Genomic DNA, 115,343 nt, shown 5'->3' on the forward strand with positions numbered 1-115,343 from the left:
TACAAAATCCATTTCTTCGTAATCTGATTTCTCTGCTTTTCGAATCATTCACCTAACTTCCCTTAAGGTACATAACGTTTATATTAAACGGCAAAGTAACATTGGCTATAATCGCGAAGCGATGGCCAACTGTTACGTGTCCGATTTGAATTATCTTGTTATTTGATGGTAGCGATAAACACTAACGATAACAAGCACTTTTAAGATTTGGCAGCCCGACCGTAGAAGCAAAAAACACCCAGCAACACGACTAACCAAACCGTGATTTTTGAGCCAAACACGAAAGCTAGAACAAAGTTAATGACTTTACCGCAAAAGTGTCTTAAAAAAGCGTAAAGTCTATTAGCGTTAAACACTAAAACGGTTAGGCGAAAACTGAGGCGTAACCCACCAAGCTAACCTTGAAAACACTGTTCTTACAATAAAATAATAACTCGATTTCGTGTTGCCAAATAACGCCACATTAAGCGGCTAATGACAGTTTGGCTAAAATGAGTGAGGCACGAACGGAAAGCCAACTGTTATTAGTCCGTTTGAATGCCTTGTTAGTTGCTGATTGTTAAAAGCACTAACTTTACAATAAGTTACCATGTTCACGAGATAAGCGGAAGATACAATAAATACAAAACCGCAACTTAGCCACCGACCGTGAATTTTGAGCCGTTTACACCTTTTGCTCATTGTTTTTACCTTGCAAAACTAAGGCGAAAACTGTGTAGCCAAGAATATAAAACGTCTTTGTAAAACTGAAAATTTAAACAACAAAGGAAGAAAACAAACACCAACCTTTAATGTGAAATACCGCACGTTTAATAAATAAACTTACTCGAACAAGTTGCGGCAACTAACGCCACGCTAAGCGGCAAAAAATTGTTGGCTAAAATAGTGAACGTAGTGAACAAAAGCCAACTGTTTTTTGTCCGTTCTTGAGCGCCTTGTTATATTTCATTGAACTCAGGTTTTAATAAGCCAAAGCATTTTAAATCGTGATATTCATTTTTCCAATAACCGCTTGAGCGACGGATACCTTCTTCTTTAAAGCCTAGCTTTAAAAGAACTGACTCAGATGCGCCGTTACCAAGCATAGTATCACCTTGAATTCTATGAAGCTCACCAAAAGGTAGTTCATTTAGAAATGCAGTATTAATAATTTTATTTAAGGCTTCAGTGGCATAACCATACCCCCAGTGCTCTGACGATAATTCATAGCCTATACCTGCACTTTTCATTTTTTGGTTCCACGAATTGAAACCGCAAGTTCCAATTAGCTTACCAGTATCTTTTAAGCGAATTGCCCATCGAATACCTACAGTATCTAGGAAACGAGAATTAAAAAATTCAATTAATTTTAGAGCTTGCTCTTCCGAATCATAAACATCTATATCATAAAACTTGACGACATCTTTATCTGAAAAAACATTGAGTAGCGCCTTACTATCATCTTTAGATAATTTAGTAAGCTTTAACCGGGGTGTTTCTAAGTCTGGGAAATCCACCGAAATCCTCCATGAAATATAACGCCACAATAATGGGCAAATAATGCTTGGCTAAAATAGCGACGCAGGAGCAAAAGCCAAGCTGTTATTTGTCCTGTTGATTGCCTTGTTAGCAGTATTTACGATGCTGCGTCGTTGTTGACCCGACCACCTATAATACTTGCTGAAACTGCACACCATACCGCAGAAATAGTTCCCATTAATGCAGGTGTAGATTCTATTGCAGACGACATGTGAATACCAAATAATGTTGCTAATAGTCCAACTGACAAGCCAGCAATAGCAAAAGATTGATTCCGTAATTGAATTTTCATGTAACACTCCATGTTTTGATAAATGATTATACTGCTAACGCTTTGCTAAGCGGCTAAGTACATTTTGCTAAAATGCGCGAAGCGCGAGCAAACTGTACGTGTCCGTTTGAGCAACTTGTTATATGCAGCGATGGTAGAGCCAAACACTACACGAACTTATAATTGCCCGTAATATAAAAACCTGACTGTGAGCTTTTACGCTACACACTAAAGCCAGAACAAAATTAATAGCATTGCCACCTTTGAAAAAGGTAAAAGAGGCAATGCTTATTAAGGCTGATGCAATCTAGTTTTAGCGTAAAACTACGTACTAGAAAGCACTTTTTCTAATACTAATTGTTTAAAGCATATAACGCCGCGTTAAGCGGCTTACAATAGTTGGCTAAAATAGTGAGGCACGAACGACAGCCAACTGTTGGAAGTCCGTTTGAACGCCTTGTTAGCTGTTTTGGCCTGAAGCTTAGCTGTAATTACAAACACTTAACCAAAAACGAAACTTAATATAACGCTAGTTACTTAACAAGTATAGCGATTGTGTACAATGCTGAGCAGCTCACACAAAAACTAGCGTTTAGAAAATTTAATGCGACAAGTATCACTGTTTCCAAAACCGCAGCTAGGATAATGAGCTATTACAATTTACGATTACTTGCACAATTAATTCAGCAATAAAGATAACAGTTTAACTAAAGAATTCTTTAAACAGCTAACAGTTTATTATGAGGCAAATTGCCTTCTTTCCACAAAAAGAAGTTTGCCTTATATAAATATTTAAAAATCAAATGATAAGGTAATGTACACATATAATCAATGAGTTAAATTTATCGAGCAACTGGTCGATGTGTGAAAGGAGGCAAATTGCACGCTTTCTTTGTAGAAAGAAGGAAAATCACTAAACTGTATTTATATACAGGCATTGTTTTTGTTATTTTTCTTCAAACTTGCCTAAACAATCATCGCTCTATATAAAAGCCACAAATAATGCAGCTCTTCATAGTGCATTACAAATAAATTCATCCCTTAAAACTATCTGGTTATTAATAAATAACGAGAATCTTTATTAATCATATTTATTAGTAATGCTTAGCCATCTCTTCATTAATTAACTGCAACAGTTGTTCGTAGCCGAAGGTTTGCATTTTTCGTCCATTAACAAAAAACTCTGGTGTCGCTCTTACTTTAAAAGTTTTACCGTCGGCTAAATCAGCATTTAGTGCTTGTGTCACCTTTTTACCAAAAGCATCTTGCGCTAATCTCTTTTGATCTAAGGGCAAACTCGACAAAATATCTTTCGCTATTTGAGGTTGTGCAACATGGTGTTGGGTCCATTGCTGTTGCTTTGCAAATAACAGCTCTAGTGCGGGCCAAAATTGGTTTTGTAAATGTGCTGCCTCAAGTAACCTAACAACTTTATCAGAGCCTTTATGAAGTGGTGCATAACGCACAACTAGCCTTAATTTTTCAGGGTACTTTTTCATTATTTTATCCACAAAAGGAAAAAATACCGCACAGGTTTCACAAGCGGGATCCAAAAACTCAACAATGGTGACTTTAGCATTTTCATTACCTTTCATTGGCGCGCCAACACGCACTAGTTTTTCTAACGCGTCTTCTGATAATGCAGTTTTTGTTGAACTTAGTTGGCTTTGATAATAAGTTGCCGCAATAAAAAAGGCGGCAAGTAAAAATACAGTAACGCTAACAAATAATATTTTTTTATTCATGATGATCTCGGTTTCTCGCTAAAAAGAGTAATACGCCAATAACACTAAAAGTTAGTAGTGACATCATTGGCATATTTAAAAAGCCAAATAAGTTTAAGTGTGTTTCAGAACAAGGAATATCTTTTACACAGGGCTGAGCGCTTTTAGGAATAACGCCAGCCACTAATAGTACATGAAATAATGCCACAACCCAGCCAAATGCGGTCAGTATCCCTGCATATCGTGTCATTTTCAAATCAAGTGGAAATAGTGCTAATGGCATAATTAGCACCAGTGGATATATTGCAATACGCTGATACCAGCATAAAGAACAAACAGGCAATTTAATTATTTCACTAAAAAACAAACTACTTAAGGTTGCAATAGTGGCTATTAGCCAACCACCAAACAGCATAAGCCATGGAGTCGACATTTGCTGTGATATTAGCTGTGATGCCTTTTCTATTGAGTGTTTTGAGGGCGTTTCGCTAGACATTGAGTATAATTAATCCCTTGTTAAAGCAAAATGATGATATGAATAGCGCTATTATACAATGAGCAGTCACCCGGTGCATCAGCGCTATATCAATTAAGTATTACAAAGTGTTAGCTAACTATGCTTTTCAGTGACCTTAGCAAAATAACCTAATGAACCGTCTGTTACTATGCTGTTCTTAGCTGGCTGATGTTCTGCTTCAATAAACTCAAGTTCGTGGGTAATACAACTTAGTTGATCTCTAACATCATGACTGACAAAGATTAAATGCGTTTTACTGTTCGCCGCAATGTAGTCCATTAAGGCGAGTACTTTATCGCGATTATGATTATCTAACCCTTGGCATGGCTCATCTAATATTAAAATCATAGGGAGTTTTACCACCGCACGAGCTATTAGCACAAGACGCTGCTCACCATAAGAAAGTTGATTAAAGTATGTATTTTCATGTTGCTCTAATCCTAATAGCACTAGCCATTCGCGGGCAATATTAACTTGATATCGACTTGGGCTATCATACAAACCAATGCTGTCAAAAAAACCAGAAAGCACAACTTGAATTAACGTGGTGGACACGCGGTAATCGCGATGTAATTGTGCACTCACTACACCATAGTGGCGTTTAATATCCCAAATGGACTCACCACTACCGCGTTTAATACCAAATAAGTGTAAATCTTTGCCGTATGCTTTTGGGCTATCGCCAGAAATCATCGCTAATAATGTTGATTTACCACAACCATTCGGACCAATAATTCGCCAGTGTTGACCTTGTTCAAAACACCAATTTAAGTGATTAAATACCGGCTTTTGTTCGAAACTAACCGATACATTGTTCAAGGCAACTAATGGGGTGTCTTTATCTAGGCTGTCATACTGTAAGCAGTCAGGTAAATGATGTGGCAAGCTATAGTGATTTTCATTAACCTGTTGCCATTTTTCTGTATTAATTACCTGTTCTCGCTTACCTGACAACACGATTTCACCCTGCTGCATATACACTAAATTGTTTATTTGGCTAGGCAAACTCTGATGATAAAAATCAAATAAAATAATGCTTATGCCCTGCTCAACTAAAGTATTTAGTACATGGCTTAAGTGTGCTTGAGAGCCAATATCTAACCCTGCATAAGGTTCATCTAGCAGCATAAGGTTCGGTTTTAGCATTAACGCCCGCGCCATTAGCACTTTACGTGTTTCACCAGTAGATAAAATCTTAAAAGGTTTCTCTAATAACTTTTCAATGGCTAATAAAGAAGTAACGTCAGCTAAGTCGTCACTCTGGTATGGCTTATCATCAATAATCACGTCAAGTGCTGAGCGACCATGATCAATGCCCTCTTCCATAAAATCACTGCGATCATTTAAGCGATCTACGGCTAAGGTTTCAGCCTCAAGCTCAAAGCTTAACGTAGTAAAGGTTTCTGTTAAGTGAACTTCTCCTTGATAGTCAGTAATATCGCCAGCAAGAATTTGAGCCAACACAGACTTTCCACTGGCATTATCACCCAATACCAACAACGACTCTCCTTGCTCTAAAGAAAGTTTATCGATAGTTAGCTGGGATTGATTGGCTAATTCAAAGGTTAATTGTTTAATAGATAACATAAAGGCAACAGCGTAAAGTTTTGATAATTAATTATATAAACTTCATTAAATTAAAGGCTACAACTAAATTGCTATTAGTTATATTTAACACTCGCTATATTTTGCACTTACCTTGGCTCAATATATCGAGCGCTTTAGCCAATTTCTCGTTGCTGATAAAACCACGTTTTTTTGCGATTAGCTCCCCAGACGCGTCAAAAATCAAAGTAGTAGGTGAAGCTTGATAGCCGCCTATTTGTCTTAAAAAACGTCTAGTTGCTTGAAAAGCTGGTATTTGAGAGCATAGTAACGCTATAGCAAAAAAACTAGCGTTATTATTTTTAGCAAGTTAATAAACGTATTAAACATGGGGCATATTTTCTAACAAGTGTTACTCTTTCAAGTGTTCTTTTAAGTGGTTATTTTAAGTACAGCTTTGTCAGAATTACAGTTTTACTTCGATGCTAGCATACATTTCTCTACCATGTAAAGCACCGTATATGTAAGCTACATCGTAACCACCACTGGCATCATAAAACGATAGTGTATCACCACTATCAATTTTCGTTTGCTCAAAAATTGTAGCAATCGCATCAACGGCATAAAAGCCTGAAATTAAAGTATGAGTAGGTAGGCCGTCAACTAAAATGTGGTATGTTCCTCTTTCATGCCGTTAAGCATTATGCATTTTACACCACACATTGAACATTCATTCGAGACATTAACGTCTGGTTAGTTATTTATTGCGGCAGTTAAGCTTAATGCATTTTTATTTTCAATGGTTAAGGCATCAAGTACCTCTGTTTTTTGAATCACGTCTTTTAAGCGACCTGCTTGATCTAGCTTTTGTCTAAGACTACGCACTTCAATGACTTCAACATCGTTATTTACAACACCAGCTTCTTCAGCAAATGACAACAAAGGTGATGATAGCGATAGGCTACCAGCAATATACAACAAAGATAATGACTTCATAACAAACCTAAAAAATGAAAATGAATAGCACAAAGAACATTAATGCCATTACCAATCATTCTCAATTAGATTTATTTGATCGATATCAAATTAAATGACTTTGCAGTATTTTTTTGATTAATTATTCTAATAGGTTATCGGGGGAAAGTTATTATTGAGTCAAAGTTGAATAAATCGACAATAAATACTAATTGATAATAAAAAATAATCGATATCGTCAATATTTATCGATAAAGTAAATACGGTTGACGTTGTTTTTTAAAACGAATTAAGTCTTTTTGCCAAGAATCACGTATTTTCTGCTCAGATAAGCCCGCTTGAATTTGCTTTCTTAATTGATCAGTTCCTGCCAGCTTATCCATAAAGGCGCTTCGAGTAAAAAATGTTTCATTATGCTCTTTAAACAACTGATACCAAGCAATTAAATAAGATAAATCTAATCCTGTAGTGGTGACATTACGTAAATCTTGACCGATTAAGTTTTTACCTTCTAATTTAGGCGAACTCGCAGCGCCTTTAATAGAACGAGGTTTGAAAGAAAAGCCCCCTAGGGAGAATTTATTAAAACCAATAACCTGAAAAGGAAAGTCGGTACCACGGCCAATACTAACCGGTGTTGCTTCAAAAAAGCCTAATGAAGCATAATGTGCTATTGACACATCATTAGGTAAGTTCGGGCTAGGTTTAACGGGCAAAGAGTAAGCTTTATTTCTCTGATAATGTTTTAGGGGAATAACCGTTAACGCCGTCTTTTTCTCTATCCAGCCCTCACCATTAATCATTAACGCTATTTCACCAACTGTCATGCCATGTAATAACGGAATTTGATGCATGCCAACAAATGATTGAAAAGCTATTTCTAACATAGGTCCATCTACATAAGCCCCATTAGGGTTAGGCCTATCTAAAACAATAAAAGGTACATTGTTTTCGCCTGCGGCTTCCATCATATAATGCATTGAGCTGATATAAGTATAAAAACGCACGCCCACATCTTGAATATCAAAGAGTAATATATCGACTTGCTTTAACAGCTCAGCTGAAGGTTTTTTATGCTTACCGTAAATTGAAAACACTTTGACGCCAGTCGCTTTATCTACGCCAGAGCTAACCTTTTCACCAGCATCATGGTCACCTCTAAAGCCATGTTCAGGGGCAAATATCATCGCAACATTGACTTTTTTTGCCAATAAATAATCAACTAAATGCTGACTTTTTACCCGAGAAGTTTGATTAACAACTAATCCAACCCGCTTACCTTCAATAAGTGGTAAATAATGCTCAGCTTGCTCAGCACCAACTTGTATTTCACTGCTGTTTACGTGTAACACACTGCAACATGAGGTTACCACCACAACACGAAAAATTAACCAACATAAAGGTTTTTTAATAATGGCAGATAGATTAAAAACTTGCTGGAGAAACATCATTATTTACTCGTATTATGATCATCAACCGCGGCACGTAAAAAACCATCATTATGACTAATAAGTTCTTTTGCAGCCGCCACATCAACTCCCGTTAAAATCATTAATATGGCTAACTTGGCGCTATAACCCGATTGCGCTAACGCATCACGCGCAACTTGATGTTTACAACCTGTGGCTTGCATAACAATGCGGCTTGCTCTTGCGTACAGCTTTTCATTACTCGCATTAACATCAATCATTAAATTTTTATAACTCTTACCACGACGTATCATGCTGGCAGTAGTTAACATGTTAAGAATGAGTTTTTGCGCGGTTCCAGACTTCATCCTTGTTGAACCAGTTAAAGCTTCAGGGCCAACTTCAGCGCAAATACCAACCTTAGCATTAGCTAAAATAGGTGCCCCAGGATTACAGGTAACAGACACTGAAACAGCGCCAAGCTCATTAGCATAATCGATGGCTGAAATAACGTAAGGAGTTCTACCACTTGCAGCAATACCAACCAAAACATCGTTTTTATTTAAAGCAACATGTTTTAAGTCTTTTATAGCTAACAACTTATTATCTTCTGCCCCTTCTACCGCTTTATATATTGCACTTTCACCGCCAGCAATAATGCCAACCACCATCTTATCACTGACTGAAAACGTAGGAGGACATTCTACCGCGTCAAGAATACCTAAACGGCCGCTGGTGCCTGCTCCAATATAAATAAGTCGACCACCGTTTTTAAAGGCTTCAACGATATAGTCAACAGCAACAGAAATTTCAGGAATTGCTTTTTCTACGGCAGATGCGACTAAATGATCTTGCTGGTTAATTTGTTTTAAAATATCGATGGTAGGCAATAAATCTATTTCTAAAGTAGCAGGGTTTTGTCCTTCTGAGATCATCGAAGCTAAATCATTAATCAACGCTTGCTCTTTCGCCATAGATTCTTGAGGTGTTACTGACATAGTTAAATTTCCTGTAGCGCTAATAATTGAAAGAACAATTCAACAGTTTACTCGTCAAAATAGAGTTTCTTAAATGTTTTTAGGTTCCAGCCAATCATGACTTCATTGCCTATTTTAAGGGCGGGAACCGAACGAGCGCCTATCGCATCAAGTTCTTTTCTGCCTCGTTGCATTTTCGCATTAGTTAACCTGTATTTAATACCATTATTATCTAGGTATTTCTGCGCTTCTCGACAATGTGGGCATTTATCTGAAATATATAAAACAACGCGTTTCATTATTAACCTTTATGAAGTTTTTATAGACTAGCTATTTTACTGAGCTCTCTATTTTTCTGTACTATCTATTTTTCTATACTACCTATTTTACTGAAGTATCGGGCCTATACAAAGAAAAAATCATGCAAGTTATAATGATTCGGGCTCAATGACGACATTGCGAGAGCTATCTTTAGTCTTAGCTCTTTAGCACTTTTCTTTAGTTCGCTGTCGAAAGTCTGTTGGTGTTTCACTAAACCATACTTTAAAAGCACGACAAAAATTTGCAACATCACTATAACCAAGTAACTCTGCTATCTAATTCGTTGTTCTATCACTTTTAAGTAAAGTAAGCGCATATTTTTGCCTACGTGCTGATAAAATTTGTTTTTACGATATATCAGCTTGTTTTAATTGCCTAATAAGTGTGCGTTCCGTCATATTTAGCTGTTCGCATATTACGATTAATGTTGGCGGTATATTGGTTTCTTTTCGGCCGGCCATAACATCTGCGTAATGCTGTTCAATAATAGCTTCCACTCGCTGTTTAATGCTGATGTTTTGCTGCTGACTTTTAGCTAACATTTTACAGTCATTACTATGGGTTTGATGTGCAGCGTCATCGGCAAGCGGATTAAGTGCATTCCAAATTTTGTGCGAGAGTTTGACTGAATTATGTGCACAATCAAATATTATTTGAGACTTGTAGCGATGCTGCAATAAATCGCCTTGTGCTGCAATTTGCTTTGTCGATAGCTGAATATCATGCCAATCAAACGTGCCATAAAGCTGCTCAATCATCACTTCAATCGGCCTAGCAGGGGCATTAAAAAATACTTGTTCAAATAATGGATCTCCACTTATATATACCACATTAACTTCAACGCAATTTGACTGATAGCTAACGGAGTATTTATAGACATTACAACGAAGCAAAAACCATTGAATAAACGTTTCAATGGCTTGTCCAACCGTACCTGCACTTAAGGCCGCAGCACTTAAGGCCGCAGCACCCACCGCACCATGACTAGATACGCCTAGTTTTTCACCCAACTCAACTGACCAATTCCGATCATTTATGGTTAAATCCACTTGATGAACAATTCGATGCACGTCACTTAGCTTTATATACAAAGGCACACAGTTTATATCTTGGGGCAGTGACGTTCCTTCAATCACTTCTTCATAGTTGACAATACCAAGATTAAACGCAATTAATGCCTAAATCCATATGGTTACTGATACTTTACAACAATTGGGTGTCGCGCCAGAAAGTATCCACTGTGAACAGTTTATTCCTGAGCAAATAAAGCCCTAAGGTGAAAGCTATCAAGTGACAATAAATTTGATTTCAAATCAAACAAAAACAATTTCTGTCGCTGAAAATCAAAACGTATTGAGCATAGCGCAACAACAAGGCATAAACATGTCTTATGCATGCAGTACTGGTTATTGCGGCAGCTGTAAATGCAAGATGGTTTCAGGTAAAGCCGCTGAGTTACCCATAAGTGCTAGCGGAATTTCTCATGATGAGATTGAGCAGGGTTACACCTTAGCTTGCCAGTGTAAGCCTTTAGGTGATTTAACATTGTTAGAAGTTGATTAACCTCAGCTCGGGATAATAAATAGCTCCCTAGCAGCTATTTTTCCTTACTTCTGTGTTAAATTCATAAACAATAGAATAACTATTCTTAATGAATTTGGCTTGAAGTAAGAAAAACTATCAAGCTAGTGAGTTGCTAAAACCACAAGTCTAAAAATTTTAAAACGATTAACTTATCTATTAACCCGAGCTGAGGTTGATTATTAAGGCAAAAAAAGGGCTATTTAAACTTAAATAGCCCTTTGATTTTATCAACGTGCGCGGTTAAATAAAGTGCGAGACAAAAACCCTTTAATTACCACAAACAGTGTTCAGCCTTGCTGTGCAAAGCCAATATTTCTTATTTTGTAATACACAACTTGGTTTTTAATGGCCACTCTTGCTGTGTATCAGTACGTTTAAGTAAACAGTTTTCTCCTTGCTTTCTTAACTCAAAAACTAAGGCTTGTTGCATTTCTTTTGCATACACTTTAACACCTGAAGGTGACGATACAGGCGCAGAAGCTAGTAACAATTTACTCGACTCTTGAAATACATCTTGAGCAATAGGAACATTCATCCCGCCCAACGCTTTACTCACCGTTTCAACAATTTCAGCTCTCGCCACACTACTATTTTCAGGCAGTAAAGCTGCTACTGATTCATTCGCTTTACTAGAACAGGCAGCAAGTAAACTCACAGTTAAGCTTATTAACAAGATAGATTTAGTTGTCATTATTGCTCACCTACTTTGGTATTAACATCTCTAAACTTGTCAAAGTAAGCATCATTAAGAATTGCATCTTGTAGAGGTGTGCGAATGTTAAGCCTTGGCTGTGACTGACTAGAGCTCTCTAGAGTAAGTGGTGTATTAGTTGCCGAGTTTATATTCTCAGGAGATGAAGACGCAAACTGCTTTACTGTGGGTATAACTTCAGGGCAAGCATTATTCGCTAAATAATACAAAGCACTTGATAATAATAGCTCTTGTTCATCACCCAACGCATTTAAATAATCTTCTTCAATAGGACAACCTTGTACTTGGTCTTGTCTACCTGCCTCAGGCAATGAAGCCGGAATTAAACCATCAGCATAATCACCAAAACCTAAATGGTTTTCACCTTTAAATTGCACAGTAAAGTAGGTTGAACCACAGTTATCTTCACTGACAAAACCATAAGGCTTACCACAGGTAGTTTCACCAATTTGAATGACTTCTACACCTACCCCAATTAAGGCATTCATGAAAGATTCACTGGCAGAACAAGAAGAGCCTGTTGTTAAAACATAGACCCGAGGTAAATCAAGCGTCGGTAATGGTTGGTTCTCTTGAATAATAGAATCACCACCAATTAAACGACGTAAATCAATGGTTGTGTCGAGAAAAGGAATGGTCTGATTTGCTGTTTTATCATTATAAACAATAGTTTCATACAGTTTATTCTTAGTGCTAGCATTACCTGCAACCATATAAGCAAGCTGCGATGATATAGCTAAAAATCCGCCACCGTTGTATCGTAAATCAACAACTAAATCAGTAATTTGTTCTGCTGAAAATTCAGTAAACTGTTCAAATAAGTCTTTTTCTACTGTCGCATTATTAAAAGAGTTTAATAATAAATAGCCTACTTTACCTTGTGGAGTGTTAATAGTTTTCGCAAGCTGTAAAGGTTTGCCAGAAATAGCAGCCGTTTGTAATGACACTTCATATTCTTCATTGTTGATATCAATAAATTTAAAGGTATGTGTTTCACCTTCATTACGACTAAACATTGCTGCATTTAAAGTATTAATATCACTTTGACTGGTAGTGTTTACAAAATCGATACCATCAACTTCTAATAGTTTAGAGCCGCGCGAAACGCCTAAAGTAAAAGCCTGAGTGTCAGGTGTTACATTTTTAACTTGCCAGCTTCGTGGTGCAGTATTGTTTTGATAGTCAAAACTAATACCGTAACCGTATGTGACACCAAGTTGAGTTTGCTCTTCTACTTCACTGGTTGGCTGCATCCAATGAAACTGATCTTTTGGTGTACCTGAAGCGGTTACCGCCATTGTTTTCAGTTGGTCAAAATATTCAACTAAGCCATAGTTTGCAGGGTCTTTATCAATAACCTCTTTATACCAAAGATATGTTTCATGGTTAAAAGCACGTTGCCAATGTTTTTCTAGTAATTCACTTCCTGCTTTATCAGGGTAGGCAATATTGGTTATTGGGCTACTGCCACTTCGAGGAGACTCACACTGAGCAACAAAGTTACTAGAAGACAGAAACTCATCTTGAACCCATGTGGGGCCCATATTTCCATTTACTGGTGAAGTGAATGTATTGCCAGTCGATTCGCCTGAGCCACCACAGCCTGAAAGTAGTGTGAGACCTAACGCGACACTGAGCGAAAGCATTGATTGTTTGTTATTTCTGAGAAAAGACATTATTTATGTTCCATTATTAATAAAATCCATGAGTTGCTTGATTATTTATAAACCGTCAACACAATTAAAGACTCGCCATATTAACTTTTTGTTAATCAATATACAATTAAGTACAACGAGCTAAAAAAGAGCATCAAGAAAAATATTCCTTTATAAGTACTCTGACAATATATTGTGAATCATTTGTGAAAAAATTAATACGCACTCATATTATTCAGGCTTTCTCGCCAATAACGTCGCAAACTGAAGTTGAGCGCCATTATGCATAGTGCCAACATCTTCATTGTACTTAACCACGTCCCACTCTTTATAGACTTCAGGTAACTGACCTTCTTTCAAGGTAAATGGAAAAGGTACTGGGCAAGGATGCGTGTTGGTATGCATCGCACAAACAATAAGATTATAGCCCCCCGGTAGCGTGTTTTTTTGCATATCAGCAAGCACAGCATCAACTCGAGAAGCATCAATAAACATTAACGTTACCGTACAAGAGATAAAGCCATAATCATTATTAAGACATGCTTGGTTTATATCATAAACTTGTGCCTTAATATTTGTAATCCCCTGCTCTGCACTGATGTTTTGTAACATCTCAATGGCATTCGGGTTGGCATCTATAGCGGTAACATTGAAGCCGAGTTGGCTAAGATAAAGTGCATTTCGGCCATTCGAGCAGCCCATATCTAAGGTGTCGCATGGTGCTATAACCTTACATGCATCAACAACTTCACTGTGTGCGGGGTTTAAGCCATAACGGCTATTAATATCTATGGTCATGTGAACAACATAATTGAAAAAATAAGAAGGTTATTCTACGCTTGAGCAAGCACTCATTAATACCAATAGATAATGTTTATTGCGTAAGTTTGACCCTAATCAAAAAGTAGTTTGCATATGAAGTGCTCTTTAACAATGCTATTGCTTGTAGCGATAACTTAGCTGTTAAAAAAGTAGGTGTTAAAAACGTAAGTACAAAACAACAACGTAGGTACCAAAACGTTTTTAGTACCTACGTTATATATTTATATAGGTGAAATTCCTATGAATTATCTTTACTTACTATCTGATTTATAAAAGATAAATGGTTTTTCCTTATAAATAACGTTAAGCCGTAAAGTTATTAGTAGATTTCACACCATCATCAGACATACTTTCAAGTGCCGCTTGTAATGCATCATCACGATACATAAATGTCTTCTCATCAGGTACTAAATTAAATACGTCAAATTTATTCAGTTGTTGACGAGTTTGTTCATTTGGACACAGCAGTAAAACCTCACAGTTTGCATCTTGCGCGTCTTTAATTGCATTTTCAATTGCAATACCTACCGTCACATCAATAAAAGGCACATCGGTTAAATCGACTATCATCACGCTGTAATCTGAAGCCCTTGAATGTTGGCGTGAAATGGCCTTAGATACACTAAAGATCATTGGACCCGATAGATATAAGAAAAGGACTTTGCCATTGGTTTTATCTAATAGATCTCGCTCTTTTGGTGTTAATGGCACGTCATCGTCATCTGCATCACTAATCGTTCTCACTTGACGTTCTTGCTCTCGGCTTAGCCTTTCAATGATCATAATATTAGAGATAAAAACACCAAGACCAACCGCAATGATTAAATCAACGAAAACCGTTAATAGCATAACACCGTACATAATAACCATGCCTTGCAGGCTGATTTTATGTGCTCGTTGAATAAAGCTCCAATCTAAAATATTAAAACCGACATAAACTGCAATTCCAGCTAATACAGCCATAGGAATTGGCTCTGTTAAGCCCCCTGCGACAAGCACAACGAGCGCCAGAATAATAGCGCGAGTAATACCTGATAAAGGTGAGCGAGCCCCAACTTGAATATTAGTTACTGTTCCCATGGTTGCACCTGCACCAGGCAATGCTCCAAAAAAACCAGCAATCATATTTGCCAGCCCTTGCCCTCGTAACTCTTTATCTGAATTGTGTTCTTTACGCGTTAACGAATCACCGATGACCGCTGTTAATAACGTATCAATACAACCTAACGTGCCAAGTACTAAGGCATCAATAACCATAGTAGTGAACATTTCGCTATTGAAGTGTGGTATAACAAATGACGGCAACCCCATAGGTATTTCGCCGATCCGTCGAATTGAATCTTGATCAAATAAAAGAATAGAAAATAATGTTACTGCAACTAATGCGATTAATTGAGCGGGTACAATTTTTTTATACTTACTAGGGCATAAAAATAAAATAGCTAACGTTAAGATACCTAAAAACAACTCACCAAACTGCACATTCATGATTGTACTTGGCAATTCAGCTAACGTACCTATTACGCCACCGCTAGGGGCTTGGTGTCCCAAAAGAGGAGACAATTGAAGAATGATAAGAATAACACCAATACCAGACATAAAGCCTGAAATAACACTATATGGCATTAATGTTATGTATTTTCCAAGTTTTAAAGTCCCCAATAATACTTGAAACGCACCTGCCATCATCACCACAGTGAACGACATTGCTAGGCCTGTTTCGGGGTATTTTGCCATCATGCTTGTTAAGACCGCAGTCATAATAACTGTCATCGGCCCTGTAGGCTCTGAAATCAAGCTTGTTGAACCACCAAATAAGGCAGCAAATAAACCAACTAAAATTGCCCCCCAAAGTCCTGCTTCAGCACCCGCTCCAGACGCTACACCAAACGCTAATGCTAATGGTAACGAAATGACGGCTGTTGTGACACCACCAAACAAATCACCTTTTAAATTAATATTTTCAAAACGATTATCAAACACTTACAAGACCTTAAAAGTTAATAAACACCAAAGAGATATCAGACTTAACATAATTTTACCTTTAAATGACACGATAAAAAATAAGTTTAATACCTGAAAAAGTTTAACCTGCGCATTCAAAAGTAATACTAAAACTTGTCCTATATACTAACACTTACTATAAAACTAACCTTTAGCTAGCTTGCTAGTTTATCGTTTATTGATAGTCTGAGCCAACCTGCACTCATTTTATTTTCAACTACCGAAAACGATTAAAACCGTTAGAACATTATACAAATTAATAAAAAGCCTAATCCCGAGACAAAAAAATAGACAAACCGAAGTTTGTCTATTTTATTAATACTCAACTACCTATGATCTAGTCTTTATACGTATCTACACTTGGACATGAACAAATTAAGTTTCTGTCACCGTATACATCATCAATACGGTTAACTGTTGGCCAGAATTTGTTTTCTGCAACGGCTGCTACTGGGTAAACCGCTTCTTTAATTGAATAAGCACGATCCCACTGTGATGTTACGTCAGCCATAGTATGTGGTGCATTGTGAAGCGGGTTGTCTTCGCTTGTCCACTCACCAGTTTCAACTTTTCGTACTTCATCACGAATACAAACCATGGCTTCAATGAAGCGGTCTAATTCAGCTTTGCTTTCTGATTCAGTTGGCTCAATCATGAACGTACCCGCAACAGGGAACGACATTGTTGGTGCATGGAAACCATAGTCCATTAAACGCTTAGCCATATCTACTTCAGTGATGCCAGATTCCGCTTTAATTGGGCGTAAATCAATAATACACTCATGGGCAACACGACCATTAGGGCCAGTGTAAAGAATTGGGTAATGTGCACTTAACTTTTTCGCTAAGTAGTTAGCGTTAGTGATGGCATATTTGGTTGAATCAGTTACACCTTGCTTACCAAGCATTGCACAGTAAAGGTAAGAGATACATAAAATACCCGCACTACCAAATGGTGCAGCAGACACTGCGCCGTTACCTTTAGTGCTTTCACTTACATTGATTAACGCATGATCGGGTAAGAATGGAGCTAAGTGAGACTTAACGCCAATAGGACCCATACCTGGACCACCACCACCATGCGGAATAGCAAAGGTTTTGTGTAAGTTTAAGTGAGAAACGTCAGCACCAATGTGACCCGGTGATGTTAAACCAACCTGTGCATTCATGTTCGCACCATCAAGGTATACTTGGCCGCCATTGTCATGAATGATGTTACAGATTTCAGCAATGGTTTTCTCGTAAACACCGTGCGTAGACGGGTATGTGATCATAATACAAGATAAGCTATCACGTAACTCTTCAGCTTTCGCTGTTAAGTCAGCCATGTCAACGTTACCTTCTTTGTCACAATCAACGACAACAACTTTCATACCAACCATCATCGCTGATGCTGGGTTTGTACCGTGTGCAGAGGCGGGAATTAAACAAATGTTACGATGACCTTCACCACGGCTTTCGTGGTACTTGTGAATGGCAATTAAACCAGCGTATTCACCTTGTGCACCAGAGTTTGGTTGCATTGAAATATTATCGTAACCTGTAAGCTCTACTAACCAGTCACCTAATTCGTCAATCATTTCTTTGTAACCAACAGCTTGGTCAATTGGTGCGAATGGGTGCATGTTAGCAAATTCAGGCCATGATACCGGGATCATTTGCGCGGTTGCATTTAGCTTCATGGTACAAGAGCCTAAAGAAATCATTGAGTGATTCAATGCTAAATCTTTGTTCTCTAATTTTTTGATGTAACGTAGCATCTCAGTTTCACTGTGATACGAGTTAAATACTGGGTGCGTTAAGATTTCAGACTCACGCACTAGTGATGCTGGAATTGACGAGTGACCACAATCAGTAATTTGCTTATCAAGTGCTGCAACATCTAAACCATGACCTTCACCTAATAATACGTCAAATAACGTCACTAGGTTTTCACGCGTTGTTGTTTCATCTAATGAAACAGACACTTGGCCTTCAACATCGGTACGAAGGTTTAAGTTAGCCGCTAATGCACGAGTAACAATTTCATCTTTGTTATCAACGTTGAATGTTAATGTATCAAAGTAATTAGCGTGAACTGCTGTTAAACCTTTGCTTGCTGTACCTAAACATAAAATATCAGTTAAACGGTGAATACGGTTAGCAATGGTTTTTAAACCTTGAGGACCATGATAAACCGCATAGAACGCTGCCATGTTGGCTAACAATACTTGTGCAGTACAAATATTTGAATTAGCTTTCTCACGACGGATATGTTGTTCACGAGTTTGCATTGCCATACGAAGCGCTGGGTTGTCACGTGTATCTTTTGATACACCAATAATACGACCTGGCAGAGAACGCTTGTATTTATCGCTGGTTGTGAAGAATGCCGCATGAGGGCCACCATAGCCCATTGGTACACCAAAACGTTGGCTAGAACCAATTACTGCGTCAGCGCCTAACTCACCTGGCGCTTTAAGTAGCACTAAACTCATAATGTCAGCTGCTACGGCAACAATGGCTTTTTTCTCATGAATTTTAGCGATTAAATCGCTGATGTCTTTTACTTCACCCGACGCGCTTGGGTACTGTAATAAAGCACCAAAGATATCGTGTTCAGCCGCTTCTTCTAATGGTGCAACAATTACGTCAAAACCAAACATTTCGGCACGTTGTTTTACAACGTCAATTGTTTGAGGGTAAACACCGTCTGAAACGAAGAATAAGTTAGATTTTTTATTTTTAGCTACACGCTTTGCTAATGCCATTGCTTCTGCAGCAGCAGTACCTTCATCAAGCAATGAAGCTGATGCTAGGTCTAAACCTGTTAGGTCTAAACACATTTGTTGGTAGTTTAATAATGACTCTAAACGACCTTGAGCGATTTCTGGCTGATATGGTGTATACGCAGTATACCAACCTGGATTTTCTAACACATTACGTAAAATTACGTTAGGTGTTAAAGTTCCGTAGTAACCAAGACCAATATAGGTGTCATTTACCTTATTCTTGCTTGCTACCGCTTTTAAGTCTGTTAGCGCTTGTATCTCACTTTTGCTTTCACCAATGTTTGGTAATTGTGATAAGCGAATGTCGCTAGGTACAATCTCATCAATCAATGCATCAACCGACTCAGCGCCAATGTCATTTAACATTGCTTGAGTTTGTGCTGCATCAGGGCCTATGTGGCGGCGAATGAAATCTTGTCTTTGCTCTAAAGCATCTAATGATAAAGTAGTCATAAAACAGTTTACCTAAAAATAAAAAAAGAAAGCCCCGAACTTCAGTTCAGGGCTTTTAACATTTTGTTAATTAACGATTAATCTTCGTCGATTGAATTAGCATAACCTTCAGCATCTAGTAATGCATCAAGTTCGGCAGCGTCATCAAGTTTAATTTTGAATAACCAACCGTCACCGAATGCATCAGAGTTTACTAGCTCTGGTGAATCTTCTAATTCTTCATTGACTTCTACGATTTCACCGGTTACTGGTGCGTAGATGTCTGATGCTGCTTTTACCGATTCAGCAACACAAATGTCATCACCTGTGCTAACTGTTTCGCCAACTTCTGGAAGCTCAACGAAAACCATGTCACCTAAAAGGCCTTGAGCATGCTCTGTAATACCAACAGTAACGGTACCGTCACCTTCGTTGCGAACCCACTCGTGTGATGTAACATACTTTAATTCAGAAGGAATGTTGCTCATTTTTATGTTCCTATTTTTTTATATTTTCAAATTCATTTAAAGGTCAAAAACTAACCATAGTATATACTTGCTTTTCGTCAAAGGTATACGACAAAAAAGCAATATAAATCAAATTTTCGTCAAAAAGTTAAAATACTTTTTTACCGTTTCGAACGAAGCTAGGCTTAGTTACTTGTACCTTAACTAATTTTTTACGCATTTCTACTTCTACCGTGTCACCTACTTTTACGCTACGTGGTACACGTGCTAAGGCAACACTGTGTTCTAACGTTGGTGAGAACGTACCTGAAGTTATTTCGCCGTCACCAAACTCAGTAACAACGCGTTGGTGTGAACGTAATACACCTTTTTCTTCTAAGACTAAACCAACCAGTTTAGGTTGATCAGCAGCAGCACGTTGAGCAGCAAGTACTTCACGACCAATAAAGTGTCGTTCTTCTGGTTCCCAGCTAATTGTCCAAGCCATGTTAGCGGCTAATGGAGAAACACTTTCGTCCATATCTAAACCGTAAAGGTTCATGCCCGCTTCTAAACGCAAAGTATCACGAGCACCTAAACCACAAGGTTTAACACCCACTTTTAAAAGCTTTTCCCAAAATTCTTCTGCTGCGCTATCTGGTACAATAATTTCGTAACCATCTTCACCAGTGTAACCTGTTGTTGCAATAAATAAGTCACCAACTTGTACACCGTAAAAAGGCTTCATACCTTCAACGGCAACAATTTCAGCAGGTGTTAATAAGTTAGCAACTTTAGCTTTTGCTTCAGGACCTTGAACAGCAATCATACCGAACTCTGGACGTTCAGTAATCGTTATATCAAAACCTTCAGATTGTTTCGCCATCCAAGCTAAATCTTTTTCACGCGTTGCAGAGTTAACCACTAAACGGTAATTGGTTTCAGAGAAGTAATAGATAATTAAATCATCAATTACGCCACCTTCTTCATTACACATACCGGTGTAAAGTGCTTTACCTGGTGTAGCAAGCTTTGCAACATCATTAATCACTAAACGACGTAAAAATGTTTGCGCGTCACTACCTTGAACATCAACAATCGTCATATGTGAAACATCGAACATACCCGCATCGGTACGTACAGCATGATGCTCTTCAATTTGTGAACCATAGTTAATTGGCATTTCCCAGCCGTAAAAATCAACCATTTTGGCGCCAGATTCTAAGTGTTTTGCATGTAGTACAGTTTTGTTAGTCATGTTTTCACCTAATGTTTTAGTGTGCTGTTGTTATTCTTGGGTTAATGCACCTTGGCTAGGAAGCTTAGTCGCTAGCATTTAATTAACAACAATTCTATTTGACAAAGTTAAGCAATTATACCGTCAGCCGACTGTTCATTCAACAGAAAAAGCCATAATTAAAAAATATAAAACTGACTTATTTAAAATATCAGAATTATATTTTTTATATTTCGGTTTATCGAAATTATTACCTGTTATTGAGTTTTTTTAAATGACGAGAACAAATAAAGCGCAGCAAAATCAATTTCACTTCGCTTTACACTACTTTTTTCTTTAGCTATTTATTGATTTTAAAAGCAAAAACCTGACTAAAGAGTCAGGTTTTTGAGTTGTTTTCACTCGTTTAAAAATTACTTTATTAATTGAGGTGTTACTTCAATCTCACTTAGATTTTTTAGTGAGCTTAGGTAACCCTTCTTTTAAACCAAGTGCTTGGCTTATCAATTGCTTTTTAACGAACGGTAAATTATTGACTAAGTTCATCCCTAAGCCACGAACAAATTTTACTGCCGATTGTTGTGGGGTAAACGCTTGTTTTATACCCGCCATTGCTGCAATCATTTCAGTGGCTTCACTTTTACGCCAACGAGCAAATTTTAACAACGCTTGCTGATCAACCTTTTCAGTGAATATTTGTGCTAACGCAGCGGCATCTAGCAAGCCAAGGTTAACGCCTTGCCCTGCAAGAGGATGAATAGTATGCGCTGCATCACCAATTAAAATCACGCGATTTTTGACACTTTCTTGCACTAAACGCATCGTTAATGGGTAAGTTGCTCTGTCACTCATTAATTCAATCGCACCTAACTTTCCATCACTCGCCGCAGTTAATTCTTTTGCAAAATCGACACCATCTAGGGCAGTTAATCGTTTTGCTTCATCAGGAGAGGTTGAGTAAACAATTGAGCATAACTCGTGCCCTTGGTGTTTAGCATCTAAAGGTAAAAATGCCAACGGCCCTGTTGATAAAAAGACCTGCCACGCTGTATTTTTATGCCCTTGGGGGCATTTAACTGTCGCGACAATGGCGTGATGATCATAGTCTTTGAAGATCATTGCCATATCCATTTGCTTTCTTACCCATGAATTAGCGCCATCGGCACCAACAACATAGTTAGCCATTATAGGTTGGGCATTATTTTCAAAACTGGCGAAAACTTCACTTTCTCCTTGAGCGAGGTTGGCCAATTTACTGTCTGTGAAAAAGCTTATGCCTTCATCTTGCTCTGCTTTATGCCATAGCGCATTGCGAATAACTTTATTTTCGATGATCCAGCCTAGCTGCCTATCTTGATCATTCGTCCCTATGGCATCGATATCATCTATAGAAAAGTTTAACTTACCTAAACCCGATTTATCCCATACATGCATATATTGATAGGCTTGGTTTCTGCTTGCTGTAATATCACCCCAGACAGCTAGATTTTCGAATATATGCTTACTGGCAATATTAATAGCACTGACACGAATTTCAGGCTCATCAGTAATTGCTGAAACTGGCAGCGTATCTGCAATGGCAATATTGAGTTGGCTATTTTTACGTAGTGCAAGGGCTAAAGTTAATCCCACCATGCCTGCACCAACAATTAATACATCAAACTTTTGCATGTTTTTCTCTTTTGACTGAGTGCTAATAGCCCATCGTTTTGTTAACGAGTATCTTTTTCAACACAGGGACATTATCAAATAATTTTAATCCGGTATTTCTTCCAACCACTAGAGGAGGCAAGTCGCTCGCAAATAAGGTCACTAACGAATCTGTTAACTGGATCACTTGCTGTTGGTCTTTAGTGCGAGTAAGTTGATATTGCTGTAATAAGTCAAAGCTGCCAATATCTTCTTTTTCGTTTGTTACTGAGTTTGTTGTTTCAGATAAAGCATTAGCTATTAACTCACTCATATAAGCAACATCACGCAGGCCTAAATTAAAGCCTTGCCCAGCAATAGGGTGAATTGTATGAGACGCATTGCCAATAAGTGCCATACGATGAAATACTTGCTGCTTTGCTTGAAGTAACACTAATGGGTATACATCGCGCTTACCCACGTGGGTAACACCACCAAGCCAGAAACCAAAAGCTTGTTCAAGCGCCAAAGCAAATGCTTCATCTGACAATGCGATAATGTCTTGTGCTTGACTCGGCGTCATAGTCCATACTAATGAGCAGCGCCCTTGACCTAGTTGTTTTGTTTTTTGCTCACTGATTAACGGCAAAGGTAACATTGCAATAGGGCCATGTTCAGTAAACCGCTCAAAGGCTTTGTTAAGATGTGCTTTTTCTGTACAAACATTGGCGATAAGTGCCACTTGTTCATAATCACTCTGCTCTACGTCTATGCCTGCTTGCTTTCTGCATACAGAATTAGCACCATCGCAAGCAAGCAGAAGTTGTGCATGTAGAGATTTACCCGAATTTAACTGCACATTAACGCATTGGCTTTGCCATTCAATGGTTTGTATTGAATCAGGACTGAACCATGTAACATTCGACTTTTCAGATAACTTTTGCAGCAGTGCTTTTCCGATGAGCGCCATATCAATAACATAACCGAGTGCATCTACCGAAAACTCCTCTGCTGCTAAACGAGACTTGCCAAAGTGACCGCGATCTGAAATATCAATATCTTTAATAGCACACGCTTTATCTGCAAGTAATGACCATACCCCTACTTGCTGTAAATATTGAGCGCTACCATGTGATAACGCCAGCACCCTATCATCAAACAAAGGGGTGTGTTGATTAACATTGGCTGATTGGTGTTCATTCGCTTCAATGACAGCTATTGATAATAAGCTACCATCAGATTTTTTATGATCACTTAAACTCAGTGCCATTAAACAGCCAGATAAGCCACCACCAGAGATAATAACGTCGTATTTTGCTTTTGACTGTTCCATTAACAAGCGCTCTATCTGATCTACTATTAACTATTTGCCTTTGCCATTAATGCTTCAATGGCATCTATGGTATCAGGGGCATCTTGCGTTAGGTTTTCAAAGCCTTGTGCAGTAACGGCAATATTATCTTCAATTCGTACGCCAATACCACGCCACTTTTCATCAACATTAAGATCAGATAGTGGAATATAAATACCTGGCTCAATAGTCATGACCATACCTTGCTCAAAAGGTCGATGCTGTTCACGTTCAGCATTAGCGTGGTAATCGCCTACATCATGTACGTCTAAACCAAGCCAATGTCCTAAGCCATGAATAAAGTAGTCTTTAACCTTCTTTTCTTCAATAAGAGCAGTTAAATCACCAGACAACACGCCTAACTCAAGTAAACCTTTCGTTAAGAACTCAATCGTTAATACATTTAATTTAGCAAATGACATGCCTGGCTTAATGGCGTTAACCGCTAGGTTTTTCGCATCAAGCACCAATTGATAAATGGCTTTTTGTTCTGTGGTAAATTTGCCGTTAATTGGAAACGTTCGGGTAATATCAGCTGCGTACCCGTCTAATTCTCCACCAGCATCAATAAGTAATAATTCATTATTGTTTAATACATCACTATTATTGGTGTAATGTAAAATATTTGCATTATCGCCACCTGCTACAATTGTGCCGTAGGCCGCATAACGTGCGCCATTTCGGGCAAACTCATGTAATATTTCAGCTTCCACTTGATATTCAAATTTACCCACGCCTGCTTTTTGCATCGCTCTTTGGTGAGCGTTTCCTGAAATAATATTGGCTTGGCGCATCAAGGCTAATTCATTGCTTGATTTTATTAGTCGTAATTCATTCGTTATCACCGCACTATCAAATAAATTTGATGGTGCGTGACCACCTTGGCGAAGAGTTGATTTGACTTGGGCTATCCAACCAAAAACTTTACTCGTTAACACGTCGTTGGCGAAAGGGAATAATACTTGCGACTTACCATCGATGTAATCAGGCAAGTAAGAATCTATTTCATCACAGGTAAAAGCATGTTCTACTTTATAGTCAGCAACCGCTTTTTCTTGTCCGATTCTTCGACCGTGCCATACTTCTTGCAATGCATCTTTCGCTAAACAAAACAGAATACTTTCACAGTGATTGTTTTCATCTTTAACAAGTACTAGTAAAGCATCAGGCTCATTAAAGCCGGTTAAGTAATAAAAATTTTTGTCTTGGCAAAAACCATATTCTGTATCATTACTGCGAGTCACCTCAGTATTTGCTGAGATAATAGCCACAGAGTTACTTGGCATTTGCTTAAAGAATGCTAAGCGATGCGCTTGAAATTCTTCGATAGGTAATTTTGTTAACGTAGTTGATGACATGGTTTAACCTAAACTAATGATTTGAAATAAGATAAATTTAATGCAAGTTAATGCACATTAATGCAAGGTTTTACTGTCTGCATCTTTGCCTTGTGGTATATTTTTTACATCACGACTTGGTAAGGTAGCAAGTTCACTAAAGCACAATAATGCTGATATTCTTACGTACTCGCTTATTTCAAAGTAGGCTTGCTCTGTCGCTTCATCTTCTTCCATTTCATCTGAAAGGTTAGCAATTTCACTAAAGTCAGTAAGCACTTCTTTAACTTCAGCAGATAACACTGGGCTATTTTTTTGTTGCAAACCAAAACCAAGGTTAAAGCCTTGCACCCAAACACCCAATGCATTACCTCGTTCGGCTATAGAGTCATCATCATCAGGCAATAACAGATTAAAACCGTATGTATCGTCTAGTACATTACCCCAGATTTCAAGGTACAACTGAGTTATCGCGAGTTTAACAGGGCTTGGAAAATTATCGCCTTGATTAAATAAGTCATTAAGCGTGCCAATATAGCTTTTATCTTCTATAGCAAAGCCAGCACAGATTAATCCCGTTAATACGCCATGTAGTTCACTAGCGTGCGCTTCAACACTTTCACTGGTTAAAATGGCTTGTAAAGCCGAAAAATCTAGAGCCGATGGCTCATCTAAATGGTCAGTCATAATAAAGGAACTATAATAAAGGTAGATATTGCTCGCTATGTTATCACTGCTACAAACAATACCCAAGCGAGTAGCAAAGTAAATATACGATAGAGTAATACCAATCCGCATAAGAAAGTGATCTCTTAGCGAGAATTTAAAGGCTTTTAGGCAAGGCATTGATTGATGATAATGGTTGTTCCCTTATCAAAATCAATAACGCAGCATATACGCCTTTAAAAATCGCCCTTTGGGAACAAATGAGCACCATGATAATTGCTCAAAATTTTCTCAATGTAGAATGACTATATTTTCGTAAATTTTGATTATTCTAATGTCGCTATTGCTGTTCTAAGTGATCACTTCTTTATGTGGAATGGTATAAGGCTCGGCAACTATTTTTTACAATGTTATGACTGAAGTTGCTCCTGAAGTAATTTATTTGTCACATTTAACCTCATTCACTTGCATAGCGACAAAAGCCTAGTTATAGTGCAACATTGCAATGGAACCGCGCTATATTATTAATTAACCTTGGGATTTTTGACAAAATGAGTCAACGAACAGTTGAAATTAATGTACTAGATCGTAAGCTTAAAGTGGCTTGTCCTTCAGGACAGGAAACCGCGTTGCTGTCTGCTGCAGAAGAACTCAGTAAAAGGTTAACCCTCTCAAGTAATGCAAAAGCCATTGCCACACCTGAACAAACATTACTCATGACTGCTCTGAATTTAGCTAACGATTTATTGCAAGCCCAACAGCAATTGAAAGTTGAGCAACAAGAGAACCAAGAAAAAATTGCGCTTTTACAAGCCACGATAGAACAAGCCTTAGCGCCATCGAATAATAAACGCGCATAACGTTTATTAACTAAGCGTTCAGCTCTTACCTGTTAAAAAAAACTTATTTGACGAGTAATTATTCGCTATACTAAAAGTGTCTTCTGGGATGTTTGTATGTGAACTGTGTCCCTGAGCCGATAAGTTTTACCTTAGGGAATTGACTATTAACTATTGTGCAGGCCCGGCATGTATCGGGAAGCCTACGGTTAGCATGATATTTCCGCCCTGAACACACGGTGTTCAGGACTATTGTGAGCTGCGGCATCTTGGAAGACAACTACCTCTAACGTTACTCACTTCTCGACTCTAAACAATAATATTTCCGCGCTGCACCTAATAACACACGGTGTTCTGGACTATTGTGAGCTGCGGCAAAGCTCAAACATCATTGGAAGACAACTACCTCTAATGTTACTCACTTCTCGACTCTAAACAATAATATTTCCGCGCTGCACCTAATAACACACGGTGTTCTGGACTATTGTGAGCTGCGGCAAAGCTCAAACATCATTGGAAGACAACTACCTCTAATGTTACTCACTTCTCGACTCTAAACAATAATATTTCCGCGCTGCACCTAATAACACACGGTGTTCTGGACTATTGTGAGCTGCGGCAAAGCTCAACCATCATTAGATGACAACTACCTCTAATGTTACTCACTTCTCGACTCTAAACAATAATATTTCCGCACAGCACCTAATAACACACGGTGTTCAGGACTATTGTGAGCTGCGGCAAAGCTCAACCATCATTGGAAGACAACTACCTCAAACGTTATTCACTTCTCGACTCCAAACGATAATATTTCCGCGCTGCACCTAATAACACACGGTGTTCTGGACTATTGTGAGCTGCGGCATCTTGGAAGACAACTACCTCAAACGTTTTTCTAAAAGCTATTTCAAACTCAATGTTACCTTTATCAATCTAGTTACTTACCTAATTGACTTACCTAATTAACTTAACGAGTTACTCACTTACGTTGCTAACTACTGGGTTATCATCTTGCTCTGAAGTAACAAATTCTGGTCGAGGCATTTTACTTAACATGGCATACAAATAAATTACGACTAGCGAAAGCACAGCACTACAAATAAACAAAGTAGATCCACCGAAATAATCCAATATCAACCCACCACCTAGTGGTGCAAAAGCAAAACCAAATTCATAGAAGGATGATGCGCCAAAATAAGCGCCACGAAGATGCTTAGGGGCAATTCGGTCAATATGAACATTCATCGTAGGAAAAAGTATCGTTTCAGCCAAGCTCATGATAATCACTGCACCTATCCACCCCCAAAAAAGCGATACCGGATTTAACCCCATCCATAGCTGAGATATCGCTAATAATACTAAACCTATTTGAATTCTAGCGATAAGTGAAATATGTGCCATCATTCTGAGCATTGCGAATTGCGTAGTAATTATCACCATCGCATTAGTAAAGATTATTGTTGATATAAGCATCAATAATTCAGGCACTTCAGCGCGGGTTAAGTATTGAATGAGCGAACTATCCATTTGCCCATAAATAAACATACAAATAATATTTGCCAAAATAAGGCATTGAAAAAGTTTATCTTGTCGTAAAATTTTACTAATCTCTTTAAAGCTAACGTTTTCTTTTTTGCCTTCTTCTTTTTTACTCTTTGCTTTATTTGCTTCACTGTTCAGTTTTACTGTTGTACTTACTTCTTTCTCTTTAATTTGAATAGCCTTGCTTGTTTCAATGGCAGCTTCTTGTTTCTCATGCTGATAAAAGCCCCACGATAATAAGCACAACAAAAACACAAAGGCCATGGCAGTAATATAAAAGCTTGATTGCTCACCTGTTAATCCCATCCAAACGCCAACCATGGGGCCTACTGCACAGCCAACATTTACCACAAAATAAAGGGATTGCATGGCAAGCTCGCGCGTCTTACTGTCATCAATCATATCCCCTATTAATGCACTAATTAGCGGACGCCATAACGCTGTCGCAATTGAACACAAAGTAATAACAATAACATAACCTTCAATATGATCTATTTCAGCCAACAAAGAGAAAGATATAATATAAAGCAACCCACTGAAATACATTAATTTCTTGCGGCCAATACGATCAGACAACGCACTACCAACAAAACTAATAAAGACCGAAACGATGGCTGCTACCGAAAGAATTAACCCGACTTCAGTGGCAGTAAGAGAAAACTTTTCATACAAGATAACAGCTAAGAAGGGCCACACCATATAAAAGCTGCCGCGAGTAATAAACGAGCCAAAGAGTAAGATCCACATTAACAATGGAAATTGCTTCATTCGACTTATTGAAACGTCACTAGACATACTTACCCTTACTCATAAAAAACTTACCGCTATTCTCACGCTAAACTTATCATTGACACCAATTTAAGTAAAGATTTAATAAACAAAAAACTTTACCTATTTTTATTGTTTTTTTCTTAAAAAATACTCTATTTTTCGAGATCCCTTTAGAAAATAAGAAAGCTATTGATTTATCGCTACAGAAACTAATACAATTTCCCTGATACTCCCAGCTTTTGAGACCACTTTGACCAACCTTAAAAACGTTAACATCGGACCAAGTAATAATGCCCCAATAGGGATTTTTGACTCTGGGGTCGGTGGTTTATCCATTGCAAAATGTATCAGTGAACAACTTCCTCATGAAGGTTTGATCTATGTTGCCGATACCTTGCACGCCCCTTATGGAGAAAAGTCGATTGACTTCATTATTGAAAGAGTTAACACCATAGCTCATCGCTTGGTTAAACAGGGCGCTAAAGTGTTAGTGATTGCCTGTAACACTGCAACGGTAAATGCTATTTCGCAATTAAGAGAGCAGCTATCAATCCCTATCATTGGTGTAGAGCCAGCAATTAAACCCGCTGCATTACAAAGTAAATCGAAAAAGGTTGCTGTTTTAGTGACTCAAGCGACAAGTGAAAATAGTCAATTTAAATCGCTAATAACTAAGCATCAAAATGGCGCACAAGTTTTTATTCAACCTTGCCCAGGCTTAGTTGAAAAAATAGAGCAAGGCTTAAGTGACAGCCATTGCTGCGACCAACTACTACGACGTTATCTTTTACCCCTTATAGCACAAAAGGTTGATCGCATTGTGCTTGGCTGTACTCACTACCCTTTTCTCCAACAACAAATAAAGCGCATAATTGAAGAAGAAAAAGCTTCAATATTACTTGTTGAAACTGCATTACCTGTAACCCTTCAGCTTATTAGTCAATTAGAAAGACACAATTTATCTGCAGCAAAATCTAATATTGGAACCAGACAATTTTATAGCTCAAAAAATACTAATATTCAGCAGGAACTCTTTACTAAGTTATGGCAAAACCCTCTTACATTACAGAGCTTTTAAGCATAAATTTATTTATTGCATATTATTTCAATTAGTATTACTAAAGCATTTCTATTTTTTGGCGATAACATTAAAGTTATAAATTCAATCAGTTACAAAAAAAACAAAAAGACGTTTAGCCGTCTAGGCGTAAAAAAACTAGAAAACAATTATAGAAAGGTGTAATATCGCCTCAATTGAATTTTTTTCTATGCTTACTTTATTATTTTTTGTCACCATTAATTATTAAAAATTAATATCTACGCACAAAAACAAACAAATTGCAGAGGGTTTATGTCTAAACAATACTTTACTTCGGAATCAGTATCTGAAGGTCACCCAGATAAAATTGCCGATCAAATTTCTGATGCGGTATTAGACGCGATTATCACACAAGATAAACATGCCCGTGTTGCTTGTGAAACCATGGTAAAAACTGGGGTAGCGATTATCTCTGGTGAAGTTTCAACAACCGCTTGGGTTGACTTAGAAAAGTTAACTCGTAATGTCATTAGTGAAATTGGTTATACCTCTTCTGATGTTGGTTTTGACGGTGAAACATGTGGCATTATGAACTTAATCGGCCAACAGTCACCAGAAATCGCACAAGGTGTCGATCGCTCTAAACCTGAAGATCAAGGTGCTGGTGATCAAGGTCTAATGTTTGGTTATGCAACCAACGAAACTGAAACATTAATGCCTGCGCCATTATACTACTCTCACCGTTTAGTAGAGCGTCAAGCGGAAGCACGTAAATCAGGCGTATTACCTTGGTTGCGCCCTGATGCAAAATCGCAAGTAACGTTTATTTATGAAGATAACAAGCCTGTTGCTATTGATACGGTAGTATTATCAACGCAACACGACCCTGAAATTAAGCAAGAAGATTTACATGATGCCGTGATGGAAAACATCATTAAGCACACTCTACCTGCTGAGTTATTAACGAAAGACACCAAGTACTTTATTAACCCAACCGGTCGTTTTGTTATTGGTGGCCCAGTGGGTGACTGTGGTTTAACCGGTCGTAAGATTATTGTAGATACATACGGTGGTATGGCTCGACATGGCGGTGGTGCATTCTCAGGTAAAGATCCTTCAAAAGTTGATAGAAGTGCTGCGTACGCGGGTCGTTATGTTGCAAAAAACATTGTTGCTGCTGGTCTAGCAGATCGCTGTGAGATTCAAGTGTCTTATGCGATTGGTGTTGCCGAACCCACTTCAATTTCAATTGAAACATTTGGTACAGGTAAAGTATCGGAAGAAAAATTAGTTGAGCTGGTACGTGAACACTTTGATTTGCGCCCATACGGTATCACTAAAATGCTTGATTTACTGCACCCAATGTATCAACAAACCGCTGCATATGGTCACTTCGGCCGTGAACCCTATGAAATGACTGTAGGTGAAGATACCTTTACCGCCTTTAGCTGGGAAAAAACAGACAAAGCTGACGATTTACGTCAAGCTGCTGGGTTATAATCAGCAAAATTACTGTCATTAATGACTGTTAACAAAACCTCCTGCTGGAGGTTTTGTTGTTTTTGCAGAAAATAAAAAGCGCCAGCCATTGTTTTTTATATGCTCTGCCCCTATCTTTTAGCTATTCATTAGAAGAAAAATAAAAGCCAATAAGATTATGTCAAATCCGAGAATTTACCAAGCCACAGATTTTAATGTAAACGACACGGTGAAATTATCTGACGAGTCTTTTGGTCATGTCATCAGGGTTCTTCGGTTAACGCAAGGTGATGTCATTACCCTTTTCAACGGTAATGAAAATAAACAATACACTGCTGAATTGGCTGATGTTAATAAGAAGCAAGCTTCGGTAATGATTATCGCAGAAGAAACTATTGAGCGTGAATCTCCCTTAGATATTCACTTAGGGCAAGGTATTTCTCGAGGCGATCGTATGGACTTTACCTTGCAAAAGTCTGTTGAGCTCGGGGTTAAATCAATTACGCCGTTATTCACAGAGCGCTGCGGGGTAAAACTTAACGGTGAACGGCTGAGTAAAAAACAGCAGCAATGGCAAAAAATAGTCGTGAGTGCCTGTGAGCAAAGTGGCCGAGTATTTGTGCCTATTGTCAACACGCCTATTTCGCTTGCACAATGGCTTGAACAACAAACCCACGCACTCAAGCTGAACTTACACCCTAAAGCCAGTCATTCTATTATGACATTACCTGCTGATGAGTTAGCAAATGACAAGCAAGTAAGATTATTAATTGGTCCCGAAGGGGGTCTTAGCGAAGAAGAAATTCAATTAGCTAATGAGGCACACTTTACTGACGTTTTACTTGGACCAAGAGTATTAAGAACAGAAACAGCCGCGTTAACAGCCATTACCGCATTACAATGTCGTTTTGGCGATTTAACATAGTTTAAAAATTAACACCTGATAGCTAGTAAAAGTTAGCGCAGTCAACATTATATTAAAGGAAAACATATGAGCACGTCTCCCATTAAGCTTGGGGTTGTAATGGACCCAATTTCACAAGTTAACGTTGCTAAAGACTCTTCTATGGCAATGATGCTTGAAGCACAACAACGTGGCTACGAAATTTATTATATGGAGCTTAAAGATCTTTATTTAGATCAAGGCGTTTGTCGTGCAAATGTTCAAGCAGTTAAAGTATTTGATGATAGCGAGCATTGGTACGAGCTTGCTCCAGCGCAAGATATTGAGTTAAGTGATTTAGATGTCGTGCTAATGCGAAAAGATCCTCCGTTTGATACCGAGTTCATCTATGCAACTTATATGCTTGAAAGAGCAGAAGTGGCTGGCACATTAATTGTAAACAAACCTCAAAGTTTACGCGACTGTAATGAAAAACTCTTTACTGCATGGTTTAGCGATTTAACACCACGCACTTTAGTCACACGTAGTAGCGACAAAATTCGTGAATTTCACCAAAACCAAAAAGACGTCATAATTAAACCACTTGATGGTATGGGTGGTGCTTCTATCTTTAGAATTAAAGCCAATGACGCCAACGTAGGGGTTATTATTGAAACCTTAACCAATCACGGTCAGCAATATGCCATGGTACAAGAATATATGCCTGAAATTATTGACGGTGATAAGCGAATACTAATCGTTAATGGTGAGCCTATGCCATATTGTTTAGCGCGTATTCCTGCACAAGGCGAAACACGTGGTAATTTAGCCGCAGGCGGAAGCGGTGTTGCCAGACCATTAAGTCCAAGCGACAAATTAATTGCTCAAAAAATTGGCCCAGAGCTTAAAAAGCGTGGTTTATATTTTGTCGGCTTAGATGTTATTGGTGATAAAGTCACTGAAATTAACGTCACAAGCCCAACGTGCATTAGAGAAATAGAAGCAGCCTATCCTATTAATATCAGTGGCAAACTTATGGATGCTATTGAAGATAAATTGCGTAATTAACCTGTTGGAGGATTGATGGAAAGTTTAGAGAATCAATTTTTAATTGCCATGCCATCGTTAGATGACTCTTTTTTCAATAAAACAGTCACTTATATCTGTGAGCATGATGAAGAAGGCGCAATGGGCTTAATTATTAACTTGCCTGTTAGCCTAAATCTCTCTGAGTTATTAAAACAAATTGAACCTGAATCTGAAACAAACTCAACATCTCAATCACAAGTAAGTAAACCACATAGTAAAAAAGGGCCATCAACCAGTGAAACTAAAACTCGGCTTAAATTAGCAAGTAACGACGAGCAAAATATTCAGCTTCAGCAACGTGTTCTTTCTGGTGGGCCTGTTTCTCAACAACGAGGGTTTGTTCTACACAGCAAACAAAGTGGCTGGAGTAGCTCTTTATCATTAAATGATCAACTAATGGTCACCACATCAAAAGATATTTTGCTTGCTTTAGGCACAGAAGATGCCCCTGATAACTTTATCGTTACGCTGGGTTATGCAAGCTGGGGACCAGGGCAATTAGAACAAGAACTTAAAGATAACTCTTGGCTTACTACCCCAGTTGACGCTGACATTATTTTTAACACCCCCGTTGAACTAAGGTGGAAGAAAGCAACTGAAAAGTTAGGTATTGATTTAGCGCATTTATCCACTGATGTGGGTCATGCTTAACTTCATAGCCAAGCTATAAATCAGAGAAAGTCAAGCAGAAAAACACATAAATATTAAAGGCTTATAAAATTTCATGGCAAAACAAAAAACAACTCCCGTTGGCCAACGTACTCTTATAGGGTTTGATTTTGGTAAGAAATATATAGGCGTTGCTGTCGGTCAAGAAATAACTGGCAGCGCTACCCCTTTAGGATCAGTAAAAGCCAATGACGGTATTCCTCATTGGGAAAGTCTTACTAATTTTCTGAACGAATGGCAACCCGATTTAGTTGTGGTCGGTTTGCCACTAAATATGGATGGCAGCGAGCAACAACTAACCCGTGATGCTAAAAAATTTGGCAACAGAGTCTCTGGTCGTTACGGTATTAAAGTCGAATTTCAAGATGAGCGTTTAACCACCGCCGATGCTAAAGAGCAATTATTCTCACGCGGAGGTTATCGCAACTTAAAAAAAGATAACATTGATGCTGAATCAGCGCGATTAATTCTAGAAAGTTTTTTTGAACTACAATTTGGCGAGTAGCAAATAAGTTTAAATATAAACATAAGCTTAAATATAAACTTCCCCTAGAGTAAGAATTTCATATTATTCATGGTTATTGAAGACCGTTTAGTGGCAATTAAAGGCATTAATTCTTGATGTAATTAAGAGAAAATATGACCTTTTTAATAATCGGCACCACTTAATAATCTAATATTCAATAATATGTTGAACAAAAGCGTTCAAATCGGTAAATGCTCTTCTAATTATTTAAGCGCGATAACACATGCTCATGGTAGTAAGCAGCGACAACATTTAATGTGATACATTTTGAAAGACCAGAATACGTAATGTTCAATTCATCCAGTTCTTTGCCTCTATAAAGGTTAAATACTCTTTTTCTTGAAGCGTAATTATCAGGCTTAACAACGCTGAGCTAAGCATGAATTGAGGATGATTTAAAACATCAGCTTCATGACCATATCAGACCCTAAAATTAAAAGACTCTCACCATCTAACTTGTCGATTAAATAAACATCAACGGAATTTTTTTCAACATCTGTATTTGCATAAAATAACACTCATATTTTACGTGTATTAGTGAAGCTATTAAGTTCATTTAACCGTCGGTAATCCCCAATCTTTCTTTAGCTTTAAATACTCAGCTTTAGGTAGTGCCACATAAATAGGCTGTTTTGATTTATCTAACCATTGAAGAATAGACGTTATATGGGTCTCTTCCATGGCAGTACAACCCGCTGTAGGCTTATCAATACTTCGCCAAACGTGCATAAAGATACAACTGCCCTCTCCTGAAATATTTTCACTGTTGTGGTTAATAATAAGCCCTTTTTTATACACTTGATCATTATTCAAATGAACATCACGACGCATAGGCTCACTTGAACCTTTTATCGCATCTTCACCAAGTTGCTCACTTGAAATAATTTGGTTGTAATACGCAGAGCCATTTACATCAATACAGTAGTCATTTTTAGACATTGCTTGATACGTTAACCCTGTCACTAAATCAGGTAAGTAGCCAAACGCGTCGCCTAATGTAAAAATGCCCGCAGGTGCTTTGCCATCACCTTCTTTTTTATATTGCCCTACTTGTTTATCATGAAGCCCTAACCCCCATGCTAAACCTGTTCTGCCTAAGGTTACAGAAGTACTACCTTTAATTAGCTGCCATTTATTTTGCTTTTTCTCATATTGATAAAGTTTGCCTTGGGTAGCTTGCCAATCATTAGAAATCATCAACAAAAGCTGTTGGTGTTGATTGCCAATCACTGATTTGGCTTGCACTGAGGAGGATATGATTAGCATTAAGCTAATCAGTAGTAATAAGTTTTTTTTCATTGTTATGCTTACGCTCATTTAACTTTTAATCGCTTTAGTTTAAGTGTTTAAGTGCTTAAATATGTCTTCAATTTTTAAAATAGTGACAGACTACCTACAAATAAATTAAACCATCTATTGCCGTTATACCTAATCCGGCAGCATTAGATAAATAAATAGTCGACTTATCAAAGCATACACCGCCTGTAACGGGATCATATTTACCTAAACTTGGGCCGTCTAAATCAATTTTAGTGATACTACGGCTTTTTGCTAACGCCAAGTGCGCAGCAGCCGCTACTGCAATACTACCTTCTAACATACAGCCAATCATGCAAGGTATGTTCTTTGATTCACAATAGTCTGCAATTGCCACTGCTTGAGTAATACCCGCTGTTTTCATTAATTTAATGTTAATAATATCTGCTGCTTTTTGTTCAACTAAGTTTTTTATTTGGTTTAAATTAAATGCAGATTCATCAGCCATTATAGGTATTTCTGTTCGCTCAGTAATGTATTGTAAACCACTTATATCATCAGCTTTAACGGGCTGTTCTATCAGCTCAATAATCACATTATTATCAATGAAACATTGAGCAGCGTGCAAGGTTTGCTGTGCTGTCCATGCTTGATTTACATCTAATCTAATATCAACATTTTTACCAATTGCCTTATACAAGCGTATAACTGATTTAATATCGTCATTTAGGTTATTGCCAACTTTAACTTTTAATACATCAAAACCTTGAGATATTGCCTTGTTTGAGTCGGCTAACATGCTATCAAAATCATTCATGCTGATAGTGATATCTGTTTTCAACATCATTGGCTCGTCGCAACCACTAGTGAGAGGTTTAGATGAGTTAGTCATTAATAATGCTTGATACAAGGGTAAATGATGTAATTGGCCATATAAATCAAAAAGAGCGATTTCTAGTGCGGCTTTGGCGCTGTTATGACATGGAATAACTTGTTGCAATTTAGCGGCTATTTGCCATGTATTTTCAATGTTGCTCCCCATTAACAGCGGGATAAATACCTTATTAATAACCTCAATCATGCTTGAATGACTATCACCTGTAATTAAAGGTGTTTCAGGAGCAGAGCCATAGCCAACTTCGCCAGAATCCGTATGAATAACCACAACTAAGTCATCAATCTCAGTTACCGTGCGTAGTGAGGTTTTAAAAGGTGTCACTAACGGCACAGTAAGTTTAGCTAAACGAATATCAGTTATAATCATAACGACTTATTATCTTTTAGTGGTTTTATTCATTAGATCAGCTTTATTAACAGGTTGAGTAATACGTTTAATCACACTAAGCTGATTAACATAATCCTTCAGTGGCAGTAACGGTGTTACAGATACGCCATTAAGTACTCCCTGATACAACTCGCCATTTCTTTGGACAACACTATAATCTTTAACATCATGAATTATATAGGGCTGGCCATTATCCATACCTAAAAACATCACCACATGACCGGGTAAATAGAGTAAATCACCCACTTGTAAAGATTGTAAGCCCTCTTGTTTTTCACTATTTACCATGAGTGGCAGTGCTTTTTCTGAAGCTTGCTGCACCAGTGAAAAACGTATGTTTTGGCCATAGTCACTTTTAGCTTGTTGACCTGAGTTCCTAGGCATTAACAAACCAAAGCTTTTATAAATCTCACCAATAAAGCCAGTGCAATCTCTGCCATTAAAGTCATGCCCCCAACCATAGCGCTCACCTAAAAACTTAAACGATTGCTTAATGATATTTTCTTGAGTCATTGCTAACGTGCCTACAACAACATCCTTACTTTTAGGAATAGCTAACGCAGTAAATACTAACTTGCCAACTGAATTCTTGGCAGGAAACTGCACTATATAGTTGGCATAAGGGTTTTGCCCATTAACATTATCAGGCTTTGCAATATCGAAAGTAGCGTAATCTGAACGAGCGATTATAGGTAAGCGAACGCCCATATCTAACTGTAATAAACTCGATTCATTTTGTTGTGAATTCCTTGAAATATCAACAAAGACTTTACCACCTGTCACGGTTACAAAATGTTTTGCATTGATAAATTTTGATATTTGTTCTTTTTCACCAATGGCTAAATCTTTTGCTGGCATCCAAGCAAGGTAATTATAAGCCTGAACTAACGCCCACAGGCCATCTTTACTTTTATGTAATACAGCAACAGCTTCACCAGGAAAAATACCACTTTCTTGAAAAAGATCTAACGCTTGGTCTATTTCACCATCATCATTTAATTTAAACGCACGTTGCCAGGTTGGAAATGTCCTTAATACAGAGCGTTGAATCACTAAAGCATAAGAAACAGCGTTTACTTCGTTAATGCCCGCTAGGTTGACATTATCACGCAGTTTTAAGTAATCCCCCTCAGTTAGTCGCGTTTTATTAGTGAAATAGCGCGCACTATTAGGAATGGAAATAATTTGATTCACTTTATCACTAAGTGTCGACTTGGTTAGTTCTAGGGCTGTTGCTAATGGATCTTCAATATATGGGTTTGAATGAACTAGCGCCTGATTAAAGGCACTAATTTCATGCTTACTCATTAAGCGTTTATCTTTATCTGATAATTTATTTAACCAATAATCAACGGTGAGGTGTTTCTCTTCGATGGCTATAACATCAGTTTCAAAAGCGATCTTCTTCGACGGTTGACTTTGAGCTGAGAGTGAAAAGCTCGTTAACCCTCCGATAAAAACGATGCACATTAAATTGAGCAATATGCTTTTATTAAACTCAACACGTTTTGTCATAGATAAATTACTCTTATTTTTCACGGCCTACCCTTTAAGAATGGTTAAATATGCGTTAAAGCATAAGTCATACCCCTTGAATATAATGACGAGTTGGCATAAATTACTCAAGCATATTAGCATAGCTAACTCTTTATCATTTCAGTTTCATACTTGATGCTCACGACCATAAGGCTAAATAATTACTCATGACGGCAGCAAAGCACTTTCCCTATATAAATTCGCACATGTTTACTGAACAAGTAGCCATTAAAGAAATAGCCAAACAAGTCGGAACTCCTTTTTATTGTTATTCTCAAAATGCCATTGAAGAGAATTACTTAAGTTATCAGCAAGCCTTTGCTAAACAAGATGCATTAATTTGTTATGCCGTAAAAGCAAATGGTAACCAAGCGGTATTGACCACCTTAGCCAAATTAGGCTCTGGTGCTGATGTTGTCTCTGTGGGTGAAATAAAACGTGCATTGAGTGCTGGTATTCCTGCGCAAAAAATCGTTTATTCCGGAGTGGCGAAATCTGAAAGTGAAATAGAATTTGCCTTAGACCAAGGTATTTTCCAATTTAATGTTGAATCTGAGCCTGAACTTGAGTTAATTTCTCAAGTAGCTAGTCGCTTAAATACAACAGCAGCCATAGCTTTTCGTATTAACCCTGACGTATGCGCACAAACACACGAAAAAATATCAACAGGCAAAGCAGAAAATAAATTTGGCGTACCTATTTCTAAGGCACGTTTAGCTTACAAGCGAGCAGCTTCATTACCTGCCATTAAAGTGCAAGGGGTTGATGTACACATTGGCTCTCAACTAACTCAATTAGCTCCTTTTTCTGAAGCCTTTGATCGCGTAGCTGAACTAGTTACTCAGTTAAAAGCAGATGGTCATGATATTACTGTGGTTGATATTGGTGGTGGCCTTGGCATTGACTATCAAGGTGAGCAAGTACCCACTAAAGCAGAGTACGCACAAGTGGTAAGTGATGCATTAGCGCATTTAACTTGCCAAATTGTCATTGAGCCGGGTCGTTCATTATTAGGCGATGCAGGTATATTAGTATCGAGTGTTGTTTTTGTAAAACATGGTGAAGAGCGTGAGTTTTTAATGCTTGATGCTGGCATGAATGATTTACTTAGACCCAGTTTGTACGATGCTTATCATGACATTTTAGCCGTTAATAATAGCCAAACAGAGCAGCAAAAATACGACATTGTCGGCCCAGTGTGCGAAACAGGTGACACCTTTGCCAAATCAAGAGAGGTTAATCGTTCAAAAGCAGGCGATCTTATCGCGATTATGAGTTGCGGTGCCTATGGCGCAGTAATGGCGTCTAATTACAATGCTCGACTAACCGTACCAGAAGTGCTGGTGAGCAAGAATAATTTTGCCGTTATTCGTAAAAGACCTAGGTATGATGATTTAATTAAGCAAGACATTGTGCCTGATTGGTTAAGCTAATTTCATTGTTTATCTTAGCAAGCAATATAGATAAAAAGAAAACACTAGCAATCAAATAAGCGTGAGTAAGGGGTAGCTAGCCTCCCCCTTACTCTAAACATCTCTCGCTATTACATATCGAGTTATTACATATCGAATTATTCACACGCCTGACAAATATCCTCTAATTGACAGGTAATAACAAACACATTCTCGTAACCTACACGCTTAAGCTGCTCAGCAGCAAAACATGCTCTAGCACCTGTTGCGCAATGCAAGTAAATCGGTTTGTCCGCATCAGGGAACTTTTGCAGCACTTGCATTTCTAATAACCCACGTGGAATATTAATCGCATTGTTTGCTGATTTTTGCGCAAATTCTGCTGGCTCTCTCACATCAATGATTATGCCGTCATTTTGTTGGCAATCAGCCGCTGCTTTTTCAGCATTTACAATCGTAATTTCAGCTTTAATCGTGGCAACAATTTCAGGGATAGTTTTTAACATAATTATTTTCCTTACTTACAGAGTAAGCTCTGTATTTCAATCTTAAGACATTAACTGCAATTACGACTTTCTTGTAAGCCAAGCTTTCTCAAAATAGTCATCATTAAGCACCACTTAGTAAATGATGATTGAATTAAATTAACGGCAATGAAAACCGTGAACCATAACCAGTTCATTGAAATATTCACCGCTAAGTATAGCGACAACAAAATCATAATACCTGCGATCAATCTTAGTGCTTCATTTACTGTCATAGTAGTACTCCTCGTTTAGGCATGGCTTAGTTTTAGCTTATATATAGCTTAGTTTTGACTAATATTTATAGTGCCGTTTTAACCTATCAATAGCTCAGCTATTAGCCTGAAAATTAAACTTAGTTATAGGCAAAAAAACTTATCACCATTACATTAGCAATCTCTAATATTTTATATATTAGCCTTTACTAATTTAGAAAACAACTATAAACTTAATAAAAATTAAATAACCATTATGTTGAGCGTTAATCGATGAACACCGAACAACAAGAACTTAAACAGAATGCGATACAAGTCGCTGACATGCTTAAAAAACTATCAAACCCTTATCGGTTAATGATTTTATGTTGTATCAGCGAGCATGAGCTCACAGTAAGTGAATTAAATGAGCAAATTGATTTATCGCAATCTGCGTTATCCCAACATTTAGCTAAATTAAGAGAAAGTAATATCGTATCAACACGTCGTGAATCCCAAACTATTTACTACCGCGTCGCCAATGAACAAATCAAAGAACTGCTGGTTATTTTGCAAGAAAAGTTTTGCCATAAAGCTGATTAGTTAGCATCTTACATCATTAATTATTTTCAAAAATCTTAACCATAGTGAACATGATATGAATACAGCCACTAATACAACAAGTAGATTTTTAGCTTATGTACTACAAAGTAAGTTACCACTATTTGTGCTGATTTTATCGATTATTGCCGGCATGTTGGCACTAAAATTTACTCCCCGTGAAGAAGAGCCGCAAATTGTTGTCCCTATGATAGACGTTATGGTGCAAGCACCTGGGGTCAGTGCCAAACAAATAGAACGCTTAGTGACTACACCACTAGAAAAATTACTTGCTCAGGTTAATGGTGTCGAACACATTTATTCGGTCAGTAAAGAAAGCCAAGCGGTTGTGACCTTAAGGTTTCATGTTGGTGAAAGTAGAGAGCGTTCGTTATTAAACACTTATAATAAACTCCACTCAAACACCGATAAAATTCCTGCAATTGTTCAGCATTGGCAAGTTAAACCCATAGAAGTAGACGATGTACCTATTTTAATGTTGGGACTGTGGAGTTCTGATAGCAAAAAAGTCGATGACTTTACACTAAGGCGCCTAGCTGAAGAAGTCTCTATTCATCTACAGGCTATTGAAAATACCAGTGAAGTAAACATTACTGCCGGTAGAACAAGAGAAATTCAAATTAATGTTATACCCGAGCAATTGGCTGCTAGGCAGTTATCAATGCAAGAAATTGTTCAAGCTATTCAATCATCAAATCAATTATCCCATATTGGAAATATTGCCCTAGAAAATGAAAGTGTTGCCCTACAAAGTGGAGATGTTTATCGCGATACAGCAAGCTTAGCTTCAACGCCAATTAGTGTTATTGATGGTAGTGTGGTGATGCTAAAAGATGTCGCCACAATTACCGATGGCCCTAGTGAGCAAAATCATTACTCATGGATAGATTTTGCTGCAAATGTTCAACAACAAGCATCAAGTGATAACCCATTAGTCACCTTAAGTATCGCGAAACAAGCGGGCAGTAATGCCGTTTCTGTGGCTAAATCCGTGCATCAAGTCATGGCTGATTTGCAAGAGAAAATATTTCCCGAATCAGTACAGCTGGTCACATTGAGAGATTATGGCCAAACTGCCAACGAAAAGGTCAATAACTTAACAACAAGTCTTGCCTTTGCAGTATTTACTGTGGTGGTTTTTATAGGGGTTTTTCTAGGCTGGCGCTCAGCAGTTGTGGTTGGGCTTGCCGTGCCTATTTGCTATGGCATCACGCTCGCTTTAGATTTAGCCTTTGGTTACACCATAAACCGTGTCACCCTCTTCGCTCTTATCTTGTCTTTAGGCTTATTAGTTGATGATCCTATTACGGGCGTTGATAATATCGAGCGCTATTTAAAACGAAAAAAAGCCTCTCTCACCGATAACATTGTTGGCGCTATCAATGAAATTCGCGTGCCCTTATTTATGTCGACTATCACCATAGTGTTAGCTTTTTTACCCCTAGCCTTTATAACAGGCATGATGGGTCCTTACATGGCGCCGATGGCATTTAACGTACCTTTAAGTGTAATTAGCTCAACGCTTGTTGCCTTTTTAGTGACGCCTTGGCTGGCAGCCAAATTTATCAAAGCCCCCAAGCAAGATAATTCAGCCGTTAACACCTCAGTGGAACAAACAGGTTTTACGCGCTTTTATCGTAAAATATTAACGCCCCTACTTGACGATAAACGCAAAGGAAAAACTGCACTTTGGTTAGTGCTAGCCTTATTTATACTTGCCGCAATGTTACCCGTACTTAGGCTCGTTCCGCTTAAACTATTACCCTATGATAATAAAAATGAAGTACAAATTATTATCGATATGCCTGAATCTGCAAGCCTTGAGCAAACGGCTGCCATGGCTAAAAAAGTCTCACTTATAACTCAACAATTACCTGAAGTTGTCGCCATTGCAAGCTATGTAGGTCTGCCCTCTCCGATTGATTTTAACGGAATGGTTAGGCAATATTATCAGCGTCATGCCAACAATTTAGCCGATTTGCGATTAACCTTATTAGATAAAAGTGAGCGAGAGCATCAATCGCACGGAATTGTTTTGCGTTTACGTGCTTTACTGGCTCCACTAAACAAAACACTCGAATCAGGCAACATCAACATAAAAGTGGTTGAAGTACCACCTGGCCCACCGGTATTAAGTACTTTAGTTGCTGAAGTATATGGCAATGAGTTTACCGATTACGATGCATTACGACATGCTTCAAAAACCGTAGCCACAAGACTAAAAGCAGAGCCACATGTGGTAGAAGTTGATACCACCGTGGGTGATGCACAAACACTACAGCGCTTTGTCACCGATAAAACTAAGGCGGCCTTATCTGGTGTTTCAACACAAAATATTAATCAAGTACTCAATATTGCTAACCAAGGTGAAGTCGTTAGTTATTTGCACTTAGAGCAAGAAGCCACACCACTTGCAATTAAATTAAAGCTCGCCCTTGATGAGCGAGAAACATTATCCAGCTTATCTAGCATAACGGTAAAAGGCGAAGCAGGTATAGTGCAAAGCCAAACTCCACAAGGAATAGATATGGCACCACAGTCTATTGTGTCACTAGGTGAGTTAGGTCAATTTGAAAAATCTGTTAGTGATAACGTTATTTTTCGCAAAGACTTAAAACCGGTTGTGTACGTTACCGCCGATATATCAGGTAGAACACCTGCAGAAGTTATTGCAGATATCACCAGTGACTTGCAGCCAGCGCATATTCTTAATGAAAAAACCTCAACTCAAGTTAATGAAACCTCCCCGCATTGGTCATCGCGAACATTCTTAACCAGCGGTGCTAAACAGTATTGGCAATTACCTGAAGATATCAACTTATCGTTTAGTGGCGAGGGTGAGTGGCGCATTACCATTAGAGTATTTCGTGATATGGGGTTAGCCTTTGCCTTTGCTTTAACCGCTATATTTATCGTACTGCGTATTCAAACTGGCTCGGCGGCATTGTCTGGCATCATTATGTCAGCCATTCCTTTAACGGTTATTGGTATCATGCCAGGCTTTTTCTTATTGAATCAATTCGGCGAAAGAGAAATCGCTGGTGCACCTGAGCCCGTACTTTTCACCGCAACAGCCATGATTGGCATGATTGCACTTGCAGGCATCGTTGTACGTAACTCTCTTATTTTAATTGAGTTTATTAACCAAGCCCAACAACAAGGGCTGACCATTAAAGAGTCATTATTACAAGCAGGGGCTGTACGTATGCGCCCTGTGTTATTAACCGCAGGAACCACATTATTAGGGAACTTAATTATCACGTTAGATCCTGTGTTTAGTGGTCTTGCTATCGCCATTATCTTTGGCATTATTTCTTCTACCATATTTACCTTGTTAGTTGTGCCTATTGTCTACTCATTAGTATTTGATAAAGCTGATAACAAAACCGCACACGTAGAAAACCAACCCGTATCAAAAATTACTGACACGCAAAAGGTGTAACATGACAGCACAAAACTCAAAATCACCAAGCTCAACTAAAAAAACATCATGGTTAATACCTAGCCTCGCGTTAATTATTTTACTCTTAATGGTAGCGTGGTTAGCAGGCTTTTTTAATGAACAAGTAGCACCTGCAACATTGCCTATTCAAGCTAAGAGCGTTATTGATAAAGAAAACATCTTAACTGTACAAAGCAAAGTAACGCAAAATATTGAAGGCGTTGCTGCGAGTTTGGTTGCTAAACAAAGCACAACTATTTCTTCACGAATGCTGGCAAGGGTAGCAAAAGTATATGTAAGAGCTGGTGATGAAGTTAAACAAGGCGACATTTTAATTGAGTTAGAGAAAAGCGATCTATTAGCGAAAGTAAAAGAAGCTGAGCAGCAAATATCATCAATTAATGCCAGAGTAGAAGAAGCACAAGCGAACTTCAATCGCGCTAAAGAGTTATACCATAAAAAAATTGCCTCTGCGTTCGATCTTGATAAAGCAAAAGCTAATTTTGACAGTATTAGCGCCGAGCTTACCGCAGCAGAACAAAGTAAAGCGCAAGCAGAAACGACTTTAAGTTATGCCACTATTAAGTCGCCTATTTCAGGGAAAGTGGTTGATCGCTTTACCGAACCTGGTAATACCGCACAACCTGGTACTAAGTTACTGACTTTATATAACCCCGTGTCGTTGAGAGTAGAAGCGCAAGTAAGAGAAGCCAGTGCCCTAACATTAAAACCTGGACAAACCATTAATGTTGAATTACTGAGTTTAATGAAAGTACTTCAAGGTAAAGTCGAAGAAATTGTACCAGCAGCAAATACTGGCTCACGCAGTTTTTTAGTGAAAGTGAGTATTGATTATCAACAAGGATTATTACCCGGTATGTACGCCCGTATGCTTATTCCTGCTGATTTTAGTAAAAAGATAATTATACCAAAGGCGAGTATAACCCGAATTGGCCAATTAGATTTTGTATGGTTATTAGAAAATGGCGTTAAGCAAAAGCGTTTTATTCGCGTGGGTAATCAAGTCAGCATCAATCAAGTCAATGTTATTTCAGGACTTTCAGATGGTGATACCATTCTATTAAATAAAGCTTAGGCGTATTTATCCATGTTTAATCATTCTGCCGAGCAATGAAAAGTATCAACAAAGGTCAATAGGTTCTAATAACCTAAAAAGTAAAGATGAAAGTAATCTTTGTTATAGTCGCTATTCAGTAAGATCTTTCATCTACTAGGTTATTTTAAAAAAGTGAGAAAACTTTACAAAAAATGCACAGCTGGTGTTAAAAATTTGTTAGAATCGCGTCAAATTATTCTCTACTCCCATTTGATTATTATTGACTAGATCGTATTTCAAAGGGGAGTTGCACCACACATCAAATTGTAAAGGATGATCATGAAATCAAAATTAGCGATAACCGCCCTGTGCTTACTGCCACTTGCTAGCCAAACAGCTTTTGCTGAAGAAAAGAAAGCCTCAGAATTAACCATGTCAGCTGAGCTTGGCTTTTTGTTCAAATCAGGTAACACCAAAAGTGGCGACATTAAAGCAGGTTTTAACCTTAAGCATAAGAAAGACCAATGGACTAACCTTTTTGCTATTAATGCACTAGCAAAAAAACTTGAAGAAAAAGATGAAGAGACTGGCGATAAAGAGTTTGTTACCACGGATAACAAGTGGGATTTAAAAGCCCAAACTAACTATACTTTACATGAAAATGGCAAAAACTATTTATACGGTAACTTAGGCTACCAGCAAGATAAATTCAGCGGTTTTGAAAGTCAAAGTTCTTTATCTGCGGGTTGGGGTCGTCACTGGATTGATACTGAAACCAGTTCACTCTTTGCAGATATTGGTCCGGGTGTAAAATATGATGTAATTCGTGCCACTGACACAGAGCTTCAAACAGAAGAGACAAACTTCATATTACAAGCACAAGCGTTATACACCACTAAAATTAATGAGTTTGTTGAATTCAAGCAATACTTAGTCGCTAAGCAAACCTTTGAATCAGGCAAGAACAGTGTTTATCAATCTGAAACTTCAATTACGACGAAATTAATTGAATCAATGCAGCTTAAGTTTGCTCTTCGTATCGATTACGACACAGAAGTAGCCCCAGAGTTTGAAAATACCAACACTGAAACGTCATTAACGTTAGTTTATAATTTTTAATCACAACGTTATTTCTTTGTCATAAAAGCCTAAAACTAATTAAAAAAGGGTCAAAAGTAGTCAAGCTACTTTTGACCCTTTTCTTTATAAGTGTATACTAAACATTATCTTAGTAATATTAGGTTTCATTCGTTGAAAAGTAATCCCTTGAGAAAGCTCTTTTCAATTACGCTCTATTTTACCTGTCTTGTGTCATGGGTTACTTCCTATGTGAACGTAGCAATGGCGGATGAAACAAAATCATTACAAACACCTATACAATCAATAGCAATATTTTATCCTCGCTCAAAAGAACCTTATCGCACTATTTATCAAGAAATTATTGAAGGCATTGACAGCAAAGCTAACATGTCGTCACAAAGAATTGTCTTTGAACGCATTATTTTAGAGAAGAGCTTTGACAGTGAAGCCATTGCTAATGACCTCAAAAAAAACGGTATCACCAAAGCGATAGTGTTAGGTCGACTTGGCTGGAAGTTAGCTAAAGGGCTTTATCAATACAAAGAAGACAATGGTAAACCTACATTTCATATAGTATCGGGCGCACTACCCATCAGTCCAAATGGCTTATCTGGTATCAGTCTTATTACCGCTCCCTCTGCACTTTTTGATTACTTAACAGAAGTTGCCCCTACGGTGCAAAATATTCATTTTGCGTATAGCAAACAAAGTGAATGGTTAGTTGATATCGCCAGAAAAGCAGCACACAGTAAAGGGCTGTCATTAAATACTCACAAAGTAACAACCACTAAGGAAGCGTTTACATATTACAAAAACCTGTTTAATTCAGATATTTCAAATAAAGATGCTATTTGGCTTCCTGTAGATAGGATAGCCTCAAACGACAAAGTAACTTTACCTCTAATTTTAGAAAAATCGTGGTCAAAAGAAGTGGTGGTGTTCTCAAGTAAACCTTCTCACGCAAAACGTGGCGTATTATTCTCGACCTACCCTGATAATTTCTCTATGGGGACACAACTTTTTACTATGGTAAACGAACTTTCAAAGCAACCCATGCAGAAAAACTTTTCCCCGTTAAAGTCCACTTTACTCGCTATCAATTTAAGAACTGCTGCTCATTTAGGTTTTAAGTATAGTAGTAAGCAGCAAGAAACCTTTAAACTCACTTTTCCTAAGTAGTACTGATGCAACTTTCTTACTTATTTCCCTATAAAAGAAGCTTTAAGAGTCAGCTACTTAGTTTATTTTTATTGTTAGTTATTATCCTTGCTTTAACAACTTCGGCTTTAACCGCTTGGCAAAGTAGTAAAACCATTAGCGAAGCAACCATAGAAAATGGTTTACAAATCACCCATAATTTTGCTGAGCAAAGTGTTCTGGCGTTAGTAACTGGCAGTATTGAAAATGCTAACGAAGCCGTAACCAATACCCTAGGCTTTAGGCCTATAATGGCAGTTTCTATATTAAATACCGACGGTGAGGTATTGTTATCCTCAGAAAACATGTCCTTAAAAAACGTTGTTTCAGATATCAATGCGCTTAAAAGTATTAGTCAACTTGTTCATGAATCAGATATGTTTTGGGTGTTTAGTTCTCCCGTTTACTTGCAAGATGAACAATACGACGATGAACTGATTGAACCCGATAATGAAACGCTACAACAAGAGCTAATCGGCTATGTATTAGTTGAGTACAGTAAAAAAGAGTTACATAAAATACAACGTACTATCTTCATCAGTAATATTGTTACAGGCTCAATTATCGCATTAATTCTTGCCTTAGTTATGCGTATTATTATTACTCGTATGACTAAACCTTTACTGGCAATTTCACAAACAATGGAAAGCGCTCGCGAAACAGGGCTATACCCTAAAGCCCAAGTAGCAGGCGCTCTTGAACTTAGGCAGATTGCCCATGCCTACAATCAACTGATGACAATTTTAGAAGTGCAAAATGCTGAATTAGCCAAGAGCAGAGATACACTAGAATCTGAAGTAGAAATACGTACACAAGAACTTGTTGTCGCAAGAGATGGCGCTTTAACAGCGAGTCGTCATAAGTCTGAATTTTTAGCCAATATAAGCCATGAACTCCGAACTCCGCTGCAAGCTATAATCGGTTACACTGATTTAGTACGAGAAGATTTAGAGTTAGAGTGCATGGACACCCAAGTTGAAGATCTTAACAGAAGTATTCGCAGCGCTAATACTCTACTTGCATTAATAAACAATATTTTAGATTTAGCTAAAATAGAAGCAGGTAGAATGGATCTTCATGCTAAAGAGACAAGTATTAAGCAATTATTAGCTGAAACTATTGAAACGGTAACGCCAATGGCTGCTGCGAACAATAATACATTAAACATGACTACCGGAGAGTTAGCTAGCACATTATTTGTCGACCGACAAAAGCTAATGCAAATATTTTTAAATTTATTGAGTAATGCCTGTAAATTCACTAAAAACGGTGAAATAACCTTTCATATCTATAATGACTTATCATTTCTTTATTTCTCGGTACAAGATACAGGTGTAGGCATCGCCAAAGACATGCTTGATTATATTTTTGAGCAATTCACTCAAGTAGACGGAAGTCAAACAAGACAATTTGAAGGCACAGGTTTAGGCATGGCCATAACACAAAACTTTTGCCAGCTTATGGGCGGCCAACTTACCGTCAAAAGTGAAGTCAATGTCGGTTCAACTTTTAGCGTTAAAATTCCCTTAGTTTGGGATGAACATGAAATTAGTGATACAAAATAATAAACGGAGAGTACAAATGTCTATTTCAATGAAATATATCTCTTTATCAATACTAACGGCACTATCATTATCTTCAACCACGGTCCTGAGCAAAAATTATCAAACCGTATCGTTCCTTCCTGAGGAGTACTTTTCAGAAGACAGCGAAGACAGCCTAGCTGACTTTTATGGCGACGAAGAGTTTGTCAGCATTGCGACAGGTAATAAAGTACTTATAAAAAAAGCGCCTTCTGTTGCCACGGTAATTTCAGCAACGCAAATAGCACATATGGGTGCAAAAACCGTAGCCGAAGCGTTAGAAAATGTTCCTGGTTTACACGTTTACCCTTCACCTTTTAATCGTATGAATAATTCATTTTCGATTCGTGGCATTCATACCGATCAAAACCCTCAAGTACTCTTTTTAATTAATGGTTTACCGGTCAGAGAAGAATACACAGGTGCTCGGCCTGAAACCTTTCAAATGCCAGTGCATACTATAGAACGAATTGAAGTTATTCGAGGACCAGGTTCTGCTGTATATGGTGCTGATGCTTATTCAGGCGTAATTAACGTAATCACCCAAGATATCACCGCACTAGAAAAAAGCAGTTATGGCATCAGCTATGGCAGCTTTAACTCTTCAAATGCATGGTACAAAAACTCTTTCTCATCTGAGCACGTCAATTTTGGTATCGCCATAGAAAGTTTAAAAGGTGATGGTGATGAAGATCGTATAATAAGTAGAGATTTACAATCAATCTTTGATGACACATTAGGCACAAACGCTTCATTAACGCCAGCCCCAGTATCAACTAACTATAATATTTTAGATGTCAGGCTATCTGCTGCTACCGAGCAACTAAACGCTAACTTTTGGTATTGGAACAACGATGATGCAGGGCAAGGCCTTGGAGCAGCACAAGCACTTGACCCCTCAGGCACACAAAACACAAATATTTATCAATTTGACCTTGCATACGACTGGCAATTATCAGGCTGGGATGCGAAAGTCCTCTACAACTATTATCAGCTTGAAACTAAAGCAGAATTTACCATATTACCTGCAGGAGCACTGATTCCCTTGGGTTCAGATGGAAATATGAACTTAGTTTCCCCTGTCGGTATTGGCTTATTTACTGAAGGGTTAAAGGGAAACCCTGCACCGAAAGAGGTTTTGAACTCTATTGATTTTAATGCGCTTTCTTCGCACTACAACGATCATCAATTTAGAGTTGCTATCGGGGTATCCCAAAGAAAGCTAACAGCAAGTGAACAAAAAAACTTTGGCCCTGGTGTACTGGATATGGAGCATGTCAGTCAACTCTTTTCATCAGGTCAACCTATTGTAGTTGATGGCATATTAACAGACGTAACCAATACGCCCTATGTATTTGTCAAAGATGTTGAGCGTTTCAATAGTTATGTCAGTTTACAAGATCAATGGAAGTTTGCTAACGATTGGGAGTTAACCGCAGGCCTTCGTTACGACTATTACGATGATTTTGGTTCAACTATAAATCCAAGACTCGCATTAGTATGGGAAATGACACAGAGTACTTCTTCAAAATTTCTTTATGGCAGAGCATTTAGAGCACCTGCCTTTGATACTTTATATGCAATAAACAACCCTGTAGGTTTAGGTAACCCAAGTTTATCCCCTGAAACGATAGATACCCTTGAAGTCAGTATTAACCAACAGCTCTCAAAAGATTTTAATTGGTCTACCAATGTATTTGCTTATGAAAGTAAAAACCTCATTGAGTTCGTTCCTGATCAAGGTACTACCACAACAACAGCGCAGAATGCCCGAGGTCAAGTTGGTTATGGTTTTGAAAGTGAATTAAGTTGGAATAACATCACAGGATTGTGGAAACTAAATTACTCTTGGCAACATTCAGAGGATGATGAAACAAAGCAAACTATAATCATGGCGCCTCGTCAGTTATTTAACGCAATGTACGATAGCCAAATAACTGAATCGCTCAACTTCAACGCAAAACTTAACTGGGTTGGAGATCGTGCGAGGCAAGTTGGTGATACACGTCCTGAATTAGATAACTATGCTACTGTAGACGTTGCCTTACACTGGGATCTTGATGCCGAACATGTCTGGAAAGTATCACTTATTGGCAAAAACATCACTGATGAATCAGCATTTGAACCCTCTCATCCATTAGTACCTGAAGCTATGGGCCCCATATCAGATTACCCCATTCAAGGTCGCTCTTTCTACCTTCAATTAAGTAAAAATCTTTGAATGAGTAATTATTATGAATAGTAGAAAAGTTAATATTGAAAGTAGAAATGAACAGTTCTCTACAAAAATAAAGAGCAGAATTACGCTAGAAATACCTAGCGATGACAATGAGTTTTTGGCTCAACAAACTTATACACACGGTTATAACGTACTTGATTTAATGGATCACTGTGATCCCATTGATAATCTTTTTTTGATTTTCAAAGGCGAATTACCCAATGCGATAGAAAAGAAAATACTCACAAAATTATCAATATTTTTAATGAACCAAGGCCCAAGAACCATAGCAGCAAGAACAGGCGCCAATGCAGGGGTAGGTCGAACTGACGTAAATCACATCCTCCCGATTGCGATCATGGGAATGAGCGGTAATTATGGCGGTTCAAAAGAAGTGGAAAATGCCATGAGGTTTGTTCATCGTAATGTTGATAAAGATGCCGCTAACGTAGCTAAACAATGCTTAGCTGATAAGCCTGATGATGTTGAAGGTGACTGGATTATAGCTCCAGGTTTTGGTACTGATTTTAGAGGTCAATCTCCTTTTTTATTAGACGTTAAAGATAAGTTTATGCAAGCTTGCCCTGATAACGGATATCTTGCTTGGTGCCAAAAATTCATTAACGCTTTGCCTGCAGAGAAAAACTGTGGTTGGCGATTAGCATCAATTGTAGCAGGCGTTTTACTTGACCTTGGTATACCTGCAAGGGTCGGAGCAGGACTTTTTCAATTACTCGCTAGCCCCACCGCCTTCGCTCATGGAGTTAGCTTCGCTGATAAACCCATTACTGAGATTCCCTTTTTAAAAGATGAAGATTATGAAATCAAACCAATCTAAAAGTATTTGGCAAAAAAATCGCGGAAAAATATCAACAAATAAAGGCGGTTGGCGTATCGGAGAAGCCATTTACAATTGTGGATTCTCCATGATGGACGATCTTGTCGGCAAAAAGTCTTTCTTTCAAACCTTAGTGTTAAATGTCACCGGTAAATTACCAAGTGAAAAAATGGCACATTGGTTTGAAGCCAGTTTTATCTGCTTAAGCTGGCCTGACTCAAGGATTTGGTGTAATCAAAATGGTGCCTTACTAGGCACAAGTCAAGGTTCGCCAGTCGCAGGCGTTGCTGCTGGAATATTATCAGCTGATTCACGTATGTATGGACCTGGCTCTATTTCGGGTGGGGCAGAATTTATTATTCGAGCATTAGCATGGTCAAAACAAGGACTGACACCTTTAGACATTATTCAAAAAGAACTTGCCAGTAAATATACTAAACCTGGCAATAAACCAGTGATAGTAGGTTATGCAAGGCCAATTGCCACAGGCGATGAAAGGGTAGAAGCAATGGAGAAAGTCTCTAAGTCGTTAGGCTTTATCGAAAAAGAACACTTAACCTTAGCTTTTGAGATACACAAAACGTTAGCAGAGCATTATCAAGAAAACATGAACTATGTTGGTTATGTTACAGCATTTCTAGTTGATGAAGGCTTTAGCGTCAATGAAATACATCGGATTTATAGCACTTGGGTTCACTCAGGTGTTCACGCTTGTTTTGCTGAAGCAAACGATAATATTGCTGGCACCTTCCTACCGTTGGCTTGCGATGATATTGAGTATGTTGGCAAGGCGCCAAGAAAGTTCCCGAAAAACGCCCAATAAAATAAGCGCCTTGAGTTGTACGTTTAATATAAATAATTAACCACCTGGCGTAGCGGATTCGTTTTGATCTGCTAAGCCTTTAACTCGTTGCCCCATCGGCGGAATTTCATCGCCATCAATGACTAAATTAATCATGGTTGGTGCTTTTTTATTACCTAGGCGTTGCCAATCAATCGCCATGAGTTCTTCAGGTGTTCTCACTGTAATGCCTTCAATCCCCATCGCTTCAGCGAGTTTGGCATAATTAATTTCGGGGAGTTCAAAACCAACTTGCTCTGCACCACCAAGAATTTGCCCATGTTTAACCATGCCTAATACACTATCATTTAACACAACATATATAACAGGTAATTGATGTTGTAATGCAACCGTTATTTCTTGGCCTGACATCAAGTAGCTACCATCACCCGTGATACAAACAGACGGTTGTTTACTACCAAAGGTGCTTCCTATCGCAGCACCAATAGCCCAGCCCATCGACCCAAACCCCATCGCAATGTGATAGTTACCTTGTGCATTTTTACGATGAAAATAATGAGTAAACCACGCCCAAGTGTTACCAGCATCTAAATGTAATCTAAAATGTGAAGGGATAGCTTGTGAAAATTCTTTTACCACACGCTGAGGTTTCAAGGGAACTGCATCAGATAGGCAAGCTTGCGGGTCATTCAAGGTAATTTGATAGCCATGCACAGCGGCTTCAGATTTATTATCTGCAAAGCGTTTTTGAATAACATCGACAGATCCCCATGATCTTCCCCATTTCAAACCTTCACTGATATTCTGATTTAACTGTTGAAAAATAGCCTTTAAATCACCACACACATGATGTTGCGCCATAGGTGTTCTAGAAAAGTGCTCAACGGTTGTATCAATATGTACTAATCGTTCTCCTAATAATTGCTGTTGCCAACCGCCCGTCCCTAACTCAGTTATAGGGGCACCTACAGCAATCACTAAATCTATTTCTTTATCTTCTAAAGTTTCTTGCGCACTTATATGCCCAGCAAAACCATATACGCCTCGATAACGTTTATGATAACCGTCGACCCAGCGCTTTCCCGCAGGACCTGTTACGATTGGCGCATGGGTGAGATCTGAAAATTTCAATATTTCGTCAATTGCAGGGCCACAACCTTTACCTAAAAATATCGCTACACGCCACGCTTCTGACATCATTTGCGTTAATTTTTCAACTGCTGCATTATCCGTTAAAGTGCCAACTTGGGTGAGTCTGCCAATACTCACTTGTGAAGTCCCCATAGCAGTTTGACGTAAAATATCTGAAGGAATACTAATATGAGCGGGGCCATTAGGCGTATGATTAGCGGCCATTAAAGCGGCAATGAGCTTGGTATTCATTTGCTCGCTATGAGATATCAAGGTGCTATAACGCGTACATTTTCGAAATATAGCCACGGTATCAATTGCTGTACAAGAAGACTCTTGCAATGCATTTTTACCAAATTTAGGCAGCGGAGTTTGTGCGGTGATAACTAGCATAGGTACATTATCAGCATAGGCAGATGCAACACCAGTCAGTAAATTGGTTGAGCCTGGGCCTGTCGTTGCACAGCAAACACCTAGTTTACCCGTTTCTCTCGCATACCCTTCAGCCATAAAGGCGGCACCCGCTTCATGTCTAGCAACAACAACTTTTGGCGCGTTGATGTCAGTCGCGCGTGCTAAAGCATTATATAAGGGCTCAATGGCTCCACCAGGAACGCCAAAAACATATTCAACTTCAAGTATCTTCAAATACTCAATAATTAAATCCGCATTATCTAAGACTTTACTGTGCTCTTCTTCGTTTTGTACAGTAATTTCACCCTTAGTTGGCAGAGAAATGCTCATTGACGCCCTCGCGATTGTTTAATTGATAATGTTAACCTTACTAAATAGTTCATGTACTGGCTTTGGTTTACATAAATGATAACCTTGCGCATAAGTTACACCTATGTCAGCTAATATAGTCAAGGTTTCTTCATTTTCAACAAATTCAGCAACGGTTTTCTTATCGAGTGCACTAGCGACTTCATAAATCGCTTTAACTAATGCTAAATCAACGCTGTTATTGGCTAAGTCAACAATAAAAGAGCCGTCAATTTTCACTGATTGTGCAGGCAATTGTTTTAAGTAGGTGAAGGTACTAAAACCAGTACCAAAGTCATCAATTGAAAATTCACAACCTAATGCACTTAACTGCTCTATTATCTCTTGTGTTGCTGCTATATTACTTAAACTAGCACTTTCCGTTAACTCAAAAATAATACGACTGGCTTCAATGTGATATTGCTGCAATTTATCTTTTAACAACGGAATTAAACGCTCATCACTAAAACCTTGAGCAGACAAGTTTATCGCAATTTTATTCAACCCTGGGTGTGCAGCCAAGTAACTAATCGCTTTACTAATCACTTGCCTGTCGAGCAAGCTCATATCCCCCTCTCGCTCTAAAGCAGGAATAAACTCACCAGGCATAATAATTTTATTATCTAGTTCTAATCTCACTAAGGCTTCGTAATAAGCAATTTCTCTGGTCGCAATATGATAAATAGGTTGAAAATGTAAAATAAGGTTATCATCGGCAACGGCTTGATGAAGGGTTCTCGCCCATTCTAAACTGGCCTGTAACTCTTTACTTAATATATCGTTTTGATTATAAACATGGGCGGTATTTCGTCCCATTTTCTTGGCAGCATACAAAGCAATATCTGCATGTTTCATGTAATCTTGCGCTGAAAATTCACTGCCATTAATTTCGGCAATACCAATAGAACAATTAACCTTGAAAATTTGTTCCTCTATTTCACATTTATATGAATCGAGTAGTTGGCAAATATTAGTCGCTAAAAGTAATGCGGTTTGCATATCGGTATTGGGTAGCAATAAAGCGAACTCATCACCACCGATCCGGGCAATAAAATCAGCTTCACGAATGCGAGAACGAATAAGTGAGGAAATATTTCTCAATACTACATCACCATGATGATGTCCTAAGGTATCATTAATCACTTTAAAGCGATCTAAATCTAAATAGAATAAAGCATGAGGCCCGTTTCCACGTGCAGCAGTCGCTGAAAACTGTTTTAGTTCAGTTTCAAAATAAACACGGTTATATAAACCTGTTAAGCCATCATGCATCGCTAGATATTCTAAATCTTTTTGTGCTTTCTTACGGGAAGTCACATTATCAATAGTACCTGATATATAACGATTTTTTTCACTCTCAGAGAGGTTGATATCAAACTTTGCTTCTACCCATAGTTCTTCATTAAACTTATTCTTTAACCTAAATTCAAAACTATGAGAGCTGGTTTTCCCTGAAAGTAACACTTTTAATTCATTTGAAATATAAGCGCCTGGAGAGCTGGGTTTCTCCATAAAATCAAGCAAAGACTTCTGGTTTGATTCATCAATAGTATAGCCTGTAAACTTCTCCCAAGCTTTGTTCAAAAAGCATATTTCGCCTTGTTCATTTAGCTCAATGATTACACTGCCTAATTGATCTAACAGCTGTTGATGCTGCTCAAAAACATTACGATATTGTGCTCTAGATTCGTTTAATGATTTTACTTTATGAGCAAATTGCTTGTTACTAATAATAAAATCATCACGCCTTGCTGCACTCTCGCATACCCCTCTTAACTGTTCAGCTCTAAAAGGTTTAGTGATAAAATCAGCTGCGCCTTTTAGCATTAATTCTTCAGCTAATTCCATAGTATGGTTAGCGGTCATAATGACAACAGACTGAGAGGGCTGTTCTTTCATCATAATTTCTAAAACATTGTTACCACTCATACCTGGCAACATCACATCTAACAGTACAAGATCATACTCATTTTGACGCCACAGTGTTAACCCTTCTTCACCATCAACCGCAGTATCAATATTAAAACGTGTCGATAATATACGGTTCACCAACTGTCGAGTATCTTGATTATCTTCAACTACGAGCAATGATGCCTTTTTCATATCAGCGACAGGCAAGTGTTCGTCATTATTTAACAAGTCAGGTAATTGTTCACATTCAGAAAAGGCAATCAGTTTATTGATGCCAAATTCACGTGCAGTTGTGCGAGCAATATGTTCACACCACGTGTTGGCAACTAAAATAAACGGCGTTTCTGATGAACATTTTAACACGCCCGAACGAACCATCCGAGCTAAGCGCCATCCGTCAAAATTATCAAGATTAATATTACTAACAATAAAGTCTACAGATTGGGTTTTTAACGTTTCAATGGCCACTTGTGTAGAAGTAGCAGGGAGGATTTTAATATCTGTTTGCTCTGATAATAGTTTTTCAAGCGTGGAAAATCGTTCTAGATTGGTATTAAGCAAGAGTAATTGCTTTGTTTGCCGAAGCTGCGACATATCCTCTCAACCCTTTAATTTACATAGATAACTCGCTTTATATGAAAACTTTCTTTATAGCGATAAGTCAAAACGACTATAACGTTAAAATAAAATGATTGCTAAGTTTTTTTTCCTAAGCTAAAAATATTTTACTGTTCAGAGGTCAGCTCACTGTAAAATACTGGATATTAAAGATAAAAACGCCAGACACTAAAACTTAGTGGCTGGCGTTCGTTACTCTACTTATTAACTTACCATGCAGTAAGCCTAAAATTCAGTAGCCTTAAAATTGATTAGACGTGTTTTTAGCACCACCCGCTTTCAACGCATTTTCACCTGCGAAATATTCTTTATGTGCATCACCAATATCAGAGCCTGACATATTTTGATGTTTCACACAGGCAATACCTTGACGAATTTCTTGACGTTGAACACCTTTAACATAGCCTAACATCCCTGCTTCACCGAAGTACTCTTTCGCTAAGTTATCAACTGACAATGCCGTAGTGTGATAAGTAGGTAAAGTAATTAAGTGATGGAATACATTCGCTTCTCGAGAAGTGTCTGCTTGGAATGTACGTACACGTTCATCAGCTTCAGCAGATAATTCCGTTTCATCATATTTTGCATTCATCAAATCAGCACGATCATACGCCGATACATCTTTACCTGCTTCAACCCATGCATCATAGGCTTGTTGACGGAAGTTAAGTGTCCAGTTGAATGATGGCGAGTTGTTATAAACCAGTTTTGCATTGGGGTGTACTTTACGTACATCATCCATCATGCCTTTGATTTCATGCACTGTTGGAACAGCTGTTTCAATCCACAGTAAATCAGCACCGGCATTTAACGCACCAATACAATCAAATACACAACGTTCATGCCCTGTGCCTTCACGGAATTGATATAAACCTGAAGGTAAACGCTTAGGTCGTACTAATTTACCGTCACGGTTTAAACACACATCGCCTTCTCGCATTTGTGACACATCAATTTCTTCTACATCTAAGTAAGAATTATAGATATCACCTTGATCGCCCGGCTCTTTCACTACAGCGATTTCTTTAGTCAAACCCGCCCCTTCAGAGTCAGTACGCGCAACGATAATCCCGTTATCAACACCTAACTCTAAGAATGCATGACGTAAAGCACGAATTTTTGCATGAAAATCAGCATGTGGAACCGTTACTTTACCGTCTTGGTGACCACATTGCTTTTCATCAGCCACTTGATTTTCAATTTGCAGCGCACAAGCACCTGCTTCAATCATTTGTTTAGCCATAAGGTAGGTTGCTTCAGCATTACCAAAACCAGCATCAATATCGGCAACAATTGGTACCACATGGGTTTCAAAGTTATCAATTGATTCTTGAATTTCTTTCGCTTTTGCTTGATCGTCTGCTTCAATTGCTTTATCTAACGCACTGAATAATAAGCCTAACTCACGAGCGTCGGCTTGACGTAAGAAGGTGTAAAGCTCATTCACTAATGAAGCAACACTGGTTTTTTCATGCATAGATTGGTCAGGTAATGGACCAAACTCACTACGCAGAGCCGCAACCATCCAACCTGATAAGTATAAGTATCTACGCTTAGTCGTACCAAAATGTTTCTTAATAGAAATCAGTTTTTGCTGACCAACAAAACCATGCCAACAACCTAAAGATTGTGTGTATTTAGTATTATCTGCATCGAATGCATCCATGTCTGCACGCATAATATCGGCAGTATATTTTGCAATGTCTAAACCATTTTTAAATTGATTTTGCACACGCATACGAGCAACAGATTCTGGATTAATCGCGTCCCAAGAGCTACCTGCTTTTTCTTTAATGGCTTTAACTGCTTCAATTGCACTTTGATAATTAGACATATCATTCTCCAAAAGTGTTGTTGTATTCTTTATTTAAGTTATTGGCATTGGTTGATTTGCTTCCTTGATTCAACGTAAACGTTTTGAATATTTAAAAGTAAGCTTTCATACCGGACAACAAAAAGAATAATCGCATTAGTGATATTTTCAAAATATATAATTACAATTACCACCATTCACAACATGAATACTATTAAATTTACAAAGCGTATTCTATTGATGGGTCATTGACTCCCTAAAGATAAGCAATACAACCCCATTAGCCTTTAGTCGTAATTAACGAGCTTATCGCTGATTTGTAGTAAAAATAATTGTATTCATAGGAAATATCGCTTATATATATTTCACTTATACTTTTTTGATTGGCCATTAAATTTATGAATATTTCTAAAATTGATCTTAATTTACTTATTTATCTTGATGTATTACTACGCGAGAAAAATGTTACTCGCGCAGCAAGCCAACTTAATATAACCCAACCAGCAATGAGTAATGGCTTGAAGCGGTTGAGAACATTGTTCAATGATCCTATCTTAGTGCGAACGTCTGATGGTATGGCACCCACAGAAAGAGCAAGAGCCTTAGCTCCTAGCATTCGTAAGATCCTTTTAGAGCTTGAAGAAGCACTTCAAGGTGAGGAAGAGTTTAATGAACTCAATAGTCAACGAGTTTTTCGTATTATGGCAAGTGATTATGCCGCTTCAACCTTAATACCCACACTTTTAAAGCTTCTCAATAAAGTTGCCCCTAATATCACATTAGACATAATGACACCCAGCGATGTTACCTTTCATGATGTTGAAGCAGGTAAAATTGATATGGCGATTAACCGCTTTGATGAATTACCACAATCGTTTCATCAAAAAGCTATCTGGCGTGATTCTTTCTCATGTTTAGTGAGTGCCGACAACCCTGTGGTAAGTAAATTTAATCTTAATGCTTATTTAAATAACAAACATGTATGGGTATCAAAAACTGGCTTTGGTGTTGGTGTTGGAATGGACCCAAAAGACGTTCAAAAATTAGGTTGGGTCGACGAAGCATTAGCAAGGCTTGGCAAAAAGCGAGACATTAAAGTATTCACCCGAAACTATCATGTTGCTATGCAATTAGCTTACGAAGATAACTTAATTGCAACCCTACCAACTAAAGCGGCAGAGCTACATAAAAATGATGCTAATTTTACCATTATAAAGCCACCATTTGAGATCCCTGACATCGAGCTTAAAATGATATGGAGCCCTTTATTACACCATGATGCAAGCCATGTTTGGTTTAGGCAATTAGTTATTGCTGCTGCCCAAAAAAGTCAAGGTCTACAATAGCAGCAACTTGTCTAATATGATGAAAAATGCGCTTTACACCCTTTGTGCAATTTCAGTCAGCTTACTTTTAGGTAAGCTGACTTATGCTCTCATACCTTTTGTCCCTGCTAGTCTATATGGCATGGTCTTTTACTGTTTGATGCTACATTTCAACATTATTTCACCTATCAAAGTTGAGAAAGTAAACCTGTGGCTAGTAAGGCATATGGGCGTTTGCTTTGTACCTGCAGGCGTTGGTATCATTAATCACTTTGATCTGATTAAGCTACACGGCATTGCCATCCTAATAATCATATTTGTATCAACATTTACTTTACTTACTGTGGTTGCCTGGTGTTCTGAGAAAATATTTAAAGCACAACAGAGCAAAGGTAATAGTTAAATGATTAATGACATTATTTCACCAGAAAATTCAACCGTATCATTGGCAATATTTATCACGCTAATAACACTGTTTCTCTATCAATTCTCGATGAAAATTCAGCAAAAATGGCAATTTATCTGGTTAAACCCTATGTTAATTACCATTCTCTTCTTAGTGCCATTTTTACTATATCAAAACATAACATATAGTCAGTATCATCAATCTAGCCAACTTTTTACGCTGCTATTAGAGCCAGCAATAGTTGCGCTAGGTTTTCCGCTATACCAACAGTTGCATCAAATAAGATACCATTGGCAAGGGATTATAGGTGTATTGTCTTTAGGGGTTTTAGTGGTGCTTTGTGTTAGCTTTTCTATGACAATGTTTTATATATACCAACCTAGTTTAGCCATTGCCTTATCACTAAAATCTGTGACCACCCCTATCGGTATTGCGCTTTCAGAGCAATTCTCTGCCGATAGCTCTATTACTGCTTTCTCAATTATTATCGCAGGTTTTATTGGTGGCATATTAGGGCCCAAATGGCTAGATTTACTAGGCATACACTGCGCTAAATCTCAAGGACTCGCCATTGGTGCTGCCAGTCATGTAATAGGTACAGCCATATTAGCAAAAGATAAACCTGAACATTGTGCTTACAGCTCGCTGGCTTTGATCTTTTCAGCACTATTAACCGCCATACTCAGCCCTTTAATCATTCCGCTATTACTAAAAGCGTTCAATTAACTCATAACTTATAGTAAATAGACAAAACATTCATATGGTGAATGACAGTTATCATTCAGTACAATACAATTAATACTCGCAAACAAAAATTAAACTTAACAATTTAAAAACAACAACTTAAAAAGATAAATATAGTTTTAATATTAGCTTAATCTTTGTCATAACATATGTTCAAGCCATGCAACTATTGCCAGTATTAATAATCCCCCCTAGTATTATCACTAATATTTATTATCGGTTATTACCATATAATAACGTTACGGTAATTTTAGCTTTATTGCTTAGCCATAAAACAGCGTAATTAAGAGAGGATTTTATGTCATCAAGAGTTGCCATTGAAAAGCTACACGTAAGCCAATGTCTTTATAACTTTATTGAAGAAGAAGCATTACCTGGTATTCAAATATCTTCTACACATTTTTGGCAGCAATTCGCCAATATTATTGATGACTTAAGTGACAAAAATCGTTTTTTACTTACAAAACGTGATGACATTCAAGATAAAATAGATCAATGGCATCAACAAAACCAAGGCGATAAGTTTGAATTTTCAGCCTATAAAGCGTTCTTAAAAAAAATAAATTATTTAGAACCAGAAGTCGCTGACTTTCAAATAGCGACAAAAAATGTCGATAACGAACTAGCTACCATTGCAGGGCCACAACTTGTTGTGCCTATTATGAATGCTCGCTTTGCATTAAACGCAGTAAACGCTCGCTGGGGAAGTTTATATGATGCGCTATACGGAACAGATGCCATTAGTGATGAAGGTGGCGCTGAAAAAACGCCAAGTTATAATCCAATTCGTGGCAAAAAAGTTATTTCCTTCGCAAAAAATTATTTAGATCAAGCAATTCCTTTAGAACATGGCAGTCACCAAGATGTTGTTGCGTACCATTTGAGTGACCAACAACTGATGGTTAGTTTAAAAAATGGCCAGCAAAGCTCATTAAAACAGGCTGACAGTTTTGTTGGCTATTCTGGGGTGATCAACAAACCCGATACTATCGTGTTAAAACATAATGGCCTGCATTTAGAGTTAATTTTTGATGCCAACAGCCCAATAGGTAAAGAAGACGATGCAGGTTTAAGTGATATTAATGTTGAGTCAGCATTAACCACTATTATGGATTGTGAAGACTCTGTTGCCGCCGTTGACGGTGAAGATAAAGTATTTGCTTATCGAAACTGGCTTGGCCTAATGACGGGAACGTTAACCAGTGACATTACTAAGGCTGGTAAACAGTTTACACGTAAAATGAATGCGGATAAAAGCTTTCAAACCTTATCTGGCGATAGCATCAAACTTAAAGGTCGAAGCTTGATGTTCGTTCGTAACGTGGGTCATTTAATGACCAACAATGCCATTATTGATAAGCACGGTAATGAAGTGCCAGAAGGCATCATGGATGCAATGATCACATCGTTAATTGCTTTACATGATATCAAAAATAACAATGAACTAAACAACTCAGACAAAGGCTCTATTTATATCGTCAAGCCTAAAATGCATGGCTCTGAGGAAGTGAAATTCGCCAATGAGTTATTTTCTCGAGTTGAACAAGCACTATCACTTGATGATAACACCATAAAAATAGGCATTATGGATGAAGAAAGACGCACGAGCGTTAACTTAAAAAACTGTATACATGCAGCAAAAGATCGTGTGGTATTCATAAATACTGGCTTCTTAGACAGAACAGGTGATGAAATTCATACGTCTATGAAGGCAGGTCCGATGGCCAGAAAAGCAGATATTAAAAACACGCCTTGGATCAGTGCGTATGAAGATAACAATGTAGACATTGGTTTAGCCTGTGGTTTTAGTAAAAAAGCTCAAATAGGAAAAGGCATGTGGCCTATTCCAGATCAAATGTCTAATATGATTGCTGCAAAAATAGGGCATGTAGAAGCCGGAGCAAATACAGCTTGGGTTCCTTCACCAACAGCAGCGACGCTACATGCACTTCATTATCATCATGTTGACGTTTTTGCTTTACAACAAAAGTTGAAACAACGAACACCAGCAAAGCTAGATGATATTCTAACAATACCGCTAGCCAAAGAGACAAACTGGTCAGAGAATGAAATTAGCGAAGAACTAGATAATAACGCTCAAGGGATTTTAGGTTATGTAGTACGCTGGATTGATCAAGGAGTTGGTTGTTCAAAAGTACCAGATATTAATGATGTTGGATTAATGGAAGATAGGGCAACGCTTCGTATTTCAAGTCAGCATATTGCTAATTGGCTATATCATGGCATTTGCACCATAGAACAAGTGCAACAGAGTTTGGAGAAAATGGCAAAAATTGTTGATCAACAAAATGCCCACGATAGCGAATACCAAGCGATGAGTGATAATTTTGCTGATAGCATAGCCTTTGAAGCAGCATGTGCTTTAGTATTTTCGGGTGCAGAACAACCAAATGGTTATACTGAACCGTTGTTACATCAATTTAGATTAGCAAAAAAACGTGAATTAAATTCACTATAGAAATAGATTTTATATAGTAAAATTAAATGACTAGCTATAAATAGCTAGTCATTTTTTATTACAAGGTATGTCATTTGAAATATGTTAACCAATTTACCGTTCATATATTAACAAGTGCATCGTCTATTTAAGCAACAATTCATCTTGAAAACCTTACCGCTTATCCCAAGCTATTGGCTATAGCGAAGATATGATCGTATAGTCAAAATGTAAAATTACTGTAACGATATAACGATATAGAAACTTATCTCTAACTAGTGAACACACGATAAGTATTAACAGCAAAGGAGATAGCAATGAAATCATTCAAACTTTTACTAGCATCAAGCATCATGACATTAGCTTTATGTGCTAGTTTTCATGTGCTTGCTGGGCAACCTTTGGCTGTGCAGCCTGTTATCATTAATGCAAAAACGAAAATAATCAGTTATAACAATTTAACAACGTCATCAAACAACACCGCACTTGCGGTAACGTCACTAGGTTTTAGTCAACATAAAACGATTGAAAACCTTACGCCTTCGCCTTCGCGTGTTATCAATAATCAACATAACCAGTTTTTTGAGGCCGCTGTTAATTTCAATGAAACATTACAACAAGTTATTTCTTTTTTTTCTGCACCTGATGAAACATTGACTGTAGAGCCAGAGCTAACTCAGCAAGAAATAGAGGAAGAAGTATCAATAACTAAATGCAAAGCAAGCTACAGCTAGTGTTAACTAATTTTTATTCCTAACTGAGGTTAAAAAACCTTTCAGCGCTCAAATTAGCCTGTAAGGTAAGCTTTATTCAAACACTTAACAGTATAGAAGCAAAGACTTAGCATAGTACAGGTTAACGACTAACTCTTTACTTTATTTTTATAGTAAACAAAGACATATTAAAAGCTTACTTCTTAAAAACCAGCCATCGACTCGCCACAAAAGTAATATTTATATCTCAATAGTCGCCAAGTCAATATTAACCTTGAAAGAACAATCCCCTTAGGTGCAATAGCTGAATATTTCAGGTAACCTACTAGTCATCGTACCATCTTCTTTTTACCGCTATGAACAGAACAAAAAAAATTCTTATTTGGTTGCTATTAGTTAGTGCATTAGCCGTCGCCACTATTGCAACATGGATTTTCAGCCGAATAGATGGTGCACTACCTTTACTTAATGGTAAAGAGACCGTCTTTGGCTTATCAAAAGCTGTCACCATCGAGCGAGATAAACTCGGCATTGCTACGATTAAAGCTGAAGATAGGCTCGACATTGCAGTAGCAACAGGCTTTATTCATGCGCAAGAACGTTTTTTTCAAATGGATTTACTTCGAAGAAACTCTGCGGGTGAGTTATCAAGTTTATTTGGCGCAAAAGCGGTTAACTATGATAAATCAATTCGAAGACATCGCTTTAGAAGAAAAGCGAGAGATATCGTAAATCACTTACCTGAAGCTCAAGTAGCGCTATTACAAGCATATACCCGTGGCGTAAACCAAGGACTTCAACACCTTAAAGGTACTCCATTTGAATATATTCTTTTGCAACAAGAGCCTGTTTTATGGAGTGAAGAAGACTCAATTCTTGCAATTTTCAGTATGTACATAGATTTGCAATATCACGATGGTCAACGTGAACGCACTTTAGGCTTAATGAAAGCTTTACTTAGCGCTGATGTATACGCTTTTTTAAACCCTAAAGGTAGCATTTGGGATGCGGCAATTGATGGTACGCAGTTTTCTGAGTCAAACATACCAGAATCTCCTTGGCCTTCTGCCTCAGCACAAATCAAAAACACTCATCACTTAGCACAAACTTTTGCGAGCATCTCTTCGTCATATCAAACTGAATATTTTCCAGGTTCAAATAACTGGGCAGTTTCAGGCGAAATGAGCGCAACGGGTAGTGCAATCGTCGCCAATGATATGCACTTAGGTATACGCGTACCCAACACATGGTTTAGAGCATCATTTGAATACCCGCAAAACGGTGACAAAATAAAAATAACAGGAGCAACCTTACCTGGTACACCTAATATCGTTGTGGGAAGCAATGGTCATATCGCATGGGGTTTTACCAATAGTTACGGTGACTATAGTGATGTAATCGAACTGGTTACCAATGAAGACAACAGCCAATATTTAACACCTGACGGCTATAAGCCGTTTAAATCAGAAAGAGAAGTCATTGCCATAAAAGGACAAAAAGCGACTGAAGTCAATATTCAGGAAACCATTTGGGGCCCTGTAATTGGTAAAAACCACCAAGGTACGCTGTTAGCATTTCGTTGGGTTGCTCACGACAAAGAGGCAATTAATTTACACGCTATGGCGCTTGAGTCAGCTAAAGATGTTGAACAAGCTTTCAATATTGCCGCACGTTCAGGCATACCTGCTCAAAATATGATGGTGGGAGATAATCAAGGAAATATCGGCTGGACAATTATGGGCGCAATCCCCAAAAAAGTAGGGAGTATTGGTGACACCCCTATGAACTGGGCAACAGGTGAAAATGCTTGGCAAGGTTATTTAACCCCTGATGAATACCCCCGAGTGCTTAACCCTAAAGATAATCGCTTATGGACAGCTAATTCGCGTGTAATTGGTGGTGAAATGTTAAAAAAACTGGGGAATGGTGGCTACGCCCTAGGTGCTCGTTCAAAACAAATCAGAGACAAATTGTTTGCCCAAGCACAGTTTAATGAGCAAGGTTTGCTTGATATTGCACTTGACGACGAAGCACTTTTCTTATCTAGATGGCAGCATTTTTTATTAGACACCGTACTGACAGAGCAATCTATAACTACTCTGCCTTTATTCAAAGAAGCCAAGGATATTTTATCTCAAGAACATGAGTTACGCGCCAGCGTTGATTCTGTTGCTTACCGACTTGTGAGAAACTTTAGAATATCCCTAAGAGATCTAGTATTTTCAGAATTAAACAACACGTTTAAATCCCTTGATGATGCATTCAGTTTTCGCGCTATAAGACATCAAATCGAAACACCGCTCTGGCAATTAGTCACTCAACAACCCGATAACTTTTTAATGCGCCCTGAATCTAGCTGGCAGGCACTGTTTGAAAAAGCGCTTAAGCAAACCCTCGCTGACATGACAGCCACAGAAGATGGCTCAATGCAGCCATTATTGGCAGCAACATGGGGGCAACAAAATACGACGACGATTAAACATCCATTAAGTAGTGCAGTCCCTATTATTGGCTACTGGTTAGATATGCCTGCTAATGCGCTTTCTGGTGACAGTTATATGCCAAAAGTACAAGGTAAGTCTTTTGGTGCTTCTGAACGAATGATTGTTTCTCCGGGTCATGAAGAGTCTGGAATATTTCATATGCCCACAAGCCAATCTGGCCATCCTTGGAGCCCTTATTACGGTAAAGGCCATCAAGATTGGGAACAAGGGAAAGCCTCTGCCTTTTTACCAGGTGAAACGGTATACAAGCTAACCCTATTAAGTTACTAAGCAACGAATACAGTGCAGGAATAATCGCATTAAAAGGGGGAACCATGAACATGGCTTTACCCTTTTCAGACAGCAATAACAATAACAATAACAATAACAATAACAATAACAATTACGAGGAAGCATTATGACCATTTTATATTACAGTCTTTTCGTTGCACTTTTACTTCCCTATGTGGCCAAAGTACCTGTTGCTTGGGCGATGAATAAAAAAGGTGGTTACGATAATAAGCACCCAAGAGCCCAGCAAAGTACGCTTACAGGCATTGGAGCAAGAGCACTTGCTGCGCATCAGAATGCGTTTGAATCGTTAATTATTTTTGTCCCTGCCGTGCTTTTAGCCATTACAACAAACAATGATTCTACTAGCATGATTACGCTCGCCGTTGTACATGTAATTGCACGAGTACTTTACAACATTTTATATTTAATCAATTTAAGCACCTTACGGTCTCTTTCATGGGCTGTTGCCACGGTGGCTAGCTTTACAATGCTATTTTTACAAATCCCTTAAATATGACTTCTTTTTAACGTCATAGATAGTGTTAAAACATTCTAAAGAAAGTATTGACACTATCGAGCTAAGCTAGCTAGAGTAACCACTCGAAAAACAGAAGTTAACAACAAGAAAACCTGTTTACCTGTAGCAATAACGATGTGAGTATTAAAGTGACTGAAAAACTAGATTTAAACAAGATACGTGAACAAATTACCGAATTAGATCAAGAGCTTCTAGTATTATTTGCTAAACGTAGAGCACTCACTTTAAATGTTGCCAAAAGCAAAGTGCAACAAGTTCGACCTATTCGAGATCAACAACGAGAACAAGCGTTGTTAATTAGTTTAATCAAGCGTGGCAAAGAAGTCGGCTTAGACGCACATTACGTCACCAGTATTTTTCAAAGCATTATTGAAGACTCTGTACTTAATCAGCAGGCCTATTTACAAAGCTTGGCAAATCCAGATATCCAAGTGCCGACTGTAAGCGTCGCTTTTTTAGGTGATAAAGGCTCATATAGTTACCTTGCCAGTCATCGCTATTTTTCTCGACGTGCTGAAAAAATTGTTGAATCTGGTTGCCAAAATTTTAGTGATATTTTACAACAAGTCGAGTCAGGACAAGTAGATTATGGCATGTTGCCAATTGAAAACACTAGCTCAGGCAGTATTAATGAAGTATATGATTTACTTCAACATACCAACTTATCAATCGTAGGTGAAATTACTCAACCTATTGAACATTGCTTATTAACTGCGGTAAATACTAGCTTAGATAAAATTAAAACCATTTACGCTCACGGCCAACCTATTGCCCAATGCAGCAACTTTTTAGATAAGCAAAAAGGTATTCGTATTGAGTATTGTGATAGCACAGCTGATGCTATGGCTCAAGCTGCTGAGCTTCAAGATGAAACTATTGCCGTTGTTGGTAGTGAAGAAGGTGGGCATCTTTATCAACTTCATGCATTAGAGCAATCTATCGCTAATCAAAATGAAAACCACTCTCGCTTCATTTTAGTTGCTAGAAAAGCGGTAGACGTTGCCGAACAAATACCAGCAAAAACTGCTCTAATCTTTGCTACGGGTCAAAAAGCTGGTGCCTTAGTTGAATGTTTATTAGTACTAAAAGAAAAAGGTATTAATATGTGTAAATTAGAGTCACGCCCTATTCAAGGCAGACCTTGGGAAGAAATGTTCTATTTAGATGTTGAAGCTAATTTAAAAAGCTTTGCTTTACAAGAAGCCATTAGTGACATTACAAAGCATACTAACTTCATTAAGGTATTAGGTTGCTACCCCATTGAGCATATTAGCCCAACCAATGTGCCTAGCTCTGAGATTTAATGACTTAACAACTGTTTAACGTACTTTGATAAGAACCGTTACGCCTTCTAGCGTAACGGTTTTTTTAACATCCCCCACTTGATTGAGGATGGTTAATTCAGATTAAGATTAACGTTTATTTTGCATTAAACGGAGCTGCTAATTGAAACTCTAACATAGTACCCGATGGGATATTAACTTGATTACCACGGGTTAGAAGAGAAACACCCGCGCCTACTTTTGCGCCATCTTTCGCACCTTTTGAACCATTGATTAAGCCCCCAATCGCAGCTGCTCTAGCTGTAGAGCCTATAGTTTTCTTTGCAGTACCTTCAGTAACTGCTTTAACACCTGAGGTAGATATTGGCATCATCTGATTGTTAATCATCATATCAGTAAATTGTAATTCAACACTCGACCTCCCAGCTAATCTACCAGAGCGCTTGGCTTCTCTAACCACGCCGTAAATCACCGTGCCTCGTCGTGCAACTAGCGTGTCATTTACCACTAAATCCGCTTCTAAACGTGAAGTAAACTTATGTCCCGCTTTGTGTTGCTTACTATTAATGCTTTCGTTGGTTCTAACCACGATGCGTGTTCCTGTAGGCACGACCGTTACCGGTTTTACACCACTTTCAGGAGTTTCCTTATTCACTTCTTCTCTCGAATCGACAGACTTTTTAGTGCTCTCGGTTGCAGGTACTTTTTTATCTGTAACTTTGCCAAAACTTATGTCAGAAATGCTTTCACTTTTAAACGTTAACTGTTGCCCTGCAACGTCAAAGACAACACCATTTGCATCTCGTGAAACTAATGTACCTGTAATGCTTTGACCATCTTTTAATGTCAGTACATCAGCATTCGCTAGGTTAGTTATTGCTATTGCCGATAATAGTAGCGCTTTAGAAAATACATTATTCATATTGCCTCTCATAGTATTTATATCTTGGTAAAAAACGATCGTTCAATGTTACACTAATAAATTAATAATTATTACGACTCTTTTCATCAGACAGTATATAAAACTAGGGGCTGTTTATCTTTCGGGGTTCTTTTTGCAGCTTTTTGTTGGAAATTTATACAAGGCAGAGCCTTTGTCATGTGGTTATTCCACATAAAAAGGCGATAACGCCGTAAAATAACCAAAAAACGCTGTCCGAAGGATTCGGCTAACAGCATTTTACGCTTTGTTGAGTAATATTTGCTTAGAATGACTAAGCTACACACTACTCGCCGCGAATAAAACGCTTTTAGCTTGAACAAAATTTAATCGCGAAAGATCAACAGACCCTAATGGATTACTAACAAAAATGAATAAATTACTGCCTTTATTATTACTTTCATCCTTGTTCACCAGCAATAATAGCCATGCTTTTGAAAAAAAGTCTGATAACTTTGAAGAGCAAACATGGGGTATTGGCGTTTTAATGCGTAATGCTGAAATTCCTTTTGATACTGAAGCAGATAATGTCACCAGCTTTGTTCCTATGATGTTTTTTCAAGGCGAAACGTTTTTTATGCGTGGTGTAGAAGGTGGTGCTCACCTCTACCAACAAAGTGACTGGCAACTTAATGCTATTGCCCGTATGCGTTTTTTTGATATTCCTGCTGAATATCAAAATGCAGTACAGGGCGACACCATAGATCTTGGTCTTCAAGCAAGACGTCAATTTTCAAAAGATAGCTTTTTAGATGTAGAGCTATTTACTGACTTAGAAGGTAATCCATACGGTAATGTTACTAAACAGTGGTACTTGCAATACAACAGCTGGGAGTTCATGCCTAAAATCAGTGCTCGCTATAAGAGTGCCAGTTTTAACAGCCACTATTATGCCTTAGAGCAATTAACCAATGAAAAAATTGGCGCAGGTTTTGAATTAAATGCCACCCTTGAAAGTCGTTATCATGTTACCAGCAACCTTTACTTGCTTGGCTCGATTGGTGCAACTGCACTAGATGATAACGCTTATGATGCAACAGCTGTAGAACAGCGATGGCAAAGTGAAATGTACTTAGGTTTTGCTTTCTTTAATGATATTAGCAAACCTAAAAAGACTGAACTCTCTAACAAAGATTACCTTAGGGTTGCTCATGGTTGGGCTACCCCATCCAATATTGGTGATATTATTCGAGGAGATAGTGTTAAAGACGAATACAATAATCAGCTTAGCTCAATATTTTATGGTTATCCGCTAACAGACGAACTGTTTTCATTACCACTAGAGATGTACCTAACAACAGGCTTTGCGTGGCACTGGGACTCTGAAGTACAAGACTCAGAACAAGAGTATGTCCTTGCAATAAAAGCCTATTACACCATTGATTGGCCAGTAAGGTGGCGCTTAGGGTTTGCAGAAGGTTTATCTTATGTTTCTGATGTGACTTATATAGAGCGTAATGAAATGGAAGAAAAAGGCTATCGCCCCAGCGAGTTAATGAATTTTCTGGATTTAAGCCTTGATATTAACTTAGGCGATATCTTTAATGCCCCTGCGTTAAAGAAAACATGGCTGGGTTATAGCATTCATCATCGCTCGTCAATTTTTGAGCAAGCTTCTCAATTTGGTCGCATTAAAGGCGGTAGTAATTACAATACTGTTTATTTACAGTTTGATTTTTAAATAAACTGACATATTAAAAAGGCTGCTATCATTTTGTGATAGCAGCCTTTTAGTTTATGTTGATTAATTAATTTTGCTCTTTATTTAGAACCTTTAACTGGTTGAGTATTTCCTTGCTCTGCTTTTTCTATTTCATTGGCAATAGCTTCGGGTGAACCGGTATTTCGACATAGCCAATAATAGGCACCAGGCACAATAAACAAGGTAAATATACTTGCTAATGAAACCCCTGCAAAAATGACAACGCCAATAACCATTCGACTCTCAGCCCCAGGCCCTACCGCCAAGACTAAAGGTATAGCACTTGTTACTGTGGTAAATGTGGTCATCACGATAGGGCGTAACCTTTGTTGAGAGCCTTGAATAAGTGCTTGCTCAAACGCCACACCTTTATCACGTAATTGGTTGGCAAATTCAACAATAAGAATACCATTTTTCGCCGCTAAGCCAATTAACATCACAATGCCTATTTGGCTGTATATGTTTAGACTCATTCCCATAAGTTCTAAGCCCGCTAAAGCCCCCACTAAAGCCAGTGGAACGGTTAATAAAATAACAAACGGGTGAATAAAGCTTTCAAATTGGGCTGACAACACTAAATAGGTGATTAATAACGCTAATAAAAATACCAGTAGCATTGAGTTGCCTGACTCTTTTAGCAATAAAGATTGACCTTTATAATCAATTTGTACTTCCTCAGGCAATTCCCTATCAACAATATTGTTTAAAAAGTCTAACGCATCTCCTAATGCATAACCATCAGCTAAATTAGCGGTAATTGTAATGCTACGCAGGCGGTTATAACGATTTAAACGTGATGAGGTAGCACTTTCTGTTACCGAGAGTAAATTAGCGAGGGGAATTAATTTATCAGTGGTGCGTGATCGCACATACACGTTGTCAATATCTTTTGGGTTCGTGTATTGAGTTTCATCACCCTCTACCACCACATCATATTCTTCACCGCGATCAACAAAAGTTGTAACGCGCCGTTGACCTAACATTGTCTCTAACGTTTTCGCAATATCGCCTACCGGAACTCCTAAATCATAGGCTCTGTCTCGATCGATCTTCACCATTAATTGCGGATAGGTTTCTTTATAATCGCTATTTATTGCTGATAAGTTAGGGTTCTTTTGTGCTTCTTTTATCACAATATCACGCCACCTTGCCAACTCACTGTAGGTATTACCTTGCAGCACGAACGACACTGGCGCATTACTACCACCGCCACCACCAATACCACGTCGCATCATAGCAAATGCTCTTACGTCAGTAACACTGCGTAACTCTGCGTTGATACGGTTAATAAATTCAAAGGTGCCAATATTACGTTCTCCCCAATCTGGCATACCTAAAATAGCGATACCACCTGTGCCACCAAACCCTGGCACTCTAACAATAACGCGATCTAAATCACCACGTTGTTGGTAAGCGAGCAGTTTTTCTTCAATTTGCTGCATGTTCTTCACATTATTTTCGTAACTTGCTCCCTCAGCACCTTGCATAATCAAAAACATATTACCGCGATCTTCTTTCGGTGTGTATTCCGTCGGTAATTGCTTAAACAATAACTGCACAGCAAATAATGCCAACGCCAATATCGCAATAATAGTAAAAGGTTGATGAATACTTTTAGTTAAAGCTCGGCCGTAAGCCGCTTCAAACTTTGCAAAAGCTTGATCTAGCTTTTGCCCAAAAGAAGAGCTACGTTCTCTGTGCTTTAACATTTTTGAGCACATCATTGGTGTTAATGATAATGCCGTTAAACTCGAGAAAACCACAGCAGCAGCAATGGCTATGGCAAATTCGGTAAATAAACGCCCTACATTACCTGAAAGAAAGACTAAAGGAACAAACACCGCAACTAATACTAGTGTTGTTGCTACCACAGCAAATGCGACTTCTCTACCACCGTGATAAGCAGCAAGTAACGGTGTTTCGCCCTGCTCTATACGACGATAAATATTTTCCAACACCACGATGGAATCATCAACAACCAAACCAATAGCTAATACTAACGCTAATAATGTCAGTAAGTTAATTGAGAAACCAAACCACGAAAGAGCCATCATTGAGCCAATTAACGCCACAGGTACCGTTACCGCAGGAATTAATGTTGCTCTGACATTACCTAAGAATAAAAAGATAACCAGTATGACCATAAACATAGCAATAATTAGCGTGTTATATACTTCGTCAATAGAGCCTTGAATAAATACAGAAGAGTCATAACTATTGGTAATGGTTGTACCAACTGGCAACCCTTCACGAATATCAAGCATCTCTTTTCGAGCGGATTTAACCACGTCCAAAGTATTCGCTTTAGACTGTTTAATAACCCCCAATCCAACCATGTTTTTGCCATTACCACGGAACATGTTTTCATCATCTTGAGCGCCAACAAAAACTTGTGCAACATCACCCAATCGTACTAACGAGTTATCTTTAGAACGAGTGATAACCATTTCAGCAAAATCTTGCTCAGTTAAATAACTGCGCTCTACACGAATAGAAAAGTCTCTATCAATAGATTCAACCTTACCTGCGGGTAACTCGACATTTTCATCGCGTAAAGTATTCTCAATATCTCCTACGGTGACATTACGTGCCGCCATCGCCGTGCGGTTTAATAAAATTTTCATGGCATAGGTTCTGCCACCCCCCACTTGCACACGAGCGACACCATCAACAACCGCAAAGCGGTCAACAATGTATCGATTAGCATAATCAGTCAGTTCGAGCGTCGACATCGTGTCACTTTGCAAAACGAACCATACAATGACACTTTCGTCGTCATTAGCTTTAAACACTTGCGGCGGATCGGCTTGCTCAGGTAGGCTCCTTAACGCACGTGAAATTCTGTCGCGCACATCATTAGTTGCCGCATCAATATCTCTGTTTAGATCAAATTCAATGGTTATATTTGAGCGACCTACACGACTATTTGAATTAATGGTCTTAACGCCTTCAACACCACTAATTCTATCTTCTAATACTTGCGTTATTTTCGTCTCTACTATCGCCGCAGATGCGCCAGGATATGAAGTAGTGATACTAACGACAGGTGGGTCAATATCAGGGTATTCACGTAATGGCAGCATTAAAAACGCAACAATACCAAAGGTTACAATCAATAAATTAATAACCGTGGCAAAGACGGGTCGTTTAACTGACAGATCAGATAAAATCACTACGCTTCGCTCCCTTCACTTTGCTCGGGTGCTTTCACTTCAACACCATCAACTTCTAATACTTTGACATTAGCGCCATCTCTTAACTTTAATGCACCTTCAACAACAACCTGCTCACCTTGTTTAACACCCGATAAAACCTCAACAATACCTGCTTGCCTTCTTCCTATTGTTACTTCTTTTCGTGTTGCCAAATCATCCTCAATAACAAAAACATAATGCTTATCTTCTATTGGAATAATAGTGCTTTCAGGTAATTGAAGTAATTCTTCTACTAACAACACCACTTGAATATTTAACATCATGCCCGGACGTAAATTTAAGTTGTCATTGGGTAATTTAGCCCTGACTTTTATACTGCGAGTACTGGCATCTATACGACTGTCAATTGAACTGATTTCACCAATGAATTTTTTATCTTTATAAGCACTGTTTGTTGCTGAAATCTTTTGCCCTACATGTACCTTAGTTAATAGCCTTTCAGGCAAAGTAAAATCAACTTTAATCGTTGAAACATCATCTAAACTTGTTATGACGCTACCTGAGTTAATATAAGCACCACGACTAATCTCACGAAACCCTAACATGCCAGAAAACGGCGCTTTAATCGTTAATTCTTCAAGCCTTGTTCTAGCACTTGATAATTGTGCGCTAATGGCTTTGGTTTTAGCTTCTTGTTGATCCACAATAGATTTTGACGTTGCTTTGGTGGTCAATAGTTCAGTAAGACGATTCAACTGCGCTACTGACTCAGAAAGATTGGCTTCGTATTCTTTAACTTTAGCGAGCTCTTCTTGATTATTTAAACGAACTAACACATCACCACGTTTAACAATTTGACCATCTTGAAAAAACACCTCTTCGACTAAATCTGAATATTTACTGGTGATTAACACTTTCTCATTCGCTCTTGCCGTGCCAACGCCTTCAACACTATCAACAAATTCAGCCATTGCTACGGTGGCATTTTTAACGCTAACAATACGCTTATAAGACTTACGCTGCTGCTCACTTGCTGGCCATTGTAAATAAACCACTAAGCCAATTAGTACAGTTAAAATAGTGAGTAAGGGTAAACGGCTACTAATTGTTTGATCATTCGACATAAAACTTCTCTAAAACAAAATGTGTGGGACAAATATACTATAACCCAACAATGCTTTTAGTGCATTTACCCTGAGCTCAACTTAGCTTAAAATACAAGGCATTGACCGCAAATGAGACCTCCTTGTGAATAAATTAGCCGTGTTAGCCTTCGGGTTGTTATTATTTTTCAGTAGCATGCTTTGGTTTTTAGCCAACGGTTCACTAAACCAATACTTAAAAAGTCAAATTCAATTGCAAGGTAATTACTACTCAGGACAAAAAACAGCTTTAACCCAAGCGAATTTTTCTCCTAATACCTTAACCGCTGACTTTACCAACTTGCACGTGGAAAACTTACCAGGTTTTAGTCAGAATTTCGCCTTAATTATTGACCAAGCTACAGCACAAATAGCCTCGGTAAATACTGTTAATGTGGCTAATTTAACCGTTGTTAATCAACTCGATATCGACAACATAAAAGTTAACCTTGAGTATCAAGGTGACTCGAATAATATTGCGCTTATTTTGCAGCACACCGTTGAAACTTTAGCAAAAGATTTCCCGTTACAATACCCAGAAATAAGCGCTAAAAATTATGCGAAACAACACCCTGAACGCGACATAACACTTGCCAAAGCACCACTAATCACAAAAGAAAGCGTGGTAGAAACTAAAGCAGCGATTGAGGCCAAAGCAGCAAAAAAGAAGTCACCTCAACGTAAAAAAATTAACACAAAGGTTATCGTCAAGCATATCAACATTAAAAATTTACACATTACAATGATCAAGCAAGGCAGAGTAAATCAAAAAGTATTCAATAACATAACGTTAGCTAGTATTGGTGGAACAGATGGCTTAAACAGTAACCAATTAGGTGGTGAATTACTTAAAACACTTTTTGAACGAGCGCTAAAACACGTCAATTCATTGTAAGATAAACATTAGGGGCTGTTGATCTTTTGGGCTTGTTTTTGCAGCTTTTGTTGGATATTTGTACAAGGCAGAGCCTTTGTCATGTGGTTATTTCACATAAAAAGGCGATAACGCCGTAAAAATGACCAACAAACGCTGTCCGAAGGATTCGGCTAAAAGCATTTTATGCTTTGTTGAGTAGTATTTGCTTAGAATGACTAAGCTACACACTACTCGCCGCGAATAAAACGCTTTTAGCTCGAACAAAATTTAATCGCGAAAGATCAACAGACCCTAAGCATTTTAGTTAATGAATACGAAATACATTTTTCAGTCAGATAATTGTTTCGCTTATTTCAATGGTTTTTCTGGTTAGATAAAAATTTATCAATAAGGTGTAGCTTATAGTTTGTAAATAATTTTTATTAACAATTCACACAGACTGTCGATATAGATCAAAATAATGAAAGTAATAGCCTGATATCTTGTGATACTTTCAGGCAAACTGATTTAATTTGGTGAGCAATTTATGTCCTCAAGTGATGAACAATTTATTTCCGTAACAGATTTAAACGGAAATTATACTTATGTTAATAACGCCTATTGTCAAATTACTGGCTACCAAGAAGCAGATTTACTAGGCACTGACACTCGTCGGCTAACTCACCCAGAAATGCCAAAAGCTGTACTAGACGAATTATCTAGCACGCTAGCAAAAGGGTTTTCATGGCAAGGGCTTTTACATATAAAAAATCAACATGGGCAAAATGTTTGGTTAGATGCGTTTATTACACCCCAGTACAGTAAAGGCAACATTGTTGGTTATCAATGTATCAGCAAAACTGCTCAACCTACATTGGCAAATAATGCTCAAGACATTTATCAAGCCATTAATAACCAAAGTCAATGGGCTACTTTTGAACTAACCAAAAATCATAAATTTGCGTTTCTTGTTTTGCTGTCACTAATCGCCCAAGGCTTTATTTTCAATAAGTTTGGGCTTGCAGTTTCTCTTATTGCCGCCTTAAGTGCAGTAGCTCCAATCCTAGTATTTTGGTCTGACATTATCCCTACAGCTATTCGCGCACAAAAAATGCAAAGTATGTTCGACTCTGTTTCACGAAAAATATACTTTGGCAAAGGCACTGCCAGTATTTTTGACTTTAACTTCAATATGATGAAGACCAAAATTAAAGCTATTATTGAACGAACTTTAGATACAGCAAGCCCTATCAAACATGTTATGGCTAAAGTAAGCCAAGGGCTAAGTTCAACTCGTAGCACGCTAGCACAACAAAAATCAGAGCTTGAACAACTGAACGTTGCAATGAACCAAATGCAAGCATCAACTAAGCAAATTGCTGAAAACACGATCAATGCGGCGAGCGAACTTGAAGTCACTTTTGAACACTGTGAAAACTCACAACAAGGTATACATCAAACCACTAACAAAATAAAAGAGCTTGCTCAAGCCGTTGAAGAAGCATCTACGTCAGCAGATACGTTAACGCAATCAGCTAACAGTGTCAGCGAGTTAATGGAAGATATTCAATCTATCGCAGATCAAACCAACTTACTTGCCTTAAACGCTGCTATTGAGGCAGCCCGTGCCGGTGAACATGGCAGAGGCTTTGCCGTTGTTGCTGATGAAGTAAGAAATCTTTCTTCTCGTACGCAAGAATCGGCAGAGAAAATTCATCAACGCTTAACCGCTATGCTAGATACAATTAGTCAATGGGTAGAATTGATGAACCAAAACAAAGAGCAAGCAAGTTTTTGTGTGGAAAGTGCAGAAAGCTCTCACCAAAAAATCGATCAAATAGTTAAGAAAGTACAAAACATTAGTCATGCCGCTTCACAAATTGCTACCTCAGCAGAAGAGCAATCGTGTGTTTCTGATGAAATACACAATCATATTACCCAAATATCAACCAACACTGAACAAACTTGGTCTGAAACTGATGTCGTTGCAGAGCAAATGCTACAATTAGAACAGAGTGTTGATGATATTGCCGATATAGCGAATACTTTCGTGCCAAAGCAACGGTAATTACTAAAAATAAACTCAATAATAAACACAGTCAATTTTGATATTTATGGAGATATAAATGAGTTGGAAAAACACAGAAAACCATTATGGAAGCGTTTCAATTAAAATGCATTGGTTAATGGTTATTTTAATGGCATTGGTTTTTGCTACAATTGAAGGGCGTCAACTGTTTGAAAAAGGCACAGAGCTACGTGAATTATTTAAAATGTGGCACTTTATGTTAGGTTTATTAGTACTTGTCTTAGTGACAATACGTATATATTTAAAGTGCATTCAGATAAATCCAAAAATAACACCTGAATTATCAGCTATGCAAGCATTGGGAGCTAAAGCAGCGCATCTTGCACTTTATGGTTTTATGATAGCCATGCCAATCGCAGGTTGGTTTATTCTTAGTGCTGCTGGAAAACCCATTCCCTTTTTTGGTCTAGAATTACCAGCATTAATTGGTGTTGATAAAGAATTAGCTAAAACAATCAAAGAGATCCATGAAACAGCAGGTGAATTAGGTTACTACTTAATTGGTTTTCATGCGATGGCGGCATTAGTTCATCATTACATTCAAAAAGACGACACCTTAACAAGAATGCTACCGAAAAAATAAGTTAGCTTAACTTAGCTATTGCTGTCTTTATTAAGGCAGCAACTCTTCTGTGCTCTCAACAAATTCAGTCATTGTTCCATCAACATGTAAATCACATATATGGTTAGGCGAGCCATCATCACTCAACTCTAAATAACCTAAACCACTTTGTTCAAATAACCGTTGATGACCTTTATGCGGCACTTTGCGTGCTTTAACTCGCATGGCACGGCGCTTAGTAAAAAAGTTTAATGGTGAGTATGGACCATAAAGCCAGCGATTTAATTTATCTAAAACCCCAATAGCGGGTTGAGGAAACTGGTTTTTGATACCACTTGAAGTAATTTGCCAAATTTGGGGTGATGAATCACGAAACCTTAATTCAATATCATAAACAAAGGAATAATGGACATCTCCAGAGAGGATCACAAAGTGTTGCGGCGTTTTTGGGTGTTTAAAAATATTTAACATGGTACTCGCAGAGCCTGGGTGAGCCATCCAATTTTCAGCATCAACTGCTAACGGTTGACCAAACACTGTAAAGACTCGCTGAATCGCTTCAATGACTTTAACACCAAAAATCGGTGCTGGAGATACCAAAATAATTGCATCTTGCCCTATTAACTCTTGCTGAAGTTCACACATAGCCTCCCAATCCATCAACCCAGAAGGATCACCAAAGTTGTGCTCAGATCGCCAACGCCTTGTTCTGGTATCTAATACAACTAACTTAGGCGAGCTGGGTAAAGTATATTGCCAACCAGAAAAAGCATATAAATACTCGATGAACTCATCTTGATTTTCTTTACTAGGCTTTTGCTGATAACTATTAGCCGCTTGCCAAAAATCTCCCGTAAAACGCTCAGGATCATTTCCCCAGCCTTGGCAGAGCCAATAAGCCATTAACGTGTTACCAATAATACGCTTAGCTAAAGGGTCTTGATAGGTAGCAAGCTCCCATTTTGCTGTTAAATTCCAATCATCGGTAACATCATGATCATCAAAAATCATATAAGTAGGTATATGAGCTAATAATCGTTGTACTTTATCTAACCCCTCGATAAACACCTTAATTGCTGACAATTCTTTCTGATGCATTTGTTGATGATCATTTGGTACAGCAAACCCTGTTAACTTTACTTCTTGCCATAAACAAGGAGACCATACCAATAAATACATCGCTACCGCTTCAGCAAAAGTAATGACATGGTTATGAGCATAGGTTGAAGTAAATATAGGCGTTGAAGAGCCTGGTTTATACCAAGGGGTAATAACTTCAGCTTTGGGTAAAATATTCTCCCGTTGAAAGTACTGATCAGCTAATTGATAGAGCTGTTCACTATTTTCAACCGAGCAGCCATCAAGAACTTCCCCATTTAACCCAAGTAATTCAATAACCTGATGAATAGCATAGAGAGTAGTACCAGCAACATGGTCAGCATAAACTTGATCACCAGACATCATCAACAATGCTGGTCTTTGCTCTGGACAAGTTAAAGCGTTTGACACTTTGACATCACCCGCTAACAAACTATCACTACTTGGGTGATGCGGGTTTCTGCAAGAGCCATGCAGTAGATTATTAATTTTATCTTGAATAATAAAGGAAGGTCGAGATTTATCTTGATAACACAAATTAGGCAAGGTCGTTGCTAACGCTTTGGCTTGTTGGCTTTCACTGTATTCATTAACCAAAAGTAAGTCATATTCTATATAAGTTTCACTTGGTAAATCTATCTCAATATCAAGTAAATGAATATGAGCACGTTTACCTACACTAAATATACTGACATTATCGCTTGATAACGGCACACTTAACACTTGCTCATCTTCTATATAACAACAGAACTCACCACTGGCTTGATAAGGGCTAACCCACCATAACACTAATTGTTGTTTTGTTAACCGGCGTAATATCGGCCCTGCCAAAATATCTGCTAACACCTAAAGTCCTATTATCCTGTCTAAGGATTTTCATATCAAATTGATGAACATACTTGAGATTATTCTTTAATTAATAACACTAGGAAAATACTAAAGTCGACACCTCTTAAGGATCGTTGTTCTTTGTAACACTATTATCATTTATTTATCCCTTACTTACTCTTTAATAGCAAGTTTCTGATAACTTTTAACTGTTATAAAGTGTAAAAAAACATCAAAGACTATGAATATATCCTTAAGTGGTTAAACTTATGCCACAAAAGAAATTAAAGATAATTAAAAAAAATCATTATGCACAACAATGCAGACTCACTTATCGTATTAGATTTTGAAACTTCAGGTTTATCTCCTGATAATGGTGATAGAGCCATTGAAATTGGCGCGGTTAAAATTGAACATGGCATTATTACCGATAAGTTTCAATCGCTAATGAACCCAGGGTTTCGCATCAATAGTTTTATTGAAAACTACACCGGCATAACAAACCAAATGTTGCAAAATGCGCCATCATGTCATGAAGTTATGCTCGATTTCGCTACATTCATTGGTAGTAATAATTTACTCGCGCACAATGCCTCTTTTGATCAAAAATTTCTCGATGCCGAATTTGAGCATATCAACCAACGTTATTCAGGTGAATTTGCCTGTTCATTATTAGTATCAAGGCGCATTAATATCAACGCGCCTAATCATCAATTAGGAACTTTAGTGAATTACAAAAACATTGCGAGCGATGGCAGTTTTCACCGAGCATTATTTGATGCAGAAATGACAGCAAAACTCTGGTTATCGATGCTTGAGGATATTCAACGTCAAATTAATCAAAATCAGGTTTCTTTTGATCTAATCCAAAAAATAGCGAAAACAGCTAAAAAGAATGTACCTGCCCTATTAGCTAATTGGTAACAAGCGATCATTAAATAACGCTTTTAGCTCGAACAAAATTTAATCGCGACAGTTCAACAGCCCCTAATAACCGTATGCAATATTTCTCACACCGTTTGAAGAAGAAGTAACGTAGAAGCAAACACTATTCGTTGCTTTAAATAACTTGAGAATACTACAACGTGAACAGCACTAAACTTCGTAGATTTTTATGCTGTTTGTCCAACATTAAGCTTGTTGTACTTTCTTTTTTAGCAGTAAAGCAATATCACCTATACAGCTGCCACAACCATTGCCCGCCCCGGTTTTAGTACGAATATCAGCGAGTGTTAACTTGCCTGATTCAACAGCTTGATGAATGTCTTCTTTGGCAATATTCAAACATTGGCAAAAGGTTTTCTGCCCTTGTACTTTTTCAATATCAGCGGTGATCACATTACGTTTAGCCGATAACTCACTGGCTTGCTGGTAAAACTGACTTAACCAGCCATGAGGTAAGTCTTGTTTCTGTTTACCCACTAACACCGCACAATGCATTGTTGAGTTCAATAAATAGCTTTTGCGATAATATTGCTTTAACGGCTCACTGGCATTTAAGCTTGAACTCGCCGCCTGCATTAACTCATGTTTTTCAACATAGTCACACAATAAATTATACAAAACTTCTGTACTTAAATTGCTGGCAATATGGTAGCAATATCCACCATCAATTTTCTGTTCGACTTGATACTTTGCCAAAGGCAAGGTGAGTTGCTGTTTAACCACTAGCATGGCTTCACTACTTACTTTCTCTGGTGTTAACAGTACTTGGCTATGTTTAAAGGCAGGCTGGCCAGAGATTTTATCAACAGTAGGAGCAACTAATTGACTAACACAACCTTGATTAAAGTTACTGCTTGACCAATGAATGGGCATAAAGACCTCATCACGGCGCTGTTGCTCAGTTATATGCGCTCTAGCAAGGAGTTGGCCTCGCTCGTTTGCCACCTTAACTAAGCTACCTTCAACGATATTAAGCCTTGCAGCATCATAGGGATTTACCGCTAGTTCAGGCTCATCATGTCGGTTAGTTAAGGTAGCCGATTTGCCCGAACGAGTTTGTGTGTGCCATTGATCTCTATTTCTTCCGGTATTCAAGGTAAAAAACGTATTTTTTTCCCTTGACGGGCAGGTCTTTTTATCAATAATTTTGTTAGTGCTTTTATCAGTACTTTGAACGGCAATAAAACGTGCTTTTCCATCACTGTGATAGTACTTTTTCTCAGTAAAAAAACGCTGCTCACTTAACGTGATACTGTTTTCTTTTGCTTGTGGCCACTGTATCGGTACCCATTGTTGGTATTGCTGTTCTGACAATGATTTATACGCAGAAATATCAAACGCTTTAGCTATGACATTTTCTGTATTAGTGTCTTCTTGTTCTGCCGTTATTGTGTTGCTATTAAGTTGATTTGCTAACCCTGACAGACCAGCATGTTCAGCAAAAATATCTTTTGCTGATTGAAAATTAAATTGCTTGCTAAAGCCCATACGTTTAGCCACTTCGCTGATAATCCACCAATCAGGCTTTGCTTCACCATAAGGAGTTAAAAAAGGTCGTTGACGCGAAATGCGCCTTTCAGAATTAGTCACGGTACCAGATTTTTCCCCCCAAGTTTGCGCTGGTAAAATAACATCGGCATACTCAAGAGTATCGTTACTTGCCACACAATCACTAACAACAACCAACTCGCACTGTTGTAAGGCTCGCTTTATCTTGTCATGATCAGGCAAACTCACTATAGGGTTGGTCGCCATAATCCACACCGCTTTTATTTTGCCTTGCGCTATTGCATCAAATAAATCAACCGCCTTTAGGCCCGCTTTAGATGCTAAGTTATCGCTCTGCCAATAGTTCGCTAACGCTTTACTTAACGCTTCATCTTCAAACTCAATATGACCTGCCAACGTGTTTGCTAATGCGCCAACTTCTCTTCCGCCCATGGCGTTTGGCTGCCCTGTCATCGAGAAAGGACCACTGCCCAATTTCCCTATTTTATCGCTCGCTAAGTGGCAATTAATTATCGCATTGCCTTGATCACTACCTTGGCTTGACTGATTTATCCCTTGCGAAAAAACAGTGACAACTTTATCGTGCTGAGCAAACAAGCTAAAAAACTGATTAATGTCTTGTTCAGACAAGCCAATCTCATTGATTTTTTCACTGTCTATTTTTGCACTTTTTAACGCTTTCGCTAAACCTGATGTACTTTGAGCTAGCTTTTCAATATTAATACAGCCCTGTTCAGCAAGGTAATTTAACAAGCTGTTAAATAAAATAAGGTCGCTACCCGCTTTTACTTGTAAATGTAAATCGGCTAATTCAACACACGCAGTTACTCTAGGGTCGATAACCACTACTTTTAGCTCAGGTCTACGGGCTTTCTCTTCTCTTAATCGTTTAAACAATATCGGGTGACACCATGCTAAATTAGAACCAGCCAAAACCACGACCTCAGCACTAAAAAGATCAGCATAACTGGTTGGTACAATATCTTCACCAAACGCTCGTTTATGTGCCGAGACTGCTGATGACATACACAACCTTGAATTGGTATCAATATTGCCAGTACCAATAAATCCTTTCATTAGCTTATTCGCCACATAATAATCTTCTGTTAATAGCTGGCCTGAGACATAAAAAGCAACAGAGTCTTTACCATAGCGTTCAATTGTTTTATTAAATTTACTGGCAACATAATCTAAGGCTCTAGGCCAAGACTGCGTTTCTCCTTGTACTTTAGGTGTTTCTAAGCGGTTAGTGTTATCAATGGTTTCGCCCAGGTTTTTCCCTTTTATGCATAAGTTACCTAAATTGGCAGGATGCTGCTTATCACCTTGCACTATCACTTGTGATTTATCATTAGTAGCAATCGTTACACCACAACCAACACCGCAGTAAGGGCAAGTTGTTTTTACGGCTTTATCTTTTAATGCTTGATTAATACTGGCTGGAATAATTTGTTCACTCATGATAAATCTCTACTTACAGTCTCTAAGAATAAGTAGTGCAACCTACATACCAATAGACAAACAAAAGCAAGTGACTGATTTTAATGTGATAAATAATATAAAAAATTCAAAATAAAAAGAGATGAGCAAAAGTAGTGCACAACATGAATTGTTATTGTGCAGCACAAAAACTTATGAGCAGAAAAAGCTTTACCAGAAGAGTTGTACCAACAATACCAGCATTAATAAAGCACTGACACCTTGCCAGAATTTCACTGGATCACGTTCAATCAAAGGTTGTTTAGCTTGTTGTAAGACATTACCTTTATTGCGATTGTTTAAATCGCCAATAAATTCGGAATAATGTTGATAACGCGAACTTGGATCGGCACTTAACCCTTTTGATAACACCATATCTAACCAAGTCGGTAGATCTTTTCTATAGCTAGTTACTGGGCGATAACGCCATAAATTAAATTGTTTAGGCACCTGTTCAATGCGAGACAATTCACCAAAGGGTAATTGATTTGTTAACAACTGATATACCACAACGGCAACAGAAAAGAGTTCACTTTGATGGTTACTCCTGTGCCCATAAAATAATTCAGGAGCGCTGTAACTAATTGTACCTAGTGGTTGATTATATTGATTATTTTTCTCATCTACCAACGCGCCAACATCACAGCTACCAAAGTCAATGAGCTTAATTCTTGAATGCTCATCTATCATGAAATTATCGAGTTTAATATCACTATGTACTACGTCATGGCGTTGAAAAACACGAAGACATGTTACTATTTGTTCAGCGATAGCACACACTTTAGCGAAGCTTGGTTTAGGGTTTTCATTTAACCAAGCCGCTAAGGTTTGCCCGTCAACATATTCACAAACATGATATAAGAATCGACTTCTCATTCGCCAAGGAAAAATTTGCATAATACTGGGATGAAATAATTTTTCACCCAACCAGCCTTCTTTAATAAAATTAGCAAGGTATTCTTTATCATCTGAAAAATTGAGCGAAGGCATTTTCAGCACCACCAAACGCTGTGCTTGGTTATCTTTCGCTAAATAAACATGTGAGCGTGCCGTTTGCTCAAGTATGTCTAGAATTTCAAAATGATCTAAAGATACACCGACTTTGAGAGCCGGTGGAATGACTTGTTGCGTTCTATTAAACACCAGTTCACTAAACTGCTCTTTAGGTAACTGCTCTATTTTAATTAATAAACACGTTAAATTATCAAGTGAGCCTTGCTTACTCGCTAAAGTGGTTATTGCTTTACTAGCTTGCTCTAAATCAGCGGTAGATTTTAATAATTCTCTTATTTGCCTTGGCTTTACAAACTGATAAACCCCATCGCAACTAAGCATTATAATATCGCCAATGGCCAAAGCCGAGGTTGAGGCATCAATCTCAATGTGGGTAGCTGCACCTAACGCACGGTTTAATATGCCGCCAGCCGTTGCATGCTCACGCGTTAATACTTGATAGCCATCACCATTTACTTTTGCCACTTGGCAATCACCAACATGAAATAAATGACATCGATTACCTTTTAGCACCACCGCTGAAAAAGTACTAAACCATTGCTGTAACTCACCGTTAATATCACTAACTACTTGCTGCGAGAACAGCCAGTTATTTAATGAGGCAATCACTTTGCTCGCAGATTTATGCACAGACCAAGTATCTGGAGTAGCTAAATATTCATCAATGAAATGACATACACTCATCTGGCTAGCCCTAGCTGCTTGATTAGCGCTTGAGACACCATCGGCAATAACAGCAACATGCCCTTTCAGCTCAAGTGACTGACCTTGATTAACTTTAAGGGCAAAAGCGTCTTGGTTCTCTGCTTTTTCACCTTTGCATGAGTAGCCGCCAAATGTTACCTCAAGACTCGCGCTGTGGTTCGCACGCTCTGATGGAACTTTTGCTCGTATGCTGTTGATATCACTCAATTCGCTACTACCCATGCTTTTTCTTCTTTCGTATTATATTTTTATCTGAGTCTTAATTAACTTTTATTAACTCGACACTACCATCAGGTAATATTTCAGCCATGCTACCTTTTGGCTCTTGCATAAAGTAAAGCATTAATAGACCAATAAAGGCACTAAAGGCAATTACAGCAAAGAACACCGAGTAACTCACAAACGATAATACCGTTAAGTAACACACGGCACCCACATTACCATAAGCGCCTGTCATTCCTGCAATTTGACCTGTTAATCGACGTTTAATTAATGGTACGGCAGCAAATACTGCGCCTTCACCCGCTTGCACAAAGAATGAACATGACATCGCGGCAGCTACTGCTAAAAAGAGTGGCCATTCTCCATTAATAAGCGCCATAACAGCATAACCACAACTTAACCCTGCCGTTAATATTACTAACGTGGTTTTACGTCCGTACTTATCACTAATCCAGCCGCCTAGCGGTCGAGAAAGCAAGTTCATAAATGCGTAGCTTGAGGCAAGTAAGCCAGCATAAACGATATCAAGACCAAAGGTTTCGCTAAAGAATAAAGGTAACATTGAAATGACCGCTAACTCACTGCCAAATGTAGCAAAATACAAAACATTCAATACTGCCACTTGTTTAAAAGAATACTGGTGTATAGGATCAACCTTAGAAGTAAATACTGATTTATTAACCTGATATGCGGCAATAATCTCATAAATGTATAAAGCGACTAACACTAAATACACCAAGACACTAAATTCAAACGAAATTAAACTGACGCCAGCAGGTGACAACTTCCAGTTCAATAACGCTAGTGCACCAAATAACGGTAATTTCATGACAAGTAACAAATAAAAATCACCTACACTGGTTACTTCCATAGCTTTTGAGCTTTTTGGCTTAAAATACGTTGCGCCTTGTGGCGTATCACGTACACCGAAGTAAAATACAAAACCGTAAATAAAACTAATAATACCCGTAATACCTATCGCATAACGCCAGCCATCGTCGCCGCCAAAAGCTAACGCAATAATCGGTAAGGTAATTGCGCCAGCTGCTGAGCCAAAGTTGCCCCAGCCGCCATAAATACCTTCAGCCAAACCAAGCTGATTGGCTGGAAACCATTCACTTACTAAACGAATACCAATAACAAACCCTGCACCGATAAAGCCAAGTAAAAATCGAGCTAAGGCTAATTGTTCAAACGTGTCACCTATGGCAAACATAAAACATGGTATTGCACAAATAATCAGTAATAAGCTGTAGGTTTTTCGTGGCCCGTATAAATCAGTTACCACGCCAATAATAATTCGCGCCGGAATTGTTAAGGCAACATTTAATATTAATAAAGTTTTAATTTGAGCTGAAGTTAATGAGAGTGATTCAGCAATAAGCCCAAGTAAAGGTGCATGGTTAAACCAAACAAAAAAACTAATAAAAAAAGCAACCCAACTGAAATGAAGTGTTTTCATTTTTGGCGTTAACGACCAAAAACTAAAGTTTGACGAACTCATACTTATGCCTCCGTCGCTGCTGTTTCAAGTGCAGCGCATAGTTCAACAACACTGTCTTTAACGCGTGCTTTATACGTTGGAATTACAATGCTTTCATCTTGTAAGCATTTACCCGTTGTTAAGCAATACTCTTGCTTTAACAACGGGGATGCAATGCGGTAGCTGTTCTCTTTTTCGGTGATTAAACCGCGCGATAGCACATTTGCTTTACCAAAAGGGTCGTAATTTCCTACCGCTTTAATCTCACTTTCTTCTCCAAGTGCTTTTGAATATAAATGGAAAATAGCAACCTGTTCACCATTAAATTCAGCACATACGCCGGTATTTTTTGCAATATCGCTTAATTGACAAATAGCAACCCAGTCTTGGCCTGACATGTCACTGCCTGATAACGCTTTAGCTTCTGTTGTCATGAGTGTCCCTCTAATTTTAATTTTTAAATTTTTGTTCAAGCATTTGGTATTAAGCCATTTCTGCTTCTTCTGCTTTGCGTGCAGGTTGAATTTGATCGCGTACCGTTGTAAAAATCACGTTGTCATCTAACTTATCGCTATTGATGAAGTGATTGAATCGTTTAAGTTTTTTCGGATCTTCCAAGGTCGCTTTCCATTCACATTGGTAGGTATCAACTAAGTGTTCCATTTGTGTAAGCAATTCATCGTTAATAGAAAGTTTGTCGTTAATCACAACATCTTGCAGATAAGCTAAGCCACCTTCAAGGTTCTCTAACCAAACCGAAGTACGTTGTAAACGCTCAGCAGTGCGAACATAGAACATAAAAATAATATCGATGTATCGAATTAAGGTGGCATCATCAATATCACTGGCAAATAAATCCGCATGACGAGGACGCATACCTCCGTTACCACCCACGTATAAATTCCAACCTTTATCGGTGGCAATAACACCAAAGTCTTTACTTTGCGCTTCTGCACATTCTCTAGCACACCCAGAAACAGCCATCTTTACTTTATGAGGAGAACGAACACCGCGATAACGCTGCTCAACTAAAATGGCCATTGCTGTACTGTCTTGCACACCATAGCGACACCACGTACTGCCGACACAAGACTTAACTGTGCGTAATGATTTTCCGTAGGCATGACCCGTTTCTAAACCTGCATCGACCATTTTTTGCCAAATCACAGGAAGCTGAGCCAATTGAGCACCAAACAAATCTATACGTTGACCACCGGTAATTTTGGTGTATAGCTGATACTCTTTTGCGATTTCACCAATAGCAATTAACTGCTCAGGAGTAATTTCACCGCCTGGTACGCGTGGCACAATTGAATAAGTACCATCTTTTTGCATATTTGCTAAGAAGTTATCGTTGGTGTCTTGTAAGCTAACGAGCTCTTCATCAAGAACATGTTCATTCCACAATGAAGCAAACATTGACGCTGCCGCTGGTTTACACACTTCACAGCCATCGCCACTGCCGCATTCAGTAATTAAGGCATCAAAACTACGAATTTTTTTCACTCGAATAATATCGAATAACTCAGAACGAGAGTAAGCAAAATGACGACATAAGCTATCATCAACACTAACCCCTAATTTAGCTAACTCACTGTTTTGTACCTGTGTGAGTAATGGTACACAACCACCACATCCTGTACCTGCTTGCGTGCACGATTTAAGGGCAGCAATATCATGAGCACCATAGGCAACCGCTTGACTGATTGCTTCTTTACTCACGTCATAGCAAGAACAAATTTGTGCACTACAAGGCAATGCATCTACACCGCTTTCTCCAGTACCAGCTTCATCATCTAGCTCAGGTAATAGCAAGTATTCAGCAGGACGCGTTAATGGCATATTATTAACAACAAGTTGCAGCCATTGCCCGTAATCACTGGTTTCACCCACAAGTACAGCACCCAGTAATTGCTTACCATCGCTGCTTACAACAACCTTTTTGTAAACCCCTGCCGTTGAATCAACAAAACTAAAACATTGTGCATCGGGAGTTTGCGCATGGGCATCACCGATACTGGCAACATCAACCCCTAGCAGTTTCAATTTGGTGCTCATATCAGCACCCTTAAAGGTTTTTGCTTCGCTTTTATCTTGTGTTGTTAAGTGACTTACTGCGACTTTAGCCATGGCATAACCTGGTGCAATTAGACCAAATATTTTACTCTCCCAAAGTGCACATTCGCCAATGGCATAAATATCTGGGTCACTGGTAACACAGTGTTCATTAATAGCAATACCACCACGTTCACCAAGGGTTAAATCACTCACTCTGGCTAACTGATCTTGAGGCCTGATGCCCGCAGAAAAGACAATAACATCAGTTTCAAGATAAGTACCATCAGCAAAGTTCATGCGATAGCGGCAGCTTTCTCCTTTAACAATTTCTTGGGTATTTTTTTCTGTATGAACGGTTACACCAAGATCAGAGATTTTACTGCGCAGTAAATCACCGCCTTCTTGGTCTAACTGTACTGCCATTAAACGCGGAGCAAACTCTACTACATGAGTTTCAAGCCCTAGCTGCTTAATCGCATTAGCGGCTTCTAAGCCAAGTAAGCCCCCACCAATTACCACCCCAACTTTGCTTGATTGGGCTGATTCAGCTATTGCATCTAAATCATCTATGGTGCGATACACGTGAATGTCTTCTTGGTCTTTTCCTGGCACTGGCGGTACAAAAGGAATGGAGCCTGTTGATAACACTAACTTATCGTAAGCAACTTCTTTACCTGATTCGGTAACAATAGTTTTTGCTGCTCGGTTAATGCCCGTTACTTTTTCGTTTAAATGATACTCAACGCCTTTTTCATCATAGGCTTGTGGTGTGGTTAGTGCTAAGTCATTCCCAGTAAAGTAACTGGTAAGCATTACTCTGTCATAAGCGAGCTGCTTTTCTTCGGCAAAAGTGACAACTTGAAATTGATCACTATGATTATTCGTTAATTGATCAATAAAGTGATGACCAACCATACCATTCCCGACAACAACAACTCTTTGCTTACTCATAATGCAACCCTATTTAACCAATGTGATTTTCGTTAACTAGGTATTCGCAAAATTAGTACCAAGACAAAAAAGAGAAACAAATAAAAACATAACCTATTGTTTTTATTTTATTTAAAAGAAAAATCATGACGATTAACTCATAAACCACAAGGCAGGTTATCTACGTTTATGCACAGTTTTAATTCACTGGCTGCACCAATGAGGGTATGCAATAAAAAATACCACCAGCAAATAAAAGAAGGGAGTACTTAAAAAATGTAAGCAAATATTCTCTGCTCTTTAAGTTTTTAACGTTTACAAATAATATAGGGCGTGTTGACTCAATTAGCCAAATAATAAAACATGAAACTATCAACCACATTATTTCAAAGAACTTTTGTTCCCTGCGCCTTAATTCGCAACACTTTTATTAACAGCTTAATACTCAGTAGCTTGTTAATGATCACGAGCTTAGCTCATGCAGCAAAAGATCAACTAACTCCTCAGCTTAACGACTTAAAGAACTTTCAAATAAATACTGCCTCCATGCTAAGCTCAGGCTTACCTAATCAACAGCACTTTGAGATACTTAAGAACAATGGCGTAACTAAAGTGATTGATTTGATCCCAGGCGATCGAACAAAAGAAGCGCAGTTAATGAAAGCGATGAAACTCACTTATCATAATATTGCTGTTGAATGGAACAATCCAACCGTTGAAAACTTTGATGACTACATAAGTTATATGAAGCAATTACCTAACGATAATTCGAAAGTATTAACCCATTGTAAATTAAATTGGCGCGGTGCTGTTTTTACCTATTTGTATCGTGTTACCCAACTTAATGAAGATGAAAACATTGCCAGACAAGACATGGAAAAAATATGGCAGCCAAATCAAATATGGCAAGCATTTATAACTAAAGTGAAAGCAGCCCACCCTAACTAAAATTACCATCTTTAAATTACCACCTTTAAATTACAGAGCTAACTACTGGTTTGCTCTGTAATCATATCTTTACCTTAGAAAAAAAAGAACGAAAAAATAAAACACCTCTGCTTAACTTATTGAATAAACTATATTAAAATCGCCGTCCACTATACTTAAAGGAAGATATAATAAGAATGAGGATACTCACCCAATTCATAGTTTTAGTAACGATTTCACTGGTCGTTTCTGGCTGTAAAGTAACACCGGCAAAACAAGTTTATACACCACCAACAACTAACAAAACGATTAATGTTTACTCTTTAATCCCTCAAGATGAATTAGAGGCGCTATACCCTGTACAAAACAGTTCAGCTGCTACAGCTCAATTTGGCTTAGTCGGTGCTTTGGTTGGTGTTGCTATTGACACTTCTATTAATAAATCGAACGCTGAAATCGCTGAAGAAAATTTAGTCGGTATTCGTAACGAGTTATTGCATTTAAATTTTGATAAATTATTTGAAGAAGAAATAGTTAAAAAGCTCGATACTAATATCAACGTTGGTACGATAAAAACGGTCAAGTCTTATGATGAGTTAGAGAAACTAATTTCACCTAATGAGACTTACTTAGTTTTAAACACACACTATAAAATGGATATTGATTTTAGAACGCCTTTTATTGTAACGAATGTGAGCTTAAACCAAAAAGGTCATGGCAAAGGGAAAACTAAAGTTAAAGATAGTATTTTATATAAAAATACCTTTACCTATTTTGGCCTATCTCTACCCGCCCCCATAAAAACACAAGCACACATAGATGCTGAGGTTGCAAAGATAAACGAAGATTTTTATAAGCTAAGCGAAAAGAAACAAAAATCTAGAGAAGCTAGACTTAAACGTCAAAAGAAAATTAAAAAAGCAAGGAAATCAGATTTAGATTTTGAAGGAGCGAATAAAATTACAGCTCATGCTTGGAGTACTGAATATAAAGAAGAACTAGATGTAAATCTACGAAATGGTATACAGCAATTATTTACGTTAATAGCAAATGATATTGACGATAAAACATTGCCTGAAACTTATGCCAAATCAGGTATTACATTAGCAGGTTACCCTAAATATCATAAATCGATATTAGTTGAAGAAACAGATACACGAAAAGTTATCCGATTTAGTGAAGGACACAGGGCAGGAGCAATATGTTCGATGCCTAAAGAAGAAAGTCTTGAGAAATTAGTTTGCCTTTAACTAAACGAGTTATTGTTGCAATAATATGCTCTGTGATCATAAGTGCTTGTCAAAGTACTTATGATCAAACTTTGTCTTGTGATGTAGGGGTGCAATTTACAATAGATGAATCTTTATATTCAAGAACACTCGTGGACTATAACGAATTACTCAAAGATATTAATGCACAATATCCATCAACACAGAAAACTAAAAATGAAGAAAAGCTCCCTTTAAAGCTTATTAAAGCGTATGTGCGTCCTGATATGTACATACTAAAAGCGACAGTGGTATTAAGTAACCAAGATAGTAAAACCGAGCAAGTTACTTATTACAGAGGCTCTCATGTTGATGCTAATCTAGCCAATACTGATGGTGAATACCAATTAGCATTAGAAGATGCCGTAGTTGAGGCCATAGACAAAGCTATTGAAGTTAAAAAAGAACAATGCGTTAATACAATTAATTAAATCTAGCCATACAACATCCTTGAAATAATTCTAGGTAATTTATAATTAAGTTTCCTGATCAAAAAAGGGCAATAACATTGCAGCTATTACCCTTTAAGTTACCTATCAATTAAATCAGTTAGTGATTCTCAGATACCATATTGATGGTATGTTCACTTTTGTTGGACCACAATTTACTTAATCCTTGAAAATATACCAGCTCAGTTTAGATATAATAAATAAAATTTTAGTTCGACTTAACTCTAATAACATAACAATTTCTCTTTTTCACCATTACAAGACATACAACTAATTCTAATTATCTTTTTTCTTACTATAGGCTAACAGCATAAGTAAGCTAATACTCAATAGTAGAATAAATAGAGCAGCATTCAAAAGTAATAATGAGTCCAGCTTTTGAATTAAGTCAAGAGATAGCTTAACTACTACTTCAGTTTCCCCTCTTGAGACTTTTATCAACTTATTTAACAGTTCAATATCATTCATCAACTCTAAATTTTCTATTGAAACTACTGATAAACCATAATCTGTAAGGAAATTTACAAAATCTTTTAGTTTAATTAAATAGGTTATGGAAAAACAGAAACCTACTATACAAGTATTAATAACAATTACTAATAGTGATAATTTTTTTTTACTTATTTTCATATGTTCATACCTCTTAAGCCCCAGGAGTTAATGACAGTATTGCACATGCTGAACCTGCAGCAATTACAGCCACACCAGATAAAAAAGGTGAAGGTGGAGAGTTTAATAACTCTGACTTTAGTTGTTGGTCAATGTCAGAAATTATATCTAAATAATCTGTAAACCCTTCTCGATCTCCATTTGCTAAGCACTCCTTTGCTCTATTTTTTGCTAAATTTTTAAGGTGAGTAAGGTTAAGTTTTGCATCACTAACCGCAGAATTAAAATCAATTGCTGTTGAAACTAAACCGATGCCTTCTACCGCAGCCACACAAGTAGCAACATTTGCTGCCTCCCTACCATTAGGATCTATCAAATTAACAGGGTCTCCACTTACATAGCCGTAAACATTCAACCCGCCATTTAAGCCAATAGGATCTTTTGTTGTCCATCTACCACTTTCAACATCATAATCTCGCGCACCAAAGCGAGTAAGTTTCGTGTGTTGATCGTAAATCCCCCCAGCAAAACCAAAAGGCTGAAAGCCTGGGTTGCTATCAAAAATGATATTTCCCCAAACATCATAGTCAAGGCGTTGAGCTACCGTTCCATCACTCGTATTTATAATTAGTCTAGGACTTCCTAAATGGTCTGAAATAATGCGATAGATTTTGCCCTTTTTTCTCATATAGTCAGGTACAAAATCTTTACTTCCATAAATAAAACGACTAACAACAGAGCCATTACCATCAAGTTCTGCAATAGGGTTTAGCTGGTCTTTATATAAAAAGCTTTGCATTAGCGTATCATTAACTTTTTTACCAACACGTCTATTTTGTCCATCAATGATGTACTCAACTTGTACAGTATCAGGTGAATTTTCATCTGGAATTGCTGCACTGATAAGATTACCAAGAACATCATAATGATAAAGACTGACTTTATTTGTAACTGAGTTAGTCTTACTAACTAAATCGCCATTCTCACTATAACTATAAAGGTTATCATCATGAGCTTTTAATCTATCTTGAGCATCAAAACTAGCAATAGCCACTCCATTAATATGAGTGCGGTTACCATTATCATCAAAGTTATACCGGCCAGTTATTACATCATTAGTTTTAACTATCGATAATTGTCCTAATAAATCATACTCATAATCAAAAATAGTGGTGACACCTTGAACAGTTTCAATTTTTTGGATAATTCTGCCAAGTTTATCTCTTATGTAGTCAACTGAATAAACATTATCGTCATTTACACTAAAGTTTAATAACTCGCCAAAGTCGTTATAAACATTACTCGTAGTGATACTACCTAAGCTTGTCCCCGTTATTAAACCGCCTCTTTGTGACGCGCGGTTAATAGTTAAATCACCTGCAAGGGAAAGGAATAAATCTTTATCGTAGGAGAAGCCAATACAACTAGTTGAATTCACACAGCGCTGAACCACTTTAAAATCATTATTAAAGGCTTGACTCACTTTACCACTTACTTCACCTGTTAACTCTGCAGATAAGACTAAAGCACCATCATAAGAAAACTTAAGAGTACTAGCATCTGGGGAAGTAACCTGCTCTATTTGCCCACTGATAGAATTGTAATTATAGTCAAAAATGCCTCGCGGTATTTTAGTTCGAATTTTATGCCCTTTAGTTGAATCATAGACATGTTCCACTTCTTGCCCATCAGGCAAAGTAATTAATTCTAACTGTTTATCAAGGTTGTAACTATATTGCGTACTACTATTAAATATATCATCCGTATTAGGTGGAGTGTATCCACTTATTTTATCAACTGAAGAATAATCATAACTATGTACTTCATCATTAGCAGGCGTTATAGAAGTTATATTTCCATTTGCATCATAGCTATAATTTATAACATTGTTGTTTGGTAAGGTTTGAGAGTTTAAGCGTCCAGCGCTATCATAAGTAAATTTAGTTTCTCGATTAGCGGTATCTACAATACTTTCTATAAAGCCTTGCTGGTGACCAGAATTATAATAATTAAAAACAGTATTTCTTGAATATTGACCTGTACCTTGACTAGTCATTTTCAGGTTTCCATCATTATTATAACTCATATTAACTGGCTCTAAGCCGAAAGTATTACTTTGAACTACGTAACCTTTATCGTCTAAAGTTTTAGTCGATAACCTGCCCTCTGCGCTAGTATAAGTCCACATATTGCTTAATGAATCATACTGGTTTTGACGGATATTACCATTAACAACAACTGTATTAATTAATGATGTATGGCTTAATAATTGAGACTCATCAGCTAGTACAACCTTCTTATTAGCAGACAGGCTGTTTTTTAAGCCGTTCGGTGTAGTTAAAACGGATGATTTTAAACTAGGGGACATCATACCAAACCTTGGATCAGCAGTAGATTCTGATATTAAAACATTACCGTTAGGGTAAGACGTTACCTCTTTACCATCAGTAGTATAAAATACTCTTGTAACACTACCATCACGCGCAGTATTAATTTTTTGCATCTCCCCTGTAGATAAAGGTTCTACAGCAAATTGATTAACACGCCCTTCAGCAGTTACCATGTTTACTTGGTAGCCTATTTCACCAATACTTTCATCTGCTCGGACATGTTCAATAAGCCAACCACCGCCCGTTGGCTCTATATCCCGTACAAACCGACCTAATCCATCATACTGATAACTATTTGCCTCACCTGTAGCCTTTGTGTGGCTTTTCATAAGCCCATTTTGCGAATATGTGAACTTATTCGCCTGACCTTCGGGGTTAGAAATACTACTTAAAAAGCCATTCGCATCATAACTAAGCTCTGTTCTATGCTCATCAGGAGTAATAATAGCTGATACTTTATTTTCTGCTTCTCGATCTATTTTGGTTACTCGGCCATTAATATCAGTAATACTACTTAAAAGCCCTTCAGTAGTATAAGTGAAGCTATATAATTCAGCATTGGTTACAGTATCCAATGTCTTCAGATGATGCCCATCTTCAGAAAAGAAATAAAGTTCATTTCCAGAGCCTGCAGGTATTACGATATCATCGCCAGTTGAAAACTCTGGGAAGAAATTACCTATTCGTCTAATTCGGTGATTAAATCTATCGGCGATAAAAATGTTATTATCAGCTGCAACAGAAATATCTCCAATGGAATCAAACATAGCTCCAATGGCTAAACCATCGCCATTAAAACCTGAAGAGGTATTTCCTGCAATAAGTCTAATAATACCAGTTTTGGATAGTTGATAAATTTGATTATACCTAACGCTAAAATATATATTCCCAGTTTTATCGATAGCTAGATTTCTGGGACTATATAATTGAGCTGATAGTGCACTTACACCATTTATGGCTGTCAGGTGTCCTCCACCAGCAACTGTTCTTAATACTCCATCTGTGCCTACTTTTCTAATTAGATCGTTATAATCATCTGTAAAATAGAAACTTCCATCATCTGCTATTACAACCTCGCGAACACCTGACAATCTTGCTTCTAAAGCCATAACGCCATCAGGACTGAAACCAGCGCCCCTCTTTCCTGCAATATTTTTAATAACACCATCTGGGGTAATACCTATTATTCGGGTAGACTCGGCAATAAATAAAGTTCCATCTTTCGCCAGTTTGACATCAGTAGGGTAATTTAATTCAACATCTGAAGCTTGAACACTATCATTATCTAAAGATGATGAACTCTCAATGGCAAAAGGCTGTATAACTTGCGGCATACAATCTAATTCACATGGAGGTTCTATAAAACTATTCCCAGCAACGGTACTAATAACACCATCGACTGAAACTTTCCGAATACGATGATTTAATTCATCTGCAAAGTATACTTCATTATTATATACTGTAATTCGGCCACCACCGATATTCATAGTTGCATTGATAGCGGATCCTCCATCACCCGAAAACCCTTTTTCACCTATACCTGCTATAGTTGTAATAATTCCGTTTTCATCAATTTTTCGGATTCTTGTTCCTGAACTATCTGCAAAATAAATGTCACCATTATCTGCAATAGAAACACTTGTAGGATCGTTTAAACTAGAATGAATTGCTTGCTCCCCATCTCCAGAAAAATCGCCATTACCATATCCTATATCGGTACTACCCGCTACGGTATATACTGCACGTTCATTTACTTTCTTGGCTGTTTTTTTTCCTCCAGTCCCTAAATGTAGCTCGTTTGAATTTTTATCATAAGCATGCATATTACTTATAGACCAAGATCCCATATTGCTGATTCTAGTATTTAGTCGACTAGGAAAGCTTGGTGACTTCAACCTTTTAACCCAGACTTTGTTTACAGTTCGGTTCCTAACACTTCCCGCCCGCTCAACACCTTCTTGAGCGCAATTAGGCCTACCGAATTGATTGAAGCCACTGATATTTTCAAGTGATGGTGGGCAATAAGTAACTGAATAGGTATAACCTACAGAGATCTTTGCTATGGCACTATCAATAACCCTTCCATAGTTTCCATAGCCATCCCAAATAAAGGTATAATTTTGATTAGGAATTGCAGGAAAGCTTTGACTATGTAATCGACCAGCCACCATTATATTAAGCTCAACGCTTAATAAACTTGCAGGAATGTTATCATCAGTTAAAGGGATTTCTACTACATTACCTGACTGATAACCTGAAACCCTATCACTTTGATAGTGAAGAGATAAAGTGGAACCTACAATTGGTATTTTTTCTCCTAAGACCTGACTCTGGGCTTTAATAATACACCCGTCACATTCATCTTGCTCTTCATCTTCTGGTATATCATCTTCAGGTGTTTCAGGCTCATCTTCCAATGGCTCTTCTGCATCTTCAGGTAAATTAAATGGCCAATTACAATCCCATGGGGTAAAGTGAGAAATTGTAGAACGCCAGAAAGAGTCACCTATAGTGAAGGTTTTGGCCAATTGATACCTTTCATCCTCAGTTATAGCTAATTCATCCAATGCACTAGCATCAGCAATGTTACCGTCACCTGATATATCTAAATCAGCCATACCATTCGTAATGCTCAATATCTCAACAACACGACCATTCTTAGATGGTATCCATGCCGACTTTTCTAAGTTATACCAACCTAAAGGAACCCCCCAACCAGTAGGAAACTTCAAAAAGTTATTAACATAAAATGGTATGTCCATATTGAAGTCAACACGATTTGCCCCTACAGCAATTGCTTCATCAACACTCAATTCAACAGCATAAGTATAAGCAGAAAAAGCAGGTAACTCACCAGGCATAGCATTAAGACCACTATCTCCAACGGTATATTCTGTAGCCCTCACATGCAAAATAGGTAATTGTTTAGTATTCCCATTAGGCATTTGCATAGAGGCTTTAACTCCCTTAGGGAAAAACAATGTAGCTTGTCTTTCTCCATCAATATCACTTTGTAAAGTACCTTGCGCAACTTGAAAATTTTGGTTATTAGTCAGATCTATTTTTGTCACTTGCTCATCTAGAGGGATCATCACAATATCATCTAAAATTGCGAAATCGCGCCAAGGGGTATCAATTTTTCTTTGAACCGGAAGGTAGCCATCCTTTCTATAGTTAACAGTAATGATTCCTCCACCATTAACAGCCATATCAAACCAACCATCAACCCGACTTAAAGTTTGACCAAACTCAGGGTGATCTTTAATAGATATTGAGACTCCAGTTAACGGGGTACTATCCCTATTTAGAATTTTTCCTCTCACAACAGCAACGCGTTTAGCTGATATGTCCTCTGTCAATACACCAGTTTGAATAGGGCTTGTTCCTGAAAATAAAAACTCGATAGAATCTTTAAAATCAATCACCTTATTAGGGTTAAGGATCGGGGCAATATCTTCAGGATTTGGTGGTAATGCGACCCCACTTGACGGTTTAACCACAAGCATAAATGGTTGACTGCTTTCTCCTCCCATACTATCAGAAACACTAATTTTAACTTGATGTTCCCCTATTTGTTTTGAGGTTGGAACCCAGTTAACTACACCGCTAAGAGGATTTATACTCATACCTTCTGGGGCAAGTTCTAAACTAAAATTTAAAGAGTCACCTAAATCAGGATCGCTAGCCATAACGGAATATATATATGGCTCTCTTTCATTACAGTTCAAAACAGGGGTACTTGTTATTAACGGAAAATCATTTACATTAGAGATGGTAATTGTGACCGTAGAAATATTAGAGTTTAGCTCACCATCACTAGCAATATATTGAAAGCTATCCTGCCCATAAAAATCATCGACAGGTGTATATGATACTGTCGAACCACTTAATTGGATGGTTCCATGCTTAGGGGTAGAGCTTAACTCAAAAGTCAATGAGTCTTCATTTGGGTCTGTCGCTATCAGTTGAATATCTGTACTGTGATCTTCATTGATCTCAATGAGAATATCATCGGCAACAGGCGCTTGATTAACACTAATCACATTGAGTTTAAATTGCTGTTCAGCATTACCATGAGTATCATCAATCACTTGAAATATAACATCATGAAGTGCTATTTGAGTATTAATAGGTGTCCAACGAATAACCCCATTATTAGTAGTCATACCTTTTGGTGAAGATACTAAGTGAATTTGAGCTTGTTCCCAATCCAGTGGAATATTGGTAGTTATGGCATATTGAAATAGATCACCACTAATAATTTGATTTGTAGGCAGAGATGTAATTTCTAACTGAGGTAAAAGTTCTACACCTGATACATTAAGTTCAATACCACAGTTTGGTTTACTGTTTAACTTAACACTGATTATGTTATTTTCTTGAAGAACGACATCAGATTTTAATATAAAAAATTGTTGGTTAAAGTCACTTTGTGAATAGACTGTATTACCATTTAGCGTAATAACGGCACTTGAAATTCGGCAATACTGTTTATTCTCTCCGCCATTAAAGACAGTTAACTGAAATTGCTGCCCTGCTTGATAATTGAACTGAACCGTTTCAACTTTTGGCTTACCTTTAGCTCGTACAAAGGAAGTATTTTCAAGTAAAGTTATTGACGAAGCTTTTGCTTCAAGTGAAAGTACTACGGTGCAAGTTAGTAAAAAACAGACGAATGCTAATTTTTTGAGCATGAACAATCCTTGTTAATAATAATCCAAATTATATCAGTAATTATGCACTATGCATTCAATAAGCAACTATAATTGCATACAATACACACACATCGACATCAAACCATACAAACATACAAAAAAGTAAGCAAGTTTACTTTGACTATGCATTAGAACAAAAAAGTACATATTATTCCTTTACAAAAAATTTATGGGATAAATGAATTTTCCATAGCTGATAGAAAGGAAAATTTATCAGAACTTCCTCGAACATCATTAAAGCTACTGTAAGTTTTTAATTAAACGATGCTTAACTTAGATTTTTATATGCCTATGCAAACTTTTTTACGAAAGCTAACGAGAGCGTTTAGCTTCCCCTATTACAAACGGATATAATGTCTGATAAAAAAGGGTAATAACATTGCTGTTATTACCCTTTCTAAAATAATATTTGAATAGTACCTAGTGATTTTCAGAAACCATATTCACAGTATACTTTGGAATCTCGACTACTAAATCTTCGTCTTCAACAATTGCTTGACAACCTAAGCGAGAATCTGGCTCTAAGCCCCATGCTTTATCCAGCATGTCATCTTCAAGTTCATCACTCTCTTCAATTGAATCGAACCCTTCTCTGATAATGACATGACAAGTTGTACAGGCACATACTTTTTCACAAGCGTGCTCTATACCAATGTCATTTTTTAAAGCGACGTTAAGTACGCTTTCGCCTTTTTCAGCTTCAACAACTGCACCATCTGGGCATAAGTCTTCGTTAGGTAAAAATATTATCTTTGGCATGAGTGTACTAAACCTTATCTACTGATTGTCCTGATAGCGCTTTGTTAATTGAGCTATCCATTCGTCTTTCGGCAAAAACTGCCGTACTTTGATTAACCACTTCAATAGCATCTTCTATTGCTTTGGTATCATTACCTTGGCTTGTTTGTGCCAACGCGTTTAAATCATTTTCTATCACTGCAATTTCTTCAGCATTTAATAAGTGACCATCATCTGCTAAGGCTGCTTGTACCGATTCAATTACTCTCGCGGCTTCAACCTGTTGTTCTTTTAACATACGAGCTTGCATATCTTCACTCGCATTAGTCATAGAATCTTTAATCATTTGACTGATTTTACTGTCGTCTAAACCAAATGATGGCTTAACTTCAATGCTTGATTCAACACCCGTCGATTTTTCCATCGCTGATACAGATAGCAAGCCATCAGCATCCACTTTAAAGGTAACACGAATATGTGCAGCACCTGCGGTCATTGCTGGTATGCCACGTAATTCAAAACGCGCTAAAGATCGACAGTCATCAACTAATTCTCGTTCACCTTGTAATACGTGAACAGCCATCGCTGTTTGACCATCTTTAAATGTTGTAAACTCTTGTGCTTTTGCCACAGGAATTGTCGTGTTACGTGGAATCACTTTTTCAACTAACCCGCCCATGGTTTCTAAACCAAGAGAAAGCGGAATCACATCAAGTAATAACATATCACTGTCAGGCTTATTACCTGCTAAGATATCCGCTTGAATAGCCGCACCAATTGCCACGACTTTGTCTGGGTCTATCGACGTTAACGGTGTTTTCTTAAAGTACTTTTCAACTTCGCTTCTCACTAACGGTACACGTGTTGAACCACCTACCATAACCACTTCAATAACGTCTTCAACACGAATATTTGCATCTTTTAAGCTTCGACGACAAGCGCGTAGTGTTTTATTAACTAGGCTAGCAACCAGTTGATTAAACGTTTCTTTCGTAAGTTCACCTTGCCATGTGTTTCCATTGTCTAATGATAAAGCCACGTTAACGGTATCAACAGTGGTTAATTGTTCTTTGGCAGCACAGGCTTGTTGCATTAATTGACGTTCTAACTCTGGCGATAACGGCCTTGTTAATCCTGCTTGCTCAATAAGGTGGTCAACAACAACAACATCAAAGTCATCTCCACCTAAAGCAGAATCACCACCTGTGGCCAATACTTCAAACACCCCTTTATTTAAACGAAGAATTGAAATGTCAAAGGTACCGCCACCTAAATCATAAACCGCAATAACGCCTTCTTGTCCAGAATCAAGACCGTAAGCTACAGCTGCAGCAGTTGGCTCATTCAATAAACGCAATACATTAATGCCAGCTAGTTTAGCGGCATCTTTGGTACTTTGACGCTGTGCATCATCAAAATGTGCAGGCACGGTGATAACAACACCAGTAAGTTCACCACCTAATGCCGATTCTGCTCGCGCATTTAATCGCTTTAAAATGTCTGCTGATACTTGAACCGGATTAACTTTACCTTGTCGGGTAATAATTTCTGGGTGATTCTCATCACCACAAAAATCATAGGGTAAAGAAGGATATTTACTTTGAATATCAGACAATGAACGGCCAATTAAACGCTTTGCTGAGGTAATAGTGTTTTTTGCATCTTTAATGCTGAGTTGTTGCGCTTGATGGCCTACTAAGACGTCATTTTCTTGATAACTGACAATAGAGGGTAAAATGTCGCGACTGTCTTCATCACTTAAGGTTTTAGCTTCACCACTTTGAACACTCGCGATTAATGAGTTAGTTGTACCTAAATCTATACCTGCCGCTAATCTATGATCGTGTGGAACTGTGCTTTGACCGGGTTCTGCAATTTGTAATAATGCCATGGTTCTTCTTTATGTTCTTTGGTTGTAAACTTAAGGGAAATTATTGATTAATTAACGATATAACTAACACGTTAATCATCAAATAAAGAATCTTCTAATCGTTCAACTTCAATGTCGAGTTTTCTATAAAACTTCAACTTACGTAAATTATCGCATGCCATCTGATTTGATGCAGGAGTATTTTCATGTATTTGCTGTTGCATTAAAGCGAAAATACCTTGGCTTTCTGTAGCTAGCTCTTCTTGTGCGGCAAATAACGCACCGTCAACATCATCAGCATGTTTAATGTCTTCAAGCATTTCTCTTAATTCCATTTGGCGCATTAAAAATTGTGTATCGCCAAAAGTATTTTGCTCGTTAGGCATATCAACACCACGTAATATCAGAAGGTATTCAGCACGTTTTAAAGGATCTTTCAAGGTTTGGTAGGCATCGTTAATTTGAGCTGACTTTTGCACGGCTAGTAATTGCTCTTGTGAAGAAGCATGGGCAAAACGGTCTGGGTGAACAGCTTTTTGCAAAGTTTGATATTGTTCAGCTAGCTGGCTTAAATCAACCTCAAAAGAAGTCGTTAAATCCAGTAATTCAAAATAATTAAGAGTACTCATTGCATTACATCTCTCTAAGACAAGAAAGGGCCTTATTTGCGTAACTTAGCTAAAAATAATCGGTTTTAGTAACGTAAAAAGTGTTCAATAAAGACTCATTGAACACTTTTTCACAACATATTATATTAGCTAGATAACCAATTAAACGTTAAAGCTTTCACCACAACCACACTCGCCTTTCGCGTTTGGGTTGGTAAATTTGAAGCCTTCATTAAGACCTTCTTTAACAAAGTCTAATTCAATGCCTTCAAGGTAAACTAAGCTTTTAGTGTCAATAATAATATTAACATCATCAATTGAGAATAATTGATCATCTTCATTAAGATCATCAACAAACTCAAGCACATAGGCTAAACCAGAGCAACCCGTAGTTTTGATACCTAGACGTAAACCAAGGCCTTTACCTCGATTTGCCATAAACGACTTAACGCGTTCATTAGCTGCTGGTGTCATGGTAACTGACATGATCTACTCCTGCTATTTGCCTTGCTTTGTTTGATAATCTTCAATGGCTGCTTTAATGGCATCTTCTGCCAAAATCGAACAATGAATCTTAACCGGTGGTAAAGCTAACTCTTCAGCAATAGCGGTGTTTTTAATTTCACCTGCTTCTTCAATTGACTTACCTTTAACCCATTCTGTTACTAATGAGCTTGAAGCAATTGCAGAGCCGCAACCGTAGGTTTTAAATTTTGCATCTTCAATAATACCTGTATCAGATATTTTAAGTTGCAACTTCATCACGTCACCACATGCAGGTGCGCCAACCATACCAGTAGCTACTGACGGATCATTTTTATCTAAAGATCCTACGTTACGTGGGTTTTCATAATGATCGATAACTTTTTCGCTATAAGCCATAATACTCTCCTCATCTTTGCCAGTAGCTAAAACCACTGACAATAAATTTATTTCGTGCTGCTAATTAGTGAGCAGCCCATTCAATAGAATCTAAATCAATACCGTCTTTGAACATTTCCCAAAGCGGTGACATATCACGAAGGTGTCCGATTGATCGTTTAATTAAATCAATGGCAAAATCGACTTCTTCTTCAGTAGTAAAGCGACCAAAGCTAAAACGAATTGAACTGTGCGCCATTTCGTCATTTAAGCCAAGAGCTCGAAGTACATAAGATGGCTCTAAACTTGCCGAAGTACATGCAGAGCCTGAAGATACTGCTAAGTCTTTAAGTGCCATAATTAACGATTCACCTTCAACAAAATTGAAGCTAACGTTTAAGTTACCGGCAAATCGTTTCTCAACATCACCATTGATAAAGACTTGTTCCATGGTGTTAATACCTGCCCATAAACGATCACGCATGGCGGTAACATGTGCTAAATCTTGTGCCATTTCTTCTTTAGCTATACGACACGCTTCACCCATACCAACAATTTGGTGAGTCGCTAGTGTACCTGAACGCATACCACGTTCATGACCACCACCGTGTGTTTGAGCTTCTAAGCGAATACGTGGCTTACGACGAACATATAAAGCACCAATGCCTTTAGGGCCGTACATTTTATGAGCTGAAATTGAAAGTAAATCAACTTTAAGCTGTTGTAAGTCTATATTAATTTTACCTGCACTTTGTGCTGCATCAACATGGAAAATAATCTTACGAGCACGACACATTTCACCAATTTCAGCGATGTCTTGGATAACACCTACTTCATTGTTTACATGCATAATACTGACAAGTACTGTGTCATCACGCATTGCGTCATTTAATTTATTTAAGTCAATTAAGCCATTTTCTTCAGGATCTAAATAAGTCACTTCAAACCCTTGGCGTTCTAATTCACGACAAGTATCTAAAACCGCTTTGTGTTCAGTTTTACAGGTGATAATGTGCTTGCCTTTTTTACTATAAAAGTTAGCTGCACCTTTAATAGCAAGGTTATTAGACTCTGTAGCACCTGAAGTGAAAACAATCTCACGAGGGTCAGCGTTAAGTAAATCTGCGATTTGATTACGTGCAATATCAACCGCTTCTTCTGCTTGCCAACCAAACTTATGAGAACGAGAAGCAGGATTACCAAAATGACCTTCTGTTGTCATATATTGCATCATTTTCTCTGCAACACGCTTATCAACAGGCGTAGTAGCAGAATAATCAAAATAAATAGGAAGCTTCATTCGCTTACTCTCTCCAATTTAAAATCAATACGACAGCTTATTGCCAGTCGTGAGCTATATTCTTTGTAGTAATTAAGGTTTCTAAAGCAAGATCTTTCGATTTAACATTGTTTTGTAAATCATCTTGTCTTTGCGAAACCGCTTTAATATCACGCTTTTCAACTAATTCCGATAAGGTGATATTTTGTAGAAATTCTTCGATTCGCTGACTAAGCCCTTGCCATAAAGAGTGAGTTAAACATTGCTCACCAGCTTGGCAGTTACCTTTGCCAGAACATTTAGTGGCATCAACACTTTCATTAACCGCACTAATAACATCAGCAACGGCAATTTGTGCAGAGCATTTACCTAATCGGTATCCGCCACCAGGACCACGTACACTCGTTACAAGCCCTTGTTTTCTTAGACGAGAAAAAAGCTGCTCTAAATAAGATAGAGAAATACCTTGGCGTTCAGAAATATCTGCCAACGATACAGGTCCGTATACCGCATGAATTGTTACATCCAACATAGCAGTAACAGCGTAGCGACCTTTTGAGGTAAGTTTCATAATCAGCTCTCAAATATAACAGTATCATTAAGTAAAATTATTCAGCAGGACAACCAAATAGCGACTTATTTACTCATTTGCGCGCAATTTTACATAACCTTATAAAATAGTCAAATATATACCCGACTAATTTACTCAGGTATTATAACTGAAGAAAAGCTGAGGGAAAAGTAATAGTTGACTAATTTTGTCAACTATTACTGAATTCTATATTAAGCAACTGTATTAATTAATAAAATAGTCGTTAAATTTCAGGATCAAAACTTTCTACTATGCCTTCTCTGCGTTTAGCGGCAGCTTTTTCATCTTCAACAAATTCACCTACGCGTAATTCTGGTAAATCTTTTGAACAAACATCACCACCCATGGCATTAATTTCTTTACATAAATCTGTAACACGATTATCCATTAGATGGACATGGTCAATTAATCGACCTATTGCTTTAGCGACAGGATCTGGGTTATCAGCAGAAACCGCATAAGCATCGAAACCATATTGCTTAGCTACTTGCTCTCGCTTATCGTGCTCTTCTTTTTCTTTCTTATCAGGCACAATTCTACCTGGTATACCTACCGCTGTTGCATTTTCAGGGACATCTTTTACAACAACGGAGTTCGAGCCAACCTTGCCACCTTTACCAATAGTAATAGGGCCTAATACTTGTGCGCCAGCGCCAATAACGACATTATCTTCTAAAGTTGGATGACGTTTACCTGCTTTCCAACTTGTACCACCCAGGGTAACTCCTTGGTATAAAGTGACATCATCGCCTATTTCAGCAGTGCCACCAATAACGACGCCCATACCATGATCAATAAAGAAGCGTTTGCCTATAGTGGCACCTGGGTGAATTTCTATACCTGTCAACCACCTAGAAAAGGTCGAAAACAATCTAGCAAGTAACTTCCAATTTGCTTTCCATAGTTTATGACTAATTCGATGAAACCAAATTGCATGTAAACCGGGGTAGTTTAGTAATACTTCAAAGCTCGTACGAGCAGCGGGATCTCTATCAAAGACACTGTTGATATCTTCTTTGATACGGTCAAACATAATACTTCCTTATTTCCATTAATTCCCCAAGTGTAAAAGCTCAGGTCGTTATTTGTTATTCTTAGCCGTTCTTTCAATTGAAGCCAAAATACCACGCATCATTTTAACTTCTTTAACGTCAGGTCTTGCACGGTTAAATAAACGTCGTAGTTTTGTCATCACTAAACCAGGGTGCTTAGGCACGATAAAGCCCGTTGCCTTTAACGCTTCTTCAAAATGCTGGTAGAAGCGTTCAGTTTCTTCAACAACAGGAAATAACTCATCATCTTCACTGGTTGCTTTAGAAATGTCGGTACCATTACCTGTACTGCGCTCTTGATAATTTTGATCATGAGCTAATAAATAGCTAGTTCGTATTTCATAACTCAAAGTTTGTACTGCCATAGCTAAATTAAGCGAGCTATATTCGGGGTTAGCTGGTATTTGTACATGAAAATGACATAACTGTAATTCTTCATTGGTTAAACCACTACTTTCGCGACCGAATACTAAAGCAACAGGATATTCACTTGCTTCACTCACCATTTTCTCACCACACCCTCTTGGCTCAAGCATTGGCCAAGGTAAAGTACGAGAACGAGCACTTGTCCCAACAACTAAGCCACAGTCTTCAATGGCTTCTTCCAAAGTACTCACTACCTTAGCATTGGCTAACACATCGGTAGCACCTGCGGCTAGAGCTTGTGCTTGCCCATTTGGCATTTCAATAGGATCAACCAGTACTAATTGGCTAAGCCCCATGGTTTTCATTGCCCGTGCTGCTGAGCCGATATTACGACAGTCAGACGTATTGACTAATACAATCTTTACGCGATCTAATAAATTGTTAGGTAGCTTACTACTTAGTGTGTCTGTCATTTTATACTCTACATTTTCTAAAGAATTATTGATTACTCGACTAGCTAAAACGTCTAGACGGCTAAAGTGCATAATTCTACCATAAAAGAGTACTGCTGTACTTAATAAAAAGCACGTACAATGTGCTAAAAACGCTATGGCGAATTATTATTTAATAGTCTATTTATATATATAGGCTGTTCTCAACCTACATCGATTAAAATATAAACAATTATTTTTCTATTTATATCGCAAACTACATTTAACTTTGCTATACTACGCCGCGCTTGATTTCCTGAATGTAGGAATCAATTTTCGTTCTTTTAAAAGCCATTTACAAATAGGTACTCTATATGCATCCGATGCTAAATATTGCCGTGCGCGCTGCGCGTACAGCTGGTAAAGTGATTGTTCGCTCTTTTGAGCAACTTGATAAAGTTGAAGTTGAATCAAAAGGAACTAACGATTTCGTTAGTAGCGTAGATTTAAATGCTGAAGAAGCAATTATTGAGACTATTCGTAAATCGTACCCAGAACACACCATTATTTGTGAAGAATCTGGCGTTTCAAAAGGCTCAGACGATGATTACCAATGGATAGTTGATCCATTAGATGGTACAACAAACTTCGTCAAAGGCATCCCTCATTTTGCCGTATCAATTGCATTAAAAGTAAAAGGTAAACTTGATCAAGCCGTGATCTTTGATCCTATTCGTGGTGAATTATTCACTGCAAGCCGTGGTAAAGGTGCACAATTAAACGGCTTTAGAATTCGTGTTAAAAATCATAAAGAGTTATCAGGTACTGTACTTGCTACAGGCTTCCCATTTAAACATAAACAACATACCTCAGCATACATGGCAATGTTTAGTGCTTTATTTACTAAAACGTCTGATATGCGAAGAGCTGGATCTGCAGCTCTCGATTTAGCTTATGTCGCTGCTGGCCGAGTTGATGGCTTCTTCGAAATCGGTCTAAAACCATGGGATACGGCTGCGGGTGAGTTGTTAGTCATTGAAGCTGGCGGTTTAGTGACTGACTTTGCTGGTGGACATAATCAAGCAAAATCAGGCAATATTGTGGCAAGTAGTACAAGACTACAAAAAGAAATATTAAAAGAACTTCGTCCTCATTTAGGTGATGCTTTAAATAAGTAATCATTCAATAATTTCTATATAAAACGTCAAAAGTATCACTACTATTGGCGTTTTTTTATAGCAGCATTTATCTTTACTTATGCGTTTATATGTTTTAGCGCTGATTTAATATGAGTTTTATTTACTCACAAAGGTTAGTAATGTCGAAAATACTTTATTCTCTATGTTTGTTTGTTTACAGCTATGCAATATCAATTAATGGCTTTACTCAAACAATCTCTGTGGTTACTGAAGATGCACCAAGTCTGCAATACCAGAAAACATCTGGAGAGATGGCAGGTCCTGCAGCTAAACTTATAGAAAAAGTATTCAATGAATCTGGCTTGAGCTTTGAAACGCGTGTTCTACCGTGGGCAAGAGCTTATAAAGAAGCCAATCTAGTTCCCAACACCTTAATTTATTCTATGGTGAGAACCATTGAGCGTGAAGATAAATTTCATTGGATTGGCATTATTTCAAAGCCTAAATATTACTTTTTTGCGCTTAAAAACACCGAGATTCCTTCATCTAATAACATTAAAGACTTCAGTAAATATCGAGTTGGTTCATTATTAAGTAGCGCTAGTTACTCAACGTTAAAAGCGCAAGGTTTTGAATATTTAGTACCGGTAACAACCGCAAAACAAGTTTTTCAATTGTTAACTAAAAACAGAGTTGATTTAATCACTGCAAATTTAACCGCATTTGATGAGATTTGTCAGCATCACAGCACTGAATGTAGTCAAATAAAAGCTATCGCCCCTATTGAACCGCTAAATAATCGAGCTTTATATTTTGCAATGAATAAAGACTCAGACCCTAAAGTAGTACAGCGTTTACGCAGAAGTTATCAAAAGTTGCTTAAAGAAAATAAGATTAAAATATTATAAGAACTCAGATAGTTACCTGTCCCCTTTTCATACGAAATTGATTAGATAATTAAATATCAGCGTTCACTTTGCTAATAATTTTGTTTAATTTCTTTTTAAATCCTTCGTCAGCAATTACTGCATTAATTTTATCAAAACCAGCTAGCTGTATGTTTTCTTGCGTGTAATAAAACTCTAATTCACCTAATGCTTCATAACTCACTTCATCATAATCTGGTACATCGCTTAAGCCATTAAAAGACACCAAATCACCTAAACGACAAGATAAATAACATAATAAAACATGTCGAGTCTGTTCATGACTTAGTTCATTAATTACACTACCGCTTGTTAACGGTAAAATACTATGATCGATACCTGACTCCAAAGCACCAGGTAATTGCCATTGTTTGGCAAGATGTTTACCTACAATGGCTGAATTGATTCCCATCGACTCTTGAAAAACCTTTGTACGTTCAAACAACGTAAAGTCATCTAAATAAAAACCTGCCAGTGATGGCTTGTAAGATAAAATAGCTAAGTCGCCTAAATAAGACAGTAAACAACGAGTAGAGAGTTCTGCTGGGTTTTCTTCGCCCATTTCCTTGGCAACTAAGGCACAAAATGAACTCGCTAAGTAACTTGCTTTCCATAATTTTTGATACGCATCATTCTGATTTTTATCAGTAAACTCCATACCTTGTTGCATAGCAAATTGCATAGCAATACTTTTAACTTGCCCTACTCCTAAATAAATAATAGCGTGGTTAATATTGGTTATAGGTTGGTGTAATGCAAATAAAGGTGAATTAACCGCATTAAGCACCTTAGCGGTCATTTCTGTGTCTTTTTTGATTAATTCAAAAAGTTCATTAGGTTCGAAAGAACGTTGGGTTAACGGCAACAGTAGTGGGTGTGGTTTTCGAAATGATTGATTTATTTCAGCAATAATTTTTTGTTGTTTCTCATTTAGCTTATCAGATGTATGTACTTGGAATGCTAAAAAGTCTTCAGGTGCTTCGCTTTTTTCTTTGATTTTTTGTGTTTTTTCTTCAGGCTTGTCACCAACAAACTCAGCATTTATTGGTTTATGGACCGTTTTCTTTTTTGCATTGATTTTTGCTCCTTCAACCATATGTGAATATTGATGTTTAGACTTCTTTTTATCTCTTTTAGATAAGATAACAAACACCACAACAGCAATGATTAAAACCACAAAAATATTGAACAGCATACAAAGTTCCTTTTATGCTCACTATTTGTAATGAGCACATGAAATATAAGCTAAAAAAAGCCAAGGTAATCACTGTAATTTATTTTTGTATCTTATTCTAGTAATGGATTAACTAAATAGGGACCTGCTATCGCGTTGCTAACTTTTATCGAGCAACTCAGGATGAGCTGCTCGATAAGGTGATTTCATAGGTACGCTCTAATGTTTAACTATTTTTATTTGGGCTAGGCTTTCTTCTGCGAGCTTTAGCTGCTGGCTTATTGCCTTTAGGTTGAGCGGTGTTAACTTGGCCTTTTTTCTTAGGTGTCCGAACTTGATGCCCACTTGCATTTTCACCTGAACGCTGGCCATCTTTATGTTCAACTTTTTCACTTCTCGGTTTTTTAGCTTTTTTCGGTTTCTTCGCTTTTAATGGCCTGATTGCTCTAGAATCACCTAATTCATTCACTGGTATGAATTTTTCTAATACTTTTCGTTCAATATGCTGCTGAATAACATGTTCAACATCCCACAATAATTCAAGTTCATCAGCACAAACAAGCGAAACCGCTTGGCCAGTATTACCAGCACGCGCCGTTCGGCCAATTCGATGAACATAATCTTCAGGTACATTCGGTAATTCGAAGTTTACAACTTGAGGTAACAAATCTATATCGATACCACGCGCCGCAATATCTGTTGCCACTAATATCTGCACCGTTCCATCTTTAAATGCTGCTAACGCTTTTGTTCGTGCACCTTGACTTTTATTGCCATGAATTGCCGCTGCAGTTAAGCCTTCAGCTTCTAAGAATCGGGTAAGTTTATTAGCGCCATGTTTGGTTTTGGTAAAGACCAAGACTTGTTTCCAGTTATTTTCCTTGATTAAGTAACTTAATACTGCAGGCTTACGTTTTTTATCTACTGCAGTTATCCATTGGGTTACTTTTTCTGCTGTACTATTTTCC

At 37.9% G+C, this 115,343-nt stretch carries 87 protein-coding genes, 1 other RNA gene and 3 pseudogenes (1 of these 91 running past the window's edge); 37 read left to right on the forward strand and 54 right to left on the reverse strand.

Features of this window, described 5'->3' with window-relative positions:
• Window positions 1-938: 938 nt before the first annotated feature.
• The 10 genes from D1094_RS00005 to D1094_RS00050 form a co-directional block, all read right to left on the reverse strand.
• The gene (locus tag D1094_RS00005) at window positions 939-1,496 is read right to left on the reverse strand and encodes a GNAT family N-acetyltransferase (RefSeq protein ID WP_118958047.1); all 558 of its coding nucleotides are present in this window, start codon (window positions 1,494-1,496) and stop codon (window positions 939-941) included.
• Between the two features lie 119 nt (window positions 1,497-1,615).
• Entirely contained in the window at window positions 1,616-1,810 is a 195-nt protein-coding gene (locus D1094_RS00010; protein ID WP_118958048.1) for a hypothetical protein, read from the reverse strand.
• Window positions 1,811-2,883: 1,073 nt separating this feature from the next.
• The gene (locus D1094_RS00015; RefSeq protein ID WP_118958049.1) at window positions 2,884-3,534 is read right to left on the reverse strand and encodes a thioredoxin domain-containing protein; all 651 of its coding nucleotides are present in this window, start codon (window positions 3,532-3,534) and stop codon (window positions 2,884-2,886) included.
• Window positions 3,527-4,009 carry a disulfide bond formation protein B gene (locus D1094_RS00020; RefSeq protein WP_118958050.1) on the reverse strand — a complete coding sequence of 161 codons (483 nt, stop codon included), beginning with the start codon at window positions 4,007-4,009 and terminating at the stop codon, window positions 3,527-3,529. Before D1094_RS00020 ends, D1094_RS00015 begins: the two co-directional genes overlap by 8 nt.
• Before the next feature lie 114 nt (window positions 4,010-4,123).
• Window positions 4,124-5,617 carry a molybdate ABC transporter ATP-binding protein ModF gene (gene modF / locus D1094_RS00025; RefSeq protein WP_118958051.1) on the reverse strand — a complete coding sequence of 498 codons (1,494 nt, stop codon included), beginning with the start codon at window positions 5,615-5,617 and terminating at the stop codon, window positions 4,124-4,126.
• A gap of 711 nt (window positions 5,618-6,328) precedes the next feature.
• Window positions 6,329-6,571 carry a hypothetical protein gene (locus tag D1094_RS00030; RefSeq protein WP_118958052.1) on the reverse strand — a complete coding sequence of 81 codons (243 nt, stop codon included), beginning with the start codon at window positions 6,569-6,571 and terminating at the stop codon, window positions 6,329-6,331.
• A 224-nt stretch (window positions 6,572-6,795) separates the two neighbouring features.
• The gene (locus D1094_RS00035; RefSeq protein WP_118958657.1) at window positions 6,796-7,998 is read right to left on the reverse strand and encodes an exo-beta-N-acetylmuramidase NamZ domain-containing protein; all 1,203 of its coding nucleotides are present in this window, start codon (window positions 7,996-7,998) and stop codon (window positions 6,796-6,798) included.
• A gap of 2 nt (window positions 7,999-8,000) precedes the next feature.
• Window positions 8,001-8,957 (reverse strand): N-acetylmuramic acid 6-phosphate etherase, encoded by a 957-nt coding sequence (gene murQ / locus D1094_RS00040; protein WP_259337770.1) that lies wholly within the window; start codon window positions 8,955-8,957, stop codon window positions 8,001-8,003.
• A 47-nt stretch (window positions 8,958-9,004) separates the two neighbouring features.
• Window positions 9,005-9,235, reverse strand: coding sequence for a glutaredoxin family protein (locus D1094_RS00045; protein WP_118958053.1), 231 nt, complete (start codon window positions 9,233-9,235; stop codon window positions 9,005-9,007).
• A 369-nt stretch (window positions 9,236-9,604) separates the two neighbouring features.
• The gene (locus D1094_RS00050) at window positions 9,605-10,354 is read right to left on the reverse strand and encodes a hypothetical protein (protein WP_118958054.1); all 750 of its coding nucleotides are present in this window, start codon (window positions 10,352-10,354) and stop codon (window positions 9,605-9,607) included.
• A gap of 193 nt (window positions 10,355-10,547) precedes the next feature.
• Between D1094_RS00050 and D1094_RS00055 the strand changes: the two genes are divergently transcribed.
• On the forward strand, window positions 10,548-10,820 hold the full coding sequence (locus D1094_RS00055) for a 2Fe-2S iron-sulfur cluster-binding protein (RefSeq protein ID WP_118958055.1): 273 nt from the start codon (window positions 10,548-10,550) through the stop codon (window positions 10,818-10,820).
• Window positions 10,821-11,157: 337 nt separating this feature from the next.
• Here D1094_RS00055 and D1094_RS00060 read toward each other — a convergent pair whose 3' ends face one another.
• The 11 genes from D1094_RS00060 to D1094_RS00110 all read right to left on the reverse strand — a co-directional run bounded on the left by D1094_RS00060 (window position 11,158) and on the right by D1094_RS00110 (window position 25,923).
• Window positions 11,158-11,532, reverse strand: a complete 375-nt coding sequence (locus tag D1094_RS00060) for a hypothetical protein (RefSeq protein ID WP_118958056.1) — start codon at window positions 11,530-11,532, stop codon at window positions 11,158-11,160.
• Entirely contained in the window at window positions 11,532-13,229 is a 1,698-nt protein-coding gene (locus D1094_RS00065) for a S41 family peptidase (RefSeq protein WP_118958057.1), read from the reverse strand. The genes D1094_RS00060 and D1094_RS00065 overlap by 1 nt, the downstream gene beginning before the upstream one ends.
• 210 nt (window positions 13,230-13,439) lie before the next feature.
• Window positions 13,440-14,006, reverse strand: coding sequence for a tellurite resistance methyltransferase TehB (gene tehB, locus D1094_RS00070; RefSeq protein ID WP_118958058.1), 567 nt, complete (start codon window positions 14,004-14,006; stop codon window positions 13,440-13,442).
• A gap of 327 nt (window positions 14,007-14,333) precedes the next feature.
• Window positions 14,334-16,013, reverse strand: coding sequence for a SulP family inorganic anion transporter (locus tag D1094_RS00075; protein ID WP_118958059.1), 1,680 nt, complete (start codon window positions 16,011-16,013; stop codon window positions 14,334-14,336).
• A gap of 358 nt (window positions 16,014-16,371) precedes the next feature.
• The gene (gcvP, locus tag D1094_RS00080) at window positions 16,372-19,257 is read right to left on the reverse strand and encodes an aminomethyl-transferring glycine dehydrogenase (RefSeq protein WP_118958060.1); all 2,886 of its coding nucleotides are present in this window, start codon (window positions 19,255-19,257) and stop codon (window positions 16,372-16,374) included.
• A gap of 77 nt (window positions 19,258-19,334) precedes the next feature.
• Window positions 19,335-19,724, reverse strand: a complete 390-nt coding sequence (gene gcvH / locus D1094_RS00085; protein ID WP_118958061.1) for a glycine cleavage system protein GcvH — start codon at window positions 19,722-19,724, stop codon at window positions 19,335-19,337.
• 127 nt (window positions 19,725-19,851) lie between these two features.
• A complete protein-coding gene (gene gcvT / locus D1094_RS00090) occupies window positions 19,852-20,940 on the reverse strand; it encodes a glycine cleavage system aminomethyltransferase GcvT (RefSeq protein ID WP_118958062.1) in 1,089 nt (362 codons plus the stop codon).
• Between the two features lie 423 nt (window positions 20,941-21,363).
• On the reverse strand, window positions 21,364-22,590 hold the full coding sequence (locus D1094_RS00095) for an FAD-dependent monooxygenase (protein WP_118958063.1): 1,227 nt from the start codon (window positions 22,588-22,590) through the stop codon (window positions 21,364-21,366).
• 22 nt (window positions 22,591-22,612) lie between these two features.
• Entirely contained in the window at window positions 22,613-23,881 is a 1,269-nt protein-coding gene (gene ubiH / locus D1094_RS00100) for a 2-octaprenyl-6-methoxyphenyl hydroxylase (protein WP_118958064.1), read from the reverse strand.
• A gap of 26 nt (window positions 23,882-23,907) precedes the next feature.
• Window positions 23,908-25,257, reverse strand: coding sequence for a Xaa-Pro aminopeptidase (pepP, locus tag D1094_RS00105; RefSeq protein ID WP_118958065.1), 1,350 nt, complete (start codon window positions 25,255-25,257; stop codon window positions 23,908-23,910).
• A gap of 57 nt (window positions 25,258-25,314) precedes the next feature.
• Entirely contained in the window at window positions 25,315-25,923 is a 609-nt protein-coding gene (locus tag D1094_RS00110) for a UPF0149 family protein (RefSeq protein ID WP_118958659.1), read from the reverse strand.
• Window positions 25,924-26,453: 530 nt separating this feature from the next.
• Between D1094_RS00110 and D1094_RS00115 the strand changes: the two genes are divergently transcribed.
• Window positions 26,454-26,762 (forward strand): cell division protein ZapA, encoded by a 309-nt coding sequence (locus tag D1094_RS00115; RefSeq protein ID WP_118958660.1) that lies wholly within the window; start codon window positions 26,454-26,456, stop codon window positions 26,760-26,762.
• 77 nt (window positions 26,763-26,839) lie between these two features.
• Window positions 26,840-27,021, forward strand: a non-coding RNA gene (ssrS, locus tag D1094_RS00120) — 6S RNA.
• 695 nt (window positions 27,022-27,716) lie between these two features.
• Here ssrS and D1094_RS00125 read toward each other — a convergent pair.
• Complete coding sequence (locus D1094_RS00125; RefSeq protein ID WP_118958066.1) at window positions 27,717-29,078, reverse strand: MFS transporter; 1,362 nt, start codon at window positions 29,076-29,078, stop codon at window positions 27,717-27,719.
• Window positions 29,079-29,304: 226 nt separating this feature from the next.
• Here D1094_RS00125 and murI point away from each other — a divergent pair, with 226 nt between their 5' ends.
• The 6 genes from murI to ruvX all read left to right on the forward strand — a co-directional run bounded on the left by murI (window position 29,305) and on the right by ruvX (window position 34,718).
• The gene (murI, locus tag D1094_RS00130) at window positions 29,305-30,132 is read left to right on the forward strand and encodes a glutamate racemase (protein WP_259337771.1); all 828 of its coding nucleotides are present in this window, start codon (window positions 29,305-29,307) and stop codon (window positions 30,130-30,132) included.
• Window positions 30,133-30,405: 273 nt separating this feature from the next.
• Entirely contained in the window at window positions 30,406-31,593 is a 1,188-nt protein-coding gene (gene metK, locus D1094_RS00135; protein ID WP_118958067.1) for a methionine adenosyltransferase, read from the forward strand.
• Between the two features lie 157 nt (window positions 31,594-31,750).
• A complete protein-coding gene (rsmE, locus tag D1094_RS00140; RefSeq protein ID WP_118958068.1) occupies window positions 31,751-32,497 on the forward strand; it encodes a 16S rRNA (uracil(1498)-N(3))-methyltransferase in 747 nt (248 codons plus the stop codon).
• 66 nt (window positions 32,498-32,563) lie between these two features.
• Window positions 32,564-33,523, forward strand: a complete 960-nt coding sequence (gshB, locus tag D1094_RS00145; protein ID WP_118958069.1) for a glutathione synthase — start codon at window positions 32,564-32,566, stop codon at window positions 33,521-33,523.
• A gap of 15 nt (window positions 33,524-33,538) precedes the next feature.
• Window positions 33,539-34,195 (forward strand): YqgE/AlgH family protein, encoded by a 657-nt coding sequence (locus D1094_RS00150; protein WP_118958070.1) that lies wholly within the window; start codon window positions 33,539-33,541, stop codon window positions 34,193-34,195.
• 73 nt (window positions 34,196-34,268) lie between these two features.
• Window positions 34,269-34,718: a Holliday junction resolvase RuvX gene (gene ruvX, locus D1094_RS00155; protein ID WP_118958071.1), complete on the forward strand. Its 450-nt coding sequence runs from the start codon at window positions 34,269-34,271 to the stop codon at window positions 34,716-34,718.
• A 573-nt stretch (window positions 34,719-35,291) separates the two neighbouring features.
• Here the strand turns inward: ruvX and D1094_RS00160 are convergent.
• The 3 genes from D1094_RS00160 to D1094_RS00170 all read right to left on the reverse strand — a co-directional run bounded on the left by D1094_RS00160 (window position 35,292) and on the right by D1094_RS00170 (window position 38,796).
• The gene (locus tag D1094_RS00160) at window positions 35,292-36,038 is read right to left on the reverse strand and encodes a L,D-transpeptidase (protein WP_220452507.1); all 747 of its coding nucleotides are present in this window, start codon (window positions 36,036-36,038) and stop codon (window positions 35,292-35,294) included.
• A 94-nt stretch (window positions 36,039-36,132) separates the two neighbouring features.
• Window positions 36,133-37,260 (reverse strand): dipeptide epimerase, encoded by a 1,128-nt coding sequence (locus D1094_RS00165; protein ID WP_118958072.1) that lies wholly within the window; start codon window positions 37,258-37,260, stop codon window positions 36,133-36,135.
• A gap of 9 nt (window positions 37,261-37,269) precedes the next feature.
• Window positions 37,270-38,796, reverse strand: a complete 1,527-nt coding sequence (locus tag D1094_RS00170) for an SH3 domain-containing protein (RefSeq protein WP_118958073.1) — start codon at window positions 38,794-38,796, stop codon at window positions 37,270-37,272.
• Between the two features lie 188 nt (window positions 38,797-38,984).
• Between D1094_RS00170 and lysA the strand changes: the two genes are divergently transcribed.
• Window positions 38,985-40,250, forward strand: coding sequence for a diaminopimelate decarboxylase (gene lysA / locus D1094_RS00175; protein ID WP_118958074.1), 1,266 nt, complete (start codon window positions 38,985-38,987; stop codon window positions 40,248-40,250).
• 137 nt (window positions 40,251-40,387) lie between these two features.
• Here the strand turns inward: lysA and D1094_RS00180 are convergent, their stop codons facing one another.
• Together D1094_RS00180 and D1094_RS00185 are read right to left on the reverse strand one after the other, a co-directional pair.
• A complete protein-coding gene (locus D1094_RS00180; protein ID WP_118958075.1) occupies window positions 40,388-40,735 on the reverse strand; it encodes a rhodanese-like domain-containing protein in 348 nt (115 codons plus the stop codon).
• Between the two features lie 50 nt (window positions 40,736-40,785).
• Complete coding sequence (locus D1094_RS00185) at window positions 40,786-40,989, reverse strand: DUF2892 domain-containing protein (RefSeq protein WP_118958076.1); 204 nt, start codon at window positions 40,987-40,989, stop codon at window positions 40,786-40,788.
• A 252-nt stretch (window positions 40,990-41,241) separates the two neighbouring features.
• Here D1094_RS00185 and D1094_RS00190 point away from each other — a divergent pair, with 252 nt between their 5' ends.
• The 9 genes from D1094_RS00190 (at window position 41,242) to D1094_RS00230 (ending at window position 53,806) form a co-directional block, all read left to right on the forward strand.
• Window positions 41,242-41,550: a metalloregulator ArsR/SmtB family transcription factor gene (locus tag D1094_RS00190; protein ID WP_118958077.1), complete on the forward strand. Its 309-nt coding sequence runs from the start codon at window positions 41,242-41,244 to the stop codon at window positions 41,548-41,550.
• 55 nt (window positions 41,551-41,605) lie between these two features.
• Window positions 41,606-45,010 (forward strand): efflux RND transporter permease subunit, encoded by a 3,405-nt coding sequence (locus D1094_RS00195; RefSeq protein WP_118958078.1) that lies wholly within the window; start codon window positions 41,606-41,608, stop codon window positions 45,008-45,010.
• A gap of 1 nt (window position 45,011) precedes the next feature.
• On the forward strand, window positions 45,012-46,106 hold the full coding sequence (locus tag D1094_RS00200; RefSeq protein WP_118958079.1) for an efflux RND transporter periplasmic adaptor subunit: 1,095 nt from the start codon (window positions 45,012-45,014) through the stop codon (window positions 46,104-46,106).
• Window positions 46,107-46,406: 300 nt separating this feature from the next.
• On the forward strand, window positions 46,407-47,186 hold the full coding sequence (locus D1094_RS00205) for a YdiY family protein (RefSeq protein ID WP_118958080.1): 780 nt from the start codon (window positions 46,407-46,409) through the stop codon (window positions 47,184-47,186).
• 210 nt (window positions 47,187-47,396) lie between these two features.
• A complete protein-coding gene (locus D1094_RS00210; RefSeq protein ID WP_147361037.1) occupies window positions 47,397-48,326 on the forward strand; it encodes an ABC transporter substrate binding protein in 930 nt (309 codons plus the stop codon).
• Between the two features lie 5 nt (window positions 48,327-48,331).
• Window positions 48,332-49,909, forward strand: a complete 1,578-nt coding sequence (locus tag D1094_RS00215; RefSeq protein WP_118958082.1) for a HAMP domain-containing sensor histidine kinase — start codon at window positions 48,332-48,334, stop codon at window positions 49,907-49,909.
• 16 nt (window positions 49,910-49,925) lie between these two features.
• Window positions 49,926-52,148 carry a TonB-dependent siderophore receptor gene (locus D1094_RS00220; protein WP_182440054.1) on the forward strand — a complete coding sequence of 741 codons (2,223 nt, stop codon included), beginning with the start codon at window positions 49,926-49,928 and terminating at the stop codon, window positions 52,146-52,148.
• A gap of 13 nt (window positions 52,149-52,161) precedes the next feature.
• The gene (locus D1094_RS00225) at window positions 52,162-52,983 is read left to right on the forward strand and encodes a hypothetical protein (RefSeq protein ID WP_118958084.1); all 822 of its coding nucleotides are present in this window, start codon (window positions 52,162-52,164) and stop codon (window positions 52,981-52,983) included.
• Window positions 52,964-53,806 carry a hypothetical protein gene (locus tag D1094_RS00230; RefSeq protein ID WP_118958085.1) on the forward strand — a complete coding sequence of 281 codons (843 nt, stop codon included), beginning with the start codon at window positions 52,964-52,966 and terminating at the stop codon, window positions 53,804-53,806. The genes D1094_RS00225 and D1094_RS00230 overlap by 20 nt, the downstream gene beginning before the upstream one ends.
• 36 nt (window positions 53,807-53,842) lie before the next feature.
• Here the strand turns inward: D1094_RS00230 and D1094_RS00235 are convergent, their stop codons facing one another.
• From D1094_RS00235 to D1094_RS00245, 3 genes are all read right to left on the reverse strand, one after another.
• Window positions 53,843-55,660, reverse strand: coding sequence for a thiamine pyrophosphate-binding protein (locus D1094_RS00235; protein ID WP_118958086.1), 1,818 nt, complete (start codon window positions 55,658-55,660; stop codon window positions 53,843-53,845).
• 18 nt (window positions 55,661-55,678) lie between these two features.
• A complete protein-coding gene (locus D1094_RS00240) occupies window positions 55,679-58,183 on the reverse strand; it encodes an EAL domain-containing protein (RefSeq protein WP_118958087.1) in 2,505 nt (834 codons plus the stop codon).
• A gap of 265 nt (window positions 58,184-58,448) precedes the next feature.
• Window positions 58,449-60,041, reverse strand: coding sequence for an isocitrate lyase (locus tag D1094_RS00245; RefSeq protein WP_118958088.1), 1,593 nt, complete (start codon window positions 60,039-60,041; stop codon window positions 58,449-58,451).
• Between the two features lie 377 nt (window positions 60,042-60,418).
• Between D1094_RS00245 and D1094_RS00250 the strand changes: the two genes are divergently transcribed.
• The 8 genes and pseudogenes from D1094_RS00250 to pheA form a co-directional block, all read left to right on the forward strand.
• Window positions 60,419-61,366 carry a LysR family transcriptional regulator gene (locus D1094_RS00250; RefSeq protein WP_118958089.1) on the forward strand — a complete coding sequence of 316 codons (948 nt, stop codon included), beginning with the start codon at window positions 60,419-60,421 and terminating at the stop codon, window positions 61,364-61,366.
• Between the two features lie 16 nt (window positions 61,367-61,382).
• Entirely contained in the window at window positions 61,383-61,748 is a 366-nt protein-coding gene (locus D1094_RS00255; protein ID WP_259337804.1) for a CidA/LrgA family protein, read from the forward strand.
• Window positions 61,749-62,477, forward strand: coding sequence for an LrgB family protein (locus tag D1094_RS00260; RefSeq protein ID WP_118958090.1), 729 nt, complete (start codon window positions 61,749-61,751; stop codon window positions 62,475-62,477).
• A gap of 316 nt (window positions 62,478-62,793) precedes the next feature.
• Window positions 62,794-64,974 carry a malate synthase G gene (locus D1094_RS00265; RefSeq protein WP_118958091.1) on the forward strand — a complete coding sequence of 727 codons (2,181 nt, stop codon included), beginning with the start codon at window positions 62,794-62,796 and terminating at the stop codon, window positions 64,972-64,974.
• 296 nt (window positions 64,975-65,270) lie between these two features.
• Window positions 65,271-65,687 (forward strand): hypothetical protein, encoded by a 417-nt coding sequence (locus D1094_RS00270; protein WP_118958092.1) that lies wholly within the window; start codon window positions 65,271-65,273, stop codon window positions 65,685-65,687.
• 335 nt (window positions 65,688-66,022) lie between these two features.
• Complete coding sequence (locus D1094_RS00275) at window positions 66,023-68,440, forward strand: penicillin acylase family protein (RefSeq protein WP_118958093.1); 2,418 nt, start codon at window positions 66,023-66,025, stop codon at window positions 68,438-68,440.
• 127 nt (window positions 68,441-68,567) lie between these two features.
• Window positions 68,568-68,954: an MAPEG family protein gene (locus tag D1094_RS00280; RefSeq protein WP_118958094.1), complete on the forward strand. Its 387-nt coding sequence runs from the start codon at window positions 68,568-68,570 to the stop codon at window positions 68,952-68,954.
• Window positions 68,955-69,109: 155 nt separating this feature from the next.
• Window positions 69,110-70,282, forward strand: a pseudogene (gene pheA, locus D1094_RS00285) (prephenate dehydratase); the annotation flags it as partial.
• Between the two features lie 118 nt (window positions 70,283-70,400).
• Here the strand turns inward: pheA and D1094_RS00290 are convergent.
• Both D1094_RS00290 and D1094_RS18780 read right to left on the reverse strand, forming a co-directional pair.
• A complete protein-coding gene (locus D1094_RS00290; protein ID WP_118958095.1) occupies window positions 70,401-71,186 on the reverse strand; it encodes a hypothetical protein in 786 nt (261 codons plus the stop codon).
• Window positions 71,187-71,300: 114 nt separating this feature from the next.
• Window positions 71,301-71,491 (reverse strand): annotated as a pseudogene (locus D1094_RS18780) (hypothetical protein).
• Window positions 71,492-71,574: 83 nt separating this feature from the next.
• Here D1094_RS18780 and D1094_RS00300 point away from each other — a divergent pair.
• A complete protein-coding gene (locus D1094_RS00300; RefSeq protein ID WP_118958096.1) occupies window positions 71,575-72,885 on the forward strand; it encodes a MipA/OmpV family protein in 1,311 nt (436 codons plus the stop codon).
• 80 nt (window positions 72,886-72,965) lie between these two features.
• Here D1094_RS00300 and D1094_RS00305 read toward each other — a convergent pair whose 3' ends face one another.
• Window positions 72,966-76,079 carry an efflux RND transporter permease subunit gene (locus D1094_RS00305; protein ID WP_118958097.1) on the reverse strand — a complete coding sequence of 1,038 codons (3,114 nt, stop codon included), beginning with the start codon at window positions 76,077-76,079 and terminating at the stop codon, window positions 72,966-72,968.
• Window positions 76,079-77,185, reverse strand: coding sequence for an efflux RND transporter periplasmic adaptor subunit (locus tag D1094_RS00310; RefSeq protein ID WP_118958098.1), 1,107 nt, complete (start codon window positions 77,183-77,185; stop codon window positions 76,079-76,081). The genes D1094_RS00305 and D1094_RS00310 overlap by 1 nt, the downstream gene beginning before the upstream one ends.
• A gap of 124 nt (window positions 77,186-77,309) precedes the next feature.
• Between D1094_RS00310 and D1094_RS00315 the strand changes: the two genes are divergently transcribed.
• Window positions 77,310-78,098: a hypothetical protein gene (locus D1094_RS00315; protein ID WP_118958099.1), complete on the forward strand. Its 789-nt coding sequence runs from the start codon at window positions 77,310-77,312 to the stop codon at window positions 78,096-78,098.
• Here the strand turns inward: D1094_RS00315 and D1094_RS18785 are convergent.
• Window positions 78,085-78,308, reverse strand: a pseudogene (locus D1094_RS18785) (hypothetical protein). The gene D1094_RS00315 and the pseudogene D1094_RS18785 sit on opposite strands and share 14 nt — an antisense overlap.
• 298 nt (window positions 78,309-78,606) lie before the next feature.
• On the opposite strand from D1094_RS18785, the gene D1094_RS00325 reads away from it, so the two are divergent.
• Window positions 78,607-80,127, forward strand: coding sequence for a methyl-accepting chemotaxis protein (locus tag D1094_RS00325; RefSeq protein WP_118958100.1), 1,521 nt, complete (start codon window positions 78,607-78,609; stop codon window positions 80,125-80,127).
• A 58-nt stretch (window positions 80,128-80,185) separates the two neighbouring features.
• Entirely contained in the window at window positions 80,186-80,731 is a 546-nt protein-coding gene (locus D1094_RS00330; RefSeq protein WP_118958101.1) for a cytochrome b, read from the forward strand.
• Between the two features lie 30 nt (window positions 80,732-80,761).
• On the opposite strand, the gene D1094_RS00335 is transcribed toward D1094_RS00330, so the two are convergent.
• Window positions 80,762-82,654, reverse strand: coding sequence for an alkaline phosphatase D family protein (locus D1094_RS00335; RefSeq protein WP_220452508.1), 1,893 nt, complete (start codon window positions 82,652-82,654; stop codon window positions 80,762-80,764).
• A 291-nt stretch (window positions 82,655-82,945) separates the two neighbouring features.
• Here D1094_RS00335 and D1094_RS00340 point away from each other — a divergent pair, with 291 nt between their 5' ends.
• Window positions 82,946-83,560 carry a PolC-type DNA polymerase III gene (locus D1094_RS00340; protein WP_118958102.1) on the forward strand — a complete coding sequence of 205 codons (615 nt, stop codon included), beginning with the start codon at window positions 82,946-82,948 and terminating at the stop codon, window positions 83,558-83,560.
• A 207-nt stretch (window positions 83,561-83,767) separates the two neighbouring features.
• On the opposite strand, the gene D1094_RS00345 is transcribed toward D1094_RS00340, so the two are convergent.
• From D1094_RS00345 to nirB, 5 genes are all read right to left on the reverse strand, one after another.
• Window positions 83,768-86,551 carry a nitrate reductase gene (locus D1094_RS00345; RefSeq protein WP_118958103.1) on the reverse strand — a complete coding sequence of 928 codons (2,784 nt, stop codon included), beginning with the start codon at window positions 86,549-86,551 and terminating at the stop codon, window positions 83,768-83,770.
• 189 nt (window positions 86,552-86,740) lie between these two features.
• Window positions 86,741-88,510 carry a bifunctional protein-serine/threonine kinase/phosphatase gene (locus D1094_RS00350; RefSeq protein WP_118958104.1) on the reverse strand — a complete coding sequence of 590 codons (1,770 nt, stop codon included), beginning with the start codon at window positions 88,508-88,510 and terminating at the stop codon, window positions 86,741-86,743.
• Between the two features lie 37 nt (window positions 88,511-88,547).
• Complete coding sequence (locus tag D1094_RS00355) at window positions 88,548-90,014, reverse strand: NarK family nitrate/nitrite MFS transporter (protein WP_118958105.1); 1,467 nt, start codon at window positions 90,012-90,014, stop codon at window positions 88,548-88,550.
• Between the two features lie 2 nt (window positions 90,015-90,016).
• Window positions 90,017-90,427, reverse strand: a complete 411-nt coding sequence (nirD, locus tag D1094_RS00360; RefSeq protein WP_259337772.1) for a nitrite reductase small subunit NirD — start codon at window positions 90,425-90,427, stop codon at window positions 90,017-90,019.
• A 49-nt stretch (window positions 90,428-90,476) separates the two neighbouring features.
• Window positions 90,477-93,002, reverse strand: a complete 2,526-nt coding sequence (gene nirB / locus D1094_RS00365; RefSeq protein ID WP_118958106.1) for a nitrite reductase large subunit NirB — start codon at window positions 93,000-93,002, stop codon at window positions 90,477-90,479.
• Window positions 93,003-93,344: 342 nt separating this feature from the next.
• Between nirB and D1094_RS00370 the strand changes: the two genes are divergently transcribed.
• The 3 genes from D1094_RS00370 (at window position 93,345) to D1094_RS00380 (ending at window position 95,607) form a co-directional block, all read left to right on the forward strand.
• Window positions 93,345-93,929, forward strand: a complete 585-nt coding sequence (locus D1094_RS00370; RefSeq protein ID WP_259337773.1) for a protein tyrosine phosphatase family protein — start codon at window positions 93,345-93,347, stop codon at window positions 93,927-93,929.
• A 176-nt stretch (window positions 93,930-94,105) separates the two neighbouring features.
• A complete protein-coding gene (locus D1094_RS00375; protein WP_118958107.1) occupies window positions 94,106-95,158 on the forward strand; it encodes a hypothetical protein in 1,053 nt (350 codons plus the stop codon).
• On the forward strand, window positions 95,149-95,607 hold the full coding sequence (locus tag D1094_RS00380) for a hypothetical protein (RefSeq protein ID WP_118958108.1): 459 nt from the start codon (window positions 95,149-95,151) through the stop codon (window positions 95,605-95,607). Before D1094_RS00375 ends, D1094_RS00380 begins: the two co-directional genes overlap by 10 nt.
• 294 nt (window positions 95,608-95,901) lie before the next feature.
• Here the strand turns inward: D1094_RS00380 and D1094_RS00385 are convergent, their stop codons facing one another.
• From D1094_RS00385 to trmJ, 11 genes are all read right to left on the reverse strand, one after another.
• The gene (locus D1094_RS00385; RefSeq protein WP_118958109.1) at window positions 95,902-96,255 is read right to left on the reverse strand and encodes a hypothetical protein; all 354 of its coding nucleotides are present in this window, start codon (window positions 96,253-96,255) and stop codon (window positions 95,902-95,904) included.
• 13 nt (window positions 96,256-96,268) lie between these two features.
• The gene (locus tag D1094_RS00390; protein WP_118958110.1) at window positions 96,269-103,318 is read right to left on the reverse strand and encodes an Ig-like domain-containing protein; all 7,050 of its coding nucleotides are present in this window, start codon (window positions 103,316-103,318) and stop codon (window positions 96,269-96,271) included.
• Between the two features lie 441 nt (window positions 103,319-103,759).
• Window positions 103,760-104,098 (reverse strand): ISC system 2Fe-2S type ferredoxin, encoded by a 339-nt coding sequence (gene fdx, locus D1094_RS00395; protein WP_118958111.1) that lies wholly within the window; start codon window positions 104,096-104,098, stop codon window positions 103,760-103,762.
• A 7-nt stretch (window positions 104,099-104,105) separates the two neighbouring features.
• Window positions 104,106-105,968 (reverse strand): Fe-S protein assembly chaperone HscA, encoded by a 1,863-nt coding sequence (gene hscA, locus D1094_RS00400; protein WP_118958112.1) that lies wholly within the window; start codon window positions 105,966-105,968, stop codon window positions 104,106-104,108.
• A gap of 71 nt (window positions 105,969-106,039) precedes the next feature.
• Window positions 106,040-106,576 carry a co-chaperone HscB gene (gene hscB, locus D1094_RS00405; protein WP_118958113.1) on the reverse strand — a complete coding sequence of 179 codons (537 nt, stop codon included), beginning with the start codon at window positions 106,574-106,576 and terminating at the stop codon, window positions 106,040-106,042.
• A 141-nt stretch (window positions 106,577-106,717) separates the two neighbouring features.
• Entirely contained in the window at window positions 106,718-107,041 is a 324-nt protein-coding gene (gene iscA, locus D1094_RS00410) for an iron-sulfur cluster assembly protein IscA (protein WP_118958114.1), read from the reverse strand.
• A gap of 12 nt (window positions 107,042-107,053) precedes the next feature.
• The gene (iscU, locus tag D1094_RS00415) at window positions 107,054-107,437 is read right to left on the reverse strand and encodes a Fe-S cluster assembly scaffold IscU (protein ID WP_118958115.1); all 384 of its coding nucleotides are present in this window, start codon (window positions 107,435-107,437) and stop codon (window positions 107,054-107,056) included.
• Window positions 107,438-107,501: 64 nt separating this feature from the next.
• A complete protein-coding gene (locus tag D1094_RS00420; protein ID WP_118958116.1) occupies window positions 107,502-108,716 on the reverse strand; it encodes an IscS subfamily cysteine desulfurase in 1,215 nt (404 codons plus the stop codon).
• A gap of 37 nt (window positions 108,717-108,753) precedes the next feature.
• Window positions 108,754-109,266: a Fe-S cluster assembly transcriptional regulator IscR gene (gene iscR, locus D1094_RS00425; RefSeq protein ID WP_118958117.1), complete on the reverse strand. Its 513-nt coding sequence runs from the start codon at window positions 109,264-109,266 to the stop codon at window positions 108,754-108,756.
• Window positions 109,267-109,510: 244 nt separating this feature from the next.
• Complete coding sequence (gene cysE / locus D1094_RS00430; RefSeq protein ID WP_118958118.1) at window positions 109,511-110,320, reverse strand: serine O-acetyltransferase; 810 nt, start codon at window positions 110,318-110,320, stop codon at window positions 109,511-109,513.
• 48 nt (window positions 110,321-110,368) lie between these two features.
• Window positions 110,369-111,178 carry a tRNA (cytosine(32)/uridine(32)-2'-O)-methyltransferase TrmJ gene (gene trmJ, locus D1094_RS00435; RefSeq protein ID WP_118958667.1) on the reverse strand — a complete coding sequence of 270 codons (810 nt, stop codon included), beginning with the start codon at window positions 111,176-111,178 and terminating at the stop codon, window positions 110,369-110,371.
• A 332-nt stretch (window positions 111,179-111,510) separates the two neighbouring features.
• Here trmJ and suhB point away from each other — a divergent pair, with 332 nt between their 5' ends.
• Together suhB and D1094_RS00445 are read left to right on the forward strand one after the other, a co-directional pair.
• Window positions 111,511-112,314, forward strand: a complete 804-nt coding sequence (suhB, locus tag D1094_RS00440) for an inositol-1-monophosphatase (RefSeq protein WP_118958119.1) — start codon at window positions 111,511-111,513, stop codon at window positions 112,312-112,314.
• A 140-nt stretch (window positions 112,315-112,454) separates the two neighbouring features.
• Window positions 112,455-113,183 (forward strand): ABC transporter substrate-binding protein, encoded by a 729-nt coding sequence (locus tag D1094_RS00445; RefSeq protein ID WP_182440055.1) that lies wholly within the window; start codon window positions 112,455-112,457, stop codon window positions 113,181-113,183.
• A 49-nt stretch (window positions 113,184-113,232) separates the two neighbouring features.
• Here D1094_RS00445 and D1094_RS00450 read toward each other — a convergent pair whose 3' ends face one another.
• Window positions 113,233-114,396 (reverse strand): HDOD domain-containing protein, encoded by a 1,164-nt coding sequence (locus D1094_RS00450; protein WP_118958121.1) that lies wholly within the window; start codon window positions 114,394-114,396, stop codon window positions 113,233-113,235.
• A gap of 205 nt (window positions 114,397-114,601) precedes the next feature.
• On the reverse strand, window positions 114,602-115,343 hold the 3' portion of the coding sequence (locus D1094_RS00455) for a DEAD/DEAH box helicase (protein WP_118958122.1). It continues 629 nt past the right edge of the window; the window shows 742 of its 1,371 coding nt (coding positions 630-1,371); its start codon lies beyond the right edge, outside the window; the stop codon is at window positions 114,602-114,604.

It is taken from the genome of Colwellia sp. RSH04, from assembly GCF_003545765.1.
Classification (GTDB): Bacteria; Pseudomonadota; Gammaproteobacteria; order Enterobacterales; family Alteromonadaceae; genus Colwellia.

Coding starts and splice junctions, on each gene's coding strand:
- D1094_RS00010 (WP_118958048.1), bottom strand. CDS start 1,810: ATGAAAATTCAATTACGGAATCAATCTTTTGCTATTGCTGGCTTGTCA.
- D1094_RS00015 (WP_118958049.1), bottom strand. CDS start 3,534: ATGAATAAAAAAATATTATTTGTTAGCGTTACTGTATTTTTACTTGCC.
- D1094_RS00020 (WP_118958050.1), bottom strand. CDS start 4,009: ATGTCTAGCGAAACGCCCTCAAAACACTCAATAGAAAAGGCATCACAG.
- modF (WP_118958051.1), bottom strand. CDS start 5,617: ATGTTATCTATTAAACAATTAACCTTTGAATTAGCCAATCAATCCCAG.
- D1094_RS00030 (WP_118958052.1), bottom strand. CDS start 6,571: ATGAAGTCATTATCTTTGTTGTATATTGCTGGTAGCCTATCGCTATCA.
- D1094_RS00035 (WP_118958657.1), bottom strand. CDS start 7,998: ATGTTTCTCCAGCAAGTTTTTAATCTATCTGCCATTATTAAAAAACCT.
- murQ (WP_259337770.1), bottom strand. CDS start 8,957: ATGTCAGTAACACCTCAAGAATCTATGGCGAAAGAGCAAGCGTTGATT.
- D1094_RS00045 (WP_118958053.1), bottom strand. CDS start 9,235: ATGAAACGCGTTGTTTTATATATTTCAGATAAATGCCCACATTGTCGA.
- D1094_RS00060 (WP_118958056.1), bottom strand. CDS start 11,532: ATGACAACTAAATCTATCTTGTTAATAAGCTTAACTGTGAGTTTACTT.
- D1094_RS00065 (WP_118958057.1), bottom strand. CDS start 13,229: ATGTCTTTTCTCAGAAATAACAAACAATCAATGCTTTCGCTCAGTGTC.
- tehB (WP_118958058.1), bottom strand. CDS start 14,006: ATGACCATAGATATTAATAGCCGTTATGGCTTAAACCCCGCACACAGT.
- gcvP (WP_118958060.1), bottom strand. CDS start 19,257: ATGACTACTTTATCATTAGATGCTTTAGAGCAAAGACAAGATTTCATT.
- gcvH (WP_118958061.1), bottom strand. CDS start 19,724: ATGAGCAACATTCCTTCTGAATTAAAGTATGTTACATCACACGAGTGG.
- gcvT (WP_118958062.1), bottom strand. CDS start 20,940: ATGACTAACAAAACTGTACTACATGCAAAACACTTAGAATCTGGCGCC.
- D1094_RS00095 (WP_118958063.1), bottom strand. CDS start 22,590: ATGCAAAAGTTTGATGTATTAATTGTTGGTGCAGGCATGGTGGGATTA.
- ubiH (WP_118958064.1), bottom strand. CDS start 23,881: ATGGAACAGTCAAAAGCAAAATACGACGTTATTATCTCTGGTGGTGGC.
- pepP (WP_118958065.1), bottom strand. CDS start 25,257: ATGTCATCAACTACGTTAACAAAATTACCTATCGAAGAATTTCAAGCG.
- D1094_RS00110 (WP_118958659.1), bottom strand. CDS start 25,923: ATGACTGACCATTTAGATGAGCCATCGGCTCTAGATTTTTCGGCTTTA.
- D1094_RS00115 (WP_118958660.1), top strand. CDS start 26,454: ATGAGTCAACGAACAGTTGAAATTAATGTACTAGATCGTAAGCTTAAA.
- D1094_RS00125 (WP_118958066.1), bottom strand. CDS start 29,078: ATGTCTAGTGACGTTTCAATAAGTCGAATGAAGCAATTTCCATTGTTA.
- metK (WP_118958067.1), top strand. CDS start 30,406: ATGTCTAAACAATACTTTACTTCGGAATCAGTATCTGAAGGTCACCCA.
- rsmE (WP_118958068.1), top strand. CDS start 31,751: ATGTCAAATCCGAGAATTTACCAAGCCACAGATTTTAATGTAAACGAC.
- gshB (WP_118958069.1), top strand. CDS start 32,564: ATGAGCACGTCTCCCATTAAGCTTGGGGTTGTAATGGACCCAATTTCA.
- D1094_RS00150 (WP_118958070.1), top strand. CDS start 33,539: ATGGAAAGTTTAGAGAATCAATTTTTAATTGCCATGCCATCGTTAGAT.
- ruvX (WP_118958071.1), top strand. CDS start 34,269: ATGGCAAAACAAAAAACAACTCCCGTTGGCCAACGTACTCTTATAGGG.
- D1094_RS00160 (WP_220452507.1), bottom strand. CDS start 36,038: ATGAAAAAAAACTTATTACTACTGATTAGCTTAATGCTAATCATATCC.
- D1094_RS00165 (WP_118958072.1), bottom strand. CDS start 37,260: ATGATTATAACTGATATTCGTTTAGCTAAACTTACTGTGCCGTTAGTG.
- D1094_RS00170 (WP_118958073.1), bottom strand. CDS start 38,796: ATGACAAAACGTGTTGAGTTTAATAAAAGCATATTGCTCAATTTAATG.
- lysA (WP_118958074.1), top strand. CDS start 38,985: ATGACGGCAGCAAAGCACTTTCCCTATATAAATTCGCACATGTTTACT.
- D1094_RS00180 (WP_118958075.1), bottom strand. CDS start 40,735: ATGTTAAAAACTATCCCTGAAATTGTTGCCACGATTAAAGCTGAAATT.
- D1094_RS00185 (WP_118958076.1), bottom strand. CDS start 40,989: ATGACAGTAAATGAAGCACTAAGATTGATCGCAGGTATTATGATTTTG.
- D1094_RS00190 (WP_118958077.1), top strand. CDS start 41,242: ATGAACACCGAACAACAAGAACTTAAACAGAATGCGATACAAGTCGCT.
- D1094_RS00195 (WP_118958078.1), top strand. CDS start 41,606: ATGAATACAGCCACTAATACAACAAGTAGATTTTTAGCTTATGTACTA.
- D1094_RS00200 (WP_118958079.1), top strand. CDS start 45,012: ATGACAGCACAAAACTCAAAATCACCAAGCTCAACTAAAAAAACATCA.
- D1094_RS00205 (WP_118958080.1), top strand. CDS start 46,407: ATGAAATCAAAATTAGCGATAACCGCCCTGTGCTTACTGCCACTTGCT.
- D1094_RS00215 (WP_118958082.1), top strand. CDS start 48,332: ATGCAACTTTCTTACTTATTTCCCTATAAAAGAAGCTTTAAGAGTCAG.
- D1094_RS00220 (WP_182440054.1), top strand. CDS start 49,926: ATGTCTATTTCAATGAAATATATCTCTTTATCAATACTAACGGCACTA.
- D1094_RS00225 (WP_118958084.1), top strand. CDS start 52,162: ATGAATAGTAGAAAAGTTAATATTGAAAGTAGAAATGAACAGTTCTCT.
- D1094_RS00230 (WP_118958085.1), top strand. CDS start 52,964: ATGAAATCAAACCAATCTAAAAGTATTTGGCAAAAAAATCGCGGAAAA.
- D1094_RS00235 (WP_118958086.1), bottom strand. CDS start 55,660: ATGAGCATTTCTCTGCCAACTAAGGGTGAAATTACTGTACAAAACGAA.
- D1094_RS00240 (WP_118958087.1), bottom strand. CDS start 58,183: ATGTCGCAGCTTCGGCAAACAAAGCAATTACTCTTGCTTAATACCAAT.
- D1094_RS00245 (WP_118958088.1), bottom strand. CDS start 60,041: ATGTCTAATTATCAAAGTGCAATTGAAGCAGTTAAAGCCATTAAAGAA.
- D1094_RS00250 (WP_118958089.1), top strand. CDS start 60,419: ATGAATATTTCTAAAATTGATCTTAATTTACTTATTTATCTTGATGTA.
- D1094_RS00255 (WP_259337804.1), top strand. CDS start 61,383: ATGATGAAAAATGCGCTTTACACCCTTTGTGCAATTTCAGTCAGCTTA.
- D1094_RS00260 (WP_118958090.1), top strand. CDS start 61,749: ATGATTAATGACATTATTTCACCAGAAAATTCAACCGTATCATTGGCA.
- D1094_RS00265 (WP_118958091.1), top strand. CDS start 62,794: ATGTCATCAAGAGTTGCCATTGAAAAGCTACACGTAAGCCAATGTCTT.
- D1094_RS00270 (WP_118958092.1), top strand. CDS start 65,271: ATGAAATCATTCAAACTTTTACTAGCATCAAGCATCATGACATTAGCT.
- D1094_RS00275 (WP_118958093.1), top strand. CDS start 66,023: ATGAACAGAACAAAAAAAATTCTTATTTGGTTGCTATTAGTTAGTGCA.
- D1094_RS00280 (WP_118958094.1), top strand. CDS start 68,568: ATGACCATTTTATATTACAGTCTTTTCGTTGCACTTTTACTTCCCTAT.
- D1094_RS00290 (WP_118958095.1), bottom strand. CDS start 71,186: ATGAATAATGTATTTTCTAAAGCGCTACTATTATCGGCAATAGCAATA.
- D1094_RS00300 (WP_118958096.1), top strand. CDS start 71,575: ATGAATAAATTACTGCCTTTATTATTACTTTCATCCTTGTTCACCAGC.
- D1094_RS00310 (WP_118958098.1), bottom strand. CDS start 77,185: ATGTCGAATGATCAAACAATTAGTAGCCGTTTACCCTTACTCACTATT.
- D1094_RS00325 (WP_118958100.1), top strand. CDS start 78,607: ATGTCCTCAAGTGATGAACAATTTATTTCCGTAACAGATTTAAACGGA.
- D1094_RS00330 (WP_118958101.1), top strand. CDS start 80,186: ATGAGTTGGAAAAACACAGAAAACCATTATGGAAGCGTTTCAATTAAA.
- D1094_RS00340 (WP_118958102.1), top strand. CDS start 82,946: ATGCACAACAATGCAGACTCACTTATCGTATTAGATTTTGAAACTTCA.
- D1094_RS00345 (WP_118958103.1), bottom strand. CDS start 86,551: ATGAGTGAACAAATTATTCCAGCCAGTATTAATCAAGCATTAAAAGAT.
- D1094_RS00350 (WP_118958104.1), bottom strand. CDS start 88,510: ATGGGTAGTAGCGAATTGAGTGATATCAACAGCATACGAGCAAAAGTT.
- D1094_RS00355 (WP_118958105.1), bottom strand. CDS start 90,014: ATGAGTTCGTCAAACTTTAGTTTTTGGTCGTTAACGCCAAAAATGAAA.
- nirD (WP_259337772.1), bottom strand. CDS start 90,427: ATGACAACAGAAGCTAAAGCGTTATCAGGCAGTGACATGTCAGGCCAA.
- nirB (WP_118958106.1), bottom strand. CDS start 93,002: ATGAGTAAGCAAAGAGTTGTTGTTGTCGGGAATGGTATGGTTGGTCAT.
- D1094_RS00370 (WP_259337773.1), top strand. CDS start 93,345: ATGAAACTATCAACCACATTATTTCAAAGAACTTTTGTTCCCTGCGCC.
- D1094_RS00375 (WP_118958107.1), top strand. CDS start 94,106: ATGAGGATACTCACCCAATTCATAGTTTTAGTAACGATTTCACTGGTC.
- D1094_RS00385 (WP_118958109.1), bottom strand. CDS start 96,255: ATGAAAATAAGTAAAAAAAAATTATCACTATTAGTAATTGTTATTAAT.
- D1094_RS00390 (WP_118958110.1), bottom strand. CDS start 103,318: ATGCTCAAAAAATTAGCATTCGTCTGTTTTTTACTAACTTGCACCGTA.
- fdx (WP_118958111.1), bottom strand. CDS start 104,098: ATGCCAAAGATAATATTTTTACCTAACGAAGACTTATGCCCAGATGGT.
- hscA (WP_118958112.1), bottom strand. CDS start 105,968: ATGGCATTATTACAAATTGCAGAACCCGGTCAAAGCACAGTTCCACAC.
- hscB (WP_118958113.1), bottom strand. CDS start 106,576: ATGAGTACTCTTAATTATTTTGAATTACTGGATTTAACGACTTCTTTT.
- iscA (WP_118958114.1), bottom strand. CDS start 107,041: ATGTCAGTTACCATGACACCAGCAGCTAATGAACGCGTTAAGTCGTTT.
- iscU (WP_118958115.1), bottom strand. CDS start 107,437: ATGGCTTATAGCGAAAAAGTTATCGATCATTATGAAAACCCACGTAAC.
- D1094_RS00420 (WP_118958116.1), bottom strand. CDS start 108,716: ATGAAGCTTCCTATTTATTTTGATTATTCTGCTACTACGCCTGTTGAT.
- iscR (WP_118958117.1), bottom strand. CDS start 109,266: ATGAAACTTACCTCAAAAGGTCGCTACGCTGTTACTGCTATGTTGGAT.
- cysE (WP_118958118.1), bottom strand. CDS start 110,320: ATGTTTGACCGTATCAAAGAAGATATCAACAGTGTCTTTGATAGAGAT.
- trmJ (WP_118958667.1), bottom strand. CDS start 111,178: ATGACAGACACACTAAGTAGTAAGCTACCTAACAATTTATTAGATCGC.
- suhB (WP_118958119.1), top strand. CDS start 111,511: ATGCATCCGATGCTAAATATTGCCGTGCGCGCTGCGCGTACAGCTGGT.
- D1094_RS00445 (WP_182440055.1), top strand. CDS start 112,455: ATGTCGAAAATACTTTATTCTCTATGTTTGTTTGTTTACAGCTATGCA.
- D1094_RS00450 (WP_118958121.1), bottom strand. CDS start 114,396: ATGCTGTTCAATATTTTTGTGGTTTTAATCATTGCTGTTGTGGTGTTT.